At 29.7% G+C, this 115,343-nt stretch carries 115 protein-coding genes, 1 pseudogene and 7 riboswitches (2 of these 123 cut by a window edge); of the genes and pseudogenes, 87 read left to right on the top strand and 29 right to left on the bottom strand.

What is annotated here, in order from left to right; translation table 11 throughout:
• The 22 genes from E0E45_RS12370 to E0E45_RS12270 form a co-directional block, all read left to right on the top strand.
• On the top strand, positions 1-933 hold the 3' portion of the coding sequence (locus E0E45_RS12370; RefSeq protein ID WP_130891459.1) for a S41 family peptidase. The gene continues 354 nt to the left of window position 1, outside the view; 933 of the gene's 1,287 nt are visible here — the last part of the coding sequence; the start codon falls outside the window, past its left edge; the stop codon is at positions 931-933.
• A gap of 14 nt (positions 934-947) precedes the next feature.
• Positions 948-1,613: a 16S rRNA (cytidine(1402)-2'-O)-methyltransferase gene (gene rsmI / locus E0E45_RS12365; protein WP_130891458.1), complete on the top strand. Its 666-nt coding sequence runs from the start codon at positions 948-950 to the stop codon at positions 1,611-1,613.
• A gap of 21 nt (positions 1,614-1,634) precedes the next feature.
• Entirely contained in the window at positions 1,635-2,498 is an 864-nt protein-coding gene (ylqF, locus tag E0E45_RS12360) for a ribosome biogenesis GTPase YlqF (protein WP_130891457.1), read from the top strand.
• 10 nt (positions 2,499-2,508) lie between these two features.
• On the top strand, positions 2,509-3,330 hold the full coding sequence (locus E0E45_RS12355) for an NAD+ synthase (protein WP_130891456.1): 822 nt from the start codon (positions 2,509-2,511) through the stop codon (positions 3,328-3,330).
• Between the two features lie 33 nt (positions 3,331-3,363).
• Complete coding sequence (locus tag E0E45_RS12350) at positions 3,364-3,795, top strand: hypothetical protein (protein ID WP_130891455.1); 432 nt, start codon at positions 3,364-3,366, stop codon at positions 3,793-3,795.
• Positions 3,796-3,806: 11 nt separating this feature from the next.
• Positions 3,807-4,232: an NfeD family protein gene (locus tag E0E45_RS12345; RefSeq protein WP_130891454.1), complete on the top strand. Its 426-nt coding sequence runs from the start codon at positions 3,807-3,809 to the stop codon at positions 4,230-4,232.
• Between the two features lie 289 nt (positions 4,233-4,521).
• Positions 4,522-5,196, top strand: a complete 675-nt coding sequence (locus E0E45_RS12340) for an aspartate/glutamate racemase family protein (RefSeq protein WP_130891453.1) — start codon at positions 4,522-4,524, stop codon at positions 5,194-5,196.
• Between the two features lie 29 nt (positions 5,197-5,225).
• The gene (locus E0E45_RS12335) at positions 5,226-6,239 is read left to right on the top strand and encodes a DctP family TRAP transporter solute-binding subunit (protein ID WP_130891452.1); all 1,014 of its coding nucleotides are present in this window, start codon (positions 5,226-5,228) and stop codon (positions 6,237-6,239) included.
• 18 nt (positions 6,240-6,257) lie between these two features.
• Positions 6,258-6,767 (top strand): TRAP transporter small permease, encoded by a 510-nt coding sequence (locus E0E45_RS12330; protein WP_130891451.1) that lies wholly within the window; start codon positions 6,258-6,260, stop codon positions 6,765-6,767.
• Between the two features lie 4 nt (positions 6,768-6,771).
• A complete protein-coding gene (locus E0E45_RS12325; protein ID WP_005980550.1) occupies positions 6,772-8,037 on the top strand; it encodes a TRAP transporter large permease in 1,266 nt (421 codons plus the stop codon).
• Positions 8,038-8,108: 71 nt separating this feature from the next.
• Positions 8,109-8,819, top strand: a complete 711-nt coding sequence (locus tag E0E45_RS12320) for a FadR/GntR family transcriptional regulator (protein ID WP_172604190.1) — start codon at positions 8,109-8,111, stop codon at positions 8,817-8,819.
• A gap of 83 nt (positions 8,820-8,902) precedes the next feature.
• Complete coding sequence (locus E0E45_RS12315) at positions 8,903-9,256, top strand: cupin domain-containing protein (RefSeq protein WP_130891450.1); 354 nt, start codon at positions 8,903-8,905, stop codon at positions 9,254-9,256.
• A 20-nt stretch (positions 9,257-9,276) separates the two neighbouring features.
• Positions 9,277-10,074 (top strand): 3-keto-5-aminohexanoate cleavage protein, encoded by a 798-nt coding sequence (locus tag E0E45_RS12310; RefSeq protein WP_130891449.1) that lies wholly within the window; start codon positions 9,277-9,279, stop codon positions 10,072-10,074.
• A gap of 9 nt (positions 10,075-10,083) precedes the next feature.
• Positions 10,084-11,520 (top strand): four-carbon acid sugar kinase family protein, encoded by a 1,437-nt coding sequence (locus E0E45_RS12305; RefSeq protein ID WP_130891448.1) that lies wholly within the window; start codon positions 10,084-10,086, stop codon positions 11,518-11,520.
• 33 nt (positions 11,521-11,553) lie between these two features.
• Complete coding sequence (locus tag E0E45_RS12300) at positions 11,554-12,537, top strand: ketose-bisphosphate aldolase (protein ID WP_130891447.1); 984 nt, start codon at positions 11,554-11,556, stop codon at positions 12,535-12,537.
• Positions 12,538-12,864: 327 nt separating this feature from the next.
• Entirely contained in the window at positions 12,865-13,263 is a 399-nt protein-coding gene (locus E0E45_RS17925; RefSeq protein WP_232044118.1) for a cation:dicarboxylate symporter family transporter, read from the top strand.
• 2 nt (positions 13,264-13,265) lie between these two features.
• Positions 13,266-13,619, top strand: a complete 354-nt coding sequence (locus tag E0E45_RS17920; protein WP_232044117.1) for a dicarboxylate/amino acid:cation symporter — start codon at positions 13,266-13,268, stop codon at positions 13,617-13,619.
• A 270-nt stretch (positions 13,620-13,889) separates the two neighbouring features.
• On the top strand, positions 13,890-14,741 hold the full coding sequence (locus E0E45_RS12290) for a MurR/RpiR family transcriptional regulator (RefSeq protein ID WP_130891446.1): 852 nt from the start codon (positions 13,890-13,892) through the stop codon (positions 14,739-14,741).
• Positions 14,742-14,762: 21 nt separating this feature from the next.
• Positions 14,763-15,098 (top strand): tRNA-binding protein, encoded by a 336-nt coding sequence (locus tag E0E45_RS12285; RefSeq protein WP_130891445.1) that lies wholly within the window; start codon positions 14,763-14,765, stop codon positions 15,096-15,098.
• A 28-nt stretch (positions 15,099-15,126) separates the two neighbouring features.
• Positions 15,127-15,936, top strand: coding sequence for a pyrroline-5-carboxylate reductase (gene proC, locus E0E45_RS12280; protein ID WP_130891444.1), 810 nt, complete (start codon positions 15,127-15,129; stop codon positions 15,934-15,936).
• A 219-nt stretch (positions 15,937-16,155) separates the two neighbouring features.
• Positions 16,156-16,488, top strand: a complete 333-nt coding sequence (locus E0E45_RS12275) for a DUF4234 domain-containing protein (protein ID WP_130891443.1) — start codon at positions 16,156-16,158, stop codon at positions 16,486-16,488.
• Complete coding sequence (locus E0E45_RS12270; RefSeq protein WP_130891442.1) at positions 16,464-16,856, top strand: DUF2752 domain-containing protein; 393 nt, start codon at positions 16,464-16,466, stop codon at positions 16,854-16,856. The genes E0E45_RS12275 and E0E45_RS12270 overlap by 25 nt, the downstream gene beginning before the upstream one ends.
• 112 nt (positions 16,857-16,968) lie before the next feature.
• Here E0E45_RS12270 and E0E45_RS12265 read toward each other — a convergent pair whose 3' ends face one another.
• Positions 16,969-17,529: a 3'-5' exonuclease gene (locus E0E45_RS12265; RefSeq protein WP_130891441.1), complete on the bottom strand. Its 561-nt coding sequence runs from the start codon at positions 17,527-17,529 to the stop codon at positions 16,969-16,971.
• Positions 17,530-17,664: 135 nt separating this feature from the next.
• Complete coding sequence (locus E0E45_RS12260) at positions 17,665-18,855, bottom strand: M20 metallopeptidase family protein (RefSeq protein ID WP_130891440.1); 1,191 nt, start codon at positions 18,853-18,855, stop codon at positions 17,665-17,667.
• A 91-nt stretch (positions 18,856-18,946) separates the two neighbouring features.
• Positions 18,947-19,122: riboswitch (Lysine riboswitch) on the bottom strand.
• Between the two features lie 128 nt (positions 19,123-19,250).
• Positions 19,251-19,427: riboswitch (Lysine riboswitch) on the top strand.
• Positions 19,428-19,551: 124 nt separating this feature from the next.
• Here E0E45_RS12260 and E0E45_RS12255 point away from each other — a divergent pair.
• The 23 genes from E0E45_RS12255 (at position 19,552) to E0E45_RS12145 (ending at position 41,843) form a co-directional block, all read left to right on the top strand.
• Complete coding sequence (locus tag E0E45_RS12255) at positions 19,552-20,757, top strand: aspartate kinase (RefSeq protein WP_130891439.1); 1,206 nt, start codon at positions 19,552-19,554, stop codon at positions 20,755-20,757.
• A 9-nt stretch (positions 20,758-20,766) separates the two neighbouring features.
• Positions 20,767-21,747, top strand: coding sequence for an aspartate-semialdehyde dehydrogenase (locus E0E45_RS12250; RefSeq protein ID WP_130891438.1), 981 nt, complete (start codon positions 20,767-20,769; stop codon positions 21,745-21,747).
• Between the two features lie 129 nt (positions 21,748-21,876).
• On the top strand, positions 21,877-22,764 hold the full coding sequence (dapA, locus tag E0E45_RS12245; protein WP_130891437.1) for a 4-hydroxy-tetrahydrodipicolinate synthase: 888 nt from the start codon (positions 21,877-21,879) through the stop codon (positions 22,762-22,764).
• The gene (gene dapB, locus E0E45_RS12240) at positions 22,755-23,456 is read left to right on the top strand and encodes a 4-hydroxy-tetrahydrodipicolinate reductase (protein WP_130891436.1); all 702 of its coding nucleotides are present in this window, start codon (positions 22,755-22,757) and stop codon (positions 23,454-23,456) included. Before dapA ends, dapB begins: the two co-directional genes overlap by 10 nt.
• Before the next feature lie 8 nt (positions 23,457-23,464).
• On the top strand, positions 23,465-24,169 hold the full coding sequence (dapD, locus tag E0E45_RS12235; RefSeq protein ID WP_130891435.1) for a 2,3,4,5-tetrahydropyridine-2,6-dicarboxylate N-acetyltransferase: 705 nt from the start codon (positions 23,465-23,467) through the stop codon (positions 24,167-24,169).
• 9 nt (positions 24,170-24,178) lie between these two features.
• Positions 24,179-25,321, top strand: a complete 1,143-nt coding sequence (locus E0E45_RS12230; protein ID WP_130891434.1) for a pyridoxal phosphate-dependent aminotransferase — start codon at positions 24,179-24,181, stop codon at positions 25,319-25,321.
• A gap of 930 nt (positions 25,322-26,251) precedes the next feature.
• The gene (locus E0E45_RS12225) at positions 26,252-27,613 is read left to right on the top strand and encodes a sugar transferase (protein ID WP_130891433.1); all 1,362 of its coding nucleotides are present in this window, start codon (positions 26,252-26,254) and stop codon (positions 27,611-27,613) included.
• Positions 27,613-28,482, top strand: a complete 870-nt coding sequence (locus E0E45_RS12220; RefSeq protein WP_130891432.1) for a glycosyltransferase — start codon at positions 27,613-27,615, stop codon at positions 28,480-28,482. Before E0E45_RS12225 ends, E0E45_RS12220 begins: the two co-directional genes overlap by 1 nt.
• The gene (gene rfbA / locus E0E45_RS12215; protein ID WP_130891431.1) at positions 28,479-29,342 is read left to right on the top strand and encodes a glucose-1-phosphate thymidylyltransferase RfbA; all 864 of its coding nucleotides are present in this window, start codon (positions 28,479-28,481) and stop codon (positions 29,340-29,342) included. Before E0E45_RS12220 ends, rfbA begins: the two co-directional genes overlap by 4 nt.
• Before the next feature lie 14 nt (positions 29,343-29,356).
• Positions 29,357-29,932: a dTDP-4-dehydrorhamnose 3,5-epimerase gene (gene rfbC / locus E0E45_RS12210; RefSeq protein ID WP_130891430.1), complete on the top strand. Its 576-nt coding sequence runs from the start codon at positions 29,357-29,359 to the stop codon at positions 29,930-29,932.
• A gap of 678 nt (positions 29,933-30,610) precedes the next feature.
• On the top strand, positions 30,611-31,267 hold the full coding sequence (locus E0E45_RS12205) for an O-antigen ligase family protein (RefSeq protein WP_130891429.1): 657 nt from the start codon (positions 30,611-30,613) through the stop codon (positions 31,265-31,267).
• Positions 31,261-32,205 (top strand): glycosyltransferase family 2 protein, encoded by a 945-nt coding sequence (locus E0E45_RS12200; protein ID WP_130891428.1) that lies wholly within the window; start codon positions 31,261-31,263, stop codon positions 32,203-32,205. The genes E0E45_RS12205 and E0E45_RS12200 overlap by 7 nt, the downstream gene beginning before the upstream one ends.
• Positions 32,206-32,233: 28 nt before the next feature.
• On the top strand, positions 32,234-32,992 hold the full coding sequence (locus tag E0E45_RS12195) for a glycosyltransferase family 2 protein (RefSeq protein ID WP_130891427.1): 759 nt from the start codon (positions 32,234-32,236) through the stop codon (positions 32,990-32,992).
• Entirely contained in the window at positions 32,980-34,062 is a 1,083-nt protein-coding gene (gene gmd / locus E0E45_RS12190) for a GDP-mannose 4,6-dehydratase (RefSeq protein WP_130891426.1), read from the top strand. The genes E0E45_RS12195 and gmd overlap by 13 nt, the downstream gene beginning before the upstream one ends.
• A gap of 8 nt (positions 34,063-34,070) precedes the next feature.
• Positions 34,071-34,982, top strand: a complete 912-nt coding sequence (locus E0E45_RS12185; protein WP_130891425.1) for an NAD-dependent epimerase/dehydratase family protein — start codon at positions 34,071-34,073, stop codon at positions 34,980-34,982.
• A gap of 17 nt (positions 34,983-34,999) precedes the next feature.
• Positions 35,000-35,401: a hypothetical protein gene (locus E0E45_RS12180; protein WP_197730058.1), complete on the top strand. Its 402-nt coding sequence runs from the start codon at positions 35,000-35,002 to the stop codon at positions 35,399-35,401.
• On the top strand, positions 35,402-35,965 hold the full coding sequence (locus tag E0E45_RS12175) for an acyltransferase (RefSeq protein WP_130891424.1): 564 nt from the start codon (positions 35,402-35,404) through the stop codon (positions 35,963-35,965). It abuts the gene before it with no gap.
• 1 nt (position 35,966) lies between these two features.
• Positions 35,967-37,055, top strand: coding sequence for a DegT/DnrJ/EryC1/StrS family aminotransferase (locus E0E45_RS12170; protein WP_130891423.1), 1,089 nt, complete (start codon positions 35,967-35,969; stop codon positions 37,053-37,055).
• Positions 37,056-37,065: 10 nt separating this feature from the next.
• Positions 37,066-38,802, top strand: a complete 1,737-nt coding sequence (locus E0E45_RS12165; RefSeq protein WP_147391525.1) for a phospho-sugar mutase — start codon at positions 37,066-37,068, stop codon at positions 38,800-38,802.
• Positions 38,803-38,815: 13 nt separating this feature from the next.
• Positions 38,816-39,892, top strand: coding sequence for a mannose-1-phosphate guanylyltransferase (locus E0E45_RS12160; protein ID WP_130891422.1), 1,077 nt, complete (start codon positions 38,816-38,818; stop codon positions 39,890-39,892).
• A gap of 59 nt (positions 39,893-39,951) precedes the next feature.
• A complete protein-coding gene (locus E0E45_RS12155; RefSeq protein WP_130891421.1) occupies positions 39,952-41,250 on the top strand; it encodes a lipopolysaccharide biosynthesis protein in 1,299 nt (432 codons plus the stop codon).
• Positions 41,251-41,260: 10 nt separating this feature from the next.
• Entirely contained in the window at positions 41,261-41,572 is a 312-nt protein-coding gene (locus E0E45_RS12150) for an HU family DNA-binding protein (RefSeq protein WP_130891420.1), read from the top strand.
• On the top strand, positions 41,562-41,843 hold the full coding sequence (locus E0E45_RS12145; protein ID WP_130891419.1) for an HU family DNA-binding protein: 282 nt from the start codon (positions 41,562-41,564) through the stop codon (positions 41,841-41,843). The genes E0E45_RS12150 and E0E45_RS12145 overlap by 11 nt, the downstream gene beginning before the upstream one ends.
• Before the next feature lie 49 nt (positions 41,844-41,892).
• Here the strand turns inward: E0E45_RS12145 and E0E45_RS12140 are convergent, their stop codons facing one another.
• Together E0E45_RS12140 and E0E45_RS12135 are read right to left on the bottom strand one after the other, a co-directional pair.
• Positions 41,893-43,476 (bottom strand): bifunctional metallophosphatase/5'-nucleotidase, encoded by a 1,584-nt coding sequence (locus E0E45_RS12140; RefSeq protein WP_130891418.1) that lies wholly within the window; start codon positions 43,474-43,476, stop codon positions 41,893-41,895.
• Between the two features lie 22 nt (positions 43,477-43,498).
• Positions 43,499-43,858, bottom strand: coding sequence for an arsenate reductase family protein (locus E0E45_RS12135; protein WP_130891417.1), 360 nt, complete (start codon positions 43,856-43,858; stop codon positions 43,499-43,501).
• A gap of 292 nt (positions 43,859-44,150) precedes the next feature.
• Between E0E45_RS12135 and brnQ (E0E45_RS12130) the strand changes: the two genes are divergently transcribed.
• The 4 genes from brnQ (E0E45_RS12130) (at position 44,151) to E0E45_RS12115 (ending at position 48,993) form a co-directional block, all read left to right on the top strand.
• Entirely contained in the window at positions 44,151-45,422 is a 1,272-nt protein-coding gene (gene brnQ / locus E0E45_RS12130; protein WP_130891416.1) for a branched-chain amino acid transport system II carrier protein, read from the top strand.
• Positions 45,423-45,526: 104 nt separating this feature from the next.
• Positions 45,527-46,837, top strand: coding sequence for a branched-chain amino acid transport system II carrier protein (gene brnQ / locus E0E45_RS12125; RefSeq protein ID WP_130891415.1), 1,311 nt, complete (start codon positions 45,527-45,529; stop codon positions 46,835-46,837).
• Positions 46,838-46,956: 119 nt separating this feature from the next.
• A complete protein-coding gene (locus tag E0E45_RS12120) occupies positions 46,957-48,351 on the top strand; it encodes a potassium/proton antiporter (protein WP_130891414.1) in 1,395 nt (464 codons plus the stop codon).
• Positions 48,352-48,483: 132 nt separating this feature from the next.
• The gene (locus E0E45_RS12115) at positions 48,484-48,993 is read left to right on the top strand and encodes a YcxB family protein (RefSeq protein ID WP_130891413.1); all 510 of its coding nucleotides are present in this window, start codon (positions 48,484-48,486) and stop codon (positions 48,991-48,993) included.
• Positions 48,994-49,115: 122 nt separating this feature from the next.
• Here E0E45_RS12115 and E0E45_RS12110 read toward each other — a convergent pair whose 3' ends face one another.
• The 3 genes from E0E45_RS12110 to E0E45_RS12100 all read right to left on the bottom strand — a co-directional run bounded on the left by E0E45_RS12110 (position 49,116) and on the right by E0E45_RS12100 (position 52,561).
• The gene (locus E0E45_RS12110) at positions 49,116-49,709 is read right to left on the bottom strand and encodes a hypothetical protein (protein ID WP_130891412.1); all 594 of its coding nucleotides are present in this window, start codon (positions 49,707-49,709) and stop codon (positions 49,116-49,118) included.
• A gap of 208 nt (positions 49,710-49,917) precedes the next feature.
• Positions 49,918-51,429 (bottom strand): DUF1846 domain-containing protein, encoded by a 1,512-nt coding sequence (locus tag E0E45_RS12105; protein WP_130891411.1) that lies wholly within the window; start codon positions 51,427-51,429, stop codon positions 49,918-49,920.
• 94 nt (positions 51,430-51,523) lie between these two features.
• The gene (locus E0E45_RS12100; protein WP_130891410.1) at positions 51,524-52,561 is read right to left on the bottom strand and encodes a P1 family peptidase; all 1,038 of its coding nucleotides are present in this window, start codon (positions 52,559-52,561) and stop codon (positions 51,524-51,526) included.
• 133 nt (positions 52,562-52,694) lie between these two features.
• Between E0E45_RS12100 and E0E45_RS12095 the strand changes: the two genes are divergently transcribed.
• Together E0E45_RS12095 and E0E45_RS12090 are read left to right on the top strand one after the other, a co-directional pair.
• On the top strand, positions 52,695-53,318 hold the full coding sequence (locus E0E45_RS12095; protein ID WP_130891409.1) for a MarC family protein: 624 nt from the start codon (positions 52,695-52,697) through the stop codon (positions 53,316-53,318).
• A gap of 50 nt (positions 53,319-53,368) precedes the next feature.
• Positions 53,369-53,443: riboswitch (Fluoride riboswitch) on the top strand.
• 43 nt (positions 53,444-53,486) lie between these two features.
• Positions 53,487-54,659: a cation:proton antiporter gene (locus tag E0E45_RS12090; RefSeq protein WP_130891408.1), complete on the top strand. Its 1,173-nt coding sequence runs from the start codon at positions 53,487-53,489 to the stop codon at positions 54,657-54,659.
• A gap of 64 nt (positions 54,660-54,723) precedes the next feature.
• Here E0E45_RS12090 and E0E45_RS12085 read toward each other — a convergent pair whose 3' ends face one another.
• A complete protein-coding gene (locus tag E0E45_RS12085) occupies positions 54,724-55,977 on the bottom strand; it encodes a replication initiation protein (protein WP_130891407.1) in 1,254 nt (417 codons plus the stop codon).
• A gap of 210 nt (positions 55,978-56,187) precedes the next feature.
• Here E0E45_RS12085 and E0E45_RS12080 point away from each other — a divergent pair, with 210 nt between their 5' ends.
• Genes E0E45_RS12080 through E0E45_RS12055 form a run of 6 tightly spaced genes read left to right on the top strand, consistent with a single transcriptional unit; the run spans position 56,188 to position 60,882 of the window.
• Entirely contained in the window at positions 56,188-56,613 is a 426-nt protein-coding gene (locus tag E0E45_RS12080) for a PTS sugar transporter subunit IIA (protein ID WP_130891406.1), read from the top strand.
• Positions 56,614-56,645: 32 nt separating this feature from the next.
• Positions 56,646-57,107 (top strand): PTS sugar transporter subunit IIB, encoded by a 462-nt coding sequence (locus E0E45_RS12075; RefSeq protein ID WP_130891405.1) that lies wholly within the window; start codon positions 56,646-56,648, stop codon positions 57,105-57,107.
• A 19-nt stretch (positions 57,108-57,126) separates the two neighbouring features.
• A complete protein-coding gene (locus E0E45_RS12070; RefSeq protein ID WP_130891404.1) occupies positions 57,127-57,909 on the top strand; it encodes a PTS mannose/fructose/sorbose/N-acetylgalactosamine transporter subunit IIC in 783 nt (260 codons plus the stop codon).
• Complete coding sequence (locus tag E0E45_RS12065) at positions 57,896-58,714, top strand: PTS system mannose/fructose/sorbose family transporter subunit IID (protein ID WP_147391523.1); 819 nt, start codon at positions 57,896-57,898, stop codon at positions 58,712-58,714. Before E0E45_RS12070 ends, E0E45_RS12065 begins: the two co-directional genes overlap by 14 nt.
• Before the next feature lie 29 nt (positions 58,715-58,743).
• Positions 58,744-59,829 carry an SIS domain-containing protein gene (locus E0E45_RS12060; protein ID WP_130891402.1) on the top strand — a complete coding sequence of 362 codons (1,086 nt, stop codon included), beginning with the start codon at positions 58,744-58,746 and terminating at the stop codon, positions 59,827-59,829.
• Positions 59,830-59,853: 24 nt separating this feature from the next.
• A complete protein-coding gene (locus tag E0E45_RS12055) occupies positions 59,854-60,882 on the top strand; it encodes an SIS domain-containing protein (RefSeq protein WP_232044115.1) in 1,029 nt (342 codons plus the stop codon).
• 148 nt (positions 60,883-61,030) lie between these two features.
• Here the strand turns inward: E0E45_RS12055 and E0E45_RS12050 are convergent, their stop codons facing one another.
• The 3 genes and pseudogenes from E0E45_RS12050 to E0E45_RS17910 all read right to left on the bottom strand — a co-directional run.
• Positions 61,031-61,813 (bottom strand): HAD family hydrolase, encoded by a 783-nt coding sequence (locus E0E45_RS12050; protein WP_130891401.1) that lies wholly within the window; start codon positions 61,811-61,813, stop codon positions 61,031-61,033.
• A 151-nt stretch (positions 61,814-61,964) separates the two neighbouring features.
• A complete protein-coding gene (locus E0E45_RS17915) occupies positions 61,965-62,528 on the bottom strand; it encodes an MATE family efflux transporter (RefSeq protein ID WP_269472046.1) in 564 nt (187 codons plus the stop codon).
• A gap of 102 nt (positions 62,529-62,630) precedes the next feature.
• A pseudogene (locus E0E45_RS17910) lies at positions 62,631-63,287 on the bottom strand (MATE family efflux transporter); the annotation flags it as partial.
• 120 nt (positions 63,288-63,407) lie between these two features.
• Between E0E45_RS17910 and E0E45_RS12035 the strand changes: the two are divergent.
• Together E0E45_RS12035 and E0E45_RS12030 are read left to right on the top strand one after the other, a co-directional pair.
• Complete coding sequence (locus E0E45_RS12035; protein ID WP_130891399.1) at positions 63,408-64,214, top strand: MerR family transcriptional regulator; 807 nt, start codon at positions 63,408-63,410, stop codon at positions 64,212-64,214.
• An 88-nt stretch (positions 64,215-64,302) separates the two neighbouring features.
• On the top strand, positions 64,303-64,707 hold the full coding sequence (locus tag E0E45_RS12030; protein ID WP_130891398.1) for a Hint domain-containing protein: 405 nt from the start codon (positions 64,303-64,305) through the stop codon (positions 64,705-64,707).
• A 50-nt stretch (positions 64,708-64,757) separates the two neighbouring features.
• Here the strand turns inward: E0E45_RS12030 and E0E45_RS12025 are convergent, their stop codons facing one another.
• The gene (locus E0E45_RS12025) at positions 64,758-65,234 is read right to left on the bottom strand and encodes a flavodoxin (RefSeq protein WP_130891397.1); all 477 of its coding nucleotides are present in this window, start codon (positions 65,232-65,234) and stop codon (positions 64,758-64,760) included.
• Between the two features lie 335 nt (positions 65,235-65,569).
• Here E0E45_RS12025 and E0E45_RS12020 point away from each other — a divergent pair, with 335 nt between their 5' ends.
• The 10 genes from E0E45_RS12020 to E0E45_RS11975 all read left to right on the top strand — a co-directional run bounded on the left by E0E45_RS12020 (position 65,570) and on the right by E0E45_RS11975 (position 75,791).
• A complete protein-coding gene (locus E0E45_RS12020) occupies positions 65,570-67,150 on the top strand; it encodes a hypothetical protein (protein WP_130891396.1) in 1,581 nt (526 codons plus the stop codon).
• Positions 67,150-67,809 (top strand): LytTR family DNA-binding domain-containing protein, encoded by a 660-nt coding sequence (locus E0E45_RS12015; protein WP_130891395.1) that lies wholly within the window; start codon positions 67,150-67,152, stop codon positions 67,807-67,809. Before E0E45_RS12020 ends, E0E45_RS12015 begins: the two co-directional genes overlap by 1 nt.
• A 137-nt stretch (positions 67,810-67,946) precedes the next feature.
• Positions 67,947-69,110, top strand: coding sequence for a trans-sulfuration enzyme family protein (locus E0E45_RS12010; protein WP_130891394.1), 1,164 nt, complete (start codon positions 67,947-67,949; stop codon positions 69,108-69,110).
• A gap of 2 nt (positions 69,111-69,112) precedes the next feature.
• Positions 69,113-70,351, top strand: a complete 1,239-nt coding sequence (locus E0E45_RS12005; protein WP_130891393.1) for an MFS transporter — start codon at positions 69,113-69,115, stop codon at positions 70,349-70,351.
• A 46-nt stretch (positions 70,352-70,397) separates the two neighbouring features.
• Positions 70,398-71,969, top strand: a complete 1,572-nt coding sequence (locus tag E0E45_RS12000; protein ID WP_130891392.1) for a glycine betaine ABC transporter substrate-binding protein — start codon at positions 70,398-70,400, stop codon at positions 71,967-71,969.
• Positions 71,970-71,982: 13 nt separating this feature from the next.
• Complete coding sequence (locus E0E45_RS11995) at positions 71,983-72,699, top strand: ABC transporter ATP-binding protein (protein WP_130891391.1); 717 nt, start codon at positions 71,983-71,985, stop codon at positions 72,697-72,699.
• A gap of 62 nt (positions 72,700-72,761) precedes the next feature.
• Positions 72,762-73,337, top strand: a complete 576-nt coding sequence (locus tag E0E45_RS11990) for a 2-oxoacid:acceptor oxidoreductase family protein (RefSeq protein ID WP_130891390.1) — start codon at positions 72,762-72,764, stop codon at positions 73,335-73,337.
• Positions 73,337-73,639: a 4Fe-4S binding protein gene (locus tag E0E45_RS11985; RefSeq protein ID WP_130889507.1), complete on the top strand. Its 303-nt coding sequence runs from the start codon at positions 73,337-73,339 to the stop codon at positions 73,637-73,639. Before E0E45_RS11990 ends, E0E45_RS11985 begins: the two co-directional genes overlap by 1 nt.
• 16 nt (positions 73,640-73,655) lie before the next feature.
• Positions 73,656-74,834, top strand: a complete 1,179-nt coding sequence (gene porA / locus E0E45_RS11980; RefSeq protein ID WP_130889506.1) for a pyruvate ferredoxin oxidoreductase — start codon at positions 73,656-73,658, stop codon at positions 74,832-74,834.
• 12 nt (positions 74,835-74,846) lie between these two features.
• Positions 74,847-75,791, top strand: a complete 945-nt coding sequence (locus E0E45_RS11975; protein WP_005980661.1) for a thiamine pyrophosphate-dependent enzyme — start codon at positions 74,847-74,849, stop codon at positions 75,789-75,791.
• Positions 75,792-75,898: 107 nt separating this feature from the next.
• Here the strand turns inward: E0E45_RS11975 and E0E45_RS11970 are convergent, their stop codons facing one another.
• Both E0E45_RS11970 and E0E45_RS11965 read right to left on the bottom strand, forming a co-directional pair.
• Positions 75,899-76,651, bottom strand: a complete 753-nt coding sequence (locus E0E45_RS11970) for an HAD family hydrolase (protein ID WP_130891389.1) — start codon at positions 76,649-76,651, stop codon at positions 75,899-75,901.
• 9 nt (positions 76,652-76,660) lie between these two features.
• On the bottom strand, positions 76,661-77,992 hold the full coding sequence (locus tag E0E45_RS11965) for an MATE family efflux transporter (RefSeq protein ID WP_130891388.1): 1,332 nt from the start codon (positions 77,990-77,992) through the stop codon (positions 76,661-76,663).
• A gap of 223 nt (positions 77,993-78,215) precedes the next feature.
• Between E0E45_RS11965 and E0E45_RS11960 the strand changes: the two genes are divergently transcribed.
• The 4 genes from E0E45_RS11960 (at position 78,216) to nfsB (ending at position 80,494) form a co-directional block, all read left to right on the top strand.
• Positions 78,216-78,626, top strand: a complete 411-nt coding sequence (locus E0E45_RS11960; RefSeq protein ID WP_130891387.1) for a hypothetical protein — start codon at positions 78,216-78,218, stop codon at positions 78,624-78,626.
• Positions 78,627-78,681: 55 nt separating this feature from the next.
• Positions 78,682-79,209 carry a GNAT family N-acetyltransferase gene (locus tag E0E45_RS11955; RefSeq protein ID WP_130891386.1) on the top strand — a complete coding sequence of 176 codons (528 nt, stop codon included), beginning with the start codon at positions 78,682-78,684 and terminating at the stop codon, positions 79,207-79,209.
• 1 nt (position 79,210) lies between these two features.
• Entirely contained in the window at positions 79,211-79,648 is a 438-nt protein-coding gene (locus E0E45_RS11950; RefSeq protein ID WP_130891385.1) for a GNAT family N-acetyltransferase, read from the top strand.
• A 192-nt stretch (positions 79,649-79,840) separates the two neighbouring features.
• Positions 79,841-80,494, top strand: coding sequence for an oxygen-insensitive NAD(P)H nitroreductase (gene nfsB, locus E0E45_RS11945; RefSeq protein ID WP_130891384.1), 654 nt, complete (start codon positions 79,841-79,843; stop codon positions 80,492-80,494).
• Between the two features lie 143 nt (positions 80,495-80,637).
• Here the strand turns inward: nfsB and E0E45_RS11940 are convergent, their stop codons facing one another.
• Complete coding sequence (locus E0E45_RS11940) at positions 80,638-81,372, bottom strand: FMN-binding protein (protein WP_130891383.1); 735 nt, start codon at positions 81,370-81,372, stop codon at positions 80,638-80,640.
• Positions 81,373-81,684: 312 nt separating this feature from the next.
• Between E0E45_RS11940 and E0E45_RS11935 the strand changes: the two genes are divergently transcribed.
• Positions 81,685-82,302 carry a DNA-3-methyladenine glycosylase gene (locus E0E45_RS11935; RefSeq protein ID WP_130891382.1) on the top strand — a complete coding sequence of 206 codons (618 nt, stop codon included), beginning with the start codon at positions 81,685-81,687 and terminating at the stop codon, positions 82,300-82,302.
• 40 nt (positions 82,303-82,342) lie between these two features.
• On the opposite strand, the gene E0E45_RS11930 is transcribed toward E0E45_RS11935, so the two are convergent.
• The 14 genes from E0E45_RS11930 to E0E45_RS11865 form a co-directional block, all read right to left on the bottom strand.
• Positions 82,343-83,920 carry a sensor domain-containing diguanylate cyclase gene (locus E0E45_RS11930; RefSeq protein ID WP_130891381.1) on the bottom strand — a complete coding sequence of 526 codons (1,578 nt, stop codon included), beginning with the start codon at positions 83,918-83,920 and terminating at the stop codon, positions 82,343-82,345.
• A 199-nt stretch (positions 83,921-84,119) separates the two neighbouring features.
• Positions 84,120-84,860: a fimbria/pilus periplasmic chaperone gene (locus tag E0E45_RS11925; protein WP_130891380.1), complete on the bottom strand. Its 741-nt coding sequence runs from the start codon at positions 84,858-84,860 to the stop codon at positions 84,120-84,122.
• 66 nt (positions 84,861-84,926) lie between these two features.
• Complete coding sequence (locus tag E0E45_RS11920; RefSeq protein WP_130891379.1) at positions 84,927-85,472, bottom strand: spore coat protein U domain-containing protein; 546 nt, start codon at positions 85,470-85,472, stop codon at positions 84,927-84,929.
• Between the two features lie 101 nt (positions 85,473-85,573).
• A riboswitch (cyclic di-GMP riboswitch) is annotated at positions 85,574-85,649 on the bottom strand.
• A gap of 160 nt (positions 85,650-85,809) precedes the next feature.
• Positions 85,810-86,547, bottom strand: coding sequence for a fimbria/pilus periplasmic chaperone (locus tag E0E45_RS11915; protein WP_130891378.1), 738 nt, complete (start codon positions 86,545-86,547; stop codon positions 85,810-85,812).
• Positions 86,548-86,626: 79 nt separating this feature from the next.
• Positions 86,627-87,205 (bottom strand): hypothetical protein, encoded by a 579-nt coding sequence (locus E0E45_RS11910; protein WP_130891377.1) that lies wholly within the window; start codon positions 87,203-87,205, stop codon positions 86,627-86,629.
• Positions 87,206-87,313: 108 nt separating this feature from the next.
• A riboswitch (cyclic di-GMP riboswitch) is annotated at positions 87,314-87,389 on the bottom strand.
• A gap of 95 nt (positions 87,390-87,484) precedes the next feature.
• A complete protein-coding gene (locus tag E0E45_RS11905) occupies positions 87,485-88,234 on the bottom strand; it encodes a fimbria/pilus periplasmic chaperone (RefSeq protein WP_130891376.1) in 750 nt (249 codons plus the stop codon).
• A 76-nt stretch (positions 88,235-88,310) separates the two neighbouring features.
• The gene (locus E0E45_RS11900) at positions 88,311-88,904 is read right to left on the bottom strand and encodes a hypothetical protein (protein ID WP_130891375.1); all 594 of its coding nucleotides are present in this window, start codon (positions 88,902-88,904) and stop codon (positions 88,311-88,313) included.
• 101 nt (positions 88,905-89,005) lie between these two features.
• Positions 89,006-89,081, bottom strand: a riboswitch (cyclic di-GMP riboswitch).
• A gap of 206 nt (positions 89,082-89,287) precedes the next feature.
• Entirely contained in the window at positions 89,288-90,028 is a 741-nt protein-coding gene (locus E0E45_RS11895; RefSeq protein WP_130891374.1) for a fimbria/pilus periplasmic chaperone, read from the bottom strand.
• Between the two features lie 15 nt (positions 90,029-90,043).
• Entirely contained in the window at positions 90,044-90,955 is a 912-nt protein-coding gene (locus tag E0E45_RS11890) for a toxin-antitoxin system YwqK family antitoxin (RefSeq protein ID WP_130891373.1), read from the bottom strand.
• A gap of 23 nt (positions 90,956-90,978) precedes the next feature.
• Positions 90,979-93,603, bottom strand: coding sequence for a hypothetical protein (locus tag E0E45_RS11885; protein WP_232044114.1), 2,625 nt, complete (start codon positions 93,601-93,603; stop codon positions 90,979-90,981).
• Positions 93,593-94,432 carry a hypothetical protein gene (locus E0E45_RS11880; protein WP_130891372.1) on the bottom strand — a complete coding sequence of 280 codons (840 nt, stop codon included), beginning with the start codon at positions 94,430-94,432 and terminating at the stop codon, positions 93,593-93,595. The genes E0E45_RS11885 and E0E45_RS11880 overlap by 11 nt, the downstream gene beginning before the upstream one ends.
• Before the next feature lie 48 nt (positions 94,433-94,480).
• Complete coding sequence (locus tag E0E45_RS11875; RefSeq protein ID WP_232044113.1) at positions 94,481-95,920, bottom strand: ABC transporter substrate-binding protein; 1,440 nt, start codon at positions 95,918-95,920, stop codon at positions 94,481-94,483.
• Positions 95,921-95,931: 11 nt separating this feature from the next.
• Positions 95,932-98,046, bottom strand: a complete 2,115-nt coding sequence (locus tag E0E45_RS11870; RefSeq protein ID WP_130891370.1) for an HD domain-containing phosphohydrolase — start codon at positions 98,044-98,046, stop codon at positions 95,932-95,934.
• A gap of 103 nt (positions 98,047-98,149) precedes the next feature.
• On the bottom strand, positions 98,150-98,656 hold the full coding sequence (locus tag E0E45_RS11865; RefSeq protein WP_130891369.1) for a hypothetical protein: 507 nt from the start codon (positions 98,654-98,656) through the stop codon (positions 98,150-98,152).
• Between the two features lie 93 nt (positions 98,657-98,749).
• Positions 98,750-98,826, bottom strand: a riboswitch (cyclic di-GMP riboswitch).
• 215 nt (positions 98,827-99,041) lie between these two features.
• Here E0E45_RS11865 and E0E45_RS11860 point away from each other — a divergent pair.
• The 13 genes from E0E45_RS11860 to E0E45_RS11800 form a co-directional block, all read left to right on the top strand.
• Positions 99,042-100,349 carry an NCS2 family permease gene (locus tag E0E45_RS11860; RefSeq protein WP_130891368.1) on the top strand — a complete coding sequence of 436 codons (1,308 nt, stop codon included), beginning with the start codon at positions 99,042-99,044 and terminating at the stop codon, positions 100,347-100,349.
• Positions 100,350-100,371: 22 nt separating this feature from the next.
• Positions 100,372-102,084 (top strand): adenine deaminase, encoded by a 1,713-nt coding sequence (locus tag E0E45_RS11855; protein WP_130891367.1) that lies wholly within the window; start codon positions 100,372-100,374, stop codon positions 102,082-102,084.
• A gap of 285 nt (positions 102,085-102,369) precedes the next feature.
• Positions 102,370-103,458, top strand: a complete 1,089-nt coding sequence (locus tag E0E45_RS11850; RefSeq protein ID WP_130891366.1) for an antitoxin — start codon at positions 102,370-102,372, stop codon at positions 103,456-103,458.
• A gap of 169 nt (positions 103,459-103,627) precedes the next feature.
• A complete protein-coding gene (coaE, locus tag E0E45_RS11845) occupies positions 103,628-104,224 on the top strand; it encodes a dephospho-CoA kinase (protein ID WP_130891365.1) in 597 nt (198 codons plus the stop codon).
• A 3-nt stretch (positions 104,225-104,227) separates the two neighbouring features.
• Positions 104,228-106,390, top strand: coding sequence for a peptidase U32 family protein (locus tag E0E45_RS11840; protein ID WP_130891364.1), 2,163 nt, complete (start codon positions 104,228-104,230; stop codon positions 106,388-106,390).
• A gap of 4 nt (positions 106,391-106,394) precedes the next feature.
• Positions 106,395-106,898, top strand: a complete 504-nt coding sequence (locus E0E45_RS11835) for a phosphatidylglycerophosphatase A (protein WP_172604189.1) — start codon at positions 106,395-106,397, stop codon at positions 106,896-106,898.
• Positions 106,899-106,918: 20 nt separating this feature from the next.
• The gene (locus E0E45_RS11830; RefSeq protein ID WP_130891362.1) at positions 106,919-108,133 is read left to right on the top strand and encodes a CinA family nicotinamide mononucleotide deamidase-related protein; all 1,215 of its coding nucleotides are present in this window, start codon (positions 106,919-106,921) and stop codon (positions 108,131-108,133) included.
• On the top strand, positions 108,126-108,677 hold the full coding sequence (locus tag E0E45_RS11825; protein WP_130891361.1) for a helix-turn-helix domain-containing protein: 552 nt from the start codon (positions 108,126-108,128) through the stop codon (positions 108,675-108,677). Before E0E45_RS11830 ends, E0E45_RS11825 begins: the two co-directional genes overlap by 8 nt.
• Positions 108,678-108,714: 37 nt before the next feature.
• Positions 108,715-111,228, top strand: a complete 2,514-nt coding sequence (locus E0E45_RS11820) for a DegV family protein (RefSeq protein WP_130891360.1) — start codon at positions 108,715-108,717, stop codon at positions 111,226-111,228.
• A gap of 144 nt (positions 111,229-111,372) precedes the next feature.
• Positions 111,373-112,650: an ArsB/NhaD family transporter gene (locus tag E0E45_RS11815; protein ID WP_130891359.1), complete on the top strand. Its 1,278-nt coding sequence runs from the start codon at positions 111,373-111,375 to the stop codon at positions 112,648-112,650.
• Positions 112,651-112,669: 19 nt separating this feature from the next.
• Complete coding sequence (locus E0E45_RS11810) at positions 112,670-113,596, top strand: PTS sugar transporter subunit IIA (protein ID WP_130891358.1); 927 nt, start codon at positions 112,670-112,672, stop codon at positions 113,594-113,596.
• A gap of 44 nt (positions 113,597-113,640) precedes the next feature.
• A complete protein-coding gene (locus tag E0E45_RS11805; RefSeq protein ID WP_130891357.1) occupies positions 113,641-114,921 on the top strand; it encodes an ArsB/NhaD family transporter in 1,281 nt (426 codons plus the stop codon).
• Between the two features lie 17 nt (positions 114,922-114,938).
• On the top strand, positions 114,939-115,343 hold the 5' portion of the coding sequence (locus E0E45_RS11800) for a biotin--[acetyl-CoA-carboxylase] ligase (RefSeq protein WP_130891356.1). 318 nt of this gene lie beyond the right edge of the window; the window shows 405 of its 723 coding nt (coding positions 1-405); its start codon is at positions 114,939-114,941; the stop codon falls past the right edge of the window.

Raw genomic sequence — 115,343 nt, 5'->3', positions numbered from 1 at the left:
TCTCCTATAGAAGATGGGCCAGCTTTTAAAGTGGGAGTAAAACCTAAAGATAAGATAGTAGCTATTGATGGAGAAGCTACATATAAACTTACAAGTGAAGAAAGTGTAAAAAAACTTAAAGGTGAACCTAATACTAAAGTAAAAGTGACAGTGTATAGAGAATCTACAAAAGAAACTAAAGATATAGAAATAGAAAGAGCTGTTGTTGAGCTTAAATATGTAAAACATAGAATGCTTGATGATAAAATTGGATATTTAAGACTTACTCAATTTGGAGAAAATGTATATCCAGATGTGAAAAAAGCTATGGAAGATTTACAAAAGAATAATATGAAAGCTCTTGTGTTTGACTTAAGAAGTAATCCTGGAGGAGCATTGGATCAAGCTATAAAAATATCTTCTATGTTCTTAAAAGAAGGAAGAGTAGTAAGTGTAAAATCTAAAGAGGGAGCAGAGCAAATATCTAACAGAGAGGGAAAATATTATGGAGATTTTCCATTGGTTATCCTTATCAATGGAGGAAGTGCTTCTGCATCTGAAATTGTATCTGGAGCAATAAAAGATAATAAAAGAGGTATCCTTGTAGGAGAAAAATCTTTTGGAAAGGGAAGCGTTCAAACTCTTATTCCATTACCAGATGGAGATGGAATGAAACTTACTATTGCTAAATATTATACTCCAAGTGGAATATCTATTCATGGAAAAGGAATAGAGCCAGATGTGGTAGTAGAAGAAAAAGAGGGTTATATGCTTTTTGATAGTATGGTAACTAATATAGACGAAACTGAAACAAAAGAAAATAAAAAAGAAATAATAAAAGAAATTAAAGGTGAAGAAGCAGCAGAAAAATATGCTCAACATAAAGATGTGCAATTGGATACAGCTGTAGGAATACTTAAAGGACTTCTTCTAAATAAAGAAAACAGTAAGTAGAAAGGTGAAAAAATATGCTTTATATAGTAGCAACTCCAATAGGCAATCTTGAGGATATGACTTTCAGGGCAATTCGTACTTTAAAAGAGGTAAATTATATCTTTGCTGAAGACACAAGAGTTACAAGAAAGCTTTTAAATCATTATGAAATAGAAAATACAGTATATAGATATGATGAACATACAAAGATGCATCAAATTGCAAATATAATAAATCTTTTAAAAGAGGGAAAAGAGATTGCATTGGTAACAGATGCAGGGACACCATGTATATCAGATCCTGGATATGAGCTGGTAGATGCAGTTCACAATGAAGGAATAAGAGTAGTACCTATCCCAGGAGCAAGTGCTTTAACAGCAGCAGCTTCAGTAGCAGGAATAACTATGAGAAGATTCTGTTTTGAAGGTTTTCTTCCAAAGAAAAAGGGAAGACAAACACTTTTAAAAGCTCTGGCAGAGGAAGAAAGAACAATAATGATATATGAGTCTCCTTTTAGAATAGAAAAAACTTTAAGAGATATAGAACAGTTTATGGGAGTAAAAGAAGTAGTAATTATAAGAGAGATTACAAAAATTTATGAAGAAATATTGAGAGGGACAACTACAGAGCTTATAGAAAGACTTGCCAAAAATCCAATAAAAGGTGAGATAGTTCTTCTTATCAAGGGGCAAGAGGATTAATTTAAGGGAGTAGTGTAAATCATGTCAATGACGAAAATAAACTGGTATCCAGGTCATATGAAAAAAACAAAAGACCTGATAAAAGAAAATATGCAGCTGATAGATATTGTTTTGGAAGTGGTAGATGCAAGAATACCTCTATCTAGTAAAAATCCAGATATCTCAGTTTTTGCTAAGAATAAAAAAAGAGTTATAGTATTAAATAAATCTGATCTTGTAGAAAAATCAGAGATATTATATTGGAAAAAATATTTTAAAGAGAATAATCTAGCTGATGAAGTCCTTGAAATAAGTGCTGAAACTGGTTTTAACATAAAAGCGCTTTATTCTATCATAGATAAAGTATCAGCTGAAAAAAAAGAGAAAATGAAAGCTAAAGGTTTGAGAAAAGTAAATACAAGATTAATGGTAGTAGGTATACCAAATGTTGGAAAATCTAGGCTTATTAATAGAATTGTAGGAAAAAGCAGTGCTGGAGTTGGTAATAAACCAGGATTCACAAGAGGAAAACAATGGGTAAGAATAAAAGAGGGATTGGAGCTGTTAGACACTCCAGGAATTTTATGGCCTAAATTTGAAAGTGATGAAGTTGGTCAAAATCTGGCAATAACTGGTGCAATTAAAGATGAAATACTTCCAATAGAGGATATTTCTTGTATTTTGATTTCAAAAATGATTAAATATGGATTATGGGATATTCTTAAAGAAAGATATAAACTTTTAGATGAGGACAAAAGTGAAATCATAGGAGAAATTCTTGAAAAGATAGCACTTAGAAATAAAATGTTCAATAAAGGGGAAAGTCTTAATATACAACAGGCAGCATATACAGTTCTTAGAGACTATAGAAACTGCAGATTGAGCAAATTTGGTTTGGACAAGTAATGGAGGAATAATGGAAAAACTAAATATAGATTTGAATGTTTTAGAGGAAACACTAGTCAATTTTTTAAAAGAAGAGGTAGGAAAAGTAGGATTTAATAAAGTAGTGTTAGGATTGTCTGGAGGAATAGACTCAGCTCTTGTAGCATTTCTTGCAGCAAAAGCACTTGGGGCTGAAAATGTTTTGGGAATAATGATGCCATATAAAACTTCAAGTAAAGAAAGTGTAGAACATGCTGAACTTGTAATAAAAGCTTCTGGAATAAGAAGCAAAAAAATAGAGATAACTCCTATGGTAGATGCTTATTTTGCTTTAGATCCAGATATGAATAGCCTTAGAAAAGGAAATAAAATGGCAAGGGAAAGAATGTCTATACTTTTTGATCATTCAGCTAAAGAAAGAGCTTTAGTACTGGGAACATCAAATAAGACAGAAATAATGCTAGGATACAGTACACAGTTTGGAGATTCAGCTTCAGCAGTGAATCCTATTGGAGATCTATATAAAACTCATGTATGGAACTTATCAAAACATATGGGAGTACCTAGAGAACTTATTGAGAAAAAACCAAGTGCTGATCTTTGGGAAGGACAAACTGATGAGCAGGAGCTTGGATTTTCATACAAGATGGCAGATGAAATATTGTACAGACTTATAGATGAAAGAATGACTTCTGAAGAGATAATTCAAGAGGGATTTCTAAAAGATACTGTAGAAAAAATAACTAAAAAAATAAAACTTTCACAATATAAAAGAAAACTACCAACAATAGCTAAGATATCAAAAAGAACTATGGGAATGGAATTTAGATATCCTAGAGATTGGGGAGTATAGCAAATTATCTTATATACAGAGGGAGTGATTTTATTGCCAAGAAAAGAAGCACAATTTAGAGAAGAATTAGATGAATTTCAGAAGGAAAAAGAAAGAATCAGAAGTATCGTTGGGCAGATTGGAGGAGCAAATAATTCACAGCATAAGTTAATAAACCTTTTGTTTGTTGTATTGATAATAGCTCTTCTTATTTTAGGAGTAGTTCTTCAAAAAATAACATTATTTTTAACTTTAGAGGTAGCTGTACTTCTTGGAATATTCAAACTTATATGGATGTTTTATGAAGCACAGAGAGCAAGTCATTTTCAATTTTGGATATTAAATTCATTGGAATATAGAATCAATGAAGTAGATAGAAGAGTAAAGAAAATAGAAAAACTTTTAACTAAAGATAAAGATGGTAAAAAAGTTGTAGAGGAAAAAGATACTGAAAGCGTAAGTGTAGAACAACAAAAAGCTGAATAGGGGGGATACATATGGCAGTATACTGGCTAGCAGGAGCAGTATTTTTCGCAGTGGTGGAACTTATAGTTCCTGGACTTATTTCTATTTGGTTTGCTTTAGCAGCAGCTATTACCATATTCTTTTCTATGGCAGTGGACAGTGGATTGTATCAAGGATATTTCTTTGTGGTACTTTCAGCTGTACTTCTTGCATCAACTAGAAAATTTTCTAAAAAGATGCTTGAAAAAAAAGATGGCAGTGTAGACCGTATAATTGGAAGTATTGTTGAAGTAAAAGGAATAGCTCCAAATGGAAACTATGAAATCTATTTTGATGGAAAACATTGGGTTGGGAAATCTGAAGAAGAATTAGAAATTGGAGATAAGGTAAAAATATTGAGGATAGAGGGAATAAAACTTGTCCTTGAAAAAGTTAAATACAAAAGTAATATTGAATAAGTAATGAATGAGAGATGAAATAATAGGAATTTATCCTAATATAGCACTCTCATTTTTTATATAATTAAATCAAATAAATATTCTAATTTGAATTGTATTCTAAAAATAGCCTGGGGATAAGGTTTGATAATTTTAAAATTTTAATGCTAAAAAAGTTTTATATGAATTTAAATAGTACAAATATATTTTTTAAAAAACACTATTTACAAAAAAATAAAAAGGGAGTATAATACGATTATCAATATTAAACATCCTACGTTATACGAAGGATGGAAAACAGGGGGTTTATATGAAAGTAGCTTTAGTTTATACAAGTACTACACCAGAATTAATAGAATTAGTAGAGAAAGAAGTAGGAAAAGTACTTCCAGGGGGCACAGAAATTTTATCATATCAGGATCCCAGTATATTGGCAGACGTAAGAGCAGCAGGATATGTAACTCCAGCTCCAGCAGCTCGTTTGATAGGAATGTATATGGAAGCAATAAGTGCAGGAGCAGATGCAGTTTTAAATATTTGCTCTTCAGTAGGAGAAGTAGCTGATTCAGTACAGGATGTTGCTAAGTATACAGGAATTCCAATTGTAAGAATAGATGAAGAAATGTGCAGAGATGCAGTTAGAAATGGAAATAAGATTGTGGTTATGGCAACACTTCCTACAACACTTGAACCAACAAAAAATACTATAAAACGTGTAGCAAGAGAAATGAATAAACATGTTGAATTAATAGATTGCCTTGTAGATGGAGCATTTGGATTAGACCAAGAACAATTTAAGACATTAATGACAGAATATGCAGGAAAAGTAGCTGATAAAGCAGATGTTATACTGTTTGCTCAAGGATCTATGGCATATTGTGAAGATATAATCAGGGAGAAATATGGTAAAATGGTTGCATCAAGTCCTAGATATGGAGCACCAGCTTTAAGAGATGCATTAATAGCAAAAGGAATGATAAAATAAGGAATAAATAAAACTAGGAGGAAATAGAAATGTTTAAAGAAAAATTAACAAAGATTTTCTCAATAGCAGCAGCAGGAATAATGCTTTTTTCCTTAATGGGATGTGGGGACAGTTCTCAGGATGGGAAAATAATCATTCGTATGACTCATACACAACAGCCAGAATCTATTAGTGATTTAACAGCCAAAGAGTTCCAAAAATATGTAGATGAAAAATCAGATGGAAGGATTCGTATTGAAATTTATCAAAACTGCGGACTTTCTGGGGGAGATTTAACAAAAGCCATTGAATTAGTGCAGGCAGGGAATATAGATATTCATGCATGTGCTCCAGCAAATATTGCAAACTATAATCCAAAATTTTATGCTTTCTGGCTTCCATTTCTATTTGATTCAACAGAAGATCTGGTTAGATTTGTAAACAGTGAAAGAGCTAAAAATGAAATAAATAAATGGTGCAATGATTTGGAAATGACAATGCTAGGAATAAATAATGCAGGTTCTAGACAGATTTCAAGTAATAAAGAGATACATTCACCTAAAGATTTAAAAGGAATGAATATTCGTGTACCAGGGGCAAATGTATTTATAGACTTGTACAGAGATTACTTTAAAGCAAATCCAACAGCTATGGACTTCTCAGAAGTATATACTTCTCTTCAGCAAAAAACTATTGATGGACAGGAAAACCCAATTGCAGTTTTCAATTCATCAAAATTTGCTGAGGTTCAGTCAAATGTATTGCTGTGGGATGGAGTTCGTGACACAAATATTTGGGTAATAAGCAATAAGACATTGGAAAAATTATCACCTGAAGATGCACAAATTATTCAAGAAAGTGCAGCAGAAGCTCTTCAATGGGGAAATGATTATCTTGCAGCAAACGAATCTTCAATCATAGAAAATCTGGAAAAGAATGGTACAAAATTTGCAAGATTGACTGATGAAGAAAGACAGGAATTTAAAGATGCTTGTGCAGGAATTTTTGTTAAGTATGTAGATGTAGTAGGACCAGATGTTATTAATCTGTTTCAGGGCAAATAACAAGAGGAGGATATTGTTATGAGTAAATCACAAGGTTTCTTAAAAGAATTTTGGGATAATTTCGAAGAATATTTATGTTCCATAGCCCTGGTAGTAATGGCAGTGGTAACATTTATGAATGTATTTTCACGTAAAATTACTTGGTTCAATATGTCGTTCAGCCAAGAGCTAGTAACAACAATGTTTGTATGGGTATGTTGTCTGGCAGCAGCAAGTGCCTTTAAGACAGACTCTCATATGGGATTTGCCTATATAACAGATAAATTCAGAGGAAATACAAGAGTAGTCCATGCCTGGTTTCGTTTGATTATCTGCTGTGCAAACTATGGAATCTGGGTTATCTGGGGAACAGTTATGGTGTATAGACAATATAAATATGGATTGCTTACAGGAGTTTTAGAAATGCCAAGCTGGCTGATAGGACTGGCAATTCCATTATCAGCAGTATTTTCTATCATCAGAATGATTCAGTATGAGGCAGCTATAAGTAAAGATCCTGAAGAACAGGCTAAGAGAAAGGGGGAATAAATAGATGGCAGCAGCAATATTATTTATATCATTAGCGGTTTTTATATTTTTAAATATTCCTATCTCTATCTCTTTGGGGCTATCAAGTGCTTTGACTTTGATGGCTACAGGATCGCCATTAGGAGTAATTCCTTCAATGATGCAGGCAACTGTACAGAAATTCTCACTGCTTACAATTCCACTGTTTGTACTGGCAGGAGTATTGATGGACAAAGGAGGAATTTCAAAAAGGCTTATTAATCTTGCAGATAGTATGATGGGTCCTATTCATGGAGGTCTTGGGTATGTAGCAGTTATAAGTGCTTTGTTCTTTGCTGCAATATCAGGATCAGGAACAGCTACAGTAGCTGCAATGGGATCAATCTTAATACCAGCAATGGTAAAGCAGGGATATGACAAAGGATTTTCAAGTGCATTATCAGCAATATCGGGGTCATTGGGAACTGTAATTCCACCAAGTATTACATTTATAATCTATGGAATGATTACAGGGGAATCTATAAGTGATCTGTTTCTTTCAGGAATAGTTCCAGGAATAATATTTGCAGCGATGCTTTGTCTGACTGTGTTTATTTATTCTAAAAAGAATGGCTGGAAAGGGGATAAGCCAAAAGCAACTAGACAGGAAATTATGAAGATTTTCTGGGGAACACTGCCAGGATTTTTAAGTCCAGTTATTGTGCTAGGTGGTATCTACTCAGGTTTCTTTACACCAACAGAAGCAGCAGCAGTAGCTGTAATATATAGTTTTATTGTAGGAAAATTCGTATATAAAGAACTAACTTTTGGAGCTTTAAGAGAAACATTATTCAGTACAGCAAAAACTACTGGAATTATTCTGTTGATTATAATGAATGCAGGAATTTTCTCTTGGATATTGACACAACAGGGAATTGCAACTCAATTAACAGAATTGGCAATAGGATTTACAACAAATAAATATGTAATGCTTCTAATAATAAACGTTGTATTCTTAATGGCAGGATGTGTTATGGATAACACAAGTGCACTTTACATAATTGTACCAATAATTCTTCCAATAGCAAGAGCATTAGATATTAATCTAGTTCATTTAGGAGTAATTTTAGTATTGAACTTATCAATTGGACAGGTTACACCTCCAGTAGGACCAAATCTTTATGTCGCGGCTGATATAGGTAAGGTCAAATTTGAAGTAATTTGTCGTAAGATGGTTCCATTGTTAATAATGTCTTTAGTAGCACTTTTAATTATTACATTTGTTCCTTGGCTGACAACATGTTTAATATAATAATTGCACAAAAATTAAGTTTGTTATATACTTAACTATAGGCATGTTATATAGAAGGGGTAGTAATAATAATGAAAGAGAATAAATTTATGTCAGTTTCATTAGCTAATAAGTCAGTGGTGGAACGGATAACTGATCAAATTACAAATGCAATTATTAATGGAGAATTGAAACCTGGAGATAAAATCCCTACTGAAGTGGAGCTGTGTGAATCATTTGGTGTAGGAAGAAATTCTGTACGTGAAGCAATAAAAGTTTTAGAAGCTTATGGAGTTTTGGAAATAAGACGTGCAGATGGAACATATATACGTCAAGGTTATGATGATAAGATGCTGTATCCAATCTTGTATGGAATTATTTTACAAAAAGATTCTAAAGAACAGATAGTAGAATTGCGAAAAGTAATTGATGTGGGAATTTTTCAGGAAGCTATGAAAAGAATGACTAAAGAAGATTTCAAACAGCTGGAAGATGAACTGGCAAAGATGGAGGAAAAAATTAATAAAGAAATTCCATCATCACAGGAAATGTTTGAAGCTGATGTAAAATTTCATGCTATTATTGTAGGAATCTTAGATAATCGTCTTTTGGAAAGTATAGGATATTATGTAGATAAAATCACAAAATCCAGTCGTATAGTTGCAAATGAATATATTTTAGATCATGGGCATCAAGAAGATTTTATAGCACTTCATAGAGAAATAATTGAGATGTTCAGAGAAAAACAATCAGCAAAAATCCATGAAATAGTTGAAAAACACTATAAATATTGGGAAAAATAAAAAATAGCCGCGAAAATAATGCGGCCTGGAAAGCGGGCTTTAACTTGAAGTCCGCTTTTATTTTTGGGATAAAGGAGAATATTATGATTTATAGAAAAGCAAAAGAAATAAAACCTGTACCAATAGAACATTGTATGGGTGGAGAGGGAATTGTAATGATGGAGAAGCTTTTAAATGCTCCAGATGAAATGCTGGGAAAAGGAAGAGCATATGTACGTCATACACTTAATTCAGGGGTAAGTATAGGAATGCATACTCATGAAAAAGAAATGGAAACAATGGTGGTAGTATCAGGGAAAGCTACACATATCATCAATGGAGAAATACAGCATTTAGAAGCTGGAGATATTATTGGAGCAATGCCAGGAGATACTCACAGCATAGCCTGTGAAGGAGAAGAGCCATTAGTAGTAATAGCACAAGTACTATATGAATAAAATTGATTCAGGAGGAAAAAATGAAAGATAAAGTATTAATTTCTGTAGCACCAGTTTCTGCTGCAGATAAACATATAGATCCAAAAAAGATAGCAAAAGATGTAATTGAATGTGCAAAGGCTGGAGCAGCAATGGTTCACCTTCATGTACGTGAGAAAGATGGAAGTTTAACCCCTGATCTAACTGTATTGAAAGAGATAGTAGAATTAATAAGAGCTGAATCAGATATTATTATTCAAGCGTCAACAGGGGGAATATCTAGTCTGACTATTGAGGAACGTTGTGCACCTTTATACTATGATAAAGTTGAAGCTTGCTCTCTCAATGTAGGATCTACAAATCTTGGAAATGCAGTTTACTGCAACCCTATTCCAGAAGTTAAATACTGTATAGAAGAAATTATAAAAACGGGAAAAACACCAGAGATAGAAGTATTTGAAATAGGACATACACATCAAACAACAGAACTTTGCAAAGAATATAATATGAAGATGCCACTTTTATTCAGTGTTGTACTTGGTCATCCTGGAGAAGCTCCAGGAACACCAGAGGCTTTGATGGCAATGGTAAATTTTATTCCTAAAGATGCAATATGGGGAATTACACATGCTCATAGAAAAGATTTTGGAATTATAGCAGGGGCTCTTGGACTGGGAGCTAAGACAGTACGTATTGGTTTTGAAGACAGCGACTATTTAGATCCAGAAACTAGAGTAGATACTAATGTTCCATTGGTAGAAAAAGTAGTGAAACTTCTTTATGCAATGGACAAGGAAGCAATGACGCCAGATGAAGCAAGAAAAATGCTGAATATGTAGGGGGAAAAAATGAAAGAGATTACATTGGGGATTGAAATATTAGGCTCATACAAATCAATGAATGAAGAAGAACTAGATAAACAACTTTTAGAATGTGTAGAAAAAAATGAGAAAAAAATCATTGTTTTAGATGATGATCCTACTGGAGTACAAACAGTACATGATGTGTCTGTATATACAGACTGGTCAGAAGAGAGTATTCGTGAAGGCTTTAATGATGCTGGAAAGTTGTTCTATATATTAACTAATTCCAGAGGTTTTACTGTGGAACAAACTATAAAATGTCATACAGAGATAATTCAGAATGTAAATAAGATTTCTAAAGAAACTGGGAAAGAATATATGATTATAAGCAGAGGAGATTCCACTTTAAGAGGACATTATCCGTTAGAAACAGAACTGCTTTGTAAAGGGTTTGAAGCTGATAGGACAAGACATGTAGATGGTGAGATTATATGTCCATTTTTTAAAGAGGGGGGAAGATTTACCATAGGAAATATTCACTATGTTAAAAATGAAAATCTTCTTGTACCAGCAGGGCAGACTGAATTTGCTAAAGATAAAACATTTGGATATACATCTTCAAATTTATGTGAATACATTGAAGAAAAAACAGAAGGAAAGTATCTGGCTGATGAAGTAACTTGTATTTCTTTAGAAGAACTTCGTGAAGCTAAAATTGATGAAATAACAGAAAAACTGTTAAAAGTGGAAAAATTTGGAAAAGTGGTAGTCAATGCAGTGGATTACTGCGACTTAAAAGTTTTTGTAATAGCTTTGTATAAAGCAATGGAACAAGGGAAAAATTTTATGTTCCGTGTAGCAGCAGCAATTGTTAAAGTTATTGGTGGAATTTCTGATCAGCCTCTTCTTACAAGAAAAGATATGGTAGTTAAAGAAACAAAAAATGGTGGAATAATTGTAGTTGGTTCACATACTCAAAAAACAACAAGTCAGGTAGAGGAATTAAAAAAATTGAAGGATCTTGTTTTTATGGAATTTGATTCTGATCTGGTACTTGATGAAGCAGCTTTTCAAAAAGAGATAGAGAACACACTAAAAACTGAGGAAGAGTTGATATCTTCTGGAAAAACAGTTGTAGTATATACAAAAAGAAAATTGCTTGTTGTAGAAAATGACACTAAGGAAGATGCTCTTATACGTTCTGTAAAAATTTCTGATGCAGTACAGTCTTTAGTGGGTAAACTTAAAGTAACTCCGGCTTTTGTAATAGCAAAAGGGGGGATAACTTCCAGCGATGTGGGAACAAAGGCTCTTCAAGTAAGAAAAGCCAATGTACTGGGACAGATATGTCCAGGAATACCAGTTTGGCAGACAGGAGCAGAGAGCAAATTCCCAATGATACCATATATTATTTTTCCAGGAAATGTAGGAGAGGCAACAACATTAAAAGAAGCTGTAGAAATTTTATTGAACAAGAAATAAGAAAATTGTTAAATTATATGATCAGGAGGAAAAATGTCTTATAGCTATAAAGAATTAGGACTGGTAAACACTAAAGAGATGTTTAAGAAAGCTAATGAAAATGGATATGCAGTTCCAGCTTTCAATTTTAATAATTTAGAACAGGCTTTGGCAATAATAGAAGCTTGTGTAGAAACAGGGTCGCCAGTGATACTTCAATGTTCAAAAGAGGTTATAGAATATATAGGTGCAACAATGATACCTTTGATTGCAAAGGGAGCAGTGGACTATGTAAAAGCATCTGGGTCAGAGATTCCAGTAGCTTTACACTTAGATCATGGTTCAAATTTTGAAATGGCTAAAAAATGTATAGATATTGGTTTTTCATCTGTAATGTTTGATGGCTCTCATTATCCCTTTGATGAAAATATAGCTAAAACAAAGGAAATTGTAGAGTATGCTCATTTAAAAAATGTCACAGTAGAAGCTGAACTTGGGGTATTAGCAGGAGTAGAAGAGGGAAAGAAAGTAGAAAAACATGAATTTACAAGACCAGAGGAAGTAGAAAGCTTTGTTAATCAAACAGGAGTTGATTCTCTTGCAATTGCTATAGGAACTTCCCATGGAGCTCACAAATTTAAACCAGGAGATGATCCTAAATTAAAGTTAGAGGTATTGGCAGAAATTGAAAGAAAGATACCAATATTTCCAATAGTTCTTCATGGGTCTTCAGCAGTACCTAAACAGTATATTGAGATGATAAAACAATATGGCGGAATAATAAAAGATGCTATTGGAATACCAGATACAGAATTAAGAAAAGCTACAAGATCAGCTGTTGCTAAAATTAATGTCAGTACAGATGGCTCCCTAGCTTTTACAGGAGCATTGAGAAAAGCTTTAGCAGAAAAACCAGAAGAATTTGATTTGAAAAAATATTTAGGAGCAGCTAAAGAAGAAATGAAAGCCTATTACAAAACTAAAATTATCAATGTATTTGGCTCTGAAGGGGCATATAAGAAATCAACAATAGTATAAAAATTTTTCATATAAAAAAGAATAAAATTAAAAAATCCCCAATATGAAATTATTGGGGATTTTTGTATTTATAATAGGATAGTTTGAGCAAAAGTTTTGACAAAACCTATAAAAATAAAATAACTGAAATATATTACACCTAAAATTAAGGTGTATTTTTTTATTTTTAATGATAAAATAATTTTATTTTTATTATAAAAGAAAAAATATTTTTAAAAAATACATAAAAAAAAGAAAATATACAGTATAATTAAAATGTTTTTAAAATAAATTTTTCTAAAAAAATAAAAATAAAAAATAATTTCAAATATATCTGGAGGAAATTTTATGAAAAGTACAAAAACAATAAGTTTAACCAACAAAATCTTTAAAGCACTTCTGCTAGGAATAGCAACAGGATTGCTTCTTTATCCAATAAGAGAAAATCCTTTTGTTAAAACATATCTGATAGGATTTATATTTCACTTTTTAGGAAATGGATTTGTAAGAGCAATCAGAATGGTAGTAGTACCTTTGGTTCTTTGTTCTCTTGTAGTAGGAGCAGCAGGAATAGAAGATATAACTAAACTAGGAAGAGTAGGAATAAAAACTCTTGTTTTCTATCTTGGAACTACGGCAGCAGCAGTAACTCTGGCACTGATAGGAGGAAACATAATAAATCCTGGACTTGGAGTAAGAGTGTCAGATATAGCAGCAGGATCAGTATTCCTCTTGGAAATACAATAAATATGGATGGAACAGCAGTTATGCAGGGAGTAGCTACAATTTTTATTGCTCAGATATATGGAATTGATTTAACAATGGGAAATTATATAACTATAATACTGACAGCAACACTTGCTTCTATAGGAACAGCTGGAGTACCTGGAGTAGGGGTAATAATGCTGGGAATGGTTCTTGTACAGGTAGGACTTCCTTTAGAAGGAATTGGTCTTGTAATGGGAATAGATAGATTTGTGGATATGTTCAGAACTACTGTAAATGTTACTGGAGATGCTGTATGTACTTTAGTAATTGCCAAGAGTGAAGGAGAAGTTATTGAGGGAACAGAAGTTCAGAAATTTGAAAAAGTGAAGGCATAAATAATTATCTAAAACAGGTGACAGAAACTTAAATTTATATCTAAGAGGCACCTGTTTTTTATTTTAAAATTTTATTTAAAAAAAATTAATAAGAAATTATAAAAAGATTTTAGACTTCTTTTGATACTAGACTGATATGTTTAAAAAACTTAAGAAAAATGAAAGGTAAATTACCTAAATTTGTGAAAAAATTATAATATTTTACTTTGCTTTTATATAAATTATAGTTTATAATTAAAATAAAATCTTTTAAATAAGAGGGGAAAAACTATGAAGAAAAAAATACTAAATTATTTGGATGGAAATTATGAAAGCTTTAGTAAAAGTTTTAAGAAAATAGCTGATTATATCAAATATAATCAAAGTATAATATCTTTCATTTCAATAAACCAATTAGCAATAGAAACTGAAACAAGTCCAGCTACTATCACAAGATTTTCAAAAAATCTTGGTTTTAAAGGATATCCAGATTTTCAAAAAATATTCCAAAAAGAAGTAGAAAAAGAAACTTCATATATGAAGGGACTTAAGAATAGTATAGGAGAAGCAGCTACTGGCAGTAATGTAATCAAAGATATTATTGATACTAATATAGAGCTTCTTCAAGAAATGGATACAGTAGAGCTGGAAAAATCTTTGGATCAAGCTGTAGAATGGATAAAAAACAGCAGAAAATTATATGTATTAGGAGCTAGAGGATCATATGCTCTTGCATATTATCTTTATTTTATGCTGAAAGAATTTAGAGAGGGAGTAGAATTGATGATATCAGGTGCATCTGATTTTACTGATAAACTTCTTTATTCACAAAAGGAAGATTTATTATTTACAATATCTTTCCATCCTTATACAAATTTTACATGTCAGGTAACAGACTTCTTTAAGGAACACGGAAATAAAGTAATTACAGTAACAGATAAGAAAGATTCAACATTGGGAAATATATCTGATCTTGTATTAACTACTAAAAATGGTGAAAAAGCATATACTTTTGTTCCAGGAATAGTTTTAATTAATGCCCTTCTGGTAAAACTTGGAATGGAAGATAAAGAAAATGTTATGGATAGATTTGATAAGTTAAAGGAAATCACTGATAGATTTAATATATATATAGATAAATAGTATATTTGTGGGGGATGAGATATGGAAAAAATCAAATATTCAGATTTTGCCAAACTTGAAATGAGAGTTGGAAAAATAGTAAAGGTGGAAAAAGTACTTGCTGCAGATAAATTATATAAAGTGCAAATAGATATTGGTAGAGAGAATACTGTACAGACTGTTACAAGTCTTGTGGATTATTATACTCAGGAAGAACTTTTAGGAAAAATAGTTGTTGTTTTAGTAAATCTTGAACCTGCAAAAATGAGAGGAGAACTTTCTCAATGTATGCTGTTGTGTGCAGAAACAGAAGATGCATCAAAAAGTATCCTTTTGACACCAGAGAAGGAAATTGAACTTGGAACTAAAATAGTTTAATTTTATACATAAAATAGGAGAGATGAAAATGAAAAGAGTAGGATTTATCGGCTGTGGAAATATGGGAGAAGCTTTTCTGAAAGGAATAATCAATTCTCTTATGGTTGAAATAAGTGATATAAGTGTTTATGATTTAGCAAGAGGAAAAGAGATAGAAAGTAAATATGGAATTAAGGCTCTTGAAAGTGATCTTGATTTGATTCACAATAGTGATATAATTTTCCTTGCTGTTAAACCTAATATTTACTTTGATGTAATTGATAAAATCAAAGATAGTATCAATAGTAGCAAAATATTAGTAGCAATGGCACCAGGAATAACTATGGAAGATATTCTTGAAGAAACGGAAAATAGAAACAGTAAAATAGTAAGAACTATGCCTAATCTTCCATTGATGGTACAGGAAGGGTGTATAGCTTATTCATTCAATGAGAATCTTGAAGATGAGGAAAAAGTTTTCTTTAAAGAACTTTTTGAAAAAATTGGAATGGCAATAGAGATCAAAGAAGAGCTTTTTGATGCTGTAATAGGAGCATCAGGGTCATCACCAGCATTTATGTTTATGTTTATAGAAGCTCTTGCAGATGCAGTAGTATTAGAAGGACTTCCTAGAGCAGCAGCTTATAAACTTGTAGGACAGACTCTTATAGGATGTGGAAAACTTTTCCTTGAAAGTGGAAAACATCCAGGAGAATTGAAAGATAATGTATGTTCTCCAGGAGGAACCACTATAGTTGGAGTAAAATCTTTAGAAGAAAATGGTTTCAGAGGAGCTATAATCAAAGCAGTTATAGAAACTATAAATAAATCAAAAGAGATGAGCAAAAAAGATAAATAGTTTTAGATAAAAGGATGGATAAAAATGGTGGTAAATACTTCTTTTTCCCATCCTTTTATTTTGTTAAGGGAAAATATGCTGTAGTGCATAGGGGTCTTTATACTTATGATAGGAATAGTTATAGCTTTAAAAAGAAATAATTCTATCAAAGAATAATTTGACAAACTTTGAGAATACACGATATACTAGAATATAAAACTAGAAAAAGGAGAGAAAAAAGTGAAAAACAGAAACATAGCTTTGTGCATAATTTTAACATTAGTAACTTGCGGAATTTACAGCTTATTTTGGAATGTAAACTTGAATAACGATTTTGCTGAACATAATGGGAAAGAAAAAAATGGTTGGATGATGATATTTTTAAGCATAATTACATGTGGAATATATTATTTTGTATGGATATATAGAATGGGAGAAGAGATAGAAAAAGCTGGAGGAAAAAATGAAGGTATAGTTTATCTTCTTTTAAGCCTTTTTGGTTTTGGAATAATAGCAATGGCTCTTATCCAGCATCAGGAAAATGAATTATGTCCAAAAATAGAGAACTTATAGGAGTAATATTAATTGGAGGAGTTATAAGCTTTATAATTGTAGTTTTTTTCAATAAAAGTATATGTCTTTTTATCAACATATTTGGAATACCATGTCCAGCATGTGGGATGACAAGAGCCTATATGTCCCTTATTCATTTAGATATAAGAGGAGCATTTTATTATCATCCTCTTTTCTGGAGTGTGCCATTTATTTTACTTGGGTATAAGAATAAAAAGATTATATATATTCTTGGAATGATTTTTATAGGAGTATGGATAGTGAGAATGTATCTTTATTTTCCAGACATTGAGCCTATGAAATTTAATAATAGAGCTATATATGTGAGAGTATTTAATATAATAAAAAATATAAAAAAAACGGATTAGTATAAGCAGATATATAATTTTAGAATTTTTCCATTAGAAAAAGCTCACAGCTCTTTCTAATTTCCAAATTTCTAAAATTTAGTCTAGCTTTTTTATCATCCGTTTTTTATTTTTATCTCATTAGCAACATCATTTTTTTGGTAAGAGCTTTAGTCGCCTTGATATCTTCTAAAGAATCATGAGCCTTTAATTCTATTCCAAAATGATTGCACCAAGTTTCAAGTTTGTTATCTTTAAGAACAGGTATTTTTTTCAAAAGCTGTAATGCTGCAATCCATTGAAGAGGATCCAGTGTTGTTGCCTGAATATAGCTGAAAAGATATTTTTCTCCATTTCTTTTTAGAAATCTATTTATAACATCTATATCAAATCTGACATTATAGCCACCCACAAGAAACTTATCCTCTTTATTGTATTTATCAATATGTTTATTTAAAATTTTCATAAATTTTATAAAGACTTCTTCTTCAGAATCATATGTTTCAACTTCTTCTCTGGTTCTTCCTTGAATTCTTAAAGCTTCATCTGTGACTTCTGAACCTGGAAAAGGCTTTATATGGAAATTAAATTCCTCTGCAACTTCTTTTCCTATCTGTACTATTCCTGAGAGTTGAATAAGTGCTGATCTTTCAGTTACTCCTCCAGTTTCTGTATCTACAAAAAGTATCTTCATAAAAAATCTCCCTTAAAAATATTTATTTAATATCTTATCTTGTAATTATTATATCACAAATATTTCCTATAAAAAACTTATAATAAAGAGAGTGTTAAATAAAAAGAATATTGATTTCTAATAAAATTAATTTTTCTATTTATTTAATTTTTCATAAGCTGAAAGAATATTAGCTATCTGCATTTTTACTCCAATAATTAAAGCTGATTCATCAATATTGAATTTATCATTGTGGAGAGGAGCAGTGATTTTCTTCTCTCTGTTTCCAACACCTAAATTAAAAAAAGCACCAGGAATTTTTTCAAGGAAATATGCAAAGTCCTCAACTCCCATATCAGGAAGTTCTTTTACTCTTACTTTATCTACTCCAAGAATATTTTCCACATTAGATTTAACTATATCAACATACTCATTGTGGTTAATAAGAGCATTGTAACTGTCACGATAGAAAACCTCTCCTCTAGCTTCATAAGCAGCACTTACCATTTCAACTATGGTATTTACTCTTTTTTTAGCCTTATCTCTTACAGAATTTGAAAGACTTCTCATAGTACCACAGCAGAAGGCCTCCTGAGCCACAATATTTTCTTTTGTACCACTTTGCATAGTTCCAAAAGTCAGTACAAGAGAATCTCTTGAATCAATATTTCTGCTCACAATACTCTGTAGTGCTGTAATGACATAAGCAGCTGTAACTACTGCATCTACTCCCCCACTTGGGTATGCTCCATGACAGCTTTTTCCTGTAATTTTTATATTTACATCTGTAGCTGAAGCATTCATTGCTCTATATTTAACAGCTATTTTTCCTGATTCTGTAGAAGGATCTACATGGAGTCCAAATATACAATTTACACCTTCAAGGACACCATCTTCTATCATTGGGACAGCTCCTCCAGTAGTTTCTTCAGCAGGCTGGAATATAAATCTTACATTGCATGGAAGTTCTTCTTTTTTATCAGCTAAAATTTTGGCAGTACCTAAAAGAACAGAGGTATGAACATCATGGCCACATGCATGCATTTTTCCAGTATTTTTTGATGAATACTCACATCCTGTACTTTCAAGAATTGGGAGAGCATCAATATCAGCTCTCAATGCTATGGTAATATTACTGTTTTTCCCTGTAAGGTCAGCAACTATACCGCTTTTTCCGATACCTGTCTTGTATGGAATTCCAATTTCATCAAGATATCTGCATATTATACCAGTAGTTTCTGGCAGATCAAAGTCCAGTTCGGGGTGTTCATGAAGCTCTCTTCTCACATTTATGAGCCATTGTTCTGAGTCTTCTATACCATCAAAAAAAACATTTTGTAAATCCATTTTCTAACCTCCAAGTTATGTAATAAAAAAATCACAGCCATGAGAGCTGTGATAAAAATTTTTGACAACAAAAAACATCAAAAAAAATCTATTTCCAGACAGCACTCCATTGATAAAAATCAATGACAACAGTATAAATATTTTCCATACTGCCAACAGAAATATCAGGGCTAATATCTCTATTTCGGCAAAGTTCCCTTTCAAAATACCTCACAGTCTGCCAGACTAAATATCCTTACTAATGTTCTCTGCACCTCTATCAAATTATTTTAGTCATATTTAAAGAAGTATATAGCAATTTCAGAAAAAATAATAATATAATATATATATATTATAAATATATATTTTGAATTGTTAAATTATTAAATTGTATTGTAGAATTTCTCATAAATAAATAAACAGATTGAGGCGCAATTGACAAAAGTAATTATATGGAGCTAGCCAGCTATGAAGTATAGTAAAAGGGGAAATTGCCGAAATTTTGATCTTGTGAGGCGGACAAATCAATTTTGGGAATATAGATAATATCTATATAACTGTCATTGGGTATCCAATGGTGTGCTTTCTGTTGAGTCTTTTTTCTAATGGAAAATTTTAATAATTTTTTATTTTAATTTTTTTTTGATGAATACTGACCAGCGGATTGCAATCTGCTGGTTTTTTTATTACAAAATATTTTTTAAAGGAGATTTTTTTATGAGAGTAGTATTAAAGTATGGTGGTTCAAGTGTAGCAACAATAGAAAAAATAAAAGCGATTTCTGGATATATCAGTAAGCTGAAGAAGGAAAAATATGATGAAATCGTTGTTGTTGCTTCAGCAATGGGAAAGACAACAGATGCTTTAATAAAGATGGCTAATGAAATTTCTTCAAATCCTGATCAGAGAGAGCTTGATTCTCTCTTGTCAACTGGGGAACAACAAACAGTGACGCTTCTAGCTATAGCATTGAATGCTGAAGGAGAAAAGGCAGTATCACTTACAGGTTCTCAAGCAAATGTAAAAACTATGGGGATACATACAAAGAGTAAGATAAAAAGTATAGATGTAGAGAGAATAGAGAGTCACCTGAAAGATGGAAAAGTAGTCATAGTAACTGGATTTCAGGGAGTTAATGAAGATGGAGATATAACAACTCTGGGAAGAGGGGGATCAGACACAAGTGCAGTGGCTCTGGCAGCTGCTTTAGGATGTGAATGCAGAATATATACAGATGTGGAAGGGATATACAGTGTAGACCCTAGAAGATATAAAGATGCAAAATTACTGGATAAGATTTCATATGAGGAGATGATGGAGATGGCACACCTTGGTGCAGGAGTAATGGAAACAAGAGCAGTGGAATTAGGAAAAAAGTTTAATATACCAATTTTTGTGGGAAGAAGTTTAAGCGAAACAGGAGGAACATATATCATGGAAAAAGATAGTGCTTTAGAAGAAAAATTAGTAACTGGGCTTAGTATAGCAAATGAAATAATTGTAACAACAATCTCAAACATAGATTATTCAGCAGAGAAGATAGCAGAGATATTTTCAACAATAAATAATTGCGGACTGAATATAAATATGATTACTCAAAATATAAGCAGAAACAGAAAGGCAGATATATCATTCAGCTGTACTTTAGGAGAAAAATATCTGCTGGATCAGGTAGTGAAACAGATAAGAAGCAGATATCCAGAAATTGAGATAGAGTATCAGGATAATCTAGGAATGATATCAGTTGTGGGAATTGGAATGATAAATAATTCAGGAATAGCTGGAAGATTTTTCTCAGCATTAAGCAGTGCTGGAGTTGAATTCTATCAGGTGACTACTTCTGAAATAAGTATATCATGCAGTGTAGACAGAAATTTAATAAACAGAGCTGTAGAATCAGCTGCTGTAGAATTTGGACTTTAGGAGGAAATAATGAAAATAGCTATAGTGGGAGCTACTGGATTAGTAGGGAGAACATTTTTAAAAGTATTGGAAGAAAGAGAACTTGATATAACAGAACTTTATCTTTTTGCCTCAAAAAGAAGTGCAGGAAATAAAGTGATATTTAAAAATAAAGAATATATAGTGGAAGAACTTACAGAAAATAGTTTTGATAGGGATATAGACATAGCTCTATTTTCTGCTGGGGGAGATATAAGCAAGAAATTTGCTCCAATAGCAACAGAAAAAGGAGTGCTGGTTGTGGATAATTCATCTGCATGGAGAATGGAAAGTGGAGTTCCTTTGGTAGTACCAGAAGTAAATCCTGAGACAGCCTTTAAAAATAATGGAATAATAGCAAACCCTAATTGCTCAACTATCCAGTGCATGCTTCCTCTAAAAGTATTAGAAGAAAAATATGGTTTAAAAAGAGTCATTTATTGTACTTATCAAGCTGTATCAGGAAGTGGTCATAAAGGAGTAGAAGATTTAGAAAATGGACTTAGAGGAGAGGAACCAAAGACTTATCCTCATCCAATAGTTAATAACTGCCTTCCCCACATAGATAAATTTTTAGAGAATGGCTACACAAAAGAAGAAATAAAAATGATAGATGAAACAAGAAAGATATTGGGAATACCAGATCTTCCTGTAACAGCGACTTGTGTAAGAGTTCCAGTGATGAATTCACATTCTGTTTCTATTACAGCAGAATTGGAAAGAGATTTTGACCTTGAGGAAGTGAAGGAGGCTTTGGGAAATTTTGCTGGAATGGTGCTTGTAGATGATGTAAATTCAAATGAGTATCCATTGGCTTCTGATGCTACTGGACAGGACAAGGTGCTGGTAGGAAGAGTGAGAAAAGATTTCAGCACAGAAAAAGGGATAAATTTGTGGGTAGTTGCTGATAATATAAGAAAAGGGGCAGCTACAAATGCTGTTCAGATAGCAGAACTTTTCAGAGGAATATAATAGAGAAATTTAATGATGAATAAGAGAGAAAATATAATTAAGAAATTTTATTGATAAAGAAGAGGGAAAAATATGATTATTGAAGAAAATGGAGAAATATATAGAAGAATGTAACTTAGGAGGAAATAGATGGAATTATTCACAGGATCGGGAGTTGCCCTCATAACTCCCTTTGATGAAAATGGTGAGGTAAATTACTCAAGACTTAGAGAAATACTTGAATTTCATGTTATAAATCATACAGATGCAATAATAGTAACTGGGACTACTGGGGAAGGAAGTACTCTCAATGACGAAGAAAAAATTTCAGTAATAGAATTTACAGTCAATATAATAAATAATAGAATACCTGTAATAGCAGGAACAGGGTCAAATGATACCAGACATGCTGCAGAATTTAGCAAAAGAGTAGAAAGATTAGGAGTAGATGGACTTTTAGTAGTTACTCCTTACTATAACAAAGGAAATGAAAACGGAATATATGAACACTACAAAGCAATAGCAGAAGGAGTTAAAATTCCTATAATAATGTATAATGTTCCTTCAAGAACAGGGGTAAATTTATCTATACAGCTTTTGAAAAGACTGGCACAGATAGAAAATATTACAGCTCTGAAAGAAGCCAGTGGAAATATATCATATGTTGCAGAGGTAGCAAGAGAAGTTCCAGAGCTTGATATCTATTCTGGAAATGATGACATGGTAGTACCAGTTCTTTCCTTAGGAGGAAAGGGAGTCATTTCTGTATCAGCTAATATAATTCCTGATATAAGTCATGATATGACAGTTTCATTTCTAAAGGGAGATGTAAAAAAAGCTAGAGAATTACAACTGAAATATAATGATCTTGTAAATGCTCTCTTTCTTGAAACAAATCCAGCTCCAATAAAAGAAGCTATGAACTTTCTTGGATATGAAGTGGGGAACTGCAGACTTCCTCTAGGAGTAATGGAGGAGGCAAATAGAAGAAAACTTACAGATATTTTAATAGCTCATGAGGTGACAGGATGGAAATAATAATACATGGAACTGGAGCAATGGGAAGACTCCTTAAAGAAATAGCAGAAGGTTATGAAGATATAAAGATAACTGGTTTTGCAGATGAATTAACTGATGAAACAGGAGATATAATAATAGACTTTTCTCATTATTCAAGGTTGGATGCTCTTTTAGATTATTCAAAGAATAAAAGAATTCCTCTGATTGTAGCTACTACTGGATATTCAAATGAAACAATGAGGAAAATAGAAGAAACTGTAAAGGAAATACCTGTACTTCTATCTTCAAATATGTCTTTAGGAGTAAATCTTTTAAACGATATTCTTGAAAGAATAGTTCCAGTACTCTATGAAAATTATGATATAGAAGTAATAGAAAAACATCATAATAAAAAAGTAGATTCTCCAAGTGGCACAGCTAAAACTTTAGTTGAAACCATAGAAAGGAGCTGTACTGAAGAGATGAGAGAACAGTATGGTAGAGAAGGAAACAGTAAAAGAGAGAGAAATGAGATAGGAATTCATTCTTTGAGAGGGGGAACTATTGTTGGAGAACATTCAGTTCTTTTCTGTGGAGAAGATGAAATTATAGAGATAAAACATACAGCAATGTCTAAAAAGATATTTGCCATGGGAGCTTTAAAAGCAGCTAGGTTTCTTGTTGGAAAAGAAGCTGGACTATATACTATGAAAGATATTTTTAAAAATTAGGAGGAAAGATGACAAATTTAAATACAGCAGAAGAGATAATAGCCTTTATAAAAAGTTCACAAAAAAGGACCCCAGTAAAAGCATATATAAATGGAAATATAGAGAATTTAGAAACTACAGCGCAAGTCTTTAGAGGAAATGGTTCATATATTTTGATTGGAGAATCAGATGAAATAAATAGAGTCTTAGAAGTATATACAGCTGATATAACAGATTATTATATTGAAAATGACAGAAGAAATTCAGGAGTACCAACTTTAGACTATAGAAACATAAATGCAAGAATAGAACCAGGAGCAGTAATAAGAGATAAAGTAGCTATTGGAAATAATGCAGTTATCATGATGGGAGCAGTAATAAATATAGGAGCAATCATTGGAGATGGGACTATGATAGATATGGGAGCAGTTCTTGGTGGAAGAGCAACAGTTGGAAAAAACTGCCATATAGGAGCAGGAGCAGTTCTTGCAGGAGTAGTAGAACCTCCTTCAGCTAAACCTGTAGTGATAGAAGATGGTGTTCTTGTAGGAGCTAATGCTGTAATCATAGAAGGAGTAAGAATAGGAACAGGAGCAGTTGTTGGAGCAGGGGCAGTAGTCCTTGAAGATGTACCAGCTGGAGCAGTAGTTACAGGGAACCCAGCCAGAATAATAAAAAATGTAGATGAAAAAACATTAGGAAAGACACAGTTAGTAGATGATTTGAGAAAATAGGAGGAAAAGATGGAGATAAACAGAGAAGTATCAAAACTTCAATATTCCCTTATCAGAGCTCTCAATGAGGAATCAAGGAAATATTCAGATGCAATAGATCTGACAATAGGAGAGCCAGATATTCCTTCCCCAAAAGAACTGATAACAGAGGCATTGCAATATGGAGCAGAACATCAGCTGCGATATCCTCCTACTGGTGGTGGAGAAAAAATTAGATCATTAGTAGCTGATTATTACAATAGAAAATATGGTTCCAACTATGTACCTGATAATGTGATAATAAATGTAGGAGCATCAGAAGCTTTGTCTTCATGTTTGAGAACAATATTGAATCCAGAAGATGAAGTAATGATACCAGCACCTTTTTATCCAGGATACCCTCCAATGATAAATCTGTGCTATGCCAAAACTATTTTTATGGATATAACAAAAACAGATTTTAAAATAACGGCAGAGTTGTTAGAAGAAAATTATTCTGACAGAACAAAAGCTATCCTTTTGAGCAACCCATGTAACCCCACAGGAAATGTGCTGACTCTTGAAGAGATGAATATAGTGGCAGACTTTGTAGAGAAAAGAGATGTTTTTCTGATAGCAGATGAGATATATAGTGAGCTTGTATTTTATGATTTTCATTCCTTCAGCTCTTTTGACAGAATAAAAGATAAACTAATTGTAATAAATGGATTTTCAAAATCTCATTCAATGACAGGATGGAGAATAGGGTATACTATTTTTCCACTTGAATATAGAAGAAATTTTTTAAATACTACCTTGTATACTTTAAGTTCTCCAATGGCACTGTCTATTGCAGCAGGAGAAGTTGCATTGGAAAAGTTTGAAGACAGAAGCGAACTGATGAATATATATAAAGAAAGAGCTTTATATATGAAAAATGCTTTAACAGAGCTGGGATTTAATGTAGTTGAGCCTAAGGGAGCTTTCTATATATTTGCAGAGTATTCAGGGATTTCAGAATTAAATTCTTTTGATTTTGCGATGGATATGCTGAAAAAAGTGCAGGTGGCAGTAGTTCCAGGGGTATCTTTTGGAACAGAAAAATATTTTAGAATATCACTTACAATGGATATATCTAAATTAGAAAAGGCTGTAGAAAGAATAAGAATATATGTAGAGGAAAACAGAAAATAGAAATAATAGAGAGATCAGTTTTGAAATATAAGCTGGTCTTTTTTTATTTATAAAATTTTTAAAGTATATATTCTAATGAAATGGGCTATATTTTTTAGAAAAGAGTATAAATAAATTAGTTTTAACATTAAACTGAGAAAAAATGATGAAAATAAAAAGAAAATTGTAAGAAAAAATATAAGGAAAATGCTATTGATTAATAATTTTTTAATAAAATTAATTAAATAATGTGTGTATATATATAAATAAAAAATAGAAATATAAAAAAACAAATAAAGTATGATGAAATATATAAAAAATTGATAATTGAAATATAAAAAAAGAAAAAATTATACAAGAGGGAGAAAAATAAAAAAGTTCTAAAATAGAGAGGTAAAAAATGACCCCTTAAAAAATAAGGGTTCAAGTAGCGTGAAAGTTCGCCTTATTACAATAAAGCGCCCTGTAGAAATCTCTTCAAGAAAATTTCTTTTGAAACTTTTTAGAATTATAGAACAGTATAGTGAAATAATACTACTAAAACAGAATATTGTCAATACCAAAAAAAGTCATAAGTTGATATTTTTAAGAAATGTTAAAACGACTTTGCTGAGTTTTGGATGTGTAAAAGTTCTCATTATTGTAATAATGCGAACTTTTTTCAATTTTGTGAAAGTAGTAATTTTTACAAAACTTTAAAATTGATACTAAATTTTGAAAATTAGAAAAAATATGAGAGTTAAGTTTTGGAAAAGAGTGAAAAAAAGAGGTAGAAGTCAGATAATATAAGTTGAAATCTATCTATTTTAAATAATACTATTAATTGTGTATTTAAAATTAAAAATATTACAAAATATATAAAATTAAGAAAAATAAAAAATAGAAATATATAAAATGAAAAAATATAAAAAAAGAAACATCTTAAAATAAAAGTCAAGGAGCAAGGGGAAAGTGAAAAGACAGAGTTCAAAGATTTTAATGATAGTATTACAGTTTTTATTCTATTTTTTAATAAATAAAATATTTAAAGTTCCAGACAGAATTATGTATAACACTTTCTTTATCTATCTTGCATTAAACCTTACTAAGAATATGTATTCCTTTAAAACTATACTCATATGGGAAGAACTGAAGAAACAGCTCTTTGTACATACAGAATATCTCATAATAATGCTGATAAATGATGCAGCATTCTGGGGAAGCAAGTATATACCAGTTCATCTGATAGTCGGAATAACATTTACTTTCTTTAACTTAATTATAATAAAAATTATAAGAAATATATTTAGAAAATCATTGGAAAAAAGGCTTCTTATTATAGGAGTAGGAAATACAGCTAGAGAATTAACTCATGTAATAAAAGAAAATAATTTTACAATGTACAACTTACTGGGATATATATCAGCTAATTCTTTAGAGGGAGTTAATCAAAGTATAAAAGTAGAAGAAGAAAAAATACTGGGGAACTGCTGTGATATTGAAAGAGTAATAGAAGAAAATAAAATAAATGAAGTAATAATAGCTCTTCCACTAGCAGATAATAAACAGATGTCAGAGATAATAAATAGATTGGATGGAAAAGTAAATAAGATAAAATTTACACCAGAGTTAAATGGAACATATACTTTTAACGCAACTATAGAAGACTATGATGGAATAATGCTTGTATCTTCATACAATGGAATGAATAGAAGAACTAATAAGTTTTTAAAAAGAAGCTTTGATATAGCGACAGGAACAGTAGGGTGCATAGTTTTAGGAATGCTCTATTTAATATATGCTCCAAAGATAAAAAAGGATGGTGGAAAAGCAATATTTTTCCATACAAGGATAGGGCAATATCTAAAGACTTTTAAGATGTATAAGTTTAGAACTATGTATACTGATGCAGAGAAAAGATTGGAAGAGATACTATCTAAAGATAAAAAACTAAAAGAGGAGTTCTATAAGAACTTTAAGTTAAAAGATGATCCAAGAATAACAGAGGTGGGAAAGTTTTTAAGAAAGACATCATTAGATGAATTTCCTCAGTTTATAAATGTAATAAGAGGAGAAATGTCATTTGTAGGTCCAAGACCAGTAGTACAAAAAGAAGTAGATTTATATTATGGGGAAGAAAATAGCAAAAAGATATTTGGAGTAAAACCAGGAATAACAGGAATGTGGCAGGCAAATGGAAGGTCAGATGTTGAGAACTATGATGAAAGAATAGCGCTGGATCTTTACTATATAAGAAACTGGTCATTGTGGCTGGATATAATAATAACAGTGAAAACAATAAAGAATGTTATTGGAAAAAAGGGGGCATATTGATGAAAAATGAGAAAATTTCAATAATAGTTCCCATATACAATGGAGAAAAATATTTAAAAAAACTAGTAGAAAAACTAAAAGAACAAAAAGGTAATTTTTCTATTGAATTAATAGCATTAATAAGTCATTCCAAAGATAAAAGTTTAGAAATATCAAAGGAGTTATTTGATAAAGTTTTAGAAGTTAAAAAGTTTAATCATGCTAAAACAAGACATAGAGGAGCATTAATAGCTGAGGGAGATATATTAGTCTTTATAACACAAGATATATTACCTTATGATAATAATTGGTTAAGAGAATTAGTTAATCCTTTAAATGAAAATATTATTGCTTCTTTTTCAAAGCAAATAGCATATGAGGAACATTCTGAAACAGAAAAAATTATTAGAAGATTTAATTATCCAGATGAAAATAGAATTTGTAACAAACAAAATGAAAATATTAATGGAAGAAAAAATATATTCTACAGTGATGCTTCCTCAGCAATACTAAAAGAAGAGTTTTTAAAGTTAGGGGGATATGATTTTTTTACTCCAACAAATGAAGATGTATACTTAGCTTCTAAAATAATAAAAAGTGGAAAATCATTTATTTATATAGCTGAAAGCAAAATATGGCATTCACACCAATTATCTTTAAAAGATTCTTATAAAAGATATGGAGATATAGGAAAATTTGAAAAGTTATTTGAAAAAGAAATAGATTTCTCAAAAACAGAGAATGAAGGGAAGAAATTATTGATGTATTTAATAAAAGAATTAATAAAAAGAAAAAAAATATTTGAATTAATATACCTACCATTTGATATTGGAGCTAGATGGTTGGGTTATAAAATAGGAAAATATAAATATGGGGATGTTAATAAATGAAAGGAATAATATTAGCAGGAGGAAGTGGAACAAGACTTTATCCAATAACAAAATCAATATCAAAACAGATAACACCAATATATGATAAGCCAATGATCTATTATCCTCTATCAGTTTTAATGTTAGCTGGAATAAAAGATATTATGGTTATTTCTACTCCAAGAGACCTCCCTATGTTTGAAGAGTTATTACAGACTGGGGTTGATTTTGGGATATCTCTAAGTTATGCAGTACAGGAACAACCTAATGGCTTAGCAGAAGCATTCTTGATAGGAGAAAACTTTATTGGAAATGATTCATGTGCTTTAGTTCTTGGAGATAATATATTTTATGGTCATGGCTTTACAGGAATGCTTAAGGAAGCTGAAGCAAGGAAAAAAGGAGCAACAATATTTGGATATTATGTACAAAATCCTAGAGATTTTGGAGTAGTAGAATTTGATGAAAATAACAGAGCAGTATCATTGGAGGAAAAGCCAGAGAATCCAAAATCTAATTATGCAGTACCTGGATTGTATTTTTATGATAATACAGTAGTAGAAAAAGCTAAGAAAGTAAAACCTTCAAAAAGAGGAGAACTTGAAATAACAACACTAAATGAAATGTATCTTAATGAAGGAACTCTAAATGTAACAAGTTTAGGAAGAGGAATGGCATGGCTTGATACAGGAACACATGAAGCACTTTTAGAAGCAGCAAACTATGTAAAAACAATTCAAAGCAGACAGGGGGTAATGGTAGCCTGTCTTGAAGAAATTGCATATAGAAATGGGTGGATAACAAAAGAAAAAGTATGTGAATTAGCAAAACCATTGCTTAAATCTAAATATGGAGAATACTTGATGGATCTTATCAGATAAATAAAGGGGAAGATATGAGTAAATTTAAAAAGATAGAAACAGGAATAGAAGGTTTATACATATTAGAGCCAACTGTATTTGGTGATGAAAGAGGATTTTTTCTAGAAACATACAACAAAAAAGAATTTGAAGAAATTGGGATATTCGAAGAGTTTGTGCAAGATAATCATTCTAAATCTAAAAAAGGTGTACTTAGAGGGCTTCATTTTCAAACTAAACATTCTCAAGGAAAGCTTGTAAGAGTGATAGAAGGTTCTGTATATGATGTAGCAGTCGATATTAGAAAAAACAGCAGTACATTTGGAAAATGGCATGGAATAGAATTAAGTGCAGAAAACAAGAAAATGTTTTTCATACCAAAAGGATTTGCCCATGGATTTCTTACTTTAGAAGATGAAACAGAATTTCAATATAAGTGTACAGACTTATACCACCCTGAATATGATTCTGGAATAATGTGGAATGATAAAGATATAGATATTAATTGGAATTTTGAAAAACATGGATTAAAAGAAGAGGATATAGTTTTGTCAGAAAAGGATAAAAAGCATCAATCTTTTAAAAAATATACTCAAAGATTATGGAAGTAAATGTATTATTCAAAGGAATAGAAAAAAAGTTGTTTAAAGTTTTTAAAATATCCCTATAGATAAATTTTAGAAAGTATTAAAGAACTATGAATAGGCAGAAAATTAAGAAAGGATAATTGTTAAAAATAATCAATAAATTATTATGCAAGGGAGTCTAAGTCTTGAATTTAAAATTAGAGAATTATTTATATTTATTTTTATTGATAAGTATATTTTTAAAAATTAAAATATATCCTTTTATCATGGTAAGTTTTATTTTTCTTATGATTATAAATTTTCCAAATATGAAGAAAATAAAAAAAGAATGTATTTTAATAACGCTATTATTAATTTTTTCAATAGGAAATTATATTTTATTTTCTAATGATTTTATTAATTTTCAATATATTTTAAAATTAACTGTTAATTTTGGATTTTTATTATCTTTTTTAATTCTAAAAAGAAAATATGATATTAAAAAAATAATAATTTTAATAAAAATATTGATAATATTAATATTTATACAAATTTTAATTGTTTATTATTTGAAAGATATTAATTTATTCTATTTTTTTCAAATAAATAATTCTAGTGAAGCATATTTGGTAGATATAGATCAAGTTCCATTTTTATTTGCTGCTGAAAATAAAAACATATGGTCAACTAAAATATTATTTTTAGAAATAATATTTATGTTTTATATTTATAAAAATATATAAAAGATTATTTTTTTATATTTTAATAATTTTTAACTGTTTATTATTAATTTCTAGAACAGGATATTTAGCTTTGTTACTTTATATTGTCCTTCAAATTTTTTTGACAATAATAAAAAAATATAAAAAAAATAAGAAAATATTGGTAAGTGTCTTTCTAGGATTATTTTTTACTTTGTTATTTAATATAAATTTAATATTTGAAAAATTTTTGAGAATAGATTTTAATAATTTAGAAAAATATTTATCTCTGAAAAATGATGGTGGAGTTAGTAGAATAATCAATTGGATTATTTTTTTTAAATATTTTGATAAAACTGATTTTTTAGAGGGAATTGGAATTGGAAACACACAAAAATTTTTATTATATTATGGCGGATATCCTGATGGAAATATGCATAATTTTATATTTAATACTTTTTTAGAACAAGGAATAATTATTGGAGTAATATATATACTATTTCATTTTTTATTCATAAAGAAAGTAGTGAAAACTTTTAAATGGGATTCTTTATTGTTATTAGTTCCATTTTATGCAGTTATTTCTCTACAATATTTAGGTTATGACAATGATATAGTTATTTATATGTCATTGGTTTATGTATTAATAGATAAATTTAAAGAGGGAGAAAAATGTTAAGTGTTATTGTAGCAGCATATAATGTAGAAAAATATATAGAAAAATGTATAAATTCTTTAGTAAATCAGACTTATAAAAATTTAGAAATATTGGTTGTGAATGATGGTTCAACAGACAATACAAAAGAAATAATGGAAAAATATGAAAAAGAATATAAAAATTTAAAGTTATTAAATAAAGAAAATGGTGGTCTTAGTTCAGCAAGAAATTATGGGATAAATCATTCTAAAGGTGAATATATCACTTTTGTTGATGGCGATGATTATGTTGATGAAGAAATGTATGAAGAGATGCTTGATAAAATGATAAGAGAAAATTCAGATATGTGTATTTGTAATTTTAGGAAAATATATTCAAATAAAATAAAAATTCCTAAGTTAAATTACACCTTATTTAAAGGTGAATTAGTGCATAATTTTTTATTAAGACATGATGAGATTTTTGCTATCTCTTGTAATAAAATTTATAAAAAAGAAATAATAATAAATAATAATATTTTTTTTATAAATAAAGCATTTTTTGATGATTTAGGATTTAATTCTAAATACATTCTATATACTAGAAAAGTTTCAATAGTGAATAAAGCATTTTATAATTATATTCAAAGAGAAGGCTCAATAACTAAAGGGAAGGTTTATAATCCTTACATAGAAAAAGCGATTTTAGATTTAAATAATAATTTAAAATTATTTTATAAAAACCACAATTTTTATGAAAAATATAAATTAAGTTTAGAAGGAATTTATATTAGAATGAAAATTTATAAAATAAATTACATGCTTAAATTTAACTATTATAGTAAAGAAGACATAAATGAGATAAAATTTATTTTTACTTTATATTTACCTTTAAAACATAAAATAGCAGTAATTTTAATGAAGTTAAAACTATATAAATTTATTTACATAATTTTAAAAAATAAAGAACACTTAAATTGAAAAATATTAAGAAGGAGAAGAAGAATTAATGAAGTTTTCAATAATTACAACCAATTATAATGGTGAAAAGACATTATCAAAGACAATAGAAAGTATTTTAGAGCAAACATATAATAATATCGAGTATATTATTATTGATGGAAAATCTACAGATAAATCAATAGAAATAATAAAAAGCTATGCAAAAAAATTCAAAGAAAAAAGGTTTCAATACAAATGGATTAGTGAAGAAGACTCTGGGATATTTAATGCGATGAATAAAGGAATAAAAATATCAAATGGAGATATTATAGGAATAATTGGTTCAGATGATTGGTATGAAAAAGAAACTTTAGAAATAGTAGCTAATGAATTTGAAAAAGATAAAGAATTAGAAATGGTTTATGGAATTTTAAGAACAGTTAACAAAGATAGTTACCAAAAAATAATTGGGGATTATAATAGTTATGGTAGAGGACAAGCTCCAACAATTTTTTTAAAAAAAGAAACATATAAAAAATATGGAACTTTTAATGAAAAATACAAAATAGCAGCAGATAGTGATTTATTACTAAGACTAAAAAATCAAAATGTAAGATGTAAATTTATAGAAAGAATATTAACTAATTTTAGTCTTGAAGGTATTTCAAATACCAATTTTTTAAATACATCATTAGAGGATTTGGAAGTTGGATATATAAATGGTATTTATAGTAAAACAGAAAAAAATATTAGATATATATATATATGGGGAAAATATTTAATAATGAAAATATTAAAAAAAGGTGAAAAAAAATGGAAAAAATAGCATTGATAACTGGAATAACAGGACAAGATGGATCTTATCTTGCGGAGTTATTGTTAGAAAAAGAATATGAAGTGCATGGATTAATAAGGAGAAGTTCTTCATTTAATACAGAAAGAATAGAGCACTTATATATGAATGATTTAATAGAAGATATGCATAAAAAAAGAAAGTTTTATCTTCATTATGCTGATATGACAGATTCTATGAGTATAACAAGATTAATAAGAGAAATAAAACCAACAGAAATATATAATCTTGCAGCACAATCTCATGTTCAAGTATCATTTGAAGTACCTGAATATACAGCAGATGCAGATGCAATAGGAACTTTAAGAATACTAGAAGCAGTAAGATTCTTAGGAATGGAAAGAACTTGTAGAATATATCAAGCATCAACATCAGAATTATTTGGTAAAGTTCAAGAAATTCCTCAAAAAGAAACAACACCATTTTATCCGACATCACCATATGCAGTAGCAAAGCAATATGGATATTGGATAACTAAAAACTACAGAGATGCATATGGAATATTTGCAGTAAACGGAATATTGTTTAATCATGAATCAGAAAGAAGAGGAGAATCATTTGTAACTAGAAAAATAACATTAGCAGCAGCAAGAATAGCAAAAGGATATCAGAAAAAATTATATTTAGGGAATCTTGAAGCTTTAAGAGATTGGGGTTATGCAAAAGATTATGTGGAATGCATGTGGCTTATAATGCAGCAAGATAAACCAGATGATTATGTAATAGCAACAGGAGAACAACATTCAGTTAAAGAATTTTGTGAATTAGCATTTGAAGAAGTAGGAATAAAAATAAAATGGGAAGGAGAAGGAATTTCTGAGAAAGGTATAAATGAAGGAACAGGTGAAGTAGTAATAGAAGTAGATCCAAGATATTTTAGACCATCAGAGGTAGAAACATTACTTGGAGATCCAACAAAAGCGAGAACAGTATTAGGGTGGAATCCAAGAAAAACATCATTTAAGGATTTAGTAAAAATAATGGTAAAACATGATATTGAATTTGTAGAAAGAGATTATAATTATAGAAAAGAATATAAGTAGGAGAAAACATGATATTAGTAACAGGAGCTACTGGATTTTTAGGAAAAAGAGTCTGTAAATTATTAAAAGAAAAGAAGAAAAATTTTATAAAAACTTCTTTAAGTTTGGGAGTTGACTTAAGAAATAAAGAAGAAGTTTTTAAGTTATTTGAAGAAATAAAACCAGAGTATGTTATAAATTGTGCTGCATATGTAGGAGGAATACAATTTGGATATAAACATACAGCTGAATTATTTACAAACAATTTGTTAATGACAATAAACTTATTAGAAGCGTGTAAAAAATATAAGGTAAAAAGATTAGTTAATCCAATATCTAATTGTGCATATCCAGCAGAAGCAACTTTATTTAAGGAAAATGAATTTTGGGATGGACCATTGCATGAATCAGTTATGGTATATGGATTTGTAAGAAAAGCTTCATGGATAGGATCATGGGGATATAATAAACAATATGGCTTAGATGTAATTAATTTAATTTTGTCTAATATGTATGGACCAGAAGATCATTTTGAAGCTGAAAGATCTCATGCTTTAGGAGCTTTGATAATGAAATTTGTAAAAGCTAAAAATGAAAATGCTCCTTATGTAGAAGTATGGGGAACAGGAACCCCAGTTAGAGAATGGTTACACATAGATGATGGTGCTGAAGCTATGGTTAGGGCTATTGATATTTCTTCACATATAGAACCGATAAATATAGGGATAGCAAAAGGAATAAGTATAATTGAAATGGCTGAAATGATAAAAAAATATGTAGGATATACTGGTGAAATAAAATTAGATCCTTCAAAACCAGATGGAGCACCTTATAAAACTGTAGATGGTTCGAAAGGAGAAAAATTATTAGATTGGAAGCCAGAAAGAAACTTTGAAAAAGGAATAAAAGAAACCATAGAATGGTATTTAAAGAATTACTAATAGAAGTGAGGAAATTAATGATAAAAGAAATAAGGAAAAATAATAAAATATTAGCTAGACATATTACAGGTGATGAAATAAAAGAAGGACTGAGTTTTTTTTCAAATGATAGTGAATATATTCAAGTTGGTTCTTGGAATTATAATAATGGAAAGGAATTATTAAAACATATTCATAATGAGGTTATCAGAGAAGTTAGAAGAACGCAAGAAGTTTTGTATATAATAACAGGAAAGATTGAAGCTGAAATTTATGATTTGGAAAAAAGTCTAATAGAAACAATAAGAGTAAATGAAGGAGATATATTAATACTGTTAGAAAGTGGTCATGGATATAAAGTTTTAGAAGAAGGAACAAAAGTTTTAGAGATAAAAAATGGACCATATTTAGGGGCTGAAATAGATAGAAGGAGATTTTAAATGGGATATACAGATGTTGAATATAAATTTAAAAAAATAGGAAAAAATGTAGAAATAGGAAAAAATGTATATTTTAGATATCCTGAAGAAATAGAAATAGGAGATAATGTAATAATTGATGAATTCTGCTATTTTACTACTAAAATGAAAATAGGAAACAATATACATATAGCACCTTTTTGTTCTGTAATTGGTGGAAAAAGTTCTGACTTTATAATGGAAGATTTTTCTGCTATTTCAGCAGGGACAAGAATAATTTGTTCAAGTGATGATTTTATTTCTGGACCTTTTACAAACCCAACTATCCCAATAAAGTTTAGACCTAATTGTAAAATAGGAACAGTAATTATTAAGAAGCATGTGATAGTAGGAACTAATTCAGTAATTATGCCTAATGTTATTTTAAAAGAAGGAAGTGGGACAGGAGCAATGACATTGGTGAATAGAGATTTGGATGAATGGGGAATTTATATTGGAAGTCCATGCAAAAAAATAAAAGAAAGGAATAAAGAAAATATATTAAATGGTGAAAAAGAATATAAAAATTATCTTAGAGGAGAATAGAATGGAATTTATTAATCAAATGGAACCATTGATAGAAATAGAAGAAAAAAGAGCAGTAAATGAATATATGGAATCAGGAGCATGGCTTACAGAATTTAAAAAAACTAAAGAATTTGCAGAAATGATAAAAAATTATACAGGAGCAGAATATTGTTATATAACATCAAATGGAACAGTTAGTTTAACAACAGCTTTATGGGCTTGTGGAGTGAGAGCAGGAGATGAAGTCATTGTTCCGGATTTTACAATGGTTGCTACTGCAAACTCTGCTGTAATATTAGGAGCAGAAGTAAAATTTGTAGATATAGATAAAAAAAGTTTATGTATGGATTTTACAAAAATGAAAGAGGCTATTTCAGATAAAACAAAAGCTGTAATGTTAGTAACTATAAATGGAAGATATCCAGAAAATATAGAAGAATTTGTAAAATATTGCAAAGATAAAAATATTTGGTTAATTGAAGATGCTGCACAATCTTTAGGTTCTAAATACAATGGGAAACATTTAGGAACTTATGGAGATATAGGAAGCTTTTCATTTTCAATGCCTAAAATAATTACTACAGGGCAGGGAGGAGCATTAGTAACAAATAACTCTATATTAGCTGAAAGAATAGGAAAAGCAAGAGATTTTGGAAGAGAAAAACCAGGAGCGGATCATTATTTAACTCAAGGATGGAACTTTAAATTTTCTGATTTACAAGCTGTAATAGGAATAGAACAAATGAAAAAATTGGACCAGAGAGTAAAAAGAAAAAAAGAAATAGGAAAGTTATATTTTGATTTATTAAAAGATATAAATGAAATAGAATTAATTCCAACTAATTTAGAGGATACAGCTCCTTGGTTTTTTGATATTTTAGTAGAAGATAGAGAAGGATTAAAAAGTTATTTAAAAGAAAACAATATAGGAACAAGAGAATTTTATCCAGCTCTCCATTTGGAACCTGTATTTGATAGAAAAAAAGAAACTTATCCAATAGCTGAAGAAGTAGGGAAAAAAGGTTTATGGTTACCTTCAGCAGTTCAACTTACAAATGAACAAGTATTGTTTATTTGTGAAAAAATAAAGGAATATTACAAAAAATAGGATATGGAGTATGGATGCTAAAAGATATATTATAGAACAGAAATATAAAAAATGGTTAAACTCAAGATACATTAATAAATATGAAAAAACAGAAATAAGAGAATTAACTAAAGAAAAACAAAAAGAAAGTTTCCATAAATATCTTGAATTTGGAACAGGTGGAATGAGAGGAATAATGGGTATGGGAACTAATCGTATGAACATATATATGATTAGAAAAGCTACTCAAGGACTTTCAAACTACTTAATTAATTCAAATAGAGATGTTGGAAAGAATAGAGGTGTTGTAATTGCATATGACTGTCGCATTAATTCATATGAATTTGCTTTAAATTCAGCATTAGTTTTATGCGCTAATGGAATAAAAACATATCTATTTTCTTCATTAAGAAGTACTCCAGAACTTTCATTTTCTGTAAGAGAATTAGGATGTCAGACTGGAATAATGATAACTGCTTCACATAATCCCAAGGAATATAATGGATATAAAGTATATTGGGAAGATGGAGGACAATTAGTAGAGCCTCAAGCTTCTGGAATAATTGAAGAAGTAAATAAAACAGATGAATTTGAAGGAGTGAAGCTAATAACTCAAGAAGAAGCTGAAAAACTAGGTTTATTAAATATTTTAAATGATGAATTAGGTGAAAAATATTTAGAAAATGTAAAGAAAGAATCTGTTCTAAAAGATTTACCTAATAAAGAAAATTTTAAATTAGTATATTCACCTCTTCATGGAACAGGTGGAAGGCCAATAAAAAGATTGCTTAATGAATTGGGATATAAAAATGTATACATAGTTGAAGCACAAGAGAAACCAGATGGAGAATTTCCAACTTGTTCATATGCTAATCCAGAAGAAAAAAAGGTATTTGATCTTTCAATAAAGTTAGCTGATGAAATAGGAGCTAAAGTATGTTTATCAAATGATCCAGATGCAGATAGAACTGGAATGATGGTAAAAGAAAATAATGAATGGATATATCTTAATGGAAACCAGATAGGAATGCTTCTTTTAAAATATATTTTAGATAATAAAAAAGATATACCTAAAAATGGAGCAGTAGTTACAACAATAGTTTCTACTCCGATATTAGATAAAATAGCCAAAGAGAGAAATTTAAAAGTATTTAGGACTCTTACAGGATTCAAATATATAGGAGAAAAGATAAGAGAATTTGAAGAGGGAAAATATGAGAATTCTTTTGTATTTGGAATGGAAGAATCTATTGGATATCTAAAAGGAACTTATGTAAGAGATAAAGATGGAATACTTGGAGTAATGCTTTTAACTGAAATGACAGCATACTTTGAAAGTATAGGGACATCTCCAATAAAAGAATTAGAAAAACTTTATGATAAATATGGTTGGTATAGTGAAATAACATATTCTGTAACAAGAGAAGGAATGCAAGGAATAGAAGAAATAAAAAAGATGATGGAAGAGCTTAGAAAAAGAGATTTAAAAGTTCTTTTAGATAAAAAGATAAATATTGTAAGAGACTATAAGTTGAAAAAAGAAAAGAATTATTTAAATGATTCAGAATCAGAGTTATTTCTTCCAGAGTCAGATGTTATTCAATATATTTTAGAAGATGAAACATACATAACAGTAAGACCATCAGGAACAGAACCAAAGATAAAATATTACATCTATACTAGAGGAAAGAACAAGAAAGAATCAGATGAAAAATTAGAAAATATATTAAATAATTTAAAAGAGTATATGGAATCACTTTTGAAGTAGGAGGGAAAGAATAATGTTAACAGCAATTATTATGGCAGGAGGAAGTGGAGAGAGGTTCTGGCCATTATCAACACCAGAAAGGCCGAAGCAACTTCTAAAAATATTTTCAGATAAAACTATGATAAGAGAAACTGTTGACAGGATACTTCCTATAATAAATGCAGAAAATATATTTATAGCGACAAATATCATACAGGCAAAAGAGATAGAAAAAGAATTAAGCGATATTCCTAAAGAAAATATTATCATAGAGCCAGCTTTTAAAGATACAGCAGCAGCAATAGGATATTCATCTTTAATAATAGAAAATAGATTTAAAAATAGATTAAAAGATGGAGAAAAACTAGAAGTAGTAGTATTGGCTTCGGATCATTTAATTAAAGAAGAGGAAGAATTTAGAAAAGTTATACTAATTGCAGCAAAGGAAGCATCAGAAAATGGAATGATAGTTACTTTAGGAATAAAACCAAATAAACCAGAAATAGGATATGGGTATATAGAAGTAAAAGATGATGAAATAGAACTTAATTCTATATGTAAAGTAAAGAGATTTAGAGAAAAGCCAAGTCAGGAATTAGCTGAAAGCTATTTGGCAAGTGGTAAATATCTTTGGAATAGCGGAATGTTTATATTTACAACAGATACTATATTTAAGAATTTTGAAGTATTGATGGAGGAACACTCAACAGTATTTAAAGAGATAAAAGAAGAATTAAAAAAAGATTTAACAGGTGAAGAACTTAGCAATAAAGTAAAGAAATATTTTGATAAATTTGAAAAGATATCAATAGATTTTGGAATAATGGAATATTCAAAAAATATCAGAGTAATACCAGTAGATATAGACTGGAATGATATAGGAAGCTTTAATGCTTTTGATGAAATATTTGAAAAAGATGAAAATGGAAATGTAGTAAGAGGAAAAGAGATAAGAGAATTGGATTCAAAAAACAATATAGTAATATCAGATGACTTGAATATATCATTATTGGGGATAGAGAATTTAGTAATAGTGAAAAAAGATAAAGACCTTTTAATAACAAAGAAAAATAAGACACAAGAAGTAAAGAAAATTTTAAATAAGAATTAAAAAGGGAAAAGTATTCTAAAAAAAATTAATGAATATTTTTAAAGTTAGGAGAATAAATATTGGATAGAATTAATATTTTAAAAAAGCAAGTATCATTTGGAATGATATATAAAATACTAAGTATGGGGATAAGTTATATTTCAATTCCTTTATTTTTTAAATATTTAGGGCAACAAGATTATGGACTATGGATGGCAATTTTTTCAATTGTAAGTTGGATATATACATTTGATTTAGGGATAGGGAATGGATTAAAAAATAAACTTACAGAAAGTTTAACTAAAAAAAACTATAATGAAGCTAGAGAATATATAACTACTGGATATGTTGTTTTAGGTATAATAGCTCTATTTATTTTTATTTTAGGAATAATTGGAATTAAAGTAATAGATATTGGAAAATTTTTAAATATAAATTTTTATAGTGAGAGCTATATAAAATTAATATTTAGTATAGTATTTTCAATAACTATTTTAAATTTTGTAGTTTTCCTATATAAAATTTTTTATTTTTCAATTCATGATAGCTCTATTGTTAATTTAAGTAGCTTGTTATTTCAGATATTGTTTGTCTTTTCATTATATGTACTTAATTGGTGCAATAAAATTTCGCTAATAACAATAGCTATAATTTACCCTGGAATAAATTTAGTATTAGGATTATTTTTTACAAAAAAATTTTTCTATAATTACAAAAAATTATTTCCTAATATCAAAAGTTTTACTTCCAAAAAAATAAAAGAAATAGGAAGTATAGGAATAAGTTTTTTTATTATACAAATAGCAATGCTTTTTATATATACTGTTGATAATATGTTGATAATAAAATATGTAGGAACAGATGCTGTAGCAACTTATAGTGTAGTTTCTAAATTGTTTCAAGCATTTATAGTAATAGAAGCAATAATATCAGCTCCTATGTGGACTTTGTTTCTTGATTCATATATAAAAAATGATAAAAAATGGATAATAGGTATGTTTAAGAAATTAAATATATTATTTTTAGTGTTAATAATAGGAATAATAATATTTATATTTTTAGTGCCATATATCATTAAAATATGGATAGGACAAGAAATATTTATTCCTAAATATCTTATTCTATTGTGGGGAATATTTGTATTAAATAGGGTTTATGGAGATATATATGCAATATTTATAAATGGAACAGGAAAAATTCAGTTACAAATGTGGTTGCTTGTAATTGGAGCTGCTGTTAATATTCCACTTTCTATATATTTTATAAGAGATTTAAATATGGGAAGTAGTGGAGCAATTCTTGGAACAAATATATGTATATTGCCTTTAACAATAATAATGCCTATACAGGTTTATTTTATTATAAAAAAAATGGAGTGAAAAAAATAATATGACAGAAAAAGAGTTTTTAACCTTATACAAAGAAAGAAGGAATCTAAAAAGCATAAGAGAAGCAAAAGAAAGATTAGATTCTTTCTGGAAAGCTCTTTTTGATGTTTTAGAAGAAGAAGAAAAAGTAATAATAAAAGATTGGGGAATATTTGAAAAGAAAGAAGTAAAACCCAGAAAGATATTAAATTTAGCAACAAGAGAAATGATGGTGACAGAAGAAAAGAAAGTTATTAAATTTAGACCTAGAATGAAAATGATAGATAAAGTAAATGAGCTCAATACTCTAATGGAGGAAGAATATGAACACTAGAGAATTTGTATCATATTACAAGAAATTGAGAAAAGAACAAGATGAGACAGTAGAATATGAAGAAGCAAGGGAAGAGATAGAAGAAATATTTAATCTTATAGCAGAAGTAATAGCTATGGATGAAGAGGTAAAATTTAAAAATAGAGGAACATTTTCACTTTTAAAAAGAAAAAAGAGAAGAATAGGAAGTCCAACTTCAAAAGAAGTAAGAGAAATAGTTCCTAAAAAAACAATAAAGTTTGTACAGTCAAAAGTTTTGGAAATAAACTAAAAAAATCCCTTCTGTATATTATTACAGAGTGATTTTCTAATTGAAAATACTATTTTCTTATTAATCTATTATCAGTTGTGAGATTAGTTACACCATTTTTCTTTATATTTTCTATAACTATTTCAGTAAGAGCAGGATAATTAGCAACTGTTTTAGCATTGATAAACATATTATATTCATCTCCACCTACAGCAATATAGTCATCACTAGCTACTTTGTATGTCTTATTTAAATCAAGAGGAGTTCCATTTTTCAGTGTTATATTTTCTACTCTCTCGCCAGCTGGTTTTTTAGGATTGAAAGTAACTACAGCTCCAGAGAATTGAGGGAATCTTCCATCAGTTTCAGGATATTTGCTGAATCCATTCTCAAACATATCCCATACCTGTTTTCCAGTGAGTTCTTTTACTATAACATAGTTTCCAAAAGGAAGAACACTTATGATATTTCCAACTGTTATATCTCCTGCACCAATAGAGCTTCTTACACTTCCCCCACTTGTTATAGCTATGTCAGCTTCGCTTTTTTCAAGTATAGCATCAGCAACAAGATTTCCAAGGTTAGTTTCACTTGTTCTTACCAGTTCTCTGCTTGCTTCTAATAGTACAGGTGTTTTTCCAATTACTTCTGATATTATTTTCTCCTGTCTCTCTTTTATATCATATATTAGTGAAGCTATTTTTGCATCATCTTTAGCTACAAATTTTTCGTTTAACTCCATTTTTACAGATAAATATTTTCCGTCCTCTACTTCAGCTTTAGATAAAAGAACAGGATAAATAGCATTTTCTCCATACGCAAGTTCATCAAAATTTATTTTTACAATGCCAAGATTTTTATCATATTCACCTGTCTGTACTATAGTTACACCATTGACTACAGTTTTATCTTTTAAAGCTGTATGACTGTGTCCATCAACAATGAGGTTTATAGCAGGGACAGCTTCCGCCAGACCTATACTCTGCCATTCATATTTTGTAGCAGGATCATCTCCCAGATGAGTGACAGCAATAATAAATTGCACACCATTTCCTTTAAGTTCTTCAGTTATTTTTTTAGCAGTATCTATTGGGTCGCTGAAAGTCAAATCTTTAACAATTTGAGGATTAGCTTTATATACAGTTTCAGGAGTGGTCAAGCCAAATATTCCAACCTTTATACCACGAATTTTCTTTATTATATATTTTTCACCAATAGGTTTTCCATTTTTATTCAATACATTAGATGTAAGGAATTTAAAATCTGCCAAATTTTCTAATTTATACAATTGTTCCATTCCATAATTAAAATCATGATTTCCCAGAGTCATGGCATTAAGTTTCATCTCATTTGAGAGTTTTATCATAGATTCACCTTTTTCAAGTGTTGCAAAGGTAGTTCCATGAGTATTATCTCCAGCATCAAGATAAAGAACATTTTCCTGTCCTAAAACTTTTCTGTACTCATTGACTATAGAGGCAACCTTAGGATACCCCATTCCATCATATTTTTCCTCTTCGGCTCTTCCATGTACATCATTCAGATGAATGACAACAAGTTCATATTTACCATCTGGATTAGATTGAAGGCTGCTGCATCCAACTAAGAGAAAAGTACCAGCAATAAAGGAAATTGCTAACTTTTTTATATTCATATTCACTCCCCAAAATATATTTTTATTTATTAAAAAACTCCTTCCATTGATCAGATTTGAAACCAATCAGAACTCCATCTTCTGTCACAACTAAAGGTCTTTTTATGAGCATACCATTAGTAGCTAATATTTTTATCATCTCATCATCAGTAGCAGAAGCAGTTTTTTCCTTTAGGTTCATTTCCCTGTAAAGCATACCACTTGTATTAAAGAATTTTTTTACAGGAAGTCCACTTAGTTTTATATATTTTTTTAACTCATCTTCTTTTGGATTATCCTCTACAATATGTCTGCTTGTAAATTTAATATTATTTTCTTCAAGCCATTTCCTAGCATTGATACAAGTGCTGCATTTAGGGTAATTAATAAATAGTACTGACATAAATATCCTCCTTAAAAATTTGTTTTTATTTGCTACGACTATTATACAACAAATTTTAATATTTATATACAGATATTCTCTAAAGAAATGAAGAGAAAGTAGTAAAAATTATATATGAATTTTATACTAAAAAAATAGTCTGTTGATATTATTATATTGACATAGAATAAAAATATTGATATAATTTTTGTTAGTACACTTATTAACCATTAAGTCTAAAATTTAAACTTGAAGATAAAAATTTAAAGACTGGATATACGAAGTAAAGATATATAATTTTTAGGAGGAAAAAATGTATAAAAAGAAGGATGTTATATTGACAGGATTTGCCTTATTTGCAATGCTGTTTGGGGCGGGGAATCTAATATTTCCACCAGTTGTAGGATTTACTAATGGAGATAATTGGATAGTTTCAGCTATAGGATTTATATTGACAGGGGCTGGATTTCCACTTTTAGCAATAATAGCAGCAGCAGTGGCAGGAAAAGATCTTGATAGTTTTGCTACAAGGGTTTCTCCTTTGTTCAGTAAAGTTTTCAATATAGCACTTATTTTATCTATTGGACCTCTTTTAGCTCTGCCTAGAACAGGAGCTACAGCTTTTGAAATGATGGTTCCTCAAAATATAGAAAATTTTCAAATGTATAAGTTTGGATTTTTAATAGTATTTTTTGCAATAACTATTCTGTTTTCACTAAAATCAAGTAAGGTTGTAGATAGAGTAGGAGCAATTCTTACACCAATACTTTTAGTAGTATTGGCAATAATAATATTCAAAGGAGTATTTTCTCCATTGGGGGATCCGAAAGTAATGGGAACAGCGACACCATTTAAATATGGATTTCTTAATGGATATCAGACAATGGATACTCTTGCAGCAATAGTATTTTCAGAAATTATATTAAAATCAATAAGAAAAGGAAGAAATCTTGGAGCTAAAGCTGAATTTTCATTTCTGATAAAAGCAAGTTTTATAGCTATTGGAGGACTTACAATAGTATATGGAGGGCTTGTATATATTGGTGGAACAGCAACAGGAGTATTGGCACAGGGAATTGGAAGTACAGAACTTCTTTCTACTGTAGTAACTCTTCTTTTAGGAAAAATAGGGAAAGTCGTACTTGGAATATGTGTAGCAGGAGCTTGTCTGACTACAGCTATTGGACTTACTGCAACAGTGGCAGATTATTTCAGTGGACTTCTGAAGGTAGCATATGAAAAGCTAGCAATAATAACAGTAATAATCAGTTTTATTTTTGCAAGCTTCGGGGTAGATGTTATAGTTAAGTTGGCAGTACCTGTACTAGTATTTATTTATCCAATATCTATTGCTCTTATATTCTTAAACTTCATGAAAAATATGATAAAGAATGATAATGTATATGTAGGAACTGTTGTGGGAACTGGAATAGTAAGTACTTATGAAGCTATGCAGGCTATGGGAATAAATATTGAATTATTTAATACTATTTATTCAAAACTTCCTTTAGAAAGTTTTGGTCTTTCTTGGGTACTTCCAGGAATATTAGGTGGAGTAATATTTAGTTTTTTCAAAAAACATTGATATTTTTTTATAAAAAATGTTACAATTTAATAACTAAAAATAAATAAGTATGCCTTAAAGCAGGTGGAAAAGATAAATATTCCTTTTAAGGCATACTATTTTTTATGAATAAGATAATTTTTAAGATTGGAGTGGTTTATATTTATAAGAAGAAAGATGTCATATTGACAGGATTTGCTTTATTTGCAATGTTATTTGGAGCAGGAAACCTTATATTTCCTCCTATGGTAGGATATGTAGTAGGAGATAAATGGGTATCAGCAGCAGCAGGTTTTTTCATAACAGGAATAGGATTCCCTCTTCTTGCTATATTGTCTTCAGCATTAGCAGGAAAAGAGCTGGATGATTTTGCTGATAAAGTATCACCTCTATTTAGTAAAATATTTAATGTAGTATTGATTTTAGCTATAGGACCTTTTCTTGCGATTCCAAGAACAGGAGCTACAGCTTTTGAATTAATGCTTCTTCCCCATGTAGATGGGAATAATGAAATATATAAATATAGTTTTTTAGCTTGTTACTTTATAATTGTATTTTTATTCTCTATAAAAGCAAATGCAGTAATAGAGAGAATAGGAAAGATTCTTACTCCAATATTATTAATAATATTGGCAGTGATTGTTGTAAAAGGAGTATTTTTCCCAATGGGAGAACCAGCAGCTAAAGAGATAAGCAATACATTTAGATATGGATTCTATAATGGATATCAGACAATGGATACTCTTGCAGCTATAATCTTTTCAAGTATAATATTGAAAGCAATAAGAAATGGAAGAACTCTCACTGCAAAACAAGAGATGAGTTTTTTAAGCAATTCAAGTATGATAGCAGTATGTGGATTGTCAATTGTATATGGAGGACTTTTATATATAGGAGCGACATCTTATGGAGTGCTTCATAGTACAGGAACTACTCAGCTTCTTACAGATATAGTAAATAAACTATTAGGAAAAGAAGGAAATCTAGCATTGGGAATATGTGTAGCAGGAGCCTGTCTTACTACAGCAATAGGACTTACAGCTACAGTTGGGGATTATTTCAGTGGTCTTTTAAAAGTTTCTTATGAAAAGATAGTTATAGGTACAGTTATATTGAGCTTTATTTTTGCTGGTTTTGGAGTGGATGCAATAGTAAAGGTTTCAGCTCCAATACTTACATTTCTTTACCCAATAGCAATAGTCTTGATAGTACTTAATTGTTTCAAGAAATATATATCTTCAGATAAAACTTATCTTGGTGCAGTAATAGGAGCAGGGATAATAGGTTTTTTTGAAATGACTCAGACTCTTGGAATTAACCTTCAAATTTTGAATAAAATATATATAAAACTTCCATTACAAACTTTTGGACTTGCATGGGTAATGCCAAGTTTAATATTTGCTGTTTTGTTCAGTATTATCTTTAAAAAGAAGTAATAAGGTTCGATTTTCGCACTGTTTTTAAGTAATTTTGTTTATAAAGGAAATTAAGTTGTATGTTTTTTAAATATATTATAAAATATAGTATAAACCTTTTAAGCGAAAGGAGTTGAGCTATGGATTATAAAATTTTAGTATGTGGAATTTTGTTATTAATAAGTTTACTCTCAATAAGAGTAACGAAAAAAGTACAGGTACCTTTGCTGATAATGTTCCTTTTTATAGGAATGGCAGCAGGTTCAGAAGGAATTGGAAAAATTGAATTTGATGATGCAAGATTAACTCAGAATATAGGGAACTTTGCATTATTATTTATTCTTTTTGCAGGAGCTTTGGAAACTAAAAAATCAGATGCCATGATGGCACTTTACCCCAGTGGTATATTAGCAACAGCAGGAGTTTTTCTTACAGCAGTACTGGCAGCCTTTGCAGCATATATGATAACAGACTTTACTCTGAAAGAAGCTTTTCTTTTTGGGGCAATAGTTTCTTCGACAGATGCAGCAGCAGTTATATCTATGCTGGGAGGTTCCAATTTAAAGAAAAGAATAAGAACAGTAATAGAGATAGAATCAGGAAGTAATGACCCTATGGCATATGCACTAATCCTCTTTGTCCTATCTATGTTTCAAGCTGGAGATTCAAATATCTTCATGAGTATACTGTTCCTTATTCAGCAAATAATAGTAGGAGCTCTTATGGGAGTATTATTTGGTAAAATAACACTTCCAATGGGAAGACTTCTTCGGATAGAGAGAGAAGAATTTCTTACTATTCATATGATTGCAGTGTTATTTATATGTTTTTCTGCAACTAACCTTATTGGAGGAAATGGATTCCTTGCAATATATCTTATGGGAATAATAGTAGGAAATGAAAGATTTGATTTCAGGATGAATACTATCAGAAATATGAGAGTAGCTTCATGGCTGATGCAGATAACAATGTTTATTATCCTTGGACTTCTTGTTTTTCCAAGCCAGTTAAAAATGGTTATGATAACTGGAAGTATTCTAGCAATAATGATAACTATTGTTGCCAGAACAGCAGTTGTATTTTCCCTTATGGCACCATTCAATTACAGTAAAAAGGAGAAATTCTTTATGTCATGGGCAGGACTGAAAGGTGCTGTGCCAATTATATTTTCTACAACAGCAATCACAGCGGGAATAGATAATTCTCAGGGGATATTTAATATGGTATTCTATCTGGTTGTTTTCTCAGTATTGATACAGGGAATGACGTTGAAGCCCCTTGCAAAATATCTTGGATTAGTAGAAGATGTAGTAGATGATAAAGCAAATGAAATAGATTTAGAAGAATTAGAAGAGCTCTCTATTAAGAAGCTTTATCTGGACAAGCATTCAGAGTATGTGGATAAAAGAATAAAGGATCTTCAGCTGCCAAAAAGTATGCATATTATATCTATCAGACGTGGAGATGAAGATATAACTCCAAGAGGAGATGTAATATTGAAAGCTGGAGATAAGATACTGTTTTCAACTAAATAAGAAATTGAAATACCAGGGATGATCTGGTATTTTTTTATGAGATAAATTCAGCAAAAAAGAAGAAATGTTGACGATTTCCAGAATAATTATATAAATAAGCATTTTCTATAAAGGGAAAAAGGAGGGGTAAAAATGGAATTTAAAAATAAATATATTTATACCCAGCAGATGTTTAGAGAGTTTGTAAAATATTGTAAATACAGATATTTGCATAGTGGCATTATATTTCTTACTATAATGACTGTATTTTGTCTGGCTATAGCTAATAAATTTGGAGTGGCAGATATAAAATTTGTTATCTGTATGATTGGCATGATTATACTTCTTGTTTTGATAAATTTTCTCTATACTTTAGAGAGTGAGATAATATATAGAAATTCATTAGAAGAAAAAGGACTTTTAGAAACAGAGGTAGATTTTACAGATAGAATAATAGTAAAAATTGGTGAGAGTAAAGAATACTTTGACTATGAAGATATAACTTCTTTATACAATCTTAAGGGTACTTGTATTTTAATGATAGGAAAAACAAATGGAATTATATTAAAGAAAAATGGATTTTATTCAGGTGATTATGTAGATTTTTTACACTTTATTAAAATGAAATGCAGTGAAGTGAAAAAATTAGGAACAATCTTATAAAAAATATTAAAAGAGGCTGTTATAAATTAGTTGTTAATGAACTAATTTATATAGCTTCTTTTTTTATTAAAAAAAGCTGACAAGAAAGAAAATTTCAAGCCAGCTTTGAGTTCTTTTAAATCCTAAACTGCTGTTTTCAGCATTTCATCACGACGTTTAAAAGCTCTATCAACAGCAGCATATGGCAGTTTAAACTTCCCATCATGAGGTTTTAGACATTGTATATCAAGTACCCAGCTATTGTTTCTTAATAACTCAATTTCAAAATCATTCAAATTTTCAAAACTTGTATGAGAAGAAGTGTCAGTTCCAATATTTTTCTCACTGTTAGTTATCGTTTCTATAAGGATACCTTTGTCATTGTAGATATGGTAGCCATAACCATATATTTTTCCCCAACTATTCATAATTATAAAAGAACTAATAAGAGCTATTTCGGAAAAAAAATAAGTTTTTTCTTTATCTTTCCTCGAAATAATTAAGGCATTTTCATATATCTCCAACAGAGAATTATTTTTTCCTACATAGGATTTTTTTAAAATTCCCTTATCTCTTTCCTTATTCTGTGAAGTTGTGAATAGGATTTCTATCAAGTTATCCTTAGGATATTTTTTATTTTCTAAAACTTTAGACATAAGTTTTGAAACAAAGACAATAATTATTAATGTAATAATGCCCAAAACAGCTACAAAAAAATATGCTTTTTCTTTTTCCATTTTTCTTTCCCCCTGATGCTGAAATAATTAAATATCTGTATTGATAAATATTAGCATATACTTAATTTGAATACAAGTAATCTTTCTTTGCATTTTGTCACAGGATAGTTGCGTTATAGAGCTTAAAAGTTGAAATCTTGATAAAAATAAAAAGAGGATAACCTCTAAGAAGAAATTGATCTATCTTTTGGTTATCCTTCAAATTTATCTAGATGTTATAATAAAGATTTTCAGTTGGGAATACTTGGTCACAAGTAAGATCAATACCCAATTTTCTTAGAGTTTGTTCATCATTTCTTCCAAGAATATTAGTGCTGTGAGCTTGAGTTCCTTTTAACATATGTATTTTGTCCATAGCTACCTGAGCCATAGGATTAGTTGCAGCAGAAATGCTTAGAGCTATTAATATTTCTTCACAGTCAAGAGCTATATTTTTACTTTTGAATGTTTTAGATTTTAGATTAATAATTGGTTCAAGTATAACTGGAGAGATAAGAAGTATCTCATCATTTATATTTGCAAAATGTTTAATAGCATTAAGGATAGCAGCAGAGGCAGCATCCATTAAAGCAGATTTTTTTCCAGTAACAATAGTACCATCAGAAAGTTCTAAAGCAATAGCAGAACAGATACCATTTTTATCATTATGATCAATTTTTAATTTAGCTAATCTTTCTCTGGCTACAGATACTACTTTTCTATCTTCTTCTTTTAAGTTCAAAGATTCCATTATCATCTGTGTTCTTTGGAAAGTTTCTTTATCTACATAACCTTTTTTATATTCACATCCAGTTTTAAAATATCTTCTTATTATTTCCTGTCTAGAAGCTTCTTTTACAACTTCATCATCAACGATTCCATAACCTACTCTATTTACTCCCATATCTGTAGGAGATTTATACATAGATTCTTTTCCAGTTATTTTCTCTATTATCCTTTTTAATAATGGGAAAGCTTCAATATCACGATTATAATTTATAGCTGTTTCTCCATAAGCTTCCAAATGGAAAGGGTCAATCATATTTACATCTTTAAGATCTACAGTAGCTGCTTCATATGCGATGTTTAAAGGATGTTTAAGAGGTACATTCCACACAGGGAAAGTTTCAAATTTTGAATACCCTGCAAAAGTTCCTCTTCTGTATTCATGATACAACTGGCTCAGACAAGTAGCAAGTTTTCCACTTCCAGGCCCAGGAGCAGTAACAACAACTATAGGTTTAGTTGTTTCTATATAAGGATTTTTTCCATAACCTTCATCACTTACAATAGTATCTATATCTGTAGGATATCCTTTAGTTGATCTGTGTTTATATACTTTGATACCTCTACGCTCTAATTTGTTGATAAATAGATTTGTAGCAGGCTGATCATCATATCTTGTGATAACTACACTGTTTACTGCTAATTGATACTCTCTAAGATCATCTATCAATCTGAAGACATCCATATCATAAGTAATTCCAAAGTCTCCTCTGATTTTATTTCTTTCTATATCTCCAGAGTATACACAGATAACAATCTCTACTTTCTCTTTTAATCTGTGCAATAGTTTTATTTTGGCATTTTCATCAAAACCAGGAAGAACTCTTTTAGCATGAAGGTCAAACAAAAGTTTTCCTCCAAACTCAAGGTATAATTTATCGAAATTATTTACTCTTTCAAGAATATATTTTGACTGTTCTTCAAGATATTTGTTATGATCAAATCCTATCTTCATTCATCTCTCCTTTAAAATTATAAAAATAAAAAATTAATTATTCTAATTTAAACGACTTTATATTTTAACATATTTATTAAAGAATTACTAGGGATTATTTCAGTATAAAATCAATATATTTATTTAATGATTCTCTTGTATTCCCATCTCTGCCTGTTGTTGAAGTGCTGTGGAGAAGAGAACTTATAATGGATTCCTCTGCAGTTTCAATAGCAGCTCTGAAGACTGTATCTATTTTATTTTCATTGATCATTTTCATATTTACAATATCTTTTTTTTCATGATGATTAACTTTATTTGCAGTAGTAAAAGAAATAACAATATCACCACTTCCATTTCCAATGTGTGAACCAGTTCTGGCAAGAGAAACAGGAACTCTTTTAGAAATTCTTTTTAATTGTCTTTCACTTAGAGGAATATCAGTAGCAATTATGATTATAATAGACCCCTTTTCCAACTCATCTTCCTTTTCTGATGAGATAATCTTTTCTCCTATTTTCTTTCCATTTATCATTAGATCTTTTTTTAAACCGCAGTTAGAAAGAACCAAAGCACCAATAGTATATTCCTCATCATCTAATTTTATTATTCTTGAAGCTGAACCGATTCCTCCCTTTAGCTGGTAACAGCTCATCCCTGTACCAGCACCTACATTTCCTTCTTGAAATTTTATATCAGCATTTTCAATAGCCTGAAAAACATGCTCCTCCTTTACATGGAGTCCTCTTATATCATTTAAGAAGCCATCATTACATTCACAAACTACAGGATTTACTGTTCCAAATCTTTTTCCTATATCTTCATTATTTTCAAGCATATATTTGACAAGAGCAGTGGAAGCAGTTCCCACACTTAAAGTATTTGTAAGAATAATAGGAGCTTCAAGAGTTCCTAGTTCCTCGATCTGCAGCAGTCCGCAGCTTTTTCCAAAACCATTTATTACATAAGAAGAGCATATGAGTTTTTCCATAAATATATTTCCACTATGAGGAATTAGAGCAGTAACTCCTGTTTTTATTTTTCCTTCATCTAAAGTAGTGTGTCCAACTTTTATTCCTTCTACATCAGTTATCAGATTATTTTTTCCAGAAGGAAATTCTCCTATTTTTATATTAAAATTTTCTATTCCCATAATTACCTCCAGCTTATAATTATTATAATTATAACTTAAATATAAGAGTATTTGAAGTGTAAATTAAAAAAGGAAAATTATTAAAAAATATATAAGATATTATATATAAACCAATTTTAATGAAGGAGGAAAAATGAATATTTATGGAATATTTACTGAAACCTTAATGCTTATAGCAGTGCTCAATCCATTTGGAAATGTACCTCTTTTTGTAGGAATGACAGCAAATATGGAAAAAGAAACAAGAGATAAACTTTTTAAAACCATTGCTATAACAGGTTTTTTTATAATGTGGTTGTTCAGCCTGGTAGGAGAATTTTTGATGACAAATTTCTATAAAATAGATATGAAGGAATTGAAAATGGCTGGGGGAATGATTCTTGTTGTGATGGCTTTTAAAAATCTGATATTTTCAGTAGGCAAGCAAAATGCACAGCTTGAAGAAATTTCACCAGAAGATCAGATAAAAAGAGCTGTAATACCAATGGCTTTTCCTATGATGGTAGGACCTGGAAGTTTGACTACTGTGTTAATACTAAAAGCAGAAAAAGGAACTATGATGACAAGCTTTTCTATTTTGATAGCTTTTATACTCATATATTTAACTTTTATTATTGGAAATTATTTGGAAAAAATAGTAGGAACACTAGTACTATATATTTTATCCAGAGTAATGCAGATATTTATTATGTCTATAGGTATAAGAATATTTTTTAGTGGACTTATGGGAATATTACAGGCTCATATGGTTCTTTAATGAGAATAGTTGACAAAAATAAATAAAAATGATAATATAAATTGAAAATTTAATACTTTGGGAATGAGGTTCTCCCTTTGTGACAACACAAAAACCGCTTATAAGCTGATGACTTCTGCATTTTTTTGTTATGCAGATTCATCAGCTTTTTTTATTAAAGGAGGAAAAATGTTAACAAGTCTGGCATTTATATTTTTATTAGGATTGATATTAGGTTCTTTATTTACTAAATTGAAGCTTCCAGCTCTTTTGGGCATGATAATAACTGGAATAATATTAGGACCATATGTTTTAAATCTTTTGGATAGTTCAATACTTTCAATATCTTCAAGTCTTAGACAGCTGGCTTTAGTTATAATTCTTACAAGAGCAGGATTGGCAATGGATATAGAGGATTTAAAAAAAGTAGGAAGACCAGCTTTTCTTATGTGTTTTTTACCAGCATTATTTGAAATAACAGGAACTGTTCTTATAGCTCCAAAACTTTTAGGAATAACAGTTTTGGAAGCTGCTATAATAGGAAGTGTAATAGCGGCAGTATCTCCAGCAGTTGTAGTTCCTAGAATGCTGAAATTAATAGAGGAAAAAAGGGGAACAGGAAAAAGTATCCCTCAGCTTATAATGGCAGGAGCTTCTGTAGATGATATATTTGTTATTGTACTATTCACTTCATTTTTGGGATTTGAAAAAGGTGGAGGATTATCAGCAATAAAACTTGTATATGTTCCTGTTTCGATAATAGTTGGAATAATAGTTGGTTTGATTGCAGGATATATTTTAGTGAGATTATTTAAAAAGTTTCATATGAGAGATTCTGTAAAGGTAGTTATTTTATTGAGTGTGTCATTTTTACTCCTCGAACTTGAAAAAAAAATAGGAGAAAAGGTTCCTTTCTCTGCCTTGATAGCAGTTATGAGTATAGGAGTAGGGATTTTAAAAAATTATGATGTACTTGCTAAAAGACTTTCAGCAAAGTTTTCAAAATTATGGGTAGCTGCTGAGATACTTCTTTTTGTATTAGTAGGAGCAACTGTAGATATAAAATATGCTGTTGCAGCAGGAGTATTAGCAGTGATATTGATACTGGGAGCATTAATTTTCAGAATGGCAGGAGTTTTTTGCTGTCTGTTAGGAAGCAGACTTGATACAAAGGAAAGAGCTTTTACAATGATGGCATATACTCCCAAGGCTACAGTACAGGCAGCTATTGGAGGCATACCTTTGGCTATGGGACTTGCCTGTGGGGAGCTTATTTTGACAGTTGCAGTTTTATCTATATTGGTAACTGCTCCATTGGGAGCATTTGCAATAGACTATAGTTATAAGAAGTTATTGAAATAAGAATAGTGTTTCATAAATGAAAAAGCTCTGAAAATTAAAACAATATTGTCAGAGCTTTCTTTTTTTATTTTTTAAAAATAGCCAGATTGCTATTGCTACAAGTATCATTAAATTCAGCTATAATTATAATTTTTTTATTTTCAAAAGTACATTCATTTACCTCTTTTAATTCTTTATAAAAAATAGAATAAATTTCACTTTTCATTAAAACTTCATTTTGATAAAAATTATTTTCTATTTTATCCAGAGAATGCTTGAAAAATTTTAAAATTAGGGAAAGTTCATGTATTTTTTTATCATTTATTTCTTTTAAAACTCTGGTTTTAAAATCATCCAGAGCAGTAAAGCTTTGAGTAATATTAGAGATAAGAGTATATTTTTCAGTATAGTTCTTAATCTTATTTTTAAATCTAGTATTTACATAGTCATTCTTAATTGCTTCTATTAAAAAACTATCAAAGTTCTGTCCGCTGTGAAGAAGGGAGTACTCAATATTATTTTTTAGATAATTAAAACTATAAAATACAGATTGATTTTTTATAAATTCTTTTAATATTTCACTATTTTTAGCAAAAGGAGTAATAAGTTCATACAAAAGAGAAAGATTTTTTTCTCTTTTATTGTCAGGTGTTTGTATTATATCAAAACGCACTCCTTTAACCCTTCCATTTCTACTTAGAGAATCTTTAATTTTTGAATATTCAATTTTATATGAGACGAACTCTTCTATTTCTTTTAGAGAAGGAATAAGAATCTTTCTTTCAAAATCAAAAAATCTGTCATAACTATCATCTATATTCAGATAGGATTTTAAATCGTCTAGAGCTATTTCAATAGAGGACTCATTATATGTATCTTTTATAAGAGAAAATAAATCTCTGCTGATTGTATTGGAAAAACTTAAAAGAGTATTTAAATTAAAAAGTTTAAAATCATTCTTTTCAGAGTTAAAAATTTTATAAAAATCATCACTTAATTTTATTGTATAATTATCATTATGTTTTAGATAAGAAGCTATTATATTTAAAGAAAGCTCGTAAGAATCCAATTTAGATTTTGTATAATTTATAATTATTCTTTTGGAACAGAATTTTATTAAGAAAGAATCTAAATTTTCTTTATATGGAAAAGTCATAACTTTTTCAATATCTTTTTGTGTAATTTGGAAGACTTTTTCATCAGTAAGAATTATTTTTTTTATGAGATATTGCTTGAAGAGAGTATCATTTTTAGAAAATTTTTTTGTAAATTGTATTTCAGTGTTTCTGAAAGGTGAAAAATTAAAATTTTTATTGTAAATTTTATTTCTTTCTTTCATTTTTGTCCCCTTTTTATTTAAAAAATATACTATAGTTAACGAAAAAAACGAGATTTATAAATCGTTAATTTCTATAAAAAAACTTAATTTAAGAATAGTATAACATATATTATTCAAAGGGGTAACAATATTTTGACGATAAAATTGAAAAATTTGACACCTATTTTTATGTGTGCTAATTTATGAGAAAAGATATTGGAGGTGAACAAAATGATTCAGTTCGTAATGGCTACACATGGGAAATTTGCAGAAGGAATAAAGAATTCAATAGAAATAGTATTGGGGAAATTTAAAAATTTGGAGTGTTTATCGTGCTATACAGAGGAAAATTTTAATCTGGATAGAGAGATAGATGAAATATTAACAAAATATAAAGATAAAGAGATAATAGCTGTAACAGATATTTTTGGTGGAAGTGTAAATAATGCTTTTATGGAGAAAACAGTATTTAATCATAATCTGTATGTGGTGTGTGGGTTAAATCTTTCATTGATGCTGGCACTTTTAGGGGAATATGAAGAATATGAAGCAGTGGATGAGCTAATAAAAGATGCTATAGCTAATTCGTCAGATGCTGTAAAATATTGTAATTTTGAATTAGAAAAAAATGAAAAAATAGAAGATGAGGACTTTTAAAAAAGAGAGAAAGAAATTAGGAGGAGAAAATTATGATACTTTTATTAAGAGTAGATCATAGAATGATGCATGGTCAGGTAGCATTTTCATGGACACAGAATTTAGGAGCTGATTGTATACTTATAGCAAATGATGCTGTAGCTTCAGATGAATTAAGAAAAACTACAATGAAACTGGCAAAACCACAGGGGGTAAAATTAGTAATAAAAAATGTAGAAGATGGAATAATAGCTTTAAATTCAGGAGTAACTGATAAATATAAACTCTTTATAGTAGTAGAATCTGTAGAAGATGCTTATAAAATTGCTTCAAAAGTAAAAACTGTACAAGAAATAAATTTAGGAGGAATAAAGAGCAGAGAGGGAAGCAGAAATATTTCTAAAACAATAAATTTGACAGAAGAAGAAGAAGAAATGTTGAAGAAGCTGATTGAAAAAGGAATAGAAATAGAAATCAGACAATTGCCAGCAGACAGTAAAATTATATATAAATAATATTGGAGGAGGTTGAATTATGTTACAAGCATTATTATTAGGAGTAATTGCTTTCATAGCACAAAGTGAATTTGCTCTGGGAACCAGTCTGATATCTAGACCGATAGTTACAGGACTGTTTACAGGACTTGTTATGGGAGATGTAAAAACAGGACTTATTATGGGAGCTACATTGGAACTTGCTTTTATAGGCTCATTTTCAGTAGGAGGGGCAATTCCACCAGATGTAGTGACAGGAGGAATACTTGGAGTTGCTTTCGCTATAGCTTCAAACTCAGGAGTAGAGGCAGTGTTACTTTTAGCTCTACCAATTGCTACATTTGCATTAGTATTAAAAAATATATATTTGGGAATTCTAATTCCTGTTCTGTGTCATAAAGCTGATACCTATGCTGAAGAGGGAAACTGTAAAGGGATAGAAAGAATGCAGCTGTTATCTGGATTTGGATTATCTTTCATGTTGGCAATGATAGTGTTTCTTTCTTATTTGCTGGGAAGTAATGCTATATCAGCTGTATTAAAAACTATACCTAATTTTGTACAGCAAGGATTAGCAGTAGCCACTGGAATAATTCCTGCTTTAGGGTTTGCAATGCTTGCTAGACTTCTTCTGAATAAGACAGTAGTACCATATCTTTTTCTTGGATTCGCTGTAGCAGTGTATACTGAGATTCCATTGACAGGGATAGCAATACTTGGGGCAATATTAGCAGTAATTACAGTAAACATGACAAGTGGAATAAAGCTGCGTAATACAGATAAAAATAATGAGAGTGAGGTGGAAGAAGATGAAGACTTCTAATGAAAATAAGATAACAGAAAAAGAGCTGAATAGAGTATTTTGGAGATCATTTCAGATGGAATTTTCATGGAATTATGAAAGACAAATGAATCTTGGATACATATATGCTATGATACCTGTTTTGCAGAAATTATATGCTAATAATAAAGAAGGACTAAAAAAAGCTTTGAAAAGACATCTTGAATTTTTTAATATGACACCTCATATAGTAACCCTTATGCTGGGAATCTCTACTGCTATGGAACAAGAAAATTCTGAATCAGAAGATTTTGATGATAATTCTATAAATAATATTAAAACTGCTTTAATGGGACCTCTATCTGGAATAGGAGATTCATTTTTCTGGGGAACTCTAAGACTCATAGCTACAGGAATAGGAACTGCACTTTCATTAAAAGGGAATATACTGGGACCTATTATGTTTCTCTTAATATTTAATATACCTCATATCATTATCAGATATCTTTTAGTAAAACTAGGATATAAACTGGGGATAGAATTTCTTACCAAGTTGGAAAAAACAGGAGCTATGGAAAAACTTACTTTTGGAGCATCCATATTGGGATTGATAGTAATAGGAGCTATGGCAGCCAGAATGATAGAAATAACAATTCCATTGAGCCTTGGAAGTGGAGATAATGCAATAGGAGTTCAGGGAATATTGAATGATATAATGCCAGGATTGTTACAACTTGGAACTTTTGGAGCAGTATACTATCTTCTTGGAAAGAAAGTAAAGCCTTTAGCTATTTTATTAGGAATGGCAGTAGTAGGAATAATAGGTTCATTCATTGGCTTATTTTAATTAGATTATCCCAAGAGGCAGGTGAGTTCATGAAAGTTGAAACAGAAATAGAAAAAGAAACAATGTTGGGCAATATTCTTGAGGAGGAAAAAGTATTAAAAAAAATATTTATAGAATTTAAAGATAAAAATTATATGATTATTGAGAAACTGAAAAAACAGGAGATAAAAAATGTATTGATTTTAGCTACTGGTTCATCAATGAATGCAGCACAGTTAGCTAGATATTTTATGGAAAGTTTATTGGATATAAATATAGATATAAAAGAACCTTTTAATTATTATAATTATGAAAAAGTAAACAAAAATTTAGATTTGGTAATAGCTGTATCTCAAAGTGGAAAAAGTGCTTCAACTATACATGCTCTTGAGTATGTAAAAAATAGCTCTAATGTAAAGACTCTTGCAGTAACTTCAAATTCAGAAAGTTTAATAGGAAAATATGCAGACATGGTGCTGAATCTCAACTTTGGAATAGAACAGGTAGGATTTGTAACTAAAGGATTCTCTGCTACAGTATTAAATCTTTTTTTACTGGCTGTATTAGTAGGAGTGGAAAAGAATTTAATTTCCAAAAATGAAGAGAAAAAGTATTTATCAGAGATAGAAGATGTAATAAAAGTAGTGCCTCAGGCAGTAAAAGTCACAGAGATATATCTGTTAGAAAATAAAGATGAACTGAAAAAAGCAGTGAGATTCAATGCTATTGGATATGGATCATGCTATGGAGTTGCCAAAGAATTTGAAACCAAGTTTACAGAAACAGTGAGATGTCCTTCACAGGGATTTGAACTGGAAGCATATATGCATGGACCTTATCTTGAAGCTGACAAGAGTCATGTGGTATTTTATCTGGATAATGGAGGAAAGTTAAGTGAAAGACTTAAAATGTTGAAAAATTATATGAGTCCATATGTAGGAAAAAGTATAACTATAGGACTTAATCATGGGGAGATAAATATCAAAGTAGGCAAAAAACTTAATGAACATCTGGCAGCTCTGCTTTTGGTTGTACCAATACAACTTATGAGCTGTACAATAGCAGGATTTAAAGGAATAAATCTGGGAATAAAAATATTTAAAGATTTTGATGCAGTACTGAAAAGTAAAATTTAATTAATAAAATGGGAGGAATAAATAATGTCAAAGTATGGTGAAATGTTAAAATTTAATGAGGTAGAATATAGAAAAAGTGCAGAGTTGATAAAAGAAGCTCGTCCTTATGCAGAGAAAGCAGCAGATGAATTGTCAGCAAGAGGATATAAGAATATATTTTTTACAGCAGTAGGGGGAAGTTTAGCTCCTATGATGGCTATGGGGGAAATAGCAAAACAGATAACAGAGAAACCTGTCTTTGTAGAGCAGGCAGCAGAGCTTCTTGTAAGAGGACATAAATCACTATCAAAAGATTCAATAGTTATTACTTTATCAAAATCTGGAGATACAAAAGAAACAGTGGCAATAGCTAACTGGTGTAAAAAAAATAAGATAACTGTCATCAGTTGTACTAAAAATCAAGAATCACCTTTAGCCCAAAATTCAGATTATATTATTCCTATGAGACATGAGAATGGGGTAGAATATGAATATATGCTACTATTTTGGCTGTTTTTCAGATTAATGAAAAATAATGGAGATTTTAATGATTATGATAAGTTTGCAGATCAGTTGTTGAATCTTCCTGAAAATTTATTGGAAGCAAAATATAAATTTGATCCAATAGCAAGAGAAGCTGGAAAAAAATACTATAAAGAACCATATATAATATGGGTAGGTGGAGGAGAGGTATGGGGAGAAACTTATTTATTCTCTATGTGTTTATTGGAAGAGATGCAGTGGATAAGAACTAAATCAGTGACAAGTGCTGAATTTTTTCATGGAACTCTGGAAATAGTAGAAAAAGATGTATGTGTATTCCTTGTAAAAGGAGCTGGAAAAACTCGTACTTTAGATGAAAGAGCAGAAAGATTTTTAAAGGACTATACAGATAAACTTACAGTAATAGATACACAAGACTTTGAACTTAATGGAATAGATGAAAAATATCGTTGGATAATAGCTCCTACTATAGCTTCTACTGTACTGGTAGATCGTATGGCATTTCATTTTGAAGACAATACTAAGCATAGTCTTGATATCAGAAGATATTACAGACAATTTGACTATTAATATCCAAAAATAAAGAAAGCAGTCCAGTTGGACTGCTTTCTTTATTTATAAATTTATATATAAAACATCTTGGGGAAAGATTTATTTATGTTTAAAATATACCATTGTTTTATGGCAATTCTGTTACAGATAAAAGAAATAATAATATTTATAAAACATATTTTTTTATAGCTTTTATTACACCATTATTATTGTTGCTTTCAGCTGTAAAGTTAGAATGTGCTTTTAAAAGAGGATGAGCATTTTCCATCGCAAAACTGTACTTTCCTGTAGACATCATTTCAAGATCATTTAAATAATCTCCAAATATCATTGTTTCATCATATGATATATCAAGTTTTTTCTGAATCATCTCAACAGCTTTTCCTTTGTTAGCATCAGACATCATAATGTCCAACCATATTTTTCCTGAAACAACTACTTTGTATTTATTTTCAAATTTTTTAAAATGAGTATAGCAGTTTTTTTCAGAACCCATAAAATCACACACAGCTAATTTTAAAATATCATCTTCCACTTTTGTAATATCATCAACTATTTGCAGTTCAGTATAATATTTTTTAAATTCTTCCATAAATTTTTCATTGCAAGGTTCTATATATGCAGACTTTTTTCCACAAAGCACCACATGAGTTCTCTCTATTCCTCTAGAAGCTTCTATAAGTTTCACAGCTTCTTCTTTTGGAATTGTATTAACATACAATTCTTTATTTTTATACATAACATAAGTACCATTTTCAGCTATAAAAAGCATATCATCTTTAATTGAGGAAAATCTGTGAAGAAGATTGTAGTACTGTCTTCCACTTGCAGCAGCAAAGATGATCCCTTTCTTATTAAGTTCTTTTTCAATATTCCAGAACTCTTCATTTATATTGTTGTTATCATCAAGGAGAGTACCGTCCATATCTGTAATAATCAGTTTTACCATTTATATCAACCTTTCCATATAATTTTTCTCTATTTTATCATATTAAAGATAAAAGTTGGAAAAATTTTGATATATAGGAAAAATTTATTTTTTCATGAATGTTTTGAGAACTAAAGGTTTATATTTTGAGTGGAATGTGTATAGAAAATAATTAAACTCTAATAGCCTCATATTTATGCATATATTTTCTGATAAAATAAAAAGATGAAACAAGAGTAACTAATTCAGCAGCAGGAACAGACCACCATATACCTGCTGTACCAAATATTCTAGGAAGAATTTCAAGGAAAATAATTATAAGAACAACTCCCCTTAAAATAGTTATTATAGTAGATATTTTAACTTTTTTTACAGCAGTAAAATATCCAGCTGTAACTATATTCAGTCCAGTGATTATATAGGCAAAACTATAAGCTGCAAGAGCATATTTAGTCATTTTAAATGTTTCAGTATCATTTAAAAAAGTAGAGATTATTTTATTAGAGAAGAAATTTATACTTCCATAAAAAATAACTCCAGTGGCAATTATCAGCAAAAGACTTATTTTTAATGTTTTTATTACATTGGCATATTTCTTTGCTCCCAGATTAAAACTGACAATAGGCTGTATTCCTTGACTGAATCCTATCATAGTCATAACAACAAAGGATGAGATATATCCAATTATACCAAAAGCAGATACTCCTTTTTCTCCTAATTCTCTCAAGATAATAATATTAAAAACAAAAATAGCAATACCAGTAGAAACTTCTGCCAGAAATTCAGCAAAACCAATCTTAGAAATTTTTAATAATTCTTTAAATGAGAATTTTAATTTTACAAATCTTATTTTTTTAGTTTTAAAAAGTATATAGAAAAGAAGCATAGAAGTAGATGTAAGCTGAGACATTCCGGTAGCAAAAGCAGCTCCCTTTATTCCATAGGGAAATACTACAACAAAAAGATAATCTAAACCTACATTGATAATACCTCCAGTCATAACACAGATAGCTGGGTACACTGGATTACCATCTACTTTTATATATATTTCAAGGGCATAACCAACCATATAACAAGTACAGAATAAAATAACAACACTCATATAATCTTTTACATATGGGAATAATACTCCACTGCCACCTAAAAAGTGGATAACAGGTTCTATAAATATTGTTATAAGAATTGAGAGAATTATTCCAAAAACAGCTAAAGCTAAAGTTGCTGTAGTAAATATTTTATTCCCAGCTGTTCAGTCACCTTCACCAAAATGTATAGCTATCATTGTTGAACTTCCAACAGCTATCATTATTCCAACAGCAAATGTGAAATTGATAAGAGGCATAGTAATATTTACTCCTGCAAGACCTAAAGGACCAACATATTTTCCAATGAAGATACCATCTACCATAGTATAAATAGTGAACATCCACATAGAGATTACAGAAGGTATACTATACCTCAGTATGGTCCTTATTAATGAATTTTTTTCTTTCATATAAATCACTCCTTTTAATATTTGATTATATTTTAAACCTTAGAACGATTCTAAGGTCAAGAAAAATATGATATAATTAAAGGAAAAAATTTAATTTACAGAGTTTAATGAGGGGACATTATGAAAAAATTGTATAAAATTGGAGAGATAAGCAAACTTTATAATATAAGCAGCGATATATTAAGGCATTATGAGAAAATAGGCTTAATTATCCCAGATATAAGAGATGAGAATGGATATAGATACTATTCTCAAAAACAGATTTGGAAGCTGAATAATATAAGAAACTTAAGAAATTTAGGAATTGGGCTGAAAGAGATAATAAATTTTATGGAAGACAGAAGTTTAATAAAAACAAAAGAAGTCATAGATTTTCAGCTTGTAAAAATAGAGGAAAATCTAAAAAAACTTTCTGAATTAAAAAAAGAACTTGAAGATAAAAAGAAGAATATAGAGTATTTTGAAGATTTTGAAGAATATGAAAAACCTGTGTTGCGAGAAATAAATAAAAGATATATCTTATATAAAAAAGGAAACTTTCATGAGGAATGGGAGATAGATTTTGAACTTAAAAAACTCAAAAAGAAACTGCCAGATGATAATGATTTTATTTTTACTGAAAGTGAAGTTGGAACTACTATTCTTAAAGAGAATTGGGAAAATGGAAAATATCTTGATTACAGCAGTACATTTGTAATAACTGCTGACAGGACAGAAAATGTGATAGAAAAGGGATGGTATCTCACTTTTGTATTTAAGGGAAGCTATGAAAAAGTAAGAGATCATTATACTTTTTTAAAAAAATATATAGAGGAAAATAATCTTACTGTAATAGGAGATATAATTGAAATATACCATATAGAGATACATATTACAGATAATGTAAATGAATATGTCACTGAAATTCAGATACCTGTAAAAAAATAGTATTATTCTTTTGAAAATAATAAAAAATAAGTTATAATTGTATTAAGGGAAATGGGGTTATATTTATTATTTATGGAGGATGATGCAGATGTGCTTAGAAGAAAATACTAGAATACTTATGGCTGATGGATCACAAAAACCTATTAGAGAGATAAGAATAGGAGATATGGTAATGTGTGATTTAGGAGAACCTAAAATAGTAAGAAATGTATGGCAGGGAAGAGAAGAACACATGATGTGTATAGAATTAAAAAATGGCTCAAAAATTATACTTACAGATAATCACCCTATAAAAACTACAGCAGGAATAAAAAGAGCAGATGCAATAGATGAAAATGATGAAATAGTCATGGTTTATGGAGAAAAATATAAAATATCTTCAATAAGCTGCATTGAATATGGAGATAGAGTATATAATTTAGATATTGCTGGAAATTTTATGATAGCTGAAGGAATAGCAGTTGGAGATTTTGGCATACAAAATAGAATATAAATAATAAAAAAGAGAATGACAAATTAGCCATTCTCTTTTTATTTATATAATTATTTTAATTTTTCAACCCATGCAGCTATTCTTTCATCAGTAAGGTTGCTTTGATTATTTTCATCAATAACAAGTCCTAAGAACTCACCATCATCTGCACCTTTTGAATCTGAGAATGAATATCCATCAGTAGAAGTTTTTCCTAGAAGAGTGATTCCCTTACCTTTTATTTCATCATAGATTATTCCTATTCCGTCAACAAAAGTATCTCCAAATCCTTCTTGATCTCCTACTCCTATGAAAGCTATTTTCTTTCCAGCAAGATCCATTGTTTTTAATTTATCAAGAGGATCAAACCAGTCATCTTGAAGATCTCCCATACCCCATGTAGATGTAGCAAGGATAGCTAGATCATAATCTTTTATTTTATCGATATCAGATGCTGGCATAACATCTGCATTTAATAGTTTTCCCACTCTTTCAGAGATATCTTGTGTAACTCCAGTTGTACTTCCATAAAAAATTCCAGTTTTCATAATTATAACTCTCCTTTTTTCATTTTATTTTTTCTGATAATAGAATTATAAAACATTTTATTTTGAAAATCAATATATTTTTAAACAAAATAATTTTAAAAAGAAAATATTTTGTTGTTTAAAAGAAAATTAATGTTAAAAAGCGATTTTTAGAATAAATAAAATTTTAAATAATGAGCTGAAAAAATTTTTTAAGAGGATTGTAGAATATATTGTGCAGTGAAAAATAATGAGCTGATGTATATGAAGATAAAAACTCTTAAAATTTAAAATACTTTTTAATAAAAAATGCTATAATGAAAAAAGAAAATAAGGTTTATAAGGGTTGGTGGAAGATGAAACTAATAGAAATTGCGAGAAAAAATCATGTGTCTGAGATTGTATTGATAATATTTTTTCTTTTTTTATCATTTATATGTTTAAATTTTATAGGAGATATACCTTTTAAAGAAGAATTTACAGATTATTCAAGAATATCAGATTTAATACAGCTTTTAAAAATAGATGTAGTGACTGAAAATGTAAATATGTCTCTTATCTATGCCTATAAAAGATATATTATACTATTCTTAGGAAGTGGATATCTGACATATCTTATTCTTCTTACTATACTTTTTCATAAGACTTGCAAAGAAAGCATATTGTATATAGGCTCTCTTTATTTTTCATTTGCCATAGGGACAGAAATTTTAAGTTATGTTCTGCCTTTTGATAATACTAAAGTGTTTCTTACTATTCTAAGCTGGATATTTGTATTTTGCGGCTATATAAGATTTATAAAATATTTCTGGGAATTATTATTTAATAAACAATCAAAGATAATAAATGTAATAAATCTTATTCTTATACTTGCGACAGTTTTTCCACTTTCTCTTGCTATTAAAGAATTTCATGCTATATATTTTACTGAAGATTTTATGAGTCCAACTCTGGGACTTCAGATATTTTTTGATTATTTTAAAAATGGATTCATTGTTATAATAATGATATTCAGTTTTATTTCAATTTTTTACAATAAAAATAAAAATAAGAAAAAAGAATCTCTTTACTATTTTATACTTTTCTCAATACAGCTTTTATGCAGTATATATATTTACAATGAACTGAATTTATATGGAAATTTTGAATTTATGGCTCATTTTATGCTTAATATACTTTTTGTTCATGTGCAGCTTGAAGATATCAAACTTACAACAGATAATCAGTTTTTTAGAACTATAAATTTTAATGTAACAAGGATATTAATAACCTTTATAACTATAAGTTACTTTATAAAGAAAAATATACTTACAGGATATGTTACTGGAATGCTTGCAATAATAATATCTGTAGAAATTATTTCTTTTGTTTTTTTGTTCTTTTCAGAACAGGAAGAAGTGAACTTTGATAATTTTTTAAATAAATTGAAAGGAATTGAATCCTTAAATGAATTTTATATTTTTCTTGAAGATGGATATATGAAAATGTTCAGGCTGATAGAATTTAAAATGATAGTATTTGATCTGGATTTTGATTCCAGTGAATATGAAGATGAGCCATTGATAACCTTTTCTCCCATTTTTGAAGGAAAGAAATATGATATAAGAATAAAGATACAGAACAGAAATAAACTTTTAGGATTTATTTATATAAAAGATCCTCGTATGCTGTTATACAGGAGAAAACTTAAAAATTTGAAAAAACTTACATTGGAAGTAGCTCCTGTAATTGAAAATCTTCTGCTTAAAAATCTTCAAATACATCATTATAAAAAAATAGAAAAAGAACTTAATAGAAAAATAGAAGTTTTGGAAAAAGATTTGTTCTATATAAAAGAATTAGCTGGCCTTATAGAAAAAGTTGATGATAAGAAAAAAATTGAAATACTAGGGATAATAAGAGCAAAACTGGCTGGAAACAGCGGAGGTGAAAAATAATGAAATTTCTATTTTATGGAGATGATTTGTTTTTTTACCTTTTAAAAGAAACTTTTACTTTTGATATTGAAAGAGTAGAAAATTTTGAGATATGCTTTATAGAAAAAAGCATCCTTATAACTGATAATAATATTTTTAATATTGAAAATATATCTTTTGATAATCTAGAGAAAATATATATTTATTCTGACAGAGTAGAAACAAAATTCTTGAAGAGATATAGCGATTTTATAAATAAAATGTCTTTTCATGGAAGAGATGAATATATATTCTTTGAGAAATTTTTTACAGAAAAATTAGATAAAGTAAAATTAAATAAGCGAAATAAGGTTATATTGTCTGATAGTTTTAAAGATGTAATAATTCCTATGGAAGACATTGAGTATTTTTCATATGACAGGAATCAGAAAAAATCTTTTGCTATTGTTGATGGGAATTCATATTTTCTAAAAAAATCACTTACAGAAATTGAAAAATTTATGGAAGATTCAGATTTTATAAGAATTGAAAGAGGGATAATTCTCAATATAAAGAAGATAAAGGAGATAGATTACAAAGAAGAGTATGTAATGACAAATAGTGGACAGAAAATATATTTAGGAAGAAGTATATTAAAAAAAATAAGTGAAAATTATTTTGAAGATTTTTATAGATTGTAATAAAAAATAAATTTCGAGGAAAAAAATAAAGTTTTCGGGAAATAAATAGTTGTTTTTGTTCTTTTTTGATATTATTGGACTTAAATTGATATATAATTATTTCAAAGATAAATAAAAGTATCATGGGAGATGGTTATATGTCTATAAAAGAAATGGAATTAGAAACAAAACTAGCTCATGGATGTCATACTCCAGATAGTGAAACAAGATCACTTACTTCACCTATATATCAGACAGCAACATATGGGGCTGTCAGTCAGGAAAATTTTGAAGATCTATGTTACAACTGGGGGCATGTTTATGCCAGAGAATCAAATCCTACAACTGATGAACTTGCGAGAACCCTTGCTCTGCTGGAAGGATGTGAAACTGGGGTAGTCACATCTTCTGGAATGGGAGCAGTAACTTCTATGTTTTTCAGTCAGGTAAAAAGTGGAGATCACATAATCTGTGCAAATGGAATGTTTTCTCATACAACACTTTTTGTAAAAGAATGTCTTATGAATTTTGGAGTAGAAGCAGATTTTGTAGATGCTACAGATTATAAAAATGTAGAAAAATGCTTGAAACCAAATACAAAGATAGTATATATAGAATCACCATTGAACCCTTCATTGAGATTGGTAGATATAGAAAAAATTGCAAAATTAAAAGAAAAGCAGGATTTTATATTTGTAGTAGACTCTACATTTGCACCAAATCCTATACAATATCCAACAAAATTAGGAGCAGATCTTGTTGTTCACAGCCTTACAAAATTTCTTAATGGACATGGAGATGCAATAGGAGGAGCAGTTCTTGGGAAAAGAGAACTTATTCATAAAATAAAATGGCCTTCTATGCCTTGTTTTACAGGAGCATGTCTTGCACCAATGACAGCATGGCTTATTCTCAGAGGAGTAAGAACACTAGACATGAGGGTAGAAAGACATTGCAAAAATGCTCTGGCAATAGCTGAATTCTTAGAAAATCATCCACTTGTTGAAAAAGTAAATTATCCAGGATTGAAATCTAGTCCAGACTATGAATTATGTCAAAAACAAATGAATGGAATGGGAGGAGGAATGCTTTCATTTACATTGAAAAAAACTGGAACAGATGAAGAAACAGTGGCTATGACAAAGAAATTTATAAATAAAGTAAAATTAATAACTATTGCTACAAGTCTTGGAGAAGGACATACTCTTATATCTCTTTATGATGGAGGACTTGTAAGGATAGCAGTAGGGCTGGAAAAAGACAGTGATCTTATAGGGGATTTAAGAGATGCCTTAGATGCAGTAAATGAGGGGGAAAGATAATTATGAATGATAGATTTAAAAAAATTATAATCGTGTTTATGATAGGATTTGCAACAACAGCTATGTATAGCCTGCCTTATATGAAATCAGTATTTTATGATCCAATGAGAGAAGCTCTAAGCTTAAATCATAAGCAATTGGGAAATTTATTGAGTATATATGGAATAGTGGCAACAGTTTCGTATTTTCCAGGTGGTTGGCTTGCTGATAAATATTCAGCTAAAAAACTTGTTTCTTTTTCTTTGGTATCAACAGGAATTTTAGGTATGTGGATGGCAATGGCACCAAGTTATCCTATTCTGTGTATAATATTCTTTCTATTTGGAATAACTACTATTCTTACATACTTTGCTGCAATAATTAAAGTAATAAGAATGCTTGGAGATAGTTCAGAGCAAGGAAGATTATTTGGACTTTATGAAGGATTTGGAGGAGTAGCTGGAACTGTACTTTCATTTGGAGGACTATATTTCTTCTCAAAATTTGCAAATATTGTAGAGGGATTTAAAGCAGCTACTATAATGTATTCAGTTTGTTCAATGATTTGCGGAGTTATACTTTTCATAGCAATAAAAGAAAGAGAAGTAGAAAAGAAAGAACAGGTAAAATTTACAAGCTTGATAAAAGCTGTAAGAATGCCAAAAGCATGGCTTATAAGTGCAATAATTTTCTCAGCATATATGGTATTCTCAAGTTTGACTTACCTCAATCCATACATGACAGAGGTATTTAAAATGTCTATGGCTCTAGTTTCGTTCGTTGCTATTGGTAGAACATATGTTATAAAATTCATAGCTTCTCCATTAGCTGGAGTAATAGCAGATAAAATTGGTTCTTCAACAAAATGTCTTTTTGGAGGATTTATTCTAGTAACAGTAACACAAGCAGTATTTTTAATCACACCAGGAAATCCATCATTAGTGTATGTAGCTCTTGTGAATATGCTTGTTCTTACAATATTGATGTTTGCTTTTAGAGGAATCTACTTTGCAACTGTAGATGAATCAAATATTCCTCTTAATGTAACAGGAATAGTAGTAGGATTTGTATCAGTGATTGGATTCCTTCCAGATGCTTTCTACTATACATTAGTTGGAAGCTGGCTGGATAAATATGGGAATACAGCATATAAATATGTTTTTTCACTTTCATTGGCATGCAGTATTTTAGGAATAATAGCATCTTATGCACTATTGAGAATAGTGAGCAGAGAGAAAAAAGAAGAGATTATAAATCAATAATAAATATTATATTTATGTTTAACAGGGGAAGGGGGAGAAAAATATTATGGAATTTTTAGAATATATTTTAAAAATACATAAAGAGATATTCTTTTTCTCCTGTGAACATATATTTCTGTCTTTCGTGGCTATTATAATGGCAGTGGTCATAGGAATTCCTATGGGAATAATTATAACTTACTATCAAAAAGCAAGAAAGACAATACTTGGAGCAATAAATATCATACAGGCAGTACCAAGTATGGCACTTTTCGGCTTTCTGATTCCAATCATAGGGATAGGAAAACTCCCTGCAATAATAATTGTTGTCCTCTATTCACTCCTTCCAATAGTAAAAAATACATATATAGGTTTAGAAGGAATAAATCCTCTTACTATTGAAGCAGCTGAGGGGATAGGAATGACAAAGTATCAGATTTTACAGAAAGTTCAGCTTCCTTTGGCTCTGCCAGTAATAATGGGAGGAGTGAGAATAGCAGTAGTAACATCTGTAGGGCTTATGACTATTGCTGCTTTTGTAGGAGCAGGGGGACTAGGTTATTTGGTATTTTCAGGAATAAGGACAATAAATAATTATCAGATTTTAGCAGGAGCTATACCTGCTTGTATATTAGCACTGCTGATAGATTATTTTACTGGAGTTTTGGAAAAAGCAGTTATTCCCATTGGAATACAGCTGAATAAGAAAAGATCTATTTTTAATAATAGGAAAAGGAAAAGAATACTGGCATTGACAATGTTTGTTGGAATATTTTTTACAGTAATTTTTTCAGGAATGGTGACTATGTACAAACCTTCTAGTGAAAAAGTTATTGTTATGGGGAGTAAAGAGTTCACTGAAGGGGAAATACTGGCAAATATAATGGCTGTAATGATAGAGGAAAAAACAGATATATCTATAGATAGAAGATTTGCTCTTGGAGGAACACAAATATGTTTCAATGCTCTAAAGAGTAATGAAATAGATATGTATGTTGATTATACAGGAACTGTATATGGAGATACTTTAAAATATCCACCTATTCAAGATATGGAAAAAGTATATGATACAGTGAAAAAAGATATGAAGGAAAAATATAATATAGAGGTTTTACAGCAGTTGGGATTTAATAATACTTATGCTCTAGCTGTGAGAAGGGATACTGCTGAAAAGTATAATTTGAAAACAATAAGTGATTTAGAAAAAATAGCAAAAAATCTTACTTTATCAGCAAGTCTTGAATTTCTTAATCGAAAAGATTGTTATATAGGATTAAGTAAAAAATATAAATTAGGTTTTAGAAAAGTAATAGGTATAGATGGAAGTTCTAAATATCTTGCTTTGACAAATAAAGAGAGTGATGTAATAGATGTATATACAACAGATGCTCTTCTTCAAAAACTTGATTTAGTAGTATTGGAAGATGACAGATATTTCTTTCCACCATACTATGCTGTTCCTCTTGTAAGAGATGAAACAATAGAAAAATATCCAGAAATAGTTCCAATAATAGAGGAATTACAAAATGTATTAAATGATAAAGTCATATCTTCTCTTAATTATAAAGTAGAAAATCTTGGAAAGAAACCAAATGAAGCAGCACTGGAATTTATAGAAGAATATAAACTTTTGAAATAGGAAGGGATATAAAATGATAGAATTCGTTGATGTAAATAAAAAATTTGGAGAATATCATATAATAAAAAACCTTTCTTTAACAATAGAAAAAGGGAAAATTACAGTGTTAATAGGTTCTAGTGGTTGTGGAAAGACTACAACTTTGAAAATGATAAATAAGCTTATTCTTCCTACTTCAGGAAAAATATATATAGATGGGGAAAATATTTCTCAAAAAGACACCATCAAATTGAGAAGAAATATAGGATATGTAATACAGCAGACAGGACTTTTTCCACACATGAATGTAAAAGAGAATATAGAACTTATTGCTAAAATAGAAAATATAGATAAAAATAAAATAAATGCAAGAACAAAAGAACTTATGAAAATAATAAATCTTGACTATGAGACATTTTCTGAGAGATATCCTCTGGAACTTAGCGGGGGGCAACAGCAGAGAGTGGGAGTAGCCAGAGCTTTTGCTCTTGATCCAGGAATAATACTTATGGATGAACCCTTTAGTGCAGTTGATCCAATAAGCAGAAGACAGCTTCAGGATGAACTCATAGCTATTCAGAAAAAATTTGAAAAGACAATTGTTTTTGTAACTCATGATATTCAGGAAGCTGTAAAAATAGCTGATAAAATATGTCTTTTAAATAATGGAGAGATAATGCAATATGATACACCTAAAAATATCATTAAAAATCCTAAAAATGATTTTGTCAGAAAATTTATAAATGGTTAAATTTTAAGATATCAAGAATGGAATCCGTTCTTAATAAATAAATTTGCAAAGGAAGGAGATTTATGAAAGAAATTTGTGAAATAAGATGGCATGGAAGAGGTGGACAAGGAGCCAAAACAGCTTCTTTACTATTGGCAGATGCAGCATTCAGTGGTGGAATGTTCGTTCAAGGGTTCCCAGAGTATGGACCTGAAAGAATGGGAGCTCCTATTACCGCTTACAATCGTATCTCTAAAGATAGAGTTACTGTTCACTCTAATATCTATGAACCTGATTTTGTAGTTGTTGTTGATGAAACTCTTATTGAAAGTGTAGATGTTACTAAAGGTCTTAAAGAGGATGGAGCTATCATTATCAATAGTTCTAAGCCTGCTTCTGAATTTAAAGCTCTTTTAAAAGGATACAAAGGAAGAGTATGTACTTGTGATGCAAGAACTATTTCTGAGGAAACTCTTGGGAAAAACTTCCCTAACACTCCTATGCTTGGAGCAGTTGTAAAAGTAAGTGGAGTTATGGAAGAAAAAGCTTTCCTAGAAGCAATGGAAAACTCTTTTGCGCACAAATTTGCAAGTAAACCAGAAGTACTAAAAGGAAATATGGCTGCATTAGTACGTTCTATGAATGAGGTGAAAGAATAATGAAAAATAAAGCTGGTGTACCAATTACTGAAGATATTAGCTGGAGAGATATAACTCCTGGTGGAGTAGTTTATGAAGCTGGAAGTGCTCAGCACTTCAGAACAGGGGACTGGAGATCAATGAAACCAGTTCTTTTGAGAGATAAATGTATTGACTGTCTTCTATGTGTTCCTTGCTGCCCAGATTCAGCAATACCTGTAAAAGATGGAAAAAGATTAGAGTTTGATATGGATCATTGCAAAGGATGTGGAATTTGTGTTAAAGCATGTCCATTCAAAGCAATAGAATTGATAAAAGAGTAGTTCGGAGGTAGAATTAATGAGTATAAGAGAAAGAATGTCAGGAAACGAAGCTATTGCAATAGCAATGAGACAAATAAATCCAGATGTAGTACCTGCTTTTCCAATCACTCCATCAACAGAGATACCACAATATTTCTCTCAATATGTTGCTGATGGATCAGTAGACAGTGAATTTATTCCAGTAGAATCAGAGCACAGCGCTATGTCGGCTGCAATGGGATCACAAGCAGCAGGAGCTAGAACTATGACTGCTACTTCATCATGCGGACTTGCATTGATGTGGGAAATGCTTTATGTTGTAGCTTCTGCAAGACTTCCTGTAACTTTAGCATGTGTTAACAGAGCTCTTACAGGACCTATCAATATCAATGCAGACCATAGTGATTCTATGGGTGCAAGAGATGCTGGATGGATTCAGCTATACAGTGAAACAAATCAAGAAGCTTATGACAATATGCTTCAAGCTAACAGAATAGGAGAACATCCAGATGTTCAACTTCCTGTTATGGTATGTCAAGATGGATTCATCACAAGCCATGCTGTTGAAAATATAGAATTATTAGAAGACGACAAAGCTAAAGCTTTTGTTGGAGAATACAACCCAGAAGATTATCTTCTAAATGCTAAAAGACCTACAGCAGTAGGACCATATGATATTGTTTCTTACTATATGGAACATAAAGTAAGCCAAGCTCATGCTATGATGAATGCTAAAAAAGTAATTCTTGAAGTAGCAGCAGAATATGAAAAACTTACTGGAAGAAAATATGGACTGTTTGAAGAATATAAATTAGATGATGCAGAAGTTGCAATAGTGGTTATCAACTCAACTGCTGGAACAGCTAAAGCAGCTATAGAAGAAATGAGAAAAGAAGGTAAAAAAGTTGGACTTCTAAAAATCAGAGTATTCAGACCATTCCCAATGGAAGAAATAGCACAAGCGCTTAAAAATGTAAAAATGGTAGCAGTAATGGATAAATGCGAAGGATTCTCAGCAGCTGGAGGACCAGTATTTGCAGAGGTAAGATCAGCTCTTTATGACTGCAGCCCAAGACCAAAAATGATCAACTATGTATATGGACTTGGAGGAAGAGATATAACTGTAAATCATATAAAAGAGATCTTTAATACTCTATTGGCAGAGAAAGATCAAGAAGTAAAAGATACATATAGACATTTTGGTGTAAGAGGGTAGGAGGAAAGGAATATGGCATATAATTTCAAAAAAGAAATGGAAAAACCTGAAAGACTTACTGGAGGACACAGAATGTGTGCAGGGTGTGGAGCACCAGTAGCAGTAAGAGGAGTATTAAGAGCATTAAAAGAGGAAGATGAGGCAGTAATATGCAGTGCAACAAGCTGTCTTGAAGTATCAACTTTCCTTTATCCATATACAGCATGGAAAGATTCATTTATTCACTCAGCATTTGAAAATGCAGCAGCAACAATAAGTGGAGCCCAGACAGCATACAAAGTATTAAAGAAAAAAGGAAAAATAGATGAATCATATAAATTCATAGCTTTTGGAGGAGATGGAGGAACTTATGATATAGGATTCCAATCACTTTCAGGAGCAATGGAAAGAGGACATGATATGGTTTATGTATGTTATGACAATGAAGCATATATGAATACAGGTATCCAAAGATCATCAGCAACACCTATAGGAGCAGATACAACTACAACTCCAATAGGAAAAGAAAGCGCAGGAAAACCACAGGGAAGAAAAGATCTTACAGATGTAATATCAGCCCACAATGTGGCATATGTTGCTCAAACAACATTTATAGGAAACTTCAAAGACCTTCATGAGAAAGCAGAAAAAGCAATCTATACAGAGGGAGCAGCATTCCTAAATATATTAGCACCATGCCCAAGAGGATGGAGATATGAAGGTGAAGACCTGATGGAAATGTGTAAACTGGCAGTAGAAACTTGCTACTGGCCACTATTTGAAGTAATAGATGGAGAATGGAAATTAAGCTACAGACCAAAAGTAAAACTGCCTGTAGAAGAATTTTTGAAAAAACAAGGAAGATTCAAGCATCTATTTAAACCACAAAACAGACATATCATAGATAGAATTCAAAAAGATGTGGATTTGAAATGGGAAAGACTTCTTAAAAGATGTGGAGAAGAATTAGATAAATAGTCTGCACAACCAAAATAATATAAAGGGGTGGTCTTAGACCACCCCGCTCCTTTTTAAAGGTAAAATTATAAAAAATGTATTGAGAGTACATTCTAACTACTGTTAAATCAGCTATATTTTTTTAAAAGAGAAGCAACATCAAAAAATATCTCTCTAGCTATTTTCTTTATATCTTCATTTCCATGTTCCACAGTAAATCCGTTGTATTTCTGAACCATTTCTATATCATTGTATGAATCTCCAATGACAAGAATATCATCTACATTGCTTATTTCCCTACATATAAAGTCTATTCCAGTAGATTTATTCATACCATTGGCAACAATATCTACATTGAGAACATTTGCATAAGCTGCAAGTGAACTGCGGAATTTAGTATTAAGATCAATTACAAGCTCAGCAACTCTCTCTTCTTTATCAAATTTTTTATGAAGTTGAACCACATCTTTTATAGATGAAATATGTACTCTATCCAGAATGATATCAGTTGGATTATGATTGTCAATTCCTCTATTATTCATGATTTTTATTGTTCTTTCTTTTTCTATTATTTCAAAAGAATTTTCATAGTTTTCACAGATATATTCTATAATTTCTTCTATCATTTGATTTGAGATACATTTAGAAAAAATTATATTTTTTTCTTTATCAAGAATTACAGCTCCATTATTACATATATAATAATCGGGCTTTAAAGAAAAATTTTCCATCTGCTCAATTATAGACTTCTTATGTCTTCCAGTAGTGATAATAAAAAGGTTTCCTTCAACCTGCCATTTGTTCACAGCATCAAGATTTTCCTTTGTGATATTTCTGTCCACATAAAGTGTCCTGTCAAAATCACTAAAAAGTAGTTTCATATTTCCCCCTTATACAAAACGCTTGCTCTCCCATTTTCGACTTTTCCATCTAAGGAGCATTGCTATAGCCCGACACCACTCATCAGCAGCATTGGCTATCCATATTCCAACAAGTCCCCATCCTAATTTTATTCCCAATATATATGAGAAAAGAACAGCAACAATAAAAATAAATATTATTCCCATGAACATAGGGAACTTTATATCCCCAGCAGCATGGAGTGAGTTGATTATAACAATATTGAATACTCTCCCTACTTCTAATATTATCATCAAAGGAAATACTTTTAAAGATATTTCCAGTATTGCAGGGTCAGTTGTAAAAATACCCATTATATTTCTTTTAAAAATTACAACTATTGAGGTAACAACAAAAGCTAAGACTATTGATAGTTTTAAACTTTTGAAGCATTTTTTATAAGCTTCTTCAGGTTCATGAGCTCCTACCAGCTGACCTACCTGTATTGCAGTTCCCTGTCCCAGTGAGATAGAGAAAGTCATTACAAAGGTAGCAACTAGCATAAGATAAGTACGAGAAGCTATATAGCTTGTACCTAGAGCATTTACCATTGAAAGAATCATAAGCTGTCCTATATTCCATGCAAGGTTTTCACCAGCTGTTGGTATACCAATAGAAAGAAGATTTTTTATAACATTAAAAGGAAATGGAGATATATATTTTTTCTTGAATCTAAATTTGCAGTATCTCATCATAACTATAAGCCCAACAACACAACCCAATCCTCTTGAAACAACAGTAGATATACCAACTCCTGTAGCCCCTAGTATAGGCATTCCAAACCATCCAAAGATAAACATACCATTTCCGAGAATATTTAATAGATTGACTCCTATATTTACATAAAGCATAGGTTTTGGATTTCCATGACTTTTCATAATAGCTCCACAAGTAAGTGTTATAGCTTGAAATACGCAAAGACCTCCAACCAGTTTAAAATAAGTTTTTCCTATACCAATAAGCTCTGCAGGGAGTTTTATTTTTATTAAAATGCTGTTCCAGAATATGAAATAGATAAGGCCCATAACTATGCCTAAAGCAATATTAAAAAGAACAGACACACTGATAACTTCTTTAATTTTTTTTCTGTTTCTAGCACCAATATATTGGGCTATAAGAATACTTGTAGCAAGAGAGATAAAACCAAATATTACATTTTGAATATTTAATACCTGGCTGATACCTCCAACAGCTCCAACAGCTTTATCACTATATTTTCCAAGCATGATAGTATCAATATTTCCTACAACATTTACCAGAAGAAGCTCTAAAAAAATTGGTATAGTCAAGGACATAAGTGATTTGATTTTAATTTTTTCCATTTAAAAATCTCCCCATTGTTTTTATTCATAATATTATTATGACAGTATTTTATAGCATTTCTGAAAAATAAGCTATAAAATTTTTAATTTCCCTTTAAATACCAGTGAAAGCTCTAAAATTTTGACTTTTTGTATCTGAAAGGGATATAATAGTTTTTATTTCTATTTTTTAATAGATATGCTATAATATTCATTAATATAAAGATAAAGTGAGGAAAAGAAAATGGAAATAATAAGTAAGGATAAACCAAAAGGATTAGCCTATTCAAAACATAAAAAATTAAAAAAAGCAAAAAGACTTGAAGAAGAGAAAAAATTCAAAAGACTGACTGAAAATAAAAGAAAAAATGCTGAAAGCAGAAAAGAGAGAGCTATAGAAAAAGAATCTGTAGATAAGATAGCAGAAGTAGCTATATTAGGGTACAATAAAGGAATGCTTCTTATTAATATAGAGGGAAAAGAGGAAAAAAGAGCTCTTTTATTTGATAAAAAAACAGTGACCAAAAGCAATCTTGAAAGAGAAATAAGAAACTTTGAAGTGAAGCTTTATGGAGATAATTGGAAAATATCAATTTTGAAAGGTTTTCAGGAAATGAAGGACGAACTTATTTGGAAGTTGTCTGAGGAAATTTAAAGTTAAGTCCATGCTGTTTTAGTATGGATTTTATACTATTATTGGAGGAATAACTATGAAAGAATACATACTGAAAAATGGAAAAAAACTTGTAGTAAGACTGGCTGAAGAAAAAGATGCAGAAGGTCTTTTAGTGCATATAAATCAAGCTGGAAGAGAAACTGATTTTCTTGGATTTGGAAAAGAAGGGTATGATAAGAATATTGAACAGGAAAAGGCAGTTATAAAATCATTTACTTCAAAGAATTTTATGCTTGTAGCTGTAATAGATGACGAAATAATAGCAAGCTGCAGTATTGGAGCAAGGGAAGAGAGAATAAGATTAAAACATATGGGAAATCTAGGAATATGTGTTCAAAAGAAGGCTTGGGGACTTGGTGTAGGAAATTATTTGATGGAGTATGCTCTGGAAAAAGCTAAAGAAGGAGGTCTTACAAAAGTAAATCTTGATGTAAGAGTAGATAATGAAAAAGCTATCCAGCTATATGAAAAATTCGGATTTGAAAAAGAGGGGACTATAAAAAAATGTCTTCTCATAGATGGAGTATACTATGACAATTATATAATGGGAAGGGAGGTTTAAGATGATTTTTGGAGTAGATAAGAAATGCTATGGAGAGCTTATAGAAGTATGGGAAAAATCTGTGAGAGCTACTCATGATTTTCTTAGTGAAAAAGATATAGAAGATATAAAAAGAGAAATTCCTATGTATTTTGATGCAGTGGAAATGCACTGTACTAAAAATACTGAAGGAAGGATAACTGGATTTATAGGAACAGCAGACAGAAAAATAGAAATGCTTTTTGTAGACCCAGAATATTTTGGAAAGTCTTTAGGGAAAACTCTTATAAAATATGCTATGGAAAATGGGGATATAGATGAAGTAGATGTCAATGAACAGAATGATAAAGCTTTTAAATTTTATCTGCATATGGGATTTGAAGTGATATCAAGAGATGAACTTGACAGTATGGGTAATCCTTTTCCAATACTGCATATGAAAGCAAAAAAGATGGTGTAAAAACCATCTTTTTTTATTAAAAAGTATGAAATATTTTGTAAATAATAACTTTCTATTTAGATTTTTTTAGTGTAAATTTTAATTAAGAAGAAAAAAGGATATCTCCATAATTGATTGAATTAATATAAGAACAACTATATATAAATATTAACTAAAGATAATAGATTAGACTAAATTTTGGAGGCACTAATTATGAATATTTTAAATGTATTAAAAACACGTTACTCAACAAAGATATTTGATAAAACTAAAAAACTAACTGAAGAACAAATTTCTCAACTTGAAGACTTACTTCAGTTTTCTCCATCTTCAACAAATATTCAACCTTGGTATTTTATTCTCACTACAACTGATGAAGGTAAAAAAAGAATTACTAATAGTACACAAGGTTCTTATTTTTTCAATGAGAAGAAAATTCTAGATGCAAGTGCAGTTATTATTTTTGCTTCACAGGTTGATTTAACAGATGAGCTTCTTAATAAAGTACTTGAAAAAGAAGATGCTGATGGAAGATTTTTACAAAAGGAATTTAAAGAACAAAATCACAATGGAAGAAGGTTTTTTGCTAATATGCATAAATTTGATTATAAAGATTTTCAGCACTGGACAGATAAACAAGTGTATCTTAACTTAGGAAACTTTTTATTAGGTGTGGCTGCTCTTGGGTTAGATGCAGTTCCAATGGAAGGGTTTGATTCTAAAGTTATTGATGAAGAATTTGGACTTCGTAAAAAAGGTTATACTTCAACAATTATTGTATCAGTTGGTTATCATAGTGAAGACGATTTTAACAAAAAATTGCCTAAATCAAGACTTTCTAAAAAAGATATTATAGAAAGAGTTTAATTTGAAATTATTTCTAAGTTTCTGCTACTGTTTTTTAATTTTCTAAAGCTATATTTTTCCATATTAAAACAGCTTCCTATGATATATTTATTTGTCATAGAAAGCTGTTATTAATTTTAATTTGTAGAAATTATTTCACAGAATTATTTTGAAGCTGGAAGAGTTACTTCTACACGATTGCCATAAGCATTTTTGATAGCTCCAAGAATATCTCCATGAGCATCTCTTATACTCATAGTAGCTCCAGCTACTAAGTCAACAAGTTCTTTTTTCTCAGATTCAGATAATTTGCTGAATTTTTCTTTATCTTTTTCATTTTTGCTTTTTTCTCTTAAAGGTCTTCCATTTACATCAGAAGCTGATTTAGCAAACCAAGCTTCTATTTCAGCTACAGTTTTACCTTTAAAGAATTCTTGATAGAAATCCATTTGTTTATCCCATTCATTTCTAGGATTCATTCCATAGTCTTTTCCACGTTCACGTTTAGTTTTCCAACCATTTACTTCAGCAGTTATATTTTCTACTGTATTTTCAGATACTCCAGTAACATTTCCAGACTCGTGATCAGTTACATTGTATCCAGCTGTTCCAGGCCATCCAGAAAAATGTGGCATTGATGATCCATCATAGTTTGGAGTACTTAATTCAAGAGCATCTACTACAATATTGATTATTCTTCCATTTTCATCAAATAGTCCAGAAGCAGTAACATAGTTAAGACTGTATACTTCTACTCCTTTACTGTCTTTACCAGGACCTACACGAAAATTAGCTGCTTTTCCAAGACCTTGATAAACTTTTGCTTCAGCAGAAAGATTAAAACTCATTCCTAAAAATAGACTTCCAGCTAAAAGGGTATAAATTGATTTTTTTAACATATATCCTCCTTGATTGAAATTAGAATAAAATATACTTAAATTATATAGAAAAAACTATAGTAAATCAATGAAAGTTATATAAAATACAAAATTTATATAATTATTAAAATCCTATTAGAAAGATTAAACTATAAAAATAGCTTTAAAAATTAGAAATATAAATACTTTTAAGGTGATAGAGTGTATGTACAAGTATAAATAAAATATATATATATTGTAATAAGTATAAAATTATATCCATTATTGAAAAAATAAATATTTTCAAATGGAAAATTTTGGTATAATTAAGAAAAAGAATAATAGGAGAAATATATGATATTAAATAGAGAGTTTTATATAAGAGATGCTGTGACTGTGGCAAAGGAACTTTTAGGTAAGGTATTGGTTAAGAAGAGGGGAAGAAAACTCTTTAAGGGGAGAATAACAGAGGTAGAAGCATACATGGGAGCAGAGGATAAAGCAAGTCATTCATATAATAACAGAAGAACAAGCAGAACAGAAGTTATGTACAAAGAGGGAGGATATTCCTATGTGTTTTTAATCTATGGTATGTATGATTGCTTTAATGTAACTGCTTCTGTAAAAGATAATCCTCAAGCTGTTCTTATCAGAGGAGTAGAGCCTATTGAAAATAAAGAACTGATGATGGCTGAAAGAAAAGTAAAAAAAGAAAAGGATATATCTAATGGACCAGGGAAATTAACAAAGGCATTAGGAATAACAAAAGAAGATAATGGAATTGATTTAACAGGTAAAAAAACTCTTTGGATAGAAGATGATGGATATGTTCCAGAGAAAATAACTGAAACTACCAGAATAGGAATAGATTACGCTGAAGAAGATGCTCTGAAACCTTGGAGATTCTATATAACAAACAGCATTTATGTATCTAAAAAAATAGAAGTAAAGAAAAAAGAAGTCAAAATATAATGGCTTCTTTTTTTAGCAGAAGGAGTTTCTGCTATACCTATTATTCAAATGGTAAGAAATAAATTTGTGATTTTCCTCTTCTTTTTGCTTCATAGAGAGCTACATCACTTTGTTTGATAAGTTTGTCTAAGTCAATAACTTTGTTATAAGCTGTAGTTATACCTATACTTGAACTCAAATGAATGAAGTTAGTTTTATTTATGTAAGCTTCTTTCAAGTCTTTGATTACAAGAGAAGCTTTATCCATTATTTTTTCTATATCCCATTCTCCCAATGAAACTATGAGAAATTCATCTCCTCCAATACGAGCTATTAAATCTTCTGGAAAAATTTTTTTAAGAATAGATGAGGTAAGTACTAATATTTCATCTCCCACTTGATGTCCATATATATCATTTATAGATTTAAAATTATCAAGATCCATATATAAAATAGTGATTTGATTGACTTTTTTAAAGTGCTTTATATATTCATATAAGTAACGACGATTGTATAATCCAGTGAGATAATCAGTATTAGAAGTATGAATGAGTTTGCTTTCTAATTCTCTTTCTTTAGTTATATCACGGAAAATACACAATTTTCCTATTTCTTTCTGGAATGTATCTAAAATTATTTTTTCATGACAACTTAATATCTGAAGCTTTGAATTTTTTTGATTATTACATTCAAAACATCCATTTTTATCTGTTGTAGTAACTAAAGTTAAACTTTCTTTTAACCAATTTCTGTAGTTATGTTTAACAATAACATCTTTTTCAATATTAAAATATTCAACAAACTTATTATTAACATTGATTATTTCACCATTATTATTGCAAATCAATATTGCAAACTGCATAGTATTGATAATAAGCTGCAGCTCTATATCAATATTTTCTAAATCAGTGATGTCATGGGCTATTCCTACAGTTCCCATCATCTCTCCATCTTCATCATATAAAGGAGATTTATATGTATTCAGACGACGGAATCCATTTCTATTTTTTACTTTTTCATATAATAAAATAGTCTTTCCAGCTTTACGAACATCTTCCTCACTTTCCATACAGATATATCCACCTTTTTCATACTCAGGCCTTGGAATATCCCAGATAGTGAAGTGATCCTGTCCCTCTATTTTTTCCCTTGATTTTCCTATGATATTACAAAAAGCGTCATTAACTTTTAGATGAATACCTCTGTTATCTTTAAACCATACCATATCAGGAATACTATTTATTAGTGTGTTAAGATAATTTTCAGCTAGATTTTTATCTTTTTTCAGCTTTACTCCATCAACTATTTTTTCCATTCTAAATAGTATTTCATTTTCAGATAGTGAAGAAAACCAGATATCATCTGCAAAATTAAAAAGAGCATCATTAGAAGTGAGAATACTATGCTCTAGGATATAGATTAATATTGTATTAGTTTTCATAAGTTTTTTTAATTTTTCTGCTTCATAGCCATCAGAATGAAGAACTAAAAGAATACCAGCTTTTTCAATATCTTCATCTTTTAAATCATGATATTTGATTAAATCATAACTAAAATTTTCTCTCGTTTTTAAGTTATTCATTGCTGTATCAATATGAGAGTTGTCAGGGTACAAAATTTTTAAAGCTGCATTGTACATAACTGCTCCTTGTATTTTTAAGTTAAATTTTATTCTATTATTGGAATTAAAGTTTTTATACTTAACTGTTTATATATTAATATAAGTATATCCCCAAAATCAGATATTGTCAAACTGAAAAATACGATTTGAAGAGTTTATTTTAAAAAAGAAAGACTGCTCTTCAAGAACAGTCTTGTAAATTTATATTTAGTTGTTATTATAAAGTATGTACTTTATCATAATATACTTTTCCATTTTGATCAGTGATTACCAATTTTGCCTTTTTTCCTTTTAAATTAGGACCTAACTGCGTTGATAAACTTATATCTTTTTTACCTTCTCTAGCTGAAATTCCAAACAATCCAGATATTTCAGTATCAGAACCCTGCACTTTTAAATTATATGAAAATTTTAAAGAGGTATTTCCTTCTGAAAATGAAGAAGCTGAAATAATTGCAGAGTTCCCATTATAATCTAAATTTAGATTTGATAAAGTTCCTTTGTGTATAAGATTTCCTTTATATCCATAAACACTAATACTAATTTTCGTAATAAAATTTAGGTTTGAAGAAACATTATTTTTATTGTTAGAGGAAACAGTTTTTATTTCTCCAGGAATTTCAGTAAAAGTAAGTAAACTTGTATATTCCCCATCTTGAATAGATGAATCAGGTTTTACTCTAAATCTTACTGTTTGCTTCCCAGCAGGTTTTAAAGATATTGTTTTAGGAAAAATAGTAAGAGTAGAATTAAGATTGTATTTCTCTCCAAAATCAGAATCAGTTTGAAAAACTGCATCTAATCTTAGTGGTTCAGTTGTATTGTTTAAAATAGTAATTTCTTGAGTAGAAGGTTTATTTAATTCTACTGAAAATCCTGTGGGAGCTACAGAGAAATTAAGCGAATATGATAAAATAGAAAGATTTAATAATAATACAATAAAAAGTAATTTTTTCATAAAAATCCTCCATTAATTTAAGTTGAAAAACAGCAGCATATTGCTACTGTTTTTATAATTTATATTTTATTTTTGTGGTTCAAGTGAACCATCAAAGTTATATCTAACATTAACTGTGATTGTTCCATTATAAGTACCAGGAGCTGCCTTTTCAGGAACAGTTTTAATAATTCCTGTAACAGGAAAAACTAATGAATTATTCTCTTCTATAGCAAAGTTATCTTTAAAAACAGTTCCAATAGCTATTCTTGCTTCACCATTTCTATATTTATCTATTGAATAAAGAATTGCATTTAAAGTAGAATCTTTATTATTTGTATTAACTAATGTCACACCACTATTATGTCCTAAAACATTTGGTGCTACAAGGTTTTCCAATTCAATAGAAACTACTTTTCCTTTTTCGCCTTCAATCCTTATTTCACCTGCTTTTTCTTCAGTGGCATTTTCTTGGCCTTGAGTTAATATGCCAAAATCTACAGGTGCAGTAGTAACTTTTAATGGTTTAATAATTTGAGCTTTAACATTTAAATCAGCACTATCAGACATTCCAGCACTAAAAGTAACTCCTGATATTGCTAATATACCAGCTAACAATAATAATTTTTTCATTTCTATCCCTCCCAGAATATAAAATATTTTATAATAACAATAACTTATATAATAAAAAAAGCAACTATTATTAAAGTGCAAAAAATAACACTTTTAAAAATAATTGCAACTGGCTGCCATTTAACAGGCCCTATAGCTTTGCGTCATAACATTTCTGTTATTTTGCTAAATTATAATATATACTTCTTTAATATATTATACTCCAGCAAATAATGTATGTCAATATAAAAAAAGCTTAAATTTACGATTCAAAGATATAATTTGAATTTAAATAAAAAAAGAGTTCTACTTTATAGAACTCCTCATAAAATATGGATTTATAAATTTTTAATTGTAATTATAAATTATGAACTTTATCATAATATACTTTTCCATCTTGGTCAGTAATTACTAACTTGGCTTTTTTACCTTTTAATTTTTCTGGAGCTTCCATCATTAAAGAAATTTCTTTTTCTCCATTTCTAGCAGAGATTCCTAAAAAACCTTCTGATTTTAAATTGGAATTTAAAATTTCTAAAGAATAAAAGAACTTAATAGAAGTGTTTCCTTCTGATAAAGATAAAAAATGAAGATTTAAATGGGTTCCATTATATGTTAAACTTACAGCTGAAAGAGAACCTTTAACATTAGGAGTTCCTTTTTCTCCAAATATTCCAATACTTATTTCAGTTTGTATTGCAATGTTTGTTCCATTAACATTTTTTTCTGGCACTGTTGTTTTTATTTTTCCAGGAATTTCTTTAAATGTGAGATAACTTTTATATTCTCCATCTCCTATATCAGAAGTAGGTTTTACTCTGAATCTTACTATTTGCCTTTCACCTGGTTTTATAGATATAGTTTTTGGAAAAACTGTTATGTTAGAATTTATATTATATTTTTCACTAAATTCAAGATCTGATTCAGTAAAAGCCTCTAATCTTAAAGGAGATGAAGTACTATTGGTAATAGTGACTTCTTCTGTAATTACTTTATCTAAGCTAAATCGAAATCCAGTAGGAAAAACAGAAAAATTTAAAGCATAGATATTAAGTGAAAGAATTAGAAGTGTTGCGAAATAAATAATTTTTTTCATTAAAATCCTCCAAAAATAAAAGTTATATTGTAAAAGAACTGCAACTTTTTAGTTACAGTTCTTTCTATTAATTAAGATACTATTTTTTTATAACTGGGTCAGTATAAACAGCTTTAATTCCTAATATACCTTGATAATTTCCAATGTCTTGATTTATTCCAGCAGTAAGAGTTCCTTTAACATCTAAAGGAAGTTTAGTTTTTGGTTGAGCATTATTACTATTAGGATAATAATTAGCTTTACTTCCAAATGTAAGAGGTGAATTGCCTACTTTAGCTGAATTATTATATAAAAATAATTTAGATATCATTTGTTTATTAGTTATAGTTGTTAGACTTCCATCTTGATATAAAACTACATCAATACCATTAGAAGGATCTATATATTGACTTCCACTTTTATTTTCATCACGAACAGTAATTTTTATATTTTTACCAGAAGACCCTACAATAGTAAAAGAACCAGATTTTTCTTCAGGTTTATTTTCTTGACCAGCAGCAATACGTCCAAAATCTACAGGAGTAGTATCAACAATTTCTAATTGAGTTACCACTTCTGCTCTAACATCAACAGTTCCTGTTGTGTCAGAACTTGTTGTAGCAGCAAAAGTAATTCCAGATACTGCTAATATACTAACTAATAATAATAATTTTTTCATATCTATCCCTCCCAGAATATAAAATATTTAATAATAACAACAACTTATATAATAAAAAAGCAATTATTATTAAAGTGTAAGGATAGAATTACTTGCATCTTTAAAAATAATTGCAACTGGCTGCCATTTAACAGGCCCTATAGCTTTGCGTCATAACATTTCTGTTATTTTGCCAAATATTTAATATATACTTCTTTACTGTATTATACTCTATTCTTCATTAACTGTCAATGAAAAAATCGAGAAATAAATTAGAATTAAAGGAAATATTTGAAAAAGTTAAAGAGTATGAATTTTTTTATAATATATTTTTCCATCCTGATCTACAATAGTAATTTCAGCCTTTTTACCTTTCAAATTTTTCCCTGGAATAGAAACACTAATAGGTGCTTTTCCATTCCTTAAAGTAAGGCCAAACAATCCATTTGTTTCTAAATTAGAATTTAATATATTTATTTTATAAAAAAATTTTAAAGAAGTGTCTCCTTCAGAATTGCTCATGGAAGAAATATTTATATAATTATTATTATAATTGATTTTTATGTCAGAAAGGCTTCCTTTAATGCGACCTTCTCCATTTTGTCCAAATACACTTATACTAACTTCAGTCAACATAGTTATATTTGTTCCAATTGTTTCATTAACTCTGTTGTCCTCTCCAGTTTGAGCAGTTTTTATATTTTGTTCAAGTTCTCTAAAAGTAAGAAGACTTTTATATTCGCCTTTTTCCATATTGGGAGAAGCTTTTATTCTAAATCTAACAGTTTGAGTAGCTCCAGGCTTTATAGCTACAACTTTTGGAAATATTACAATATTAGAATTTAAAGTATATTTTTCACTAAAATCAGAATCACTTTCAGGATATATTTCAATTCTTAGAGGATCAGCTGTATTATTAGTAAGATAAACTTCATTAGTAGATACTTTAGTTAAATCTACTGCGAAAATTGTAGGCATTACTGAAAAATTAAAAGAATATGAAATAATAGAAATACTAATTAGAAATAAAAATAATAAGAGTTTTTTCATAAAAATCCTCCTGAATATTTAAAAAAACAGCAGCATAGCTGCCGTTTTTATTATAAGTATAACTTATTAATTAATCTTATTTTTTCAAACTTCCATCAAGCCATCCATTATGTTTAACTTTTACCATTAAAGTACCATTATATTTTCCACCAAATTGGCTTGGATCAGTAGTTACAGAACCTTTAACTTTAAAGGTAGATGTAAAACCTTTTGAAGTTCCATATTGATAATCACCAGAATCAAGAATAACACTTTCCTTTGTAACTTTATTATCATTACTATCATAAATTTCTAATAGAGAAGTCATTTGTTTAAATTTCTTATTTCTATCATTGGGAGTTACATCTGTTAAGCTTAATATTACTGGAATACCACTATCACTTACTGCTTGATAATCAGTAGCACCATTAGCATCTTTAACAGAAAGAAGTACTTTTGTACCCTTTGAACCAGTTATAGTAAATTCTCCCACTTCTTCTGGAGTATCTTTAGTAGCACCTTTTCTTAAAACACCAAAATTAACATCTTTTTGTTTAGCTATAATTAGATCATCTAAAACTTCTGCACGAACACCTATTTCTGCTTCAGCTTCAGTTTTAGGTGTACTGTCAACAGCAAAAACCGAACTAGCTACAACCAATAGTCCTGCTAATAATAATAATTTTTTCATATCTATCCCTCCTAAATATTTTATATTTTTATTTATCTCCTGTATACTAAAAATGCAATTATTATATAAAAACACGATTATGAAATCATATTTTTTATAATAATTGCAACTGGCTGCCATTTAACAGGCCCTATAGCTTTGCGTCATAATGTTTCCATTACTTTGCCAAGAAATTAAAATATACTTGTTTTATGTAATATAATTATACATTAATAATTAATGTATGTCAACAAAATATTTTTAATAAAAACCTTATAAAAATACGAATAAAAGAAGTTTTATGATAGCAGGACTGGAAAGTGAATTAAAAAAGTCAGAGATATAAAACTGAACATAAAAATAAAAAGAAGGAGATTATTTTCCCCTTCCCTCTATGTTTAATCTTATAAAGAATTTGTTCCAGCATAAATAATTTTATTATCTTGATTTTTTAATATAAGCTTTATTTTTTTTGCTTTTAATTCAGGAATTTCTATATTAGTGAAAAGTTTTTTTTCACCAGATCTTGCACTTGTTCCAAATCTTCCTTCAGAAATAATATTACCATTTTCATTTTCTAATATATAGTTTATTCTCATAGCAGTATTACCTTTTGAAATAGTATTACATTGAAGAGAAAGAACTTTTCCAGCATAAGTTGCTTTTACATCTTGTACTGTACCATCAATTACAGGTTTTCCCTTAATACCTGACACACCTATTGCTACTTCTGTAATAAAAGTAAGTTCTGTAGATAATCCCTTATTATTTTGATTATCAGTGATTACAGTTTTTATTTCTTTGGGAACTTCTTTAAATATTAATAAACTTCTGTATTCACCATCTTTCATTTCTGGGTTGGGTTTTATTCTGAATCTTATAGTTTGTTTAGCACCAGGTTTGATAGATATCATTTTAGGAAAAACAGTGATATCATTATTTAAATTAAAATTTTCAAAAGAATCAGCAGCTTCCAAATGTGTTTCTATTCTTAAAGGAGCAGGAGTATTATTGATTATATACACTTCCTGAGTTACAGGTTTTTTAAGTTCAACTTTAAAACTTGTAGGAGCTACAGAAAAATTAAGGGCATATAAATTGATTCCAATGATAAAAGTCATAAAAAATACAAATATTTTTTTCACGAAGTCACCTCTACATTAAAGTTCTGATAATAATTTATCATATTTTTCAAATTTTAGATTTCTGTTGAATTTTTTAAATCTTTCTACAATTCCATCTTTAAATGGTTGATTTTTTTCAATTACATTTCCCTTATCATCAATTTCATCTCCATTTTTAAATAAAGATACAAGGACTATTCCTCCCCCTTTATCATAAATGATGACTTTTCCATCTTTTAATCCATTTTTATATGTAACAGTAGTTTTTATATCCCCTGTTTTATAGAAAAATTTCCAAGTATTCTCTCTTTTATTATTTTTATAAGCTCCCTCTATAAGTGGGACATTATCTGTAGAAAACATTTTTAGAGGACCATTGAGTTTTCCATATGAAAAAATAGCTGTGGTATCTAGTACACTTGGACTATGGAAGAAGACAGCTTCTCCATCCAATAGTCCACTTTTGTATGTTACTTGTGTTTTTACATTTCCTTTTGGATCATAACTTACTACTTTTCCAGAAAGAATGCCATCTTCAAAATTTTCATAACTTTCTATTTTATTAGTTTCATAGAAATATGCCCATTGACCATGTGGCTTATCATAGTTATATCTAAGAATAGCTCTATTGCTTCCTGTAAGATATTTAATAACCCATTGACCATGTTTTATTCCCTCCACATATCTACCTTCATAGATGAAGCTTTTGCCTTCATCTGAAATAACGCCTTTGAAAAATCCATCTCTTATCCCTGATTTATACTCTTCATTGATGCCAGGACCTCTGAATTCACCAGTAAAAGGGACAGATTCATTTTTGAAATAGACGATATTATTTTTTATCTGTTTATTTTCGATTTTCTCTATCCTTTTGTTATCAGAGTATGAGAGTTCGAATATACTAAAACATAAAATCATAATTATCATTAATAGTTTTGATTTTTTCAAAATAACCCTTCTCCTTTGATTTTTTAGTAATTATTTAAGATGTCATCTATTTCATCTTCATTCATATCAGTTGTTGTTTCTTGAGTTGCTTCTTCATCAACTTTTCTCATCAGTTGAGTGTCATAACCTTCGAAATACTCTCCAGTTTCTGTATCTGTAAGAGTAACATCAACATCTAGTTCAGGAGCAGTAAAATCAAAATTTTCCTGACCAAGATATATGAATTTCATTTTATATTGTCCTGGTGGTATATCTTCAAAGAAGAACATTCCATCAAATTCAGGATCGACTTCATATTGAACTTGCCCATCTTTTTCAAGGACTATAGTGGTCATAGATACAGCTTGTATAAATTGCCTTTCTGTAAATTCAGATGTATTCCAGATATTTCCTGTAACCATTGAAACAACTTCAATAGGGATATCAACTTTAAGCCCAGAAGATTTTCTTGTTTTTATTTTTAAAGCACCCTTAGAATTTTTCATCATAGGGTCAATAGTTTTTCTGTTTATTGTAAGATCTATAACTTCGTTAGTAACAACTCCTTCAGCTACATAATTTCCATCTTCATCAGCTATGAAAGTTTTATTATTTACCATAACACCAGCTTCTGGAATAGGAATATCCCCTTCATCAAATATACCGTTTCCATTTTTATCAAGGAATACTTTACCATGTATCCAAGCTCCAGTAATGGAAACATTGCTTTTAATTTTTCTAAGGGGATTGCTAAGATCGATAATCTTACTTGCATGAAGACTTGTAGTTGTTTCACGATTATTGTTTTCATCTATTGTAACATCAGTTGGAACTTCAAGGTAGATAAAATCGTCTAATTCTACAGTGAAAGTAATACCATATCTAAATTTTTCTGTTTCACTGGAATATTTTGCTTCTACACCAAAATCAACAAATAAAGTATCTTTTATTAGTTCCATATTTCTTTTATTTATTTTTAATGAGTATTCCTGTTTATATTCATCATCACTTTTCTTTTTGCTTATTTCCCCATCTAACATCATATTTAAACTTTGGAATCCAGAATAAGCAAAAGATGGATAGAATGCAACCCCTTCACTTCCTTTTGTTAATTCCTTTTCTGCTCTCAAAGAGAAAGAAACAGGATTAAGCATTGATGAGTACCATGTTCCATATACATTTTTACTTTCAATATCAGTATCATAATAAATATATCTATTAAGCCCAAATTCAAGAGAGTTTCTATCAAAACTTTTACCAATAGATATTGAATTATATTTTTTTAAATTTGTGTCTTCATAGACATATGGTGAATATTTATTTTCAGTAAATCTTAAATTATATGAAAATAATTTTTGTTCTATTGAAAGATTATAGCTATTTTCTTGCTTTTCTATTTCATAAAAATTTTTATAATTAATTAAAGTAGGAAAATTATGAAGACCTGTACTCCATAAAAAAGTATTTTCTAAAAATCTGTACTTTCTTCCAGAAGTACTTATAAGGTCGCTTCCACTTATTCCTATAGTAAGGTTATCTGCTAGTCCATAAAAAGCTTTTACAATACTTTGAGGATCACCATTATCAGCATTTTTACCACTTTGAGCTGAAAATCTGTATCTTCCCTTTTTTAATAATTCAGAATCTGATAGAGAATAGACAGTTCTTTCTTCTATTCCACCATTTTTATAATAAATTTTTAATGTATAGTCAGAACTAAGTATTCCATCATCTATTCTAAATTCAAAATCTTTTGTTTGAGGGGTTATGTAACTTAATAGCATTCCATTTCTATATAGTTCAATTATATCAGCATCAAATGCCTCCCCTTTGATAACTGTAATAGCTCCATCTTTTGTTACATATGTTTCTTCATTATTAAAACTTACTCCTAGAATATTACTGTCTATGCTTAAAAAACTAGGTGTTATAAGAGAAAAATTACCTAATACAAGGTCATTATCTCCAACGATATCAGAATAAGTAAGGTTACCATAGGTAAGTTCTGATTCAGGTCTTATACTACCTGAGAGATATAATTCTCCATAAAGAAATTGTGAAGCATATTCATATGAAAGCTGATTCTCAGGTCCTTTTATATCAGATTGAGAATAATCTAATTTTAATAATCCAGGAGTTATAAGTTTTCTGGGAACTTCAATATCAATTTTTTTTTCTTCCTCTTCTTTTCTGCTGTCTAATCTTAATCTTTCTACTTTTCCTTTTTCTCTTTCTTCATATGGAAGAATAAAATTTGGTTCTAAAGTTAATCTCAAAGATGAAAAATCATATTTTATTGAAGTAAAATCCATCTTTTTTTCTAAAGCTTTTGAATTAACAAACAGTTCTCCATCTAAGACATAAGCTTCATCATCTGAAAAAGAAACATTAAAATCTTTTCCATCAAGTTTTCCTGATATGGATTTTTGATTGATATTTACTTCAAGTCCATAAAGTTCCATAAAATAAAATAAAGCATTCATTCCTATGTAAACTTCTTCATTATTATAGTCATATTTTACCATGAAAAAGTCATCTTTGATCTTTTTTGCACTTATTTGTATATATGAATCTTCAAAATTTTCATAATTTTCTATTGAATAAAGAGATTTAGATACAAGCATAAGAAATACTAAAGAAAGCAGAAGCTTCCTTTTTTTAATCATCATACTCCACTCTTACTATAAAACTTCCTTTATAGATTCCACGACTATTTGAGTTTGATTGACATCTACCATGAATTTTAATGTCAGATGTTTTTCCAGTGTAAGTTTCATTAGTATTTTCATTTAATTTTTTTATAATTGTTTTGCTCATATTAGAGTTTTCAAACCAGACATCAACTTTTAATGAATCTTGAGAATTTTTAATGCTGGTAATTTTTATATTTTCAGGATTTAGAATTTTAAATTTTACATTTTTACCATATTCTCCAGTAGCTTCAACTGTTGCAGGAGAACCACTGCCATTAGAAGTATCAAGAACAGAACCAGCTATTCCTTTTCCAAGATTCAGATCTTCCTTGACACTTATTTTCAGTAAAGTTATTGGCTTTACATCACTAAGATCAACAGTTATATAATTACTAGTGTTTTTATATTGATGTTCTTCTCCTCTATAACCAATTGCTAAGTCAGGTTTTTTATTAGTTTCCTTCCAATTAAAAATAAGAGTACCTTTTAAAGAAAATTTAATGGTATCAATTGAATTGTTTTCATTATCTTTAAAATAAACGCGATTTTCATTTCCTATACCTTTATTTATATTTGTTATTTTTAAATTTTGCCCATTAATAAAATTTTCATTTGTAGTTTCTATATTTGTAACTTGAAAAAAAGTATCTTTAGTATTATTTTTAGCTCTTATTGTAACTTCACTAATTTCAAAATTGACAATTTGAGTTTGATTTTTTATAACATCTTCTTTTGTGTATATTCCTCTTACTGAAACATCAAATGCAGTATTACCTGAATAAGAAAAAGAAAATATTACAAACATAAGTCCTATTATTAACTTTAGCCTCTTATATATTTTAATCCCCTCCCCTTATCTTTTTATATATTTATATTTTTCAGCTCCTACTATGAGAGTCTTGCCATGAGAAATTGGAATATATGGAAGATCTTTATAAATAAGTTGAACTATTTTATCAAATACTTGATCTCTTTTTTCTTTATCTTTTTCTTCTTTTATTATTTTGAGAAATGGTTGTAAAGCATTGTACATTTCCATATCTCCAATATCATAAAGAAGAACTTTACCTAGATTAAATACAGTATAATTGCTATTAAATGCAACATTGAAAATAGCAAGATCAAAGTCTTTGTTCTGAAATTTAATATAGTATGAATCTATTTGATGAGGCAGAAGGTTTACTTTCATTCCAGCCTTTTCAAGAGAGGCTTTTATTTTCTCAGCCTGTTCCATACTATTATTTGTATTAAGAACCATAATATTAACTTCTTTATTTTTTAATCCTGCTTTATTTATATTTTCTTTAGCTTTTGAAGTGTTGTAATCAATATTTACTTTAGAAAGTCTGGGAGTAAACATTGTACTAGGAAAAAAAGAGTCAGCTGTTCTTTGAACAGCACTTTCTATAGCCTTTCTACTTTCAATAGAGTAATTTTTTTGATTCCCAAACATAAGAACAGTACTTTCTGTTTCTTCACTTTTTTCAACAGCAACATCATCATCAATTATTCCATATTCTTTTGCATTATTTAGAGATTTTTCTGTTACATCTAAAGCAATATTAGCTTTGTCATTAAACAAAGCTATAAGTCTTTGACTTTCATTAACTTCTTCTCCAATATTTACTTTTTTTATACTGGAAATTCCATTGAAATAATTGGGAAATCTTTCCAACTTTAAAGTTTTTCCATTAAAACTTTTAATAGAAAAAGGACCAGTACCAATTATTCCTTTTTCATTTCTTTTAGCTATAGAACTAATTTCATAAGTCAATGCAGTTAAAAAAAGACTGTCTTTTTCAGCAATTTTTATTATTAGTTCTTTTGTGTTTAAAACTTTTATGTCTGTTATTTCAGAATAAAAAGTTTTCAATGTTCCATTTTTTTTCAGATATTCTAATGAATCTTTAACATCTTTGGCAGTAAGAATACTTTTGTCATGAAATTTTATATCAGTTTTTAATTCTATAGAGAGTTCTCTGTCATTCAGCCATTTATAATTTTTAACAAGGCAAGGTTTTATATCTCCATTCTTATTAAAAGTAAAAAGAGTATCATACATCAATGGAATAGTCCTTTTAGAATAATTATCTTTTATCATGGCAGGATCAATGGTTGAAACTCTCATTCCCTGCAGAATATTCAAAGTTTCAGGAATCTCACTAGTTTTTTCATTTTGATATCCAAATTCATCAGCAAAAATATTTTCTACGTCGTTAGTAGTACTGCTAAAGCTAAAGATCAAAGAAAAATTAAATATCAATAATAATAAATATTTTCTCAAAAAATTCACCTCTGCAGTATTTATTTATTTTTTATAGCTGAGTAGATTTCATCAGCAAGATATATAGATTTTGTATTTTCTTCATAGATTTTTTTAAACAATTCACTATTTTTTAGGAAAAGATTAACCAATTCAGGATCAAAGCTAATATTACTTTCCTCAGTTATAATCTGTACAGCTTTTTCGTGTGAAAATCCAGGTCTGTATGCCTTATCTTGTCTTAATGTATCATAAGTATCTGCTAAAGCTACAATTCTTCCTTCGATTGGAATTTCAGTTCCTTTTAATCCTAATGGATATCCTAAACCATTCCATTTTTCATGGTGGAATTTAACAAGATTTTCAGCAACGCTTCCTAATCCTAATTTTTCAGCAAGTCTATGTCCTACAATTGCATGTTCTTTTACTTTATTAAACTCTTCAGCAGTTAATTTTCCAGGTTTATTTAAAATTTCATTAGGAACAATAACTTTACCTAAATCATGTAGAATAGCAAATTTTCTAATTTCAGATACTATTTTTTTGTCTAAACCTGATTTTTCAGCAAGTAATTCAGAATACATAGATAACCTTTTTGCATGATCTCCAGCTTCTTCCTGGTCTAATTGATTTATCATTTCCAATGTTTCTACTAAAGCATTACCTAAGACTTCAGCTTTTTTTCTATTTTTCTCAGATTTTATAAGAACTATTATCAATATAATAATAAAAATTACAGTTGGAACAGCTACTTTCATCATAAGTTTATAATTCTTTTCTACAAGAATATTTTTATTAGCTTCAGGGTCAGAGAGAGTTTTATCAACTGCGAAACTTCTCATTATTGTATTGACAAGTTGACTTAATTCTTCTTCGTTTTTCTTTACACCAAGACTGATAGCCATATTTTCATTTATAGTTCCAGCTATTTTAACCTCATCATCAAGGAATTCATTAGTTATAGCTCCTCTGATAACACTTGAAAATCCTACAAAGTAATCTCCATGTCCTGCAGCTAATTTTTTAAGACCTTCTTGAACAGACTTAACAGGAATTATAGTAATATCTTTAGTTACTTGAGGAAGATATTCAGAAAAATAACTATTTTCAACTACAAGAACTTTTTTATTGTCTAAATCACTTATACTAGCTCTATATGAATCAAGTTTTTTATTTGCTATACCTATATCACTTGAATAATATGGAGTACTGAATATATACTTTTCCGTTTTTTTCTGATTTTTTATAATGTAAGCATTTATATCTCCATTATCTTTAGTTATTTTAAAAGGAACTCCAATAATAGTTTGCAAGTCATTTAATATTTCAGGAAGAAGTCCTTTGTATCTTCCATCTTTTTCATAAAAAAGCGGAAGAATATATTTTGAATTAGGGAGCTGTACCTTTATTTCTTTGAATTTATTTTTTATGATATCTTGATTAGGAGTATCTTTTAAAAGATAAGTATAATAATCTATTCTATTTCTTTTTATAATATCTGTAAAGTTAGAAGAAGGTAGGGAAGTTATGTAAGTTTTTATGGCATTATATATTTCAGTTTTATCTTCTCTTACAGCTATTTGTTCTCTATATTGAAGAGATTCTATCACTCTGATATGACTTTCAACAGAGTTGCTTTCAGCCCAATCTACAGCAATAAAAGCATCAGCTTCTCCAGTTTCCAGATATTCCAGTCCTTTATCTTCATTTGGAGCACTAACTTTTTCAAATACTATATTTGAAAACCTTTCTTCAAATTCTGCCAAACCACGAGAATTAGGAATATAAGCAATTTTTAATCCATTTAAATCACTTACTTTTCTAATACTACTGTTGTTTTTTACTAGAACAGCTACCCTGTATGTAATAGATGTAGGAATATAATCATAGTGTTCATCTTGATAAGAATCAACAACCCTTATCATTACTTCAGGATTTTCACTTTCTAATTTATAATCCAAATTATATTTAGAATTTAATTTTTCAGTGTTAATTTTTTCAAATACTTCAGCATAAACACCTTCATACTTTCCAGTTTCTAAATTTTTATACAGATACATATCTGTAAGGTTGAGAGGTATCTTTATAGTTAAAGAATCTTTTGCAAAGACAAAAGAACTAAAAAGTATAAAGAAGATTGTAATTAGTTTTTTCATTAGCACCACCATTTTTATATTATTTTTATTTTTTTATTTATAAAGATATTGTGAAGTGAAGTTATAACTAAAAATTTGGAATTATGATTTTAAGGTGTATTGCTTATATCATAGGGTCATCAGTATATTCAACTCTGAAAGTGATCGAACCTTTGTAAATTCCAGAAGCAGTCTTTGATGTAACACTAAGTTCTCCTGGAACAAAAAGAGTGTAAGGAATTCCTTCTTTTAAAATGAAGTTTGCATCATTCTTTACACTAGGTTGAGTTCCAACTTTGAAATAGGCTATAAGCTCATTGCTGGAATTTTTTTCATTTCTAAGGATAACTTTAAGGGGAGAAGAATCAACCTGAGTTGGGGTTCCAATACTTGAATCAGCCCATTTTAATGTAACATATCCATTACCAGTAACTTCTAATTTACCATCAGTTTTTGTTTTTACTGTATTATTGTCTTGAGCTATAACAGTTCCAAAATCAGCATTTTGTACTACTTCAATTTTTAAAGGTGCTAAAAATTCAGCAGTAACAGTTACTGCAGCCTCATTATCACTTCCAAAGAGAATAACTGAGGAAATGAATATTCCTAAAAGAATTAATATTTTTTTCATAAATTTTCCTCCAAAATTTCTAAATAACTTAATTTTTAATCTAGATAAAAAAAGTGCAATCACAAAAAGACAGAGAGCTTCTGTATTTTTTAGAATTGCAACTGGCTGCCATTTTAATAGGCCCTATAGCTTTGCGTCATAATGTTTCCATTATTTTGCTATAAAAACTCTTTGAATCGTTTTTCTGAGCAGGTGTTTCTAATTAGAGAATACTATACTTCATTAAAAAAGTCAATATTTTTTGAAAGGGAAAAGCGAATAAAAAAGTTCTATAAAATTGGCATATGGATAATATAGAGTTCATATATAAAATAGTTTGAAAAAACCTGAATTTATGTTATACTACTTCTATTAATTTATAATTTTTAAGGGGGAAACTTTTAGAATGGATTTTTTAGAGAAGCAATTTAAGCTGAAAGAGCATGGAACAGATGTAAAGACTGAAATATTAGCTGGAATAACTACTTTTGCAACAATGGCATATGTGCTGGCAACTGTACCATCTATGATGGGAGCAGCAGGATTCAGTAAGGCAGCAGTTCTTACTATGGTTATCATTTTATGTGCTGTGACATCTACTGCAATGGGACTTGCAACTAACAGACCATTTGTACTTGGACCAGGACTTGGAAGTGTAGGAGTATATGCTATAACAATGATAGTTGGAGAAGAAATGTCACCAGCAGTAGCTTCAGGGGTTATTTTCTGGGAAGGAATAGTTTTTGTTATTATTTCATTTGTAGGACTGAGAGATATTATTGTAAAACTTATTCCATTGAGTATAAAAATATCTATCAGTGCAGGTATAGGATTATTTATATCTTTACTTGGATTTAAAAATGCTGGAATAATAGTTGCAAATGCAAAGAAAAATGTACTTGGATTTGGTGATCTTACAAGTCCAGCAGCAATTCTTGCAGTTATGGGACTTGTTATACTTTTAGTGTTTGAAATTAGAAAAATAAATGGTGGAGTTATTCTTGCAATAATTCTTACAACAATAATAGGGATACCTTTAGGGGTTACTAAAATACCTACTACTATCTTTGCAGCTCCTGGAAGCATTTCAGAAATGGCATTTAATATAGATATAATAGGAGCATTAAATATAAAATATATTCCATTCTTATTTGCCCTTTTCATACCTGACTTTTTCTCAACTTTTGGAACTGTTATAGGAGTAGGAGCAAAAGCAGGATTGCTTGATAAAAACGGAAATCTCCCTGGAATAGAAAAATGTTTCTATGTGGATTCTATTTCTACTGTGTTGGGAAGTTTCTTCTGTATGCCTTGTATGACTACATATCTAGAATCAGCAAGCGGAGTAGAAGCAGGAGGAAAAACAGGACTTACTTCTATATCTACATCAGTAGTATTTTTGTTTATGTTCCTTATAACGCCATTGGCTTTAATGATACCAGCAGCAGCAACTGCTCCTACATTGATGCTTATTGGAGTAAAAATGCTTAGTGGAATGAGAAATATAAATTATGATGATGCTACAGAATGTATACCAGCATTTTTATCAGTAGCTTTAACTATATTTACATTCAATGTTGCAAATGGTATATCTGCAGCAATAATAGTTTATGTAATATTAAAATTAGCAAGTGGAAGAAGCAAAGAAGTACCAGCAGCTATGTATCCTTTTGCAGCAATTCTTTGCTATTATTTCTATACATTGACAATATAGAAAATAAAAACAGGAGAAAAGAATGAAAATAGATTTATTAATCAAAAATGTAAAAATCTACAATTCATATTTAAAAAAATTTAGAGAAGCTAATGTAGCTATATTAGATAAAAAAATACTTCATATAGATACTAAAAAAGAGATAGAATTTGATGCTGAAAAAGTAATAGATGGAAAAAATCAGTATATGATACCAGGATTAATAGATATCCATATGCATATAGAGAGTTCTATGATGACTCCAGCACCATTTTGCCATCAGCTTGCAAAAAATGGAGTCACTACTATAGTAGCAGAACCTCACGAGATAGCTAATGTATTTGGGGGCAGAGGTATATATGCTATGATAAAGGCAGAAGATAGTATTGATACAAGTATATTTTATGGAATACCAAGCAGTGTTCCATCTACTTCTGAAGAATTGGAAACAACAGGAGCAGTCATTGATTGTGAAGGAATGAAAAAAATTGCTGAAAATCCAAATGTTATCTGTGTTGGAGAAGTAATGAATTACAGAAAAGTTATAGTAGATGATACTTTAGAAATATGTAAATTCATAGAATATGTAAAAAAAGAAAAGCCAACATATGCTATTGAAGGACATTGTCCAAAACTTATTGATCTTGAACTTTCAAAGTTCCTATATCTTGGAATAAATGGAGATCATACAGAGCATACAATGGAAGAATTCAAACAAAGATTTGAAAATGGTATGTTTGTGGAAATACAAGGAAAATCTATTGAAAAAGAGCTTATAGACTATATAAAAGAGAATAATCTTTATGAGCATTTCTCTTTTGTAACTGATGATGTAATGGCTGATACTTTTCTTAATGAAGGACACCTAAATATTGTTATGAAAAAAGCTGTCAAAGAAGGATTGAAAATAGAAGATGCTATATATTCAGCAACATATACTCCAGCCAGAAGAATGCGCCTTTTGGATAGAGGTGTGTTAGCACCTGGAAAAAAAGCAGATTTCTTGTTTATAGAGGATTTAGAGAAATTTGAAATAAAAAATACTTTTATTGATGGAAAAGAAGTGTATGATTCTTTAGAGGAGAAAAAATATATTCCTACAACATATAGATTTCCAGAGGATTTTTATAAAAGTGTACATGTAAAAAATATAAAAGCTGAAGACATAAAAATACCAGTACAAACTGCTGAAAAAGAAGTTATGTGCAGAGTGATAGAAGTAAGTGATGGAAGTACAAGAACTAAAGAACTTATTAGGGCAGTTCCAGTAAAAGATGGATTTTTAGATTGGGAAAGCAGTGAATATTGTTTAATAGCAGTGTTTGAAAGACATGGAAAGAATGGAAATATAGGATTCGGACTTGTAACAGGAGATTCTATAAAAAAGGGGGCAATAGCAACAACATATGCTCATGATCACCATAATTTAATGGTACTAGGAAAAACTTCTGAAGATATAGTTAAAGCTGCCAATAGAATAATTGAAATTCAAGGTGGAATATGTGTTGTAGAAAATGAAAATATCCTTGCTGAGGTAGAATTGCCAGTAGCTGGAATACTATCAGAAAAAAGTGTGGAGGAATTAGGAAAAGAAGTAGAAAGATTGAGGAGTTCTATGAAAGCTCTTGGATATAAGCACTATAATCCTATAATGTCTTTATGTACTTTATCTCTTCCTGTATCACCTGCATTAAAGATAACAGATAAAGGACTTATTGATGTAGCAGAATCAAAAGTAGTAAGCCTTATAGTATAGAGGAAATGAACTAGTGAAAAAATTGATATTATTCAAAAATGTATTGTTCATTTTTTTGAATAGCTCAGTATATAATTCAAGTCACCACAATAAAATATAGCATCAATGTTGACACCAAGTAGAGAGATATCTGTCGCAACCAGATATCTCTTTTTTAATTTAATTAAAAAATACAAAGGTTCACTATTTCATGAAATTAAAAAAAATGCTGTATAACTATTGACAAATGGCTTCTAAAAGGGTAATAAATTAGGTAGAAAAACATTCAGAATGGAGGAACTCATAATGGACAACATTATTATGACTGTGGGAACTAGCCTTGTAGAAAATTACATTGCCAATAACCCAAAGAAAGAAAATATAACTAAAGAAGATATACTTGGGTACTATGAAAAGGAAAATATAAAAGATTTTAGAGATAGGAGATATGGTGCAGAAATAATAGCACTGGAAAATCTTATGGATAAAAAAATATTTTCTGGAAAAAGAATATTTCTCATAATTCATGATACAGAAAATGGAAAATTGGCTGGAGATGTTCTTGAAGAGTTTATCCTTAAAAAAAATATAGCTAAAATAGTAGAAAAAAGAATTATTCATAACTTGAACAAAAGAAATCATAAAGAATTTAAAACTCTTGGCCTTAAAGGACTTACTGAAGAAATAAGAAATATAGTTAATAAAATAGGAAATAGTTTAAATGTCAGTGTATGTACAGTTGGAGGATATAAGGCAGAAATATTTCTAGTAGGACTTATGGCACAGCTTCTTCATTTAAAGTCATATTTTATGTTTGATGAATTCAATGAAGTGACAGAAATATCACCCTTACCAATGAAAATAGATTATGATTTTTATCTGGAAAATAAGGAATTCTTTAAATTAATAGATAGAAAAGAAAAAGTTAAAGAATCTGAAATTAAAGATATTTTAATAAAAAGTCCTTATTTAAAAAACTTTATAGAATTTGAAGAAGAGAATGGAGAAAAGTATGCTGAATTTTCTGCTATGGGAGAATTTTACATGAAGAGAATGACTTCAACAAGTAATCTTCCTTTAAGTACAAGCAAACGTGCTCCAGCAGATAAGGAAATGGCAGGAAGTATAAAAGTAACTGAAGAATTAGAGAATATAGTAAATTCATTGAAATGCTGTCCATATGTAGAGAAATTAAAAGTTGTATATTATAACCCTGATAGAAATATAGCTTTTTCAAAATTCTCATTAGCTCAGAATTATCATGAACAGATGATAGTAAGCTTAGAATATAAATGTGGAAAAGGGGTAGCAGGAATAGATTTATACACAGTAGGTGGAACAGAAAAAGTAATGAAGTCACTGCTTGCTTATTTTAATGAAAACTTTTTAGACTAAATATTATTAATATATTGTTTATATAAAGGCTGACATAGTTCAGCCTTTTTATAATTCATGAAATGTAGTATAATAAACAGAAGGAAATTAAAAAAATAATTAATATTCAATTAAATTCAAGAGAAAAATATGGTATTATTTACATAGAAATTTAAAAGAGGTGGACATGATGATTGTCGGTCTGACAGGTGGAATAGCCAGTGGAAAATCTACAGTAAGCAGGTTTTTTAAAGAACTGGGACTTGAAGTATTAGATGCAGATGAAGTAGTGAAAGAAGTCAGTCAAAAAAAAGATATTGTAGATAGAATAGCAGAAGTCTTTGGAAAAGATATTCTTGATAAGGAAGGAAATCTCATAAGAGAAAAATTGAGAGAAAAAGCTTTTGAAGATAAAAAATTACTAAAAAAGTTAAATGGAATAATCCACCCTCAGGTAATAGAGATATTTGTGGAAAAGAAAAAGGAAACTCCAGAGGAATCTATTGTTATTTTTGATATTCCTCTTTTGTATGAAGCAGAAATGGAAAACCTATGTGATAAAATAATTGTAGTATATGTGGAAAGAGAATTACAGATAAAAAGGGTAATAGAAAGAGATAGTAACAGTAGAGAGCTGGCAGAAAAAATAATAGATGCACAAATGGTTCTGGAAGAAAAAGCAAAAAGAGCAGATATTGTGATAAATAATAATGGTACACTAGAAGATTTAAAAAATCAGGTAAATGTGGTATACTGTAATCTGCAAAAAATAAAAAATGCGAGGTAAAATATGAAGATAGTAGCTCCAGCAGGAAATATGGAGAGATTTTATGCTGCTGTAAAAGCAGGAGCCCAAGAGATATACATGGGATTAAAGGGATTTGGAGCAAGAAGAAATGCAGAAAATTTTACATTAGAGGAATACAAGGAAGCTCTTGATTATGCTCATAAAAGAGGAGTAAGAATATTTCTTACACTAAATACAATAATGATGGAAAAGGAAATGGATTTTCTTTATGAAAATTTAAAAGTTCTTTATGAACATGGACTTGATGCTGTTATTGTTCAGGATTTAGGATATTTCAGATATATGAAAGAAAATTTTCCAGATATGGAATATCATGGAAGTACACAGATGACAGTAGGAAATCATATAGAAGCTGAGTATCTTAGAAAAATAGGATTCAAAAGAGTGGTACTCCCAAGAGAGATGACATTTGAAGAGATAAAAACAATCAGAGAGAATACAAGCATAGAGTTGGAAATATTTGTATCAGGAGCATTGTGCATATGTTATTCTGGTAACTGCTATATGAGCAGCTTTATAGGAAGCAGAAGTGGAAACAGAGGTATGTGTGCACAACCGTGCAGAAAAGAATATACTGACAGCAAGGGGAATAAAGGATATCTTTTAAGTCCTAAAGATCAGCTGCTGGGATATGATGAGATACAGAAATTAAAAGAGATTGGAATAGAAAGTGTAAAAATAGAAGGAAGAATGAAAGATCCTAACTATGTATTTGAAACTGTTGGATACTATTCTCAAATAATAAATGGAGAAAAAGCAGAAGAAAGAGTATCTGAAATATTCAACAGAGGATACAGTAAGGGATATTTTCATGGAGCAGATTCTTCTCTCATTAATAAAAATTATTCATATAATCTAGGTAAAGAGATAGGATTAATATTTGGAAGAGAATTGAAGCTTAAAGATAAGGTAGTTTTGGGAGATGGAATAATATATCTTTCTAAGGATTTTGAAAAACTTGGTGGAGGATATCTGAATAAGATAGAGGTGAAGGGTTCAAAAGAAGCTAGAAAGTCAGCTGAATCTGGAGAAACTATACTTTTAAAAGATGTACCAAGAGGGAGTAAATATATATTCAGAAGCTTTGCCAAAGAAGTAAATGATGATGTTGAGAATAAATTGAAAAAATATGATCAAAAGCTGGATATAAAAGGAGAGTTTTTTGGAAATCTAGGAGAAAAACCTATGTTGGTACTTGAGGCAGTAAGCAATCAAGGAAAGAAAATCAGAGTAGAAAAACTTGGAGAAAAGGAAATTGAGGCAGCAGCTAAAAGATCAGCAACAGCAGATGAAATTATAGAGAAGTTAAAGGAATCAGGGGACAGTACATTTAATATAACTTCTGTTGACTGCCATATATCAGAGGGAATATTTCTACCAGTATCAGTGATAAAATCTTTAAGAAGAGAGGCAGCAGCAGAGCTGGAAGAACTTCTTAAAGAAAGCTACAGAAGAAAAGCTGGGAAAAAATATGAAATGCCTTATGAAGAAGATGAAGAAAGAGATGTTATTCTGTCAGCAATAGTATCAAATGATGCACAGGAAAAAGCAGTAAAATTATGTGGAATAGAAAAGATATATAGAAGAGGATATGATATAGCAAGAGAGGGAATGCTGAAAGAGCAGGATCTGAGCAGCAAACTTGCTTCAAATTTATATCAGCTTATTGAGAATAAAAACAATGATATAACTATAAACTGGAATTTGAATATATCTAATAGATATACCATTGAAGAGTTGTCTAAATTAGGAAAAGCTGAAACTGTAATACTTTCTCCTGAAATAAGTTTTGAAAAAATAAAGGAAATAGGTAAAACGAGTTTAAGAAAAGCTATATTAGGATATTCAAGATTAAAGGGGATGTATGTTGAGATACCTCTTTTTGACAGAAGCAGGGAAACAATAGAAAATAGCGAAGGAGATAAATTTACTGTTGTTCAAAATAATATAGGAAATAGTGAAATATTCTTTGAAAGACCGTTAAATATATTGAATGATATGAGCAGAATGAAAAAACTGCATATTGATGAAATAGTTGCAGAATTTACTATTGAAACACCAGAAGAAGTAAGAGAAATTCTTAAGAATATGGAAACAAGAGCAGGAATATATAGAGCATTTAACTATGAAAGAGGGGTGTATTAATCTTATGGATAAAAATAAAAAATGGGTGAGAGATTTAGGTACATGGTTTGGGCTTGGAGATATGCCTAAAGCACCAGGAACATTTGGAACATTAGGCGGAGTGCCATTATTTATCCTTCTTTCCTATATAAGAAGGTTTTTTCCTAACAATATGGTTTATAATTCTTTTTATTTTATGTTTTTAATAACGTTTTTTGCTGTAGCAGTTTATGTCAGTGATATATGTGAAAGAGAGATATTTAAGAAAAAAGATCCTCAAAATGTTGTAATAGATGAGGTATTGGGATACTTAACTACCCTTTTTCTAATAAATCCAGTGGGAGTATCTCAAAATATAAAAGCTATGGTTATTGCATTTGTTATATTTAGATTTTTTGACATAACAAAGCTAGGTCCTATTGATAAATCTCAGCACTTTGAAAGAGGAATAGGAGTAGTATTAGATGACTTTTTAGCTGGAATAATAGGGAACTTTTTAATGGTGTGTATCTGGAGTATATTTTTTTAAATAACAGGGGGCATTTATAGATGAAAGCAGGTTTGATACTTGTAGGTACTGAACTTCTAAATGGAGGTATGCTTGATACCAACAGCCTCTATATAGCAGAAGAACTGAATAAATATGGAATAGAGATAGAATTTAAAGTAACAATCAGAGATTTTATGGATGAGATCATTAAGACTATAGATTATGGAAAAAGAAATGTTGATCTTATTATAATGTCAGGAGGTCTTGGACCTACAATAGATGATATAACAAAAGAAGCTATTGCAAAGTATCTGAATAGACCCCTTATAGTAGAAGAAAATGAATTGTCAGAGTTAAAAGAAAAATTTCAAAAAGCAAGACTAAATTTTATAGGTACAAATGTAAAAGAAGTAGAAAAACCAAAGGGAGCAATAACTTTTAGAAATGATGCTGGAATGGCACCAGCTGTATATATTGATGGGATAGCAGCTTTTCCAGGAGTTCCTAAAGAATTATATGATATGCTTCCAAAATTTTTAAAATGGTACAGCAAAGAAAATAATATAGGTAATGATGGAATTTATATAAGAGATATACTTACATTTGGGTTGGCAGAATCTCTTTTAGATCAGGAAATAAGAGACTTTTTTACAGAAGATGGAATTTACTATGAGTTTTTGGTAAAAAATTATGGAACAATAGTAAGACTTCAAAGTAAAGAGAGTAATAAAAATAAAGTAGAAAAAATAGTAGAAAAGATATATAATAAAATAGGTAAATTTATATTCGGTGAGAATGCAGACAGACTAGAAAAAAAAGCAGTGGAACTTATAAAAAAACTTGGAATGAATATCTCTACAGCAGAATCATGTACAGGAGGTATGATTGCCAGCCGTTTGATAGATGTTCCAGGAGTATCTGAGATATTTAAAGAGGGAATAGTTTCATATAGTAATGATGCTAAGATGAAAAGACTTGGAGTAAAAAAAGAAACGTTGGAAAAATATGGAGCAGTGAGTGAAGAAACTGCTAGGGAGATGGTCATAGGACTTGATTCTGATATTGCTATTGCTACTACAGGAATAGCAGGTCCAGATGGTGGAACACCTGAAAAACCTGTAGGACTTGTCTATATAGGAATAAGAGTTAAAAATGATATCTATATAGAAAAAAGATTTTTCAATGGGGATAGAATGAAAGTCAGAGAAAGAGCAGTTTCTCAGAGTCTTTTTAGTCTGATAAAAATATTAGATAAAGGAGAGTATAATGAGTAGTATAGGAGAAAGAATAAAGAAAAGTAGAAATGAGAAAGGGCTGTCTTTGAGAGAGTTAGCTTCAAGAGTAGACTTATCTGCCAGTTTTTTATCTCAAATAGAGCAGGGAAAAGCTTCTCCTTCTATTGAAAATTTAAAGAAAATAGCTACTTCATTAGATGTAAAGGTAAGCTACCTTATTGAAGACGAAGAAGAAACTAGAAATATGGAAGTTGTAAAAAAAGATGAGAGAAAATATATAGAAAGTATAGATTCAAATACTAAAATGGCTCTTCTTACAACATCTAATATTGATAAGACAATGGAGCCTATTCTTTATGAAATAGGACCAAATGGAGAGAGTGGAAGAAGCTTCTATACTCATAATGGAGAGGAATTCATCTTTATTGTTGAAGGGAAACTGGATGTATATATAGATGAGGCTGTGTATAGTTTAAATGAGGGAGATAGCCTGTACTTTAAATCTAGCCAAAAACATAGATTTAAAAATACCACTGACAAACTTACAAAGGCTATATGGGTTGTAAATCCTCCAACATTTTAGGGAAAAATAAAAAGAAGATTTCGGAGGTAAATTATATATGAAAATAGAGGTAAAGGTACTTAACTCTATAAGATTGACTAAACTTTTAATAGCTGCAAGCAGATGGCTTTCAAAATATGCAGATGTATTAAATGATTTAAATGTTTATCCAGTACCAGATGGTGATACAGGAACAAATATGTCCATGACACTTCAGGCAGTGGAAAATGAATTGATAAAAATGAATCATGAACCAAGTATGAAAGAACTTGCTGATAGAGTATCAGAAGCAGTGTTATTGGGAGCAAGAGGAAATTCAGGAACTATCTTATCTCAAATTGTACAAGGTTTTTTAAATGGAGTAAGAGATAAAGAGGAAATTACAGTAGATGATACTATTCAGGCTTTTGTTTTAGCAAAAGAAAAGGCATATCAGGCTGTTTCTGAACCAGTAGAAGGAACAATGCTTACTGTCATCAGAAGGGTGGCAGAGGAAGCAGTGGCTTATAAAGGAGATAAGGATGATTTTATTCTTTTTCTTGTACATCTAAAAAATGTAGCCTATGAAGCAGTTGAAAATACACCTAATCAGCTTCCTAAATTAAAAGAAGCAGGAGTAGTTGATGCTGGAGGAAAGGGAATATTCTATGTTCTTGAGGGATTTGAAAAGTCTGTAACTGATCCAGAAATGTTGAAGGATTTGGAAAGAATAGTAAAATCGAGAGCAAAAAGAAAAGAAAGACTTGAAAATACAACACAGATAATAGAAGATATAAAATTTAAATATTGTACAGAATTTATAATTGAATCAGGAAGTTTTGATTTAGAAGAATATAAAGGGAAAATAAGCCCTTTAGGAGATTCTCTTGTATGTGCACAAACGGCTAAAAAGACAAAAACACATATACATACAAATCATCCAGGACAGGTATTGGAAATCGCTGGAATGTTAGGAAATCTTAACAATATAAAAATAGAAAATATGGAAATACAGCATCAGAATCTTCTTATTTCTGAAAATGAATCTTATCAAATGGAATCTACAGAAAAAGTATTTGTAAGAAGTGAGAATGCAGAGCCAGTTGCTTTTTATGCTATTGTAGATAACAAGGAACTAGGAAATTTATTTCTTGATGATGGAGCTGCTGCTGTACTTATTGGGGGACAGACACAGAACCCAAGTGTAGCAGATATAGAAGATGGATTGAAAAGAATAAGTGCTGAAAAGATAGTTATTCTTCCAAATAATAAAAATATCATCTCAGCAGCAAAGATAGCAGCAGAAAGATCTAATAAAGAAATTATGGTCCTTGAAACAAAATCAATGTTGGAAGGACATTATGTTATAAAGAATAAAGATGAAAAAATTGAAGATATTTTGAAACAGACAGGCAGAAACTACTCTATTGAAATAACAAAAGCTGTAAGAAATACAAAAGTTGATGAACTTCAGATAGAAGAAGGTAATTACATAGCCCTCGTAAATGGAAAAATAAAAGAAAAGTCAGAGGATTTGCCTTCTCTTATAAAAGAGGTTTATAAAAAATATATAAATGGAAATACATTGAATATATTTGCTGTAATTGGGGATGAATCAACTGAAGAAGCAGATGAAGTATTAAAAGAAACAAATGGAGTAAGATACAACGAATTTAAAGCGAATCAGGGAAATTATCCATATTATATTTATATAGAAAATAGAGATCCTAATATGCCAGAAGTGGCGATAGTTACTGATTCTACATCAGATTTAACAAAAGAATTCATAGGAGATCTGTCTATAAATATTATTCCACTGAAAATAAAATTAAATGATAATTATTATAGAGATGGAGTGGATATTTCTAAAAGAGAGTTCTGGAAAAGACTTCTTACAGAAAATACAGCTCCAAAAACTTCTCAGCCTTCACCAGCTGAGTTTAAAGAACTATATGAAAAATTATTCAATAAAGGTTATAAAAAAATCATATCTATTCATATTTCAAGCAGATTAAGTGGGACACAGCAGGCAGCAAGAGTGGCAAAAGGAATGCTGAATAGAGCAGAAGATATAGCTATAGTAGACTCAAAAGCTGTTACTCTTGTACTTGGTCATCAGGTATTAGAGGCAGCAAGAATGGTAAAAGCTGGAGCAAAGTATGAAGCTATACTTGAAAGGCTTGATGAGATGCAGGAAAAAATGAAGTTATACTTTGTTGTAAATGACCTTTCATTCTTGGAAAAAGGTGGAAGAATAGGAAGAGCTTCTTCTGTTATAGGAGGATTATTAAAAGTAAAACCTATACTGAAACTAGAAAATGGAGAAGTAACTATTGAAACCAAAACTTTTGGAGATAGAGGTGCCTTTTCATACATGGAAAAATTAATAAAAGCGGAAAGCAAGAAAAATAGTATAATCCTGTATACAGCATGGGGAGGAACAAATAAAGAACTTTCAAAAGCTGATGCAATAAAAAATATGTGTGACAATTCTAAAAAAGTTGAATATAAAGGAAGATTTGAAATTGGTGCAACTATTGGTTCTCATTCAGGTCCTGTATTTGGTTTTGGAATGATGTCAAAAATAAGATAATTGAAAGCAGGGGATTCTTTATTAGGTTAGTATATCTATATAGAGAATCCTTACTTCTTTTTATAAATATTTCTAATTATTGAAAATGGTAAAATAAACCATGTAAAAAGTTTTTAAAATTTTTTATATATAAGGGGGAATAAGGTGATAAACATCAAACTTATTGCAGGTTTATTAATTTTCGTGGTATCTTTTTATTTTATTCTTTTTGGAAAACAGCCTAAGTCGCTTACAGCTATCATTGGAGGAAGTTTAATGGTGCTGATAGGGGTTATGAATCAAGAAGAGGCTTTGGAATCCATAGGAAGAAATTTAGAGATTTTGTTGCTTTTAATGGGGCTTATGATGGTAGTTGAAGTGATGTCTGAAACAGGTATTTTCCAGTGGGTAGCAATAAAAGTTGCTCAGCAGGCAAAAGGGGATCCAATGAAGATACTGATGATGTTATCAGTGGTGACTGCTGTATGTTCAGCATTCCTAGATAATGTTACAACTATTCTTCTTATAGTGCCAGTCACTGTCTTATTAGCTAAAAAGCTGAAGATAGATCCGTTTCCATTTATAATGGTGCAGATATTTGCCTGTAATATAGGAGGAACAGCTACAATGATAGGTGATCCGCCAAATCTTATCATAGCAAGCCTTGGTGGTTTGGATTTCAATGATTTTTTGATAAATCTAACACCAATTGTAGTAGTAAATATGATAGTTCTTTTAATTACAGCTAGGCTGCTTTTTGGAAAAAAGTTTACTGTATCTAGAGAATTAAGAGCCAGCATAATGGACTTGGAACCTAACAGAAGCATAAAGAACAAAAAACTTCTAATACAGTCATGTGTTTTGTTTGGAATAATTCTTATAGGATTTTTAACAAACATGGTAACAAATATAGGGCTTGCAGTTATATCTATAACTGGATCAGTTATTTTGCTTACTATAAGCAAAAAAAGTCCAGAAGAGATATACAGAAAAGTGGAATGGGAAACTCTGTTCTTCTTTGGAGGGTTATTTGTTTTAGTTGAAGGAGTAGATAAGCTTGGAGTAGTTGCAAAAATTGGGGAATTGATAATCAGATTTACAGATGGAAATCTGGAAAAAACTGGAACAGTTATAGTATTGATTTCATCATTATTGTCACCAATACTTGGATCAGTACCATATACTCTATCTTTCTCAAAAATTATAGCAAGTATTGTACCTAATTTTACAGGACATACAGATGTCTTGTGGTGGGCATTATCTTTGGGAGCCTGTCTAGGTGGAAACATGACATTGGTAGGAGCACCAGCTAATATAGTTGGGGTATCTATTGCAGGAAAAGCAGGAGTAAAAATAAGTTTTATGGATTTCTTCAAATTGGGGATACTGATTGTTATTGAGTCAGTGATTTTAAGTGTTGTTTATATTAATCTAAGGTATTAAAGTTTTAAAGGAGGAATATATGAAGTTTTCAAGTTATTTAGATCCACAGTTTATTTTTACTGATTTAAAAGGAACAACTCCTGAAGAAATTATCACAGAGATGGTAGAAAGATTATCTCTGAAGGATAAGAAGATAAATGAGTTAAAAGATATGATTGTAAAATCAGTAATTAAAAGAGAAGAGGAAATATCTACTGGAATGGGAAATGGAATAGCAATACCACATGCCAGAATAGAAAATTTCAATGACTTTGTTGTTGCTATTGGTATACTTGAAAAACCTATAGAGGTTGAAATTGCAGCCACACATAGAACGGATAAAGTTAAACTTGTATTTTTGATTATTTCAGATGTATTAAAAAATAAAAATATATTAAAGGTGATGAGTGCCGTTTCTAAAATGGCTCTAAAGAGAAAAAGTCTTTTAGAGCAGATAAAGCAGGAAAAAAATCCAAATAAAATAGTGGAATATATTCAAGAATCTAATATTGAAATAGACCACAGAATAATTGCAGAAGATGTATTGAGTCCAGATATACAGCCAGCTACTCCAGATAATACTTTGGAGGAGATAGCAAAAAGGCTTATACTTGAACAGATAAGCGGACTTCCAGTTGTTGATAAAGATGGTATGTTTCTAGGAGAAATAACTGAAAGAGAACTTATTGATTTTGGTATGCCTGATTATCTTTCTTTGATGGGAGATCTTAATTTCTTAACAGTAGGAGAACCTTTTGAAGAATATCTGGTAAATGAAACAACAACAACTATTGAAAAATTGTACAGAGTAGATGAGAGAGTAAAAATAGATAGAAAAACTCCTATTATGGAGATATGTTTTATTATGGTAAATAAAGGACTTACAAGATTGTATGTACTAGATGAAGGAAAATATTATGGAATGATAAGAAGATCAGATATAATCAAGAAAGTACTTCATATTTAAACTCTTGATCTTTGGGGAAAGAATTAAAATAAGGAGGAAAAATTATGATATATATGCTGATAGGATTAGTTGTATTTTTTACAGTATTCTATTTGATGATAACAGATAAAATCCCTGGACCATGGGCAACAATGATAGGTGGACTTGTAATGGCACTAGTAGGGATAATAAATGAAGAAGATGCCTTGACAGCTATTTCTGAAAGACTGGAGATTTTATTTCTTTTAATAGGTATGATGATAATAGTTTTGCTAGTGTCTGAAACAGGTGTGTTCCAATGGTTTGCTATTAAAGTAGCTCAGTTGGTAAGAGGAGAACCTTTTAGATTGATAGTTTTACTGGCAATAGTAACTGCTCTTTGTTCTGCATTCTTAGATAATGTTACAACTATCCTTTTGATGGCACCAGTATCTATATTGCTGGCAAAACAATTAAAATTAGATCCTTTCCCATTTATAATAACAGAAGTTATGTCTGCTAATATTGGTGGACTGGCTACATTGATTGGTGACCCTACTCAATTGATTATAGGAGCTGAAGGAAATCTTGGATTCAATGAATTTCTTTTTAATACAGCACCAGTAGCTGTACTTTCAATGGCACTGCTTATAGCAAATGTTTATTTCATCTATGGAAGACATATGGTAGTACCAAATGAGCTAAAAGCAAGAATAATGGAATTGGATTCTTCAAGAAGTTTGAAAGATCCCAAACTATTGAAACAGGCAGCAGTAATATTTACTCTCGTATTGATAGGATTTGTTTTAAATAACTTTATCAATAAAGGTTTGGCAATTATATCTCTTTCTGGAGCAATATTCTTAGTTGTTATAGCAAAAAGAAAACCAAAAGAGATATTTGAGAATGTAGAATGGGAAACTCTGTTTTTCTTTATAGGTTTGTTTATGATGATAAAAGGGATAGAGAATTTGAACATAATAAACATGATTGGAGATAAACTTATAAAAATAACTTCAGGTAAATTTGACCTTGCTGTCATAGCTGTAACTTGGCTTTCTGCTGGATTTACATCTATAATAGGAAATGTTGCTAATGCTGCTACTGTTTCTAAAATACTTGGAGTAATGGTGCCTACATTTGATAAAATAGGAGATCCAAAAGCTTTTTGGTGGGCTCTTTCATTTGGATCGTGTTTAGGTGGAAACATCACTATGCTTGGATCAGCTACAAACGTTGTTGCTGTAGGAGCTGCTGCTAAAGCTGGATGTAAAATAGATTTCTTTAAATTCTTTAAATTTGGAGGACTTATAGCTTTTCAAACATTATTGTTAGCTACTATTTATCTATATGTAAGATATATGTAGAAAGAAAAGGAGGAAATATGCGAATATTCCGATTTAAAAGCATAGATTCTACAAGTGATTATCTCAAAGATAAAGAAGATATTGAAAATTTTGATTTAGCAATAGCTGAAATTCAAACTAAAGGAAGAGGGAGAAGAGGAAATAATTGGTTTTCCAGTAAAGGAATGGCTCTCTTTAGTTTTGCTTTAAAAGCTGAGAAAGATATATCAATAGAGGATTACTCTAAACTTCCTCTTGTTACTGGGATATCTGTGTTGAAAGGAATTAAAAGGATAGAGGAACTGGATTTGAAATTCAAATGGACAAATGATATCTATCTTGATGATAAGAAATTATCAGGAATACTAGTAGAAAAAGTAAATGATTTTTTTATCATAGGAATAGGAATAAATGTAAATAATAAGGAAATGGGAGCAGCAGAA

The sequence above is a fragment of the Fusobacterium ulcerans ATCC 49185 genome (genome assembly GCF_900683735.1).
Classification (GTDB): Bacteria; Fusobacteriota; Fusobacteriia; order Fusobacteriales; family Fusobacteriaceae; genus Fusobacterium_A; species Fusobacterium_A ulcerans_A.
Note: the sequence above shows the minus strand (reverse complement) of the source record. Positions and strands in the feature narration are given on the sequence as shown.

Coding starts and splice junctions, on each gene's coding strand:
- rsmI (WP_130891458.1), top strand. CDS start 948: ATGCTTTATATAGTAGCAACTCCAATAGGCAATCTTGAGGATATGACT.
- ylqF (WP_130891457.1), top strand. CDS start 1,635: ATGTCAATGACGAAAATAAACTGGTATCCAGGTCATATGAAAAAAACA.
- E0E45_RS12355 (WP_130891456.1), top strand. CDS start 2,509: ATGGAAAAACTAAATATAGATTTGAATGTTTTAGAGGAAACACTAGTC.
- E0E45_RS12345 (WP_130891454.1), top strand. CDS start 3,807: ATGGCAGTATACTGGCTAGCAGGAGCAGTATTTTTCGCAGTGGTGGAA.
- E0E45_RS12340 (WP_130891453.1), top strand. CDS start 4,522: ATGAAAGTAGCTTTAGTTTATACAAGTACTACACCAGAATTAATAGAA.
- E0E45_RS12335 (WP_130891452.1), top strand. CDS start 5,226: ATGTTTAAAGAAAAATTAACAAAGATTTTCTCAATAGCAGCAGCAGGA.
- E0E45_RS12330 (WP_130891451.1), top strand. CDS start 6,258: ATGAGTAAATCACAAGGTTTCTTAAAAGAATTTTGGGATAATTTCGAA.
- E0E45_RS12325 (WP_005980550.1), top strand. CDS start 6,772: ATGGCAGCAGCAATATTATTTATATCATTAGCGGTTTTTATATTTTTA.
- E0E45_RS12320 (WP_172604190.1), top strand. CDS start 8,109: ATGAAAGAGAATAAATTTATGTCAGTTTCATTAGCTAATAAGTCAGTG.
- E0E45_RS12315 (WP_130891450.1), top strand. CDS start 8,903: ATGATTTATAGAAAAGCAAAAGAAATAAAACCTGTACCAATAGAACAT.
- E0E45_RS12310 (WP_130891449.1), top strand. CDS start 9,277: ATGAAAGATAAAGTATTAATTTCTGTAGCACCAGTTTCTGCTGCAGAT.
- E0E45_RS12305 (WP_130891448.1), top strand. CDS start 10,084: ATGAAAGAGATTACATTGGGGATTGAAATATTAGGCTCATACAAATCA.
- E0E45_RS12300 (WP_130891447.1), top strand. CDS start 11,554: ATGTCTTATAGCTATAAAGAATTAGGACTGGTAAACACTAAAGAGATG.
- E0E45_RS17925 (WP_232044118.1), top strand. CDS start 12,865: ATGAAAAGTACAAAAACAATAAGTTTAACCAACAAAATCTTTAAAGCA.
- E0E45_RS17920 (WP_232044117.1), top strand. CDS start 13,266: ATGGATGGAACAGCAGTTATGCAGGGAGTAGCTACAATTTTTATTGCT.
- E0E45_RS12290 (WP_130891446.1), top strand. CDS start 13,890: ATGAAGAAAAAAATACTAAATTATTTGGATGGAAATTATGAAAGCTTT.
- E0E45_RS12285 (WP_130891445.1), top strand. CDS start 14,763: ATGGAAAAAATCAAATATTCAGATTTTGCCAAACTTGAAATGAGAGTT.
- proC (WP_130891444.1), top strand. CDS start 15,127: ATGAAAAGAGTAGGATTTATCGGCTGTGGAAATATGGGAGAAGCTTTT.
- E0E45_RS12270 (WP_130891442.1), top strand. CDS start 16,464: ATGTCCAAAAATAGAGAACTTATAGGAGTAATATTAATTGGAGGAGTT.
- E0E45_RS12265 (WP_130891441.1), bottom strand. CDS start 17,529: ATGAAGATACTTTTTGTAGATACAGAAACTGGAGGAGTAACTGAAAGA.
- E0E45_RS12260 (WP_130891440.1), bottom strand. CDS start 18,855: ATGGATTTACAAAATGTTTTTTTTGATGGTATAGAAGACTCAGAACAA.
- E0E45_RS12255 (WP_130891439.1), top strand. CDS start 19,552: ATGAGAGTAGTATTAAAGTATGGTGGTTCAAGTGTAGCAACAATAGAA.
- E0E45_RS12250 (WP_130891438.1), top strand. CDS start 20,767: ATGAAAATAGCTATAGTGGGAGCTACTGGATTAGTAGGGAGAACATTT.
- dapA (WP_130891437.1), top strand. CDS start 21,877: ATGGAATTATTCACAGGATCGGGAGTTGCCCTCATAACTCCCTTTGAT.
- dapB (WP_130891436.1), top strand. CDS start 22,755: ATGGAAATAATAATACATGGAACTGGAGCAATGGGAAGACTCCTTAAA.
- dapD (WP_130891435.1), top strand. CDS start 23,465: ATGACAAATTTAAATACAGCAGAAGAGATAATAGCCTTTATAAAAAGT.
- E0E45_RS12230 (WP_130891434.1), top strand. CDS start 24,179: ATGGAGATAAACAGAGAAGTATCAAAACTTCAATATTCCCTTATCAGA.
- E0E45_RS12220 (WP_130891432.1), top strand. CDS start 27,613: ATGAAAAATGAGAAAATTTCAATAATAGTTCCCATATACAATGGAGAA.
- rfbA (WP_130891431.1), top strand. CDS start 28,479: ATGAAAGGAATAATATTAGCAGGAGGAAGTGGAACAAGACTTTATCCA.
- rfbC (WP_130891430.1), top strand. CDS start 29,357: ATGAGTAAATTTAAAAAGATAGAAACAGGAATAGAAGGTTTATACATA.
- E0E45_RS12200 (WP_130891428.1), top strand. CDS start 31,261: ATGTTAAGTGTTATTGTAGCAGCATATAATGTAGAAAAATATATAGAA.
- E0E45_RS12195 (WP_130891427.1), top strand. CDS start 32,234: ATGAAGTTTTCAATAATTACAACCAATTATAATGGTGAAAAGACATTA.
- gmd (WP_130891426.1), top strand. CDS start 32,980: ATGGAAAAAATAGCATTGATAACTGGAATAACAGGACAAGATGGATCT.
- E0E45_RS12185 (WP_130891425.1), top strand. CDS start 34,071: ATGATATTAGTAACAGGAGCTACTGGATTTTTAGGAAAAAGAGTCTGT.
- E0E45_RS12180 (WP_197730058.1), top strand. CDS start 35,000: ATGATAAAAGAAATAAGGAAAAATAATAAAATATTAGCTAGACATATT.
- E0E45_RS12175 (WP_130891424.1), top strand. CDS start 35,402: ATGGGATATACAGATGTTGAATATAAATTTAAAAAAATAGGAAAAAAT.
- E0E45_RS12170 (WP_130891423.1), top strand. CDS start 35,967: ATGGAATTTATTAATCAAATGGAACCATTGATAGAAATAGAAGAAAAA.
- E0E45_RS12165 (WP_147391525.1), top strand. CDS start 37,066: ATGGATGCTAAAAGATATATTATAGAACAGAAATATAAAAAATGGTTA.
- E0E45_RS12160 (WP_130891422.1), top strand. CDS start 38,816: ATGTTAACAGCAATTATTATGGCAGGAGGAAGTGGAGAGAGGTTCTGG.
- E0E45_RS12150 (WP_130891420.1), top strand. CDS start 41,261: ATGACAGAAAAAGAGTTTTTAACCTTATACAAAGAAAGAAGGAATCTA.
- E0E45_RS12145 (WP_130891419.1), top strand. CDS start 41,562: ATGAACACTAGAGAATTTGTATCATATTACAAGAAATTGAGAAAAGAA.
- E0E45_RS12140 (WP_130891418.1), bottom strand. CDS start 43,476: ATGAATATAAAAAAGTTAGCAATTTCCTTTATTGCTGGTACTTTTCTC.
- E0E45_RS12135 (WP_130891417.1), bottom strand. CDS start 43,858: ATGTCAGTACTATTTATTAATTACCCTAAATGCAGCACTTGTATCAAT.
- brnQ (WP_130891416.1), top strand. CDS start 44,151: ATGTATAAAAAGAAGGATGTTATATTGACAGGATTTGCCTTATTTGCA.
- brnQ (WP_130891415.1), top strand. CDS start 45,527: ATGAATAAGATAATTTTTAAGATTGGAGTGGTTTATATTTATAAGAAG.
- E0E45_RS12120 (WP_130891414.1), top strand. CDS start 46,957: ATGGATTATAAAATTTTAGTATGTGGAATTTTGTTATTAATAAGTTTA.
- E0E45_RS12115 (WP_130891413.1), top strand. CDS start 48,484: ATGGAATTTAAAAATAAATATATTTATACCCAGCAGATGTTTAGAGAG.
- E0E45_RS12110 (WP_130891412.1), bottom strand. CDS start 49,709: ATGGAAAAAGAAAAAGCATATTTTTTTGTAGCTGTTTTGGGCATTATT.
- E0E45_RS12105 (WP_130891411.1), bottom strand. CDS start 51,429: ATGAAGATAGGATTTGATCATAACAAATATCTTGAAGAACAGTCAAAA.
- E0E45_RS12100 (WP_130891410.1), bottom strand. CDS start 52,561: ATGGGAATAGAAAATTTTAATATAAAAATAGGAGAATTTCCTTCTGGA.
- E0E45_RS12095 (WP_130891409.1), top strand. CDS start 52,695: ATGAATATTTATGGAATATTTACTGAAACCTTAATGCTTATAGCAGTG.
- E0E45_RS12090 (WP_130891408.1), top strand. CDS start 53,487: ATGTTAACAAGTCTGGCATTTATATTTTTATTAGGATTGATATTAGGT.
- E0E45_RS12085 (WP_130891407.1), bottom strand. CDS start 55,977: ATGAAAGAAAGAAATAAAATTTACAATAAAAATTTTAATTTTTCACCT.
- E0E45_RS12080 (WP_130891406.1), top strand. CDS start 56,188: ATGATTCAGTTCGTAATGGCTACACATGGGAAATTTGCAGAAGGAATA.
- E0E45_RS12075 (WP_130891405.1), top strand. CDS start 56,646: ATGATACTTTTATTAAGAGTAGATCATAGAATGATGCATGGTCAGGTA.
- E0E45_RS12070 (WP_130891404.1), top strand. CDS start 57,127: ATGTTACAAGCATTATTATTAGGAGTAATTGCTTTCATAGCACAAAGT.
- E0E45_RS12065 (WP_147391523.1), top strand. CDS start 57,896: ATGAAGACTTCTAATGAAAATAAGATAACAGAAAAAGAGCTGAATAGA.
- E0E45_RS12060 (WP_130891402.1), top strand. CDS start 58,744: ATGAAAGTTGAAACAGAAATAGAAAAAGAAACAATGTTGGGCAATATT.
- E0E45_RS12055 (WP_232044115.1), top strand. CDS start 59,854: ATGTCAAAGTATGGTGAAATGTTAAAATTTAATGAGGTAGAATATAGA.
- E0E45_RS12050 (WP_130891401.1), bottom strand. CDS start 61,813: ATGGTAAAACTGATTATTACAGATATGGACGGTACTCTCCTTGATGAT.
- E0E45_RS12035 (WP_130891399.1), top strand. CDS start 63,408: ATGAAAAAATTGTATAAAATTGGAGAGATAAGCAAACTTTATAATATA.
- E0E45_RS12030 (WP_130891398.1), top strand. CDS start 64,303: ATGTGCTTAGAAGAAAATACTAGAATACTTATGGCTGATGGATCACAA.
- E0E45_RS12025 (WP_130891397.1), bottom strand. CDS start 65,234: ATGAAAACTGGAATTTTTTATGGAAGTACAACTGGAGTTACACAAGAT.
- E0E45_RS12020 (WP_130891396.1), top strand. CDS start 65,570: ATGAAACTAATAGAAATTGCGAGAAAAAATCATGTGTCTGAGATTGTA.
- E0E45_RS12015 (WP_130891395.1), top strand. CDS start 67,150: ATGAAATTTCTATTTTATGGAGATGATTTGTTTTTTTACCTTTTAAAA.
- E0E45_RS12010 (WP_130891394.1), top strand. CDS start 67,947: ATGTCTATAAAAGAAATGGAATTAGAAACAAAACTAGCTCATGGATGT.
- E0E45_RS12005 (WP_130891393.1), top strand. CDS start 69,113: ATGAATGATAGATTTAAAAAAATTATAATCGTGTTTATGATAGGATTT.
- E0E45_RS12000 (WP_130891392.1), top strand. CDS start 70,398: ATGGAATTTTTAGAATATATTTTAAAAATACATAAAGAGATATTCTTT.
- E0E45_RS11995 (WP_130891391.1), top strand. CDS start 71,983: ATGATAGAATTCGTTGATGTAAATAAAAAATTTGGAGAATATCATATA.
- E0E45_RS11990 (WP_130891390.1), top strand. CDS start 72,762: ATGAAAGAAATTTGTGAAATAAGATGGCATGGAAGAGGTGGACAAGGA.
- E0E45_RS11985 (WP_130889507.1), top strand. CDS start 73,337: ATGAAAAATAAAGCTGGTGTACCAATTACTGAAGATATTAGCTGGAGA.
- porA (WP_130889506.1), top strand. CDS start 73,656: ATGAGTATAAGAGAAAGAATGTCAGGAAACGAAGCTATTGCAATAGCA.
- E0E45_RS11975 (WP_005980661.1), top strand. CDS start 74,847: ATGGCATATAATTTCAAAAAAGAAATGGAAAAACCTGAAAGACTTACT.
- E0E45_RS11970 (WP_130891389.1), bottom strand. CDS start 76,651: ATGAAACTACTTTTTAGTGATTTTGACAGGACACTTTATGTGGACAGA.
- E0E45_RS11965 (WP_130891388.1), bottom strand. CDS start 77,992: ATGGAAAAAATTAAAATCAAATCACTTATGTCCTTGACTATACCAATT.
- E0E45_RS11960 (WP_130891387.1), top strand. CDS start 78,216: ATGGAAATAATAAGTAAGGATAAACCAAAAGGATTAGCCTATTCAAAA.
- E0E45_RS11955 (WP_130891386.1), top strand. CDS start 78,682: ATGAAAGAATACATACTGAAAAATGGAAAAAAACTTGTAGTAAGACTG.
- E0E45_RS11950 (WP_130891385.1), top strand. CDS start 79,211: ATGATTTTTGGAGTAGATAAGAAATGCTATGGAGAGCTTATAGAAGTA.
- nfsB (WP_130891384.1), top strand. CDS start 79,841: ATGAATATTTTAAATGTATTAAAAACACGTTACTCAACAAAGATATTT.
- E0E45_RS11940 (WP_130891383.1), bottom strand. CDS start 81,372: ATGTTAAAAAAATCAATTTATACCCTTTTAGCTGGAAGTCTATTTTTA.
- E0E45_RS11935 (WP_130891382.1), top strand. CDS start 81,685: ATGATATTAAATAGAGAGTTTTATATAAGAGATGCTGTGACTGTGGCA.
- E0E45_RS11930 (WP_130891381.1), bottom strand. CDS start 83,920: ATGTACAATGCAGCTTTAAAAATTTTGTACCCTGACAACTCTCATATT.
- E0E45_RS11925 (WP_130891380.1), bottom strand. CDS start 84,860: ATGAAAAAATTACTTTTTATTGTATTATTATTAAATCTTTCTATTTTA.
- E0E45_RS11920 (WP_130891379.1), bottom strand. CDS start 85,472: ATGAAAAAATTATTATTGTTAGCTGGTATATTAGCAATATCAGGAGTT.
- E0E45_RS11915 (WP_130891378.1), bottom strand. CDS start 86,547: ATGAAAAAAATTATTTATTTCGCAACACTTCTAATTCTTTCACTTAAT.
- E0E45_RS11910 (WP_130891377.1), bottom strand. CDS start 87,205: ATGAAAAAATTATTATTATTAGTTAGTATATTAGCAGTATCTGGAATT.
- E0E45_RS11905 (WP_130891376.1), bottom strand. CDS start 88,234: ATGAAAAAACTCTTATTATTTTTATTTCTAATTAGTATTTCTATTATT.
- E0E45_RS11900 (WP_130891375.1), bottom strand. CDS start 88,904: ATGAAAAAATTATTATTATTAGCAGGACTATTGGTTGTAGCTAGTTCG.
- E0E45_RS11885 (WP_232044114.1), bottom strand. CDS start 93,603: ATGATGATTAAAAAAAGGAAGCTTCTGCTTTCTTTAGTATTTCTTATG.
- E0E45_RS11880 (WP_130891372.1), bottom strand. CDS start 94,432: ATGTTTGTAATATTTTCTTTTTCTTATTCAGGTAATACTGCATTTGAT.
- E0E45_RS11870 (WP_130891370.1), bottom strand. CDS start 98,046: ATGAAAAAACTAATTACAATCTTCTTTATACTTTTTAGTTCTTTTGTC.
- E0E45_RS11865 (WP_130891369.1), bottom strand. CDS start 98,656: ATGAAAAAAATATTAATTCTTTTAGGAATATTCATTTCCTCAGTTATT.
- E0E45_RS11860 (WP_130891368.1), top strand. CDS start 99,042: ATGGATTTTTTAGAGAAGCAATTTAAGCTGAAAGAGCATGGAACAGAT.
- E0E45_RS11855 (WP_130891367.1), top strand. CDS start 100,372: ATGAAAATAGATTTATTAATCAAAAATGTAAAAATCTACAATTCATAT.
- E0E45_RS11850 (WP_130891366.1), top strand. CDS start 102,370: ATGGACAACATTATTATGACTGTGGGAACTAGCCTTGTAGAAAATTAC.
- coaE (WP_130891365.1), top strand. CDS start 103,628: ATGATTGTCGGTCTGACAGGTGGAATAGCCAGTGGAAAATCTACAGTA.
- E0E45_RS11840 (WP_130891364.1), top strand. CDS start 104,228: ATGAAGATAGTAGCTCCAGCAGGAAATATGGAGAGATTTTATGCTGCT.
- E0E45_RS11835 (WP_172604189.1), top strand. CDS start 106,395: ATGGATAAAAATAAAAAATGGGTGAGAGATTTAGGTACATGGTTTGGG.
- E0E45_RS11830 (WP_130891362.1), top strand. CDS start 106,919: ATGAAAGCAGGTTTGATACTTGTAGGTACTGAACTTCTAAATGGAGGT.
- E0E45_RS11825 (WP_130891361.1), top strand. CDS start 108,126: ATGAGTAGTATAGGAGAAAGAATAAAGAAAAGTAGAAATGAGAAAGGG.
- E0E45_RS11820 (WP_130891360.1), top strand. CDS start 108,715: ATGAAAATAGAGGTAAAGGTACTTAACTCTATAAGATTGACTAAACTT.
- E0E45_RS11810 (WP_130891358.1), top strand. CDS start 112,670: ATGAAGTTTTCAAGTTATTTAGATCCACAGTTTATTTTTACTGATTTA.
- E0E45_RS11805 (WP_130891357.1), top strand. CDS start 113,641: ATGATATATATGCTGATAGGATTAGTTGTATTTTTTACAGTATTCTAT.